We start from the raw sequence: 89,461 nt of genomic DNA on the forward strand, positions 1-89,461 counted from the left end.
GTACAAGTTCTGTCGCACGTTTTTCATCACCTCATCCCTTTTCAGCACCGTTTCCAAGGGTTTTACTGTTTCTCCCGGGTCGTCATTCTTTTTTGAACAACCCGCTGTAATCATTGCCATCAACAAGGCAAATGCACCAATACACTTCATACTAAATCACTAACTATCAACTAATTCAAGGATATACAAAATATTTCGCGCTCGCTTGCTGGCCCGGTTCACGATAGTACTGGTACATCGGCTTCATGGTAATTTTATAGGTGACTTTCCCCAGTTTCGGGTCTTCGTCTTCAAATATGAAACGCATACTCGGCTTTATAGTCGCGGCTTTCGCTTGCTCGGCCGACATTTTAATATTGAAGCTCACCGGATCCAGGTACCCTTTCTTGCCTGGGACGATCATCGGGAAGTAGCTCGTTTTTGCTCGGGTCTCTACGTTCAACGTACCCATTTCCTCATTCCACGTCAAATTCATTTCCGTCGGAAGGAAAATACGGATATTCAAATTGAATGTCAAAGCGTTACCTGGAATCTCGGTATTAGGGAACTGACTAGCACCACCATGGAACATGATTGATCCGGCTCCCTTTTCGATGTAGAAGTTCAGGATTGCAGCCTTCGCATAGAGCGGTAGTAGCGTGTCCACTTTATACATATCCACTGAATCCTTTCCCGCAAACCGCCAGGCGTCGGTAATGAAAAATGAGTTTCGAGCGAGCCATGAAGAGACCGTATCGCGATCCAGTCGAACGGGTTCCGGTTTGGGATCCGGCCGGTCGTTATCCTCCTTTCCGCATCCAAACTGGGCCGCTCCTGCAAGGCATAAAAATACAATAACCAGCAACTTTTTCATCGCACTTCTCATTTTCAGGACCTGACTGACGATCGGATAGTCGCGTTTTCCTTGCGATTCCAATACCAGAGACACCCACCCGCATTTCAAGCGTGGCGACGGGCGAAGATTTTTTTCAGTTTAAAACAAAAAAGCATTGCAACCGGGTACCAGGCCGCGGGTCGCAATGCTTTAAAATCATAGAGAGGCATTCTATTTTTCGGGGAAGTAAACCCGTACGTCGGGGTGCATGGTGTAAAACCGCCATTGCTTGCCGTCGAACACCGGGAAACCGCTGGAAGAATCGTTACCGGCAATCGGGTTTCCTTCGTATTTCTTCCAATGGACGAGGTCTTTCGAAACGGCCACGTTCATCGTCCACTCACGCCAGTCTTTGAAGGCCGACGCGTGGTAATAGGCGTAATACAAGCCTTTGTACTGAATGATCTTATTGAATGCGACGGCAAATGCATCATATTTTTCGGGACCGGCATCAAGGACCGGTTCATCCTGTACGTTCGTCCAGGTTTTCAGGTCTTTGCTGGTCGCGAGCCACACGGCGGCGTCGTTACGCTCATAAAAGAGGTACCAAGTGCCCTGTTCTTTCCAGACGGTCGGTGTACCGTAGGGACCTTTACTAATGGGTGAGCCGTCTTTGAGGCGGATGTCGATGGCTCCCTGGTCTTTCCAGTGAATGCGGTCGGTGGAAGTGAGCAAATGCGCGATGTCGTCCTTGCTTTCGGCGAACATATAGTAAGTGTTCCCGTCCTTCAACACGCACATATCCTCGATCCACAACGACGTATGAATCGGGTTCTTCGGATAGCGGGTCCATTTCAAACCGTCGTCCGAAGTCGCCAGGCCGAGGTACTTCATATCGTTGCCGGTGGCCTTGGTATAGCCGGTGTACCACATATAGTATTTGTTGCCCTCGCGCAGAATGTACCCGCGCTCTCGGATCTTCTCATCCCAGGTTTGCGGATCACCCGTTCCTTTAAAGAGCGGGTTACCGGCATAGGCCTTGAATTTGACGATTTCGACCGGGAATTCGTCGGATACCGGCAACCGTAACGCCATGAGCAGTGATGTACCCAGTAAAGCGGCCGAAGCAAAAAGGGCGATGCGTTTTATCATGTATGGTCAGGTGTAGTCAGGGATTGTCAAGTATTGTCAGTGTAGTCAGGTGTTGTCAGGTGTTGTCAGGTCCTGTTAGCGCCGTTCTGCGACGTTGGCCGGAACGCGCTCGGCGATGCGATTGTTTTTCCCCTTCTGTTTAATCAAATCAAATGCGTCGTACAGTTCCCCGGTGGCGGTGTAGGTTTCAAAGGAAAGTTTGGGGCCATCGACATTTACTACATGGAAAAGCTGGGTGTAAATGGCCGAACGATCCATCCAGGCGGCACGGTCGACATTCGAATCCGTCATTTTCGGTCCGCTGACGGATACCACATACATCGTTCCCGATTGGGCTCCTTTTTCCGCCATCGGGATGTTGGCCATTCCGCGCGCATAGGTGTGATCGTGGCCTTGCAGCACGAGGTCGACCTTGTACCTGTCGAACAGCGGTTTGAACGTCTCGCGCATCCGCTTGTTATCGCGGGTAGTTTTGGGTGAAAAAATCGGGTGGTGGAATGTAATCACCGTCCATTTGTTGGGGTTATTTTTGAGAATGCCTTCCAGCCACTCTTTCTGAACCTCCGTCCACTTCTCCGAAACATCCACCTGATCCGAGTTTAACGAAATAAACCTTACCCCCTGAACATCTGCATAATAACAAGTTTCCTCCAACCCTTTCGGGCCGTTTTCGGGCAATGTAAACTGCGGCCGCCAGAATACGGAAGTGGTATTAATGCCTTCGGGCGTGTCGAAATGGTCGTGGTTGCCGGGTGTCGGGAATGCCGGGATCATGGAATGGATGAAGCCCCCGCCCCGGAACCAGTCGCCCCATTCCACATCACGGTTGGCTTTGTTGATCAGATCGCCCGCGTAGATGGCCAGGCGCGCTTCGGGTGCCTTCGCGTATGCCTCACGCGCCACGCGCGACCATAGCGAGGAAATATTCACCTGCACATCGCCATAGTAGATAAATGACAGCTTCTGGTCGCGGGTACCCGCAGTCGTGAAATGGATCCACTCGCTCCACCCCTGCTCCCCGCCCACCCGGTACGCATATTTGGTACCGGGTAGCAGGTTTTCGAAAATAACGGAATGGTAATAGGCCGTGGGCGTATCCTCCCAGACGAGCTTTTGGGTATTGGCCTTGAGTTTTTTGGCTTTTGCCACAAACCGGGGATCCGCCTCTGCGACGGCGATCTCGGCAAAGCTTTCCGCCACGGCGTCCGACGTCCGCCAGTTGACCGCCATCGAAGTCGACGGGTCGGCCGTCACATTGAGCACAATGCGATCAGGTGCCGTCGTAGGCAGATAAGTTTCTCCATTTTGCGCGGCCACCGCCAGCGCCCACAGGGCCAAAGAGCCCGTTGCAACGATTTTTGAAATACTGTTTTTTAAATACATACTAAAACCGGCCGTAGCCGAACGATTACCAGGGCGCCGAAGTGCCTTTCAGCAGCCACATTTTTGAATATTGATGGTCTTTACTCTGACCAGTCGGTACGAAGCCGGACGGTTCCAGCTTATCCACGGCTGCATTGTAATTGACCAGGTATTTGACATCCGCATTGGCGATCGGGTACACGAAGCGCACCGGAATAGCCGCGCCAAACTGCGCCGCCGGGCCGGTTTTAAGAGCCGGAAATCCAGTTCTGCGCCAATTGAACCAGGGTTCTATACTCAGCCAGCCCGCAATCCATTTCTGTTCCGAAATCCTTTCCAGCTTATTGGAAGCCGACGCCAGGCTCACCGCATTCTGCGCATAATATTTATCAAAACTGAAACCGCTGGCTACCTGCGCGTTGTATTTGTCCAGCGAAGCCTTGATCGCGCTTTTGTAATGGTCCTCGGCCGTGCCCGAAACGCCCCAGCTGCCGTCCAGCGCAGCCTCGGCCAGCATAAACTCCACCTCGGCGTAAGTAATGAGGTTCATTTTCACGTAAGCTTCTGTGTTGGTGCGGTAGCGGTTGTGCAGGAACGAAATATAAGGGCTGCGCTCCGGGTTGTAGGCGGTACCGTCATCGCCTTTGTTGAATCCCGTTGCGTCCACGATCGCCAGGCCTACCGGCAGCCCTACGTAGAGCGACGTATCCACATTAGCGCCCGCCTTGGCCGGCATATATTTCACCGTGAATGTCTCGCCAAATACGTTGGTCACGTTTTTGTCGGTCGCCGTTGCGATTTTGGTGTCCCATTTGTTCAGCACGGGCTGGAACCAGCGGTCGCGGCGGGGGTCGCCGAGGGCCGTGAGCTTATCTACAAATGGTTTGGATGGTTTAATGTAATACAAAGGGTTGCTCGCATTCAGCAAACCGCCGGCTGCGGAGTTGTCTTTGGTTGTGCCGATGAAAGCCATCGAAGCGTCGTCGGCATTGGCGGTAAATGTGGCGCTCGCAGCGTCCTTAAATTCCGCGGTAATGTCGATTCCGGCCGCAGCCGCTTCCGTCTTTTTTGCCGATAGCCGCAATGCATATCGCATCCGCAACGCATTGGCAAACTTTTTCCAGTTGGCAGCCTTTCCACCGTAAAGCACGTCCGATCCGGCACTCACCACATCGGCGGTGCCCAGGCTGCCCAGCAAAGTGGAAGCGGTTTTAAGATCGGTGAGAATGCCTTTGTACACGTCGAGCTGGCTGTCGTATTGGGGATAATATTGTTCACTGGCGGCTTGCAGCGCTTCCGAATACGGAATGTCGCCGAAGAGGTCCGTCATTAAACCAAATACGAACGATTTCATGGTTAGGGCTATCGCCTGGAAGAAACGATTGTTGTCGCGCACCGCGGCCTGGTACATCAAATCGTTGTTTTTCAAAATATTATAGTACTCCGACCAGCTTGCCGCCGACCAGCCATATTGGTTGACTTTCATGGCACCTTCATTGGTCCCCATCTGAATGTACTGCATCGCGCCCGAAAGGTCCGAACCCTCTGCGCCGAGGGCATAGTAGGCCTTGGCCGAATGCGTCAGGACATAACTCATGATGTAGTTCGCCGACACTTCTTCCGGGCTGTTGGGGTTCTGGTTAACCTCACTCAAATCCTCGCAGCTCATCAGAAGAAGCCCCATTACCGCTACCAGGCTATATATGATTTTAGAAATTTTCATGATCACAATCGTTTAGAAATCTACATTCAGCTTCAAACCCACCGAGCCTGTCCACGGCATTACATTATAGTACTCGACACCCTGCATCCAGGCAGAACCGCTTTGGCGGAATGCACGCTCCGGGTCGATGCTCACGCCGGCCGCCGTCCATTCGAACAGGTTATTGCCGACGATAGATACCGATGCATTCTGTAATCTCAGTTTGTCGGTGAGGCCTTTGGGCAGATGATAGGTAACAGCAACCTCGCGCAGCTTCACGTAGGTAGCGCTGTACATATTTTCGCTCGGGAAAGGGCGCGTCGAATAGCGGTAGGCATTGAAGGGGTCCAACCAAACGGTGTTGGCACCGCCGAGGTTTTCAATATACGTGGTCTTACCCTCTGCGTCTTTGGCAGTTCGCACGCCTACGTTAAAGCTGGCATCCTGCACGCGGGTATCCTTTTTAGTACCGGTCCACGCATCGAAGCCGCCGTATTCCGCATTGCGCCCTCCTACCCATTTACCCAGAAACGCCTCGGGGTTCGCCTTGATCTGCTGGTCGATCGGCGTGTTCCTGTCGTAGGGAACGCCGGAAAGCGACTCTTCGAGCTGGCCATTGTTGCCGAGGAACATCATGGTATTGGAATAGAATGAACCGCCCTGGCGCCAGTCGATATTGGCGAAAAGGCTGAAATTCTTGTAGCGGAAGGTCTGCTGAACGCCCATCAGGAAGTCGTGGTTGTAGTTACCGATCTTCTGGATATGGTTGATGTCCGTGTCGGTCTGGTACAACCCGCCGCTGGTCAGGATCGGGTAACCATAGTAAGGCGAGGCCTGGTCGGTCACTTTCAGCATAGGCTGCTGGTAAATGTCGCCCACATCCCCGCCTACGTACGTGCGCACCTCCGCGCCGCTGTACGAGTTGAACGAGAAGTAGGTAATCCCCTCAGCCAGACGCTTGATACGCGTCCGGTTGCGCGTGAACGACACATTCACGTCCCAGTTGAAATTACGGCCTTCCACGGGCGTCGCATTGATACCTAGCTCGAATCCGCGGCTCTGTACGAGTCCGGCGTTGATCAGCTTACTGCTCGAACCGGATTCGATCGGAATACCGATCGTCAGCACCTGGTTTTTGTTGTTCCGAACATAATACGTCCCCTCGACGCCCAGCCTGTTTTTGAGGAATTTCAAATCGAGGCCGATCTCGTTCGCGCTGGATATTTCGGGTTTCAGGTTATTGTTTTTCAAAATGTCGTTCTGGTACATGCGCTTGGTCGGTCCCCAGTCGGTATCGGCGAGGTACGTCTGGCGGAGGCTGTAAGGCGCCACGTCGTTACCCACCTGCGCCGATCCGGCACGGAACTTGGCCAGCGAAATCCAGGAAGGCAGCGCAAATACGTCCGAAAGAATCACGCTCAGCGACGCCGACGGATAGAAGTACGACCGGTTGTTCTTCGGCAGCGTGCTCGACCAGTCGTTGCGGGCCGTCAGATCCAGGAATGCGTAATTTTTGAACCCAATAGAAGCAGAAGAATACACGCCGTAGAGCAGCTTATGCGTCCATTCGCTGTTATAGGTGATTGTCCCCGGCGCACCATTGGCAATGGTATACAAACCCGGCGAAACGAGCTCGGTAGTGGCATTATTGATAAAATTCGTGCGTTGTTCGAGCCTATTGGCACCCGCGAGGATATTCAGGCTCCAAGTTTCGTTGAAGTTCTTTTTCCAGCTCGCGATGAAATCGAGGTTGGTCTCTTTGCGGTCATTCATCTCGACCTCATACCCTCCTTTTACGGCCTCATAATTGCTGTAAGCCTTTTTGGCCTCCAATTTTTCCTCGTACGCATCGCGCGAGAAGCGGCCCATGAGCGAAAACTCGCTGGTAATGTCATAGTCGAGCTGCAATTTGCTCACGGTCCGGTTACGCTTGAAACCCGTCGGGTTTTCGTAGGCAATGAAATACGGGTTGTTCTGCTTCGATTTGTAAACCCGCTGCTGAATACCCTCCTGCCCGGGCATCCAGTAGTCCTCCAAATCGAGGATATTCACCTGCGCACCCATTTCATAAATGCTCCTTACCGGTGAGTTGCGGCTGGCGTCGATGAGCGGACGGTTATCGGAACCCGATTCAGAAATGTTGAAATTGGCCTGTGCGCGCAGTTTATCCGTGATATTGTAGGTGGTATTCAAAGCCATAGTCAGCCTCGAAAGGTCGGTATTGGGCACAATGCCCTTGTTCTTCATATTACCCACCGACAACCGGAAGTTTCCCTTGTCATAATTGCCATTTACCGACACATTGTTGGTATTGGTAGTACCGGTCTGGAAAAAATCCTTGAAACGGTTGGGATACGAAACGAGCGGTACCTTCTGACCGTTGCTGTTCCATTGCACCCATTGCTCGCCCACATCCAGGCGCGGCCCCCAGCTCTCGTTTTCCTGCTCTTCCAGGATATGCGCGCCGCTTTTACCCGAACCGAACTTGTTTTGTACCGGCACGTACCGCAACGGTACTTCCAATACCATCGCCGTATTCAGCGAAACGCCCAGGCCCTTTTTACCGCCCCGACCCGATTTGGTCGTGATCAGGATCACCCCGTTACCTGCCCGCGAGCCGTACAATGCCGCAGCACTCGGCCCTTTCAGCACCGAGATATTGGCGATATCATTAGGGTTAATATCCGAAATTGCATTACCCATATCCGCACCGGCGAAGCTGTTATCCAGCTTGTTGGCCACCGGCACGCCATCGATCACAAACAGCGGCTGGTTATCACTGTTCAACGAGTTGGCACCGCGGATGATGACGTTCACCGTCGAACCGGCCGTTCCGTCCATTTGCGAGATCTGCACACCGGCCACCTTGCCCGACAATGCATTCAGGACATTGTTCTGAGGTGTTTGGGTTAATGCCTCAGCCTGCACATTACCTACGGAATAGCCGAGCGAACGCTTGTCACGCGTGATGCCCATCGCCGTCACCACGGCCTCTTTCAGCGTTTCCACGCTTTCCTGCAAGCTCACATTCAGCACCGATTGATTTCCTACCTCCACGCTCTGGCTGTTGAAACCGATGTAGGAAAAGATCAGCACGGCGCCCTGGCCTGTTACATCGATGGAGAAGTTCCCCGCAACGTCCGTCGAAGTACCCGTTTGCGTGCCTTTAATGAGGATATTCACGCCGGGAAGCGGTGCACCGTCTTTCGAAGAGGTTACTTTCCCCGTAACCGTCCGCAGGGGAGCCGCACGGAGCTCCGGCAGCATTTCCCCGTTCATCGACGAATCCCCGCCCGCTTTTACCGGCGTCAGTACGATCTGCTTACCCATCACCTTGTATTTCAGGCGCATCGGGTCGAGGATTTCATCCAGCACCTTCGCCAACTTTTCCTCCGTCACTTCAAAGGAGTACTTGCGGCTTTCGGTAATCAGCTCGGGCCGGTAGGTAAACCGGACATGGGCCTGTTTCTCAATGGTCGACAGGATTTGCACCACGCTCTGGTTCTGCACGCTGAGGCTGATACGACGGCTCAGCAGGTCCTGCGCGCCTACCTTCCCCGCTATCGAAACGGTTGCGATACTCACTGCAATACAGAGCTGCATGAAGGAAAAGCGCATCAGTCGGTGGAGTAATTCATAGTTAAATAGCTTTTTTTTCATTACGTTTAAACCGGTTCTTGTTTTGAAAAGAGACAATAACACTCCTTGCATCCCGAGAGGGTCGGATGTTCACAGTACATTCGGTAAGGAGCCTGAGCCGGTAACGCTGGAACCGTTGCCGGCTTTTTTGGTGGGTAATGGACGGCTATTGGGTCATAGAGGAATGGGGGTTAGGATTAGGGTTGAACAGGATGGTCAATTACAGTGCGGATCGGAGATTCGGATCTTCGCGCCGGCAACCTGGTAGTCGGCTTCGATGGCTTCGCAAATCACGCCCAGTATTTCAAACAGCGATTCTTCCTGCACCGACGACGTGAGCCTGCAAGCTGCCACAGCCTCTTTGTCGTACTCGATTTCTATTCCGTAGGCTTTGCTAAGCGAATCGAAAATGGTACCGACCGGCGCATTGTTGAATGTAAACCTGGCCAGTTCCGCTTGCGGGATCACCGGCTGCGGTGCTTTCACAAGTCCCATGCTCAACCGCTCCTCTTTCCGGAAAAACGACACCTGCTGGTTCGGCGCGAGCACCACCGATTGCGTCTTACGCGGCGCGCGCGCTTCCACAGACACGCTTCCCGTACGCACCTGCACGGACGCGACGTTTTCCTTTTCGAATGACCGCACCGTGAAGCTTGTTCCTAAAACACGGGTGGTGAGCTCGCCCGCATACACGAAAAACGGTTTGGACGGATTCCGCTTCACATCAAAAAATGCCTCTCCCGAGAGGTATACTTCCCGCTTGCTGCCGTCCATGTTTGGCGAAAAACTAATGCGGCTGCCCTGTGCGAGTGTCACCTGGCTACCGTCCGGCAATTGAACGATCCTAGCGTTCCCGGTTTCATTGATTTCCTCGTGTACGTTTTCCAGTTGTTCGGTACGTTGCGCGTACAGGGTTTCCGGTTCGCGGTACCAATGCCGGATTCCCCAGGCTGTCAGCAACACCACCACCGCAGCAGCCGCATAGCGCAGCCAGCCCAGCCGGAATACCGATGCCGAAACCGGCGCTTCGTTCATTTGCCCGCTTATTTGTGCCCAAATCAGTCCTGCCTCTTTTTCATCGAATGCCGGACGCGAAAGCTCGGCGAGGTTCAGTACGGTTTGCCGCGCCTGTGCGATCACTTCCTTCTGATAGGGATACGATGCCGCTATCTGCTCCCAGAATGCATCGCCCGCCTCGTTGGGCGATTTGGCCCATTGAATGAACGCTTCGTCCTGAATGAAATCAGCTAATGTGTAGGTCTGGTATTTTTCTGTCATGGTAAAACCCTTTCAAACCCCTAAATCGGGTAAATGCGGATTTGTACTCAGCGACCGGAAAAATTTTGTAAAGCGGAAAGAAAAACGAGCAGCCCGCCTGCCGTTTCGAAGAAAAGCCGCAACTGAAGAATGGCCCGGTGCAGGAGGTTTCGCACCGACTGGTTATTCATTTGCATCATTTCGGCAATCTCGTCGAGCGAAAAACCGTGCAGGTAACGCAGCTGAACAGCCTCCCGCTGGCGCGGTGAAAGGCGGTTGACAGCCTCGGCCAGTTTCTCATAACTATCGGAAGGACCGTCATGTCCGAAAATAGCCGATTCGAATACGTTACTGTCCTCGGCGAGCTCGGCGACCATGCCAATATCGGCATGCAGGCGTTCGGGGTGCTTTTCGAGGTTGCGGATAATGCGGTTACGCAACGAGCGGAAGAGATAGAATTTGATGGAATCGGTCACAGCCAGGTTGCCGCGACGCACCCAAATATGCAGAAAAAGATCCTGCACGCTGTCGCGGATCAGCTGCCGGTCCGAAGTCACGCGGTAACCGTAGCTCAGCAGTTCATCAATGTATTTCTGGTAAATCGAGGCAAATGCTTTCCTGTCGCCATTTTGAAAGGCGCTCCACAAGAGCATATCGGCATTTGCTTCTTTCAATGGAGATTGGTGGTTTGGGAACATTACCTCGATATACTGATTTTTTTACTTGAAATACTACCAAAAAATCAACAATATCACGATATACTGCTAATAATACAGAATGATCCGCAACCGGGCCCGGCCCTTAACAAAATCTTAACGTTTCCACTCGAACCGGGCATTGATCCGCAACCGGTCGCCCACGCCGATATTGGAGATCCAGATGTCCGCGCCGTCTGCGGGCACATGCCCTGACTTATCCACCGGTTTCAATGCATTACCAGACACCGTTTTGAGAATTCCGATGGGTTCAAAACGGTCGTCGAGCACGGTCGCGCCCGTGTACAGGGGCGCAAAGGGAAGATTGGTGTCGGTCACCAGCGAATCGGACGAATTCCGCACGGTATGCACTTTCCCGATGAGCAGGTCGTCTGCTGTTTCGAGGGTCAGCATGTTGCCGGCAATAGCAGCGGATCGGATAGGATGCTCGGTTTGCCGGAGCGCATTCGTGAAATGCGCAATCCTCCCCGGCTCGATGCTCCCGGTTGCCACGCCCTCCAATGCAATGGATATGCGGCGATTTTTCACGTCCACAGCCGTTACAACGCCGGCAGCTGCGTGGGCGCGGAATACCTTCCCTTTGACCTTCAAATAGCTACCATCGCTGAAAAACACCCGTTCCGGCGCACCCTTCGGATCAAAACGAACCACCGCTACGTGCGCGTCCGTCTCGATCCCCGCAACGATTTTCACCTGATTGGTCGTGCCACTGATTACCACGTCGGTCGCATTCTGCCGCTTCACTTCCACGGCCGCTCCGTGCTTGACAGGCAGCTTTCGCAATGCCTTAATCAAGGGTTTCTCCCCCGCAAATGGCTCCATCACGCCGATGAAAGTGCTCTTTAAAGGCTCGTCGCCGACCGACTTGCGCCTTGTAATGAGGTATTTCAAAAGATAGTTCTTCGCCCTCGGTTTGTTCCAGGCATCGGCCATCCGGATTTCCTGGCCGGATTGCGGCAGGATATGGATTTTGAGTCGGGCATTTTCATCCGAAACGTGGCTGTATGTCAGCGCGGTTCTATCTCCATTCAATTTTTGAACATTGAAAAGATATTGATAACCAGACCCTTTGTAGTTCCAGTAACTACCCTGATACCCCTTTGCTCCCATCCTGGCATCGTCATAAACCTCCCCGAACGCTACCTCCTCCCCGGCAAGCGTACCGTGGCCCTTTTCACCCCATTCTCCCTCGGCAGTTAGCTTGCCCGGCGGACCGTGTAGGGCATAATCGTGCTGCTTGCCACCTGCTACCCTGAAAAAATCGACCACATAACTCTGCACGGTATCGACGTCGACGATAACCATATTCCGGCGGTAGGCAGTCGTTTGCGGGTAGGTAGCGGAGGAGGCGTCCATCGACCGGGCGAATTTTCCGTCCGCAAAGTCATGCAGCTTGCCCGGCACATTGGCCGGTTGCCTTTGCGCGTCCACCACCACGGTATTGTGCGCCACCGAATTGAATGACCAGGTATACACTTCCTTCACATATTCATTCATCGCATCGGGATAGCCCAGATCAGGCATCATTTTCTGCCCGTTTGCGAAGAGTTCGAAATTCAGGAAATCCCAATGATAATGCGTGCCTTTGAAACCGTAGTTGAAGGTTAGCGCTACTGCATCAGAACGGTTGTTCAGCATCCCCAGGCCATAGCCCGCCAATAAATGCGACGGGCGTGCCGCCAATGTCCTTCCGGCGGGCAACGGCCGTGCATCCGGCAGCATATCGCGGAAAAGCGACTCGAAAGTGGAGAACGACTGCGCACCGACTTTGCCGACGGCCGCCAGCCAGGTGAGGTAACGCGGATCGCGGTAGGCACCGTAACCAACCTGGTACACGTCGGCGTCCTGCCCTACCAAATTCCCCAGCACCGAGCCACTGTCTCCAATGCCGGGGGTAATCTTCCCGGTCGCCACCATGTCGAGCGGACTGTTGATCAGTGCCCGTAATCGCGGCTCGGCAAAAAGATCGGTACCGCCGGTGCGCAGCATGTCCGCAAAACGGGTGATTTTCTGGACTGTCAGCAAATTATAGTCCGGCGATTCGAGCGGCTGACCATCGCGGAAGATCATATTATACAATGCATACCGCAGCCCCGACTGCACGCGGCTCTCGCCCGGTTCTTCTACAAGCATGCGGAGGTACTTTTCGGTGCCCATATTTTGCCTGACCAGCAGAATATACAGCAGGGCGATCTGGTGCATGCCGTAGTTCCCCTGAATTTTGCGCTGCATATAGGCGTCCACGGCGTCTTCCAGCACATTGGCTTCAATAAAAGCCCGTATTTGCTCCCCGGTTTTTCCAGTCGCTTTTTGCAGGTCAGCATCACTGTCAATGCTGTCCCAAACCACGTCGTAAGCCTCGGCCGCATTCTGGATGAGGCTCGTTTCCCAGATCAGGTTCAGGATCTTGCCGTTGTAGGTATGCCCTTTCATCTTCTCCATCAGCCCGTACCGCGACTGGTTGGCATGGTCCATCGAAGGGTATACTTCTCCGAGCCGGTACAGCATTACGGCCGCCTTGTGTGCATAGCGCTTGTCGCCGGTGAGCAGGTACGCATGCGCGAGATCCGCAAATGCCGGTTCGATATGCCCTTTCCACATCCATTGATTGGCATAGGCTACAAACCAGTACCGTTCACCGTCCGGCGCGACCCAGCCCCATCCGTCATCGGCGTAAGTCCGGTCGAGGCCTGCTTTGTCCTTGAAGCCGCTTCGATAATACGCCAGATAGTCATTGGAAGGAAAAACCTGCCCGTCGATTGGCGATTTGACCTGCAAGGGGTGGTCGGGATCGACGATCCACGGGTAGAATCCGCCCACCTTGAAAACCGTATCGCCATGTACCGGGCTTCCTTTCGGGTTGAGATCGAACGCGCGGGGAACGCGGGCATCGGGCATGAGTGCGATGATGGCCGAATCGGGCCGGGCAAGCCACGGATCTGCGGCTTTCAATATTTTGTCGCGGACCTGCTGCGCCTCTTTATAGTGCAGCACATTCATACGGGCCTTGATAATGTCGGCTTCCCGGTAAATCATCCGGGCCGTTTTAAGCGGGAATTGGGGCACGCGCTCCGCAACAGGTACAAATGGCGGAATGATGAGTCCATCACGTGGCGGGTCCGCTGTCCCCTGCCCCAGCAACTGTAAGGGCATTGCCAAAAACACCAAACCTATGTACATGCCGGGACGCCACCATCGGACGGCAATGCACTTTACTTTTTGTTGACAGAATATTTTCACCGAAAGAAGGTCTGTTTAATACAAATGGATGCACGCGTAGCCACCAATCGTCAATAGTAAGATAATATTGGCCGCTGTCAGAGATTCTTAGTTAAAATTGTAATAATTTTTTGTAAACTAAAACATTTAATTTTTGTAAACTTTTTTCTTGAAAAATATTCTTTTCCTAAACAGTAATTGATAGATTTGCTTGTAGCCCGATCACTTTCTATCTTGATGAACTTTCGGGCACGTACACGAACCCATTTTCCAAAACTTGTAATGCAATGACGCAGCTGAAAACACTGGCAGTATCCGTTCTGACACTGCTTTCCTTTCACACCATAGCTCAGAAACGGTACACCAACGCCCTCTCCCCGGCAGAATCGGCCAGGACGTTCCAGCTTCGCGAAGAATTCAGCATCGAACCTTTCGTTACCGAGCCGGAAGTGCTGTCGCCTGTCGACCTCGTGTTCGACGCATCGGGCAATGCATTTGTGGTTGAAATGGGCGATTATCCTTATGATGCGCAGCCCGGGCGTTTCAAAGGCCGCATCCGCCTGTTGAAAGATACCAATGGCGACGGTAAGATCGACAAATCATACGTATTCGCAGACGGCCTGCCTAGCGCTACCAGTGTTCTGCCTTACAAAGATGGGCTGATCGTCTGTGCCGCACCCGATATCCTGCTTCTGCGCGATACCAACGGCGATTTCAAGGCCGATACCCGCGAGGTGCTGTTTACTGGTTTTTTCGCCAAAAACTCCGAAGCACAGATCACCAGCATGCGGTACGGCGTCGATAACTGGATTTATGCCAACAACAGCGGGCAAGCGGGCATGATCACCTCCCCGCTCCGGCCTGATATGCCGCCGCTGAATGTCGCGGGAGGTAATTTCAGGTTCAGGCTGGATAAAAAGCTGTTCGAAGTCGAGTCGGGCAATGGGCAGTTCGGGCTGGCAATGGACGAATGGGGCCACCGCTTTTATACCCAAAACACCCTGCATATCCAGCAATCGCCGATAGCGTGGCGCTACCTGCACCGGCACAATTACCTGCCGTCGTTCCGCAGCGATGTCAATATCTCGGATCATGAGCTGGAAATGTTTCAGAAAACCGCAACGCCTTACTGGCGCCAGCAGCGCTCCGATCGCCGGCAGGCAAAATATGACTCGCTGAAAACCGGGTTTACCGAATATGCCCGCGACCATTTCACGGGCGCGTCAGGCGGCACTTTCTTCGGCGGCGACGGTTTCCCGGAGGCATTTAAAGGCAATGTTTTCACCGGCGAAGTAGCCGGTAACCTCGTGCATCGCGATGTACTCAAAACCGTGGATGGTTCGCCTGCATTCACCGCCACCCGCGACGCCGGTGAAAAAGACCGGGAATTTCTCGCCTCCACCGATCCGTGGTTCCGCCCGGCGAACCTCACTACCGGTCCCGACGGCTATTTGTACGTAGTGGATATGTACCGCCAGCACATCGAAACGCCCGTCTCGATTCCCGAAGACCTCAAAAAGGATATGGATTTCGCCAATGGCGAACAATACGGCCGCATTTGGCGCATTTTCCCGAAAGAAGGCGAAAAGCGCCCAGCTGCCCTACCCGACTTACGGACCAAAACGGCTGCCGAGCTCGGAGGCCTGCTCGAACATCCCAACCAATGGTGGCGGCTGAATGCACAGCGGATTCTGGTTGAGAAATATTCGTGGAAGTCGGGTTCTGACTATAACCTGATTCAGAAGCAAGAAAAAACAATTCTCCCCGACTTGATAAAGATGACCGAACATGCGGATCCGAGAACCCGCCTTCACGCGATTTACACACTGGAAGCCCTCGATGGGTTAAATGAAACGATCGTGAAGAAAGCATTGTACGACGTTCACGCGGGGGTACGGGAACATGCGGTGATCCTGGCAGAAAAATACCCTTCGTTATTACCTGAAATTATCCGGTTGACGGACGATCTCACACCCCAGGTAGCGTACCAGGCCGCACTAAGCACAGGGCAATTCAACGGTAAGGAGGCACTGGCAGCTTTGGCAGGTATCGCAGAAAAGCAGTCCGAGAACGCGTCGTGGCGGCTGGCAGTCCTCAGTTCCGATGGCGGCTCTTCACCCGAAATGGGCCAACTACTAGTGAGTCGCGGCAATTTCTTTAATGCCGCCGCGCCGGGAAAGCTCAAACTGGTCGAGGATCTGGGCTACATAGCCGGCGCAAGGAACGGGAAAAACGATGTGGCTTCGTTGTTGGAATTGGTGAACTCCCCTGCCGTTTCCGCCGACCCGCAATGGGCAGCGGCAGCGCTGACGGGCATTTCGAAGGGCGTAAAAAAGTTAACCAACAAAAGGGAAGCGGAAAAGCAGGTTTCCAAGCATTTGCAAAAATTGGAAAACCATAGCTCCGACGCCGTACGCAAGCAAGCCACTGAACTCAAAAAAGCATTGAATATCAATTAGGGACACCTGTCCCCAGCCAATTCACCAGAACGATATGAACCCACTTGCCAACCGCAGACTTTTCCTTCGCCAATGCCTTACCTGGGGCGCCACAGGCAGTACCGCATGGCTCATCGCGTGCGCCGGCACGAAAAAACAGCCCGTCGCCAAAGCCACCGCCGCAGCCACCGATCCATGCAGCGACCTCACCGGCGTAGACCCTACCGACGTGCAGAAACGCAAATCTTTGGGCTATACCAACAAGTCGCCCCTGCCCGACAGCCAATGCGACAATTGCAAATTATGGGTCCCCGCCAAGGAAGGTAAAGAATGCGGCGGTTGCCTGCTTTTTACAGGGCCGGTCAATCCGGAAGGACATTGCACTTACTGGGCTCCACAAGTTTAAATCACGTAACACATGCTGAAACAGCCATTTAGTCGCCGGGATTTTTTGCGAGCCAATGCCATTTTCGGGGTCGGGGCAACGGTTTTGCCGGAGTTTGCTACCGGCGGTGTGGAAGGTGTCAAGGGTAGTCAGGAGGTGGTCAAGGGTGATCAGGAGGTAGTCAAGAGTGGTCAGGAGGTAGTCAAGAGTAGTCAGGAGGTAGTCACGGGTGGTCAGGAGGTGGTCAGGGATGGTCAGGAGACGACTTTGGGACGAAAAGCGGGTGATGGACTGCTCTATTTTGATGGTTTTACGCGCATTGGGCCCAGGAAATACAAGCATCCGGCGGAAAAGTGGAAGCTGGACGACCTGTTGAAAGACATGGATCAATGCTCGATCTCGGCGGCATTGGTAGCATACACGCAGTCGCTCAATTATGATCTGATGTATTCCAATCTCGAACTGAACCGGATGCTCAAACCCTATCCGCACCTCTTCCCGATCTGGAACGTGATGCCGCACCAGACGGGCGAGTTCCCCGAGCCGGCCCAATTGGGTAAACTGATGTCGGAACACAACGTCCGCGCAGTAAGCATTCACCCCAAAACCAATGCATGGGACTGGAAAGCGCGGCATAGCACGCCTTTGTTTGCGCATTTGAGTAAAACAAAAACACTGACCATCACTACCGCCAGTGAGCTCGGTGCCTGGGAGGACGTGGAAGAATTCCTGATCCGTCAACCCTATTTACCGCTTTTGCTCACCGGTGCCGTATGGAACGAGCAGCGCTACGTGCTTCCGCTCGTGCAGCAATACAAGAACCTGCATATCAGCTTCGATAATTTCCAGATCAATGAAGGCCTCGAATACCTGCACCGCATTGGCTGTATCGACCAGCTGATTTTTGCTTCAAACAGCCCCACCATGTCGGCCGGCACCCACCGGACCTACGTCGACTACGCCGCTATTCCCGAAGCTGACCAAGCTAAAATAGCGGGTGGTAACCTGATGCGCTTGCTAAAAATCAGTTCTAAACCTGCATTGTGTGAGAATAAGAACGAGGATATCCTCATGCAGGCCGTGCGCGCGGGTTCGCCCCTGCCCGTACCTGTGATAGACATGCACATGCATATGCTGCACGAGGGATTGAATGGCGGTGGCTGGACCTACCGTATGGAAAACGGCGGACCAAAAGGCATTTTCGCTATGGCCAAACGGCTTGGTTACCAGGGCGGCGGCATTATGAGCTGGAATGGCGTGGTGAGCCAGAATGCGATTGCCGGAAACCCGTGTACCGCCGAAGCGCTGGACGTTGCGCCCAAGGGCTACTGGGGCCTCGCTACTTTCGATCCAAGCCATTACAGCCAGGAGGAATTGCGAAAAATGATCGCGCAGGTGTATGCCGATAAGCGGTTCATCGGCATGAAACCGTACCAGTTTTACGGATTCGAATACCACGATCCGGTGTACGATGTGTGGTGGGAATATGGTAATCAAAACAAATTTTACGGTTTGATCCACAATTCCCGCTCCGACTTGCTTGAAGTAGAAACACTTGCAAAGAAATACCCCGACGTGCGCTGGGTGATCGCACACGCAGGCGGCAGCTACAAAATGGCCGATATGGCAATTGCCGCCATGAAAAAGTACCCGAATGTGTTCGCCGAAATCACCCTGACGCCTGTTCCGCTTGGTGTGATCGAGTACCTGGTGGCGGGCGCAGGGGAAAACCGAATCCTATATGGCTCCGACCTGCCCATGCGCGATCCCCGTCAGCAGCTCGGATGGCTGGTATTCTCCACATTACCATTGGAAATCAAAAAGAAAATACTCGCCGAAAACGCCATGCAAGTCATTAAGCCGTGCCTCGACAGGTTGCCGGAACATAACCGGCCGTCGTTGGCATCCACATAAAACCTAAACCATGTGTAGCTCAAATCATTTATCGAGAAGAGAGTTTCTGGCCGGTACCGGGGCATTGCTGCTTGGTAGTACCATGGACGTGCGAGCCGCCGGGGTGACCTTTCAGGAGCCGATTATTGATATCCATCAACACGTCCACTATGCCGCTCGCCCCGACGACGTGCTCGTAGCCCACCAACGCGCGATGGGCATTACGCACACGATCCTGCTGCCTGCTGGCACACCTGCGTTCGGGACTTCGACGCATCAGGGCAAAACCAACGGCTTACAAGCACAATGCGACGGAAATGAGGCATGTTATGGTATTGCCCAAAGGTATCCCGGAGAGTTTGTTTTTGGGTCGAATGAAGTTCCCGATTTGCCCGACGCGGTTCAGGAAATTGAAAAATACCTGAAACTCGGCGGGCGTGTGATTGGTGAATTGAAATTTGGAGTGGATTGCGATTCGAAAGAAATGCAGCGCATTTACAAGCTGGCAGAAGAACACAATGTACCGGTGCTGATGCATTGGCAATTCCAGATGTTCAATTACAACTTCGAGCGGTTCCCGAAAATGCTTGAAAAATATCCGAAAGTGAATTTTATCGGTCACGCACAAACCTGGTGGGCCAATATCGACAAAGGTCATACCGACCAAAGCATTTTATATCCTAAAACCAAAGTGACGCCCGGCGGCCTAACCGACCAGCTACTGCGCGACTATCCGAACATGTACGGCGACATGTCTGCCGGCTCCGGCCTCCTGTCCATGACCCGTGACGAAGATCACGCCCGCGAGTTTCTGACACGTCACCAGGATAAGCTCCTGTACGGCAGCGATTGCGACGATCATATCGGGTCGGGCGAAAAATGCCAGGGTGCACAAACGATTGCCGAGATACGAAAACTGGCGGTTTCCAAGACAATCGAGCGGAAAATCCTGTATGATAATGCTAAAAAGCTTTTCAGAATTGCGTAAAAAAAGGCCCTTCTGTGTTTGCAGAAGGGCCTTTTTATCAGTTATGCAGTACATTATACACCCAGGCTCCAGCCTTCGCGATAAGTCCGTTTAACCCATTGGTTAACCTCATCGAAGTTGGTCACTTTCATATTTTTATAATCCCAAAGCATTTTCAGGTTAGCTCCCGGATAGTCGTAGCCGTTACCGGTTGCTCGCGGCTTAGGCATATCCGCGCCCCGGATCGCAAGGTTCGCCATCAGGATCGCCTCGGTCAGAGGGCCTGCTTTTTCGAACGGCGAACTAAGCTCCATTTTGCCATAGCCGGCGATACAACCCTCTACCCATTGTGCGTAGTGGCCTTCCGCCGAACCCGGCACCCGTGCAAATTTCTGTTTCACCTTCACCTCTTCCATGCGTGAAAGTGGCAATAGACGCGGATTTGCAGCATATTCGCTGGCCATCATCTTGCCTTTGGTACCTACAAACAGAATCCCGCTGTTGCCGTCTCCGAACAATTCGTTCGGACCGAGCTCTTCGGGACGCTCCGGCTTGATTCCGCCGTCCATCCAGTGCATGGTGACGTTTCCTTTTGTTTTCTTCGTTTTCGGGAAAGTAAGTGTAGCATGGCTCGAAGGCGGGCAACTGTCGGGGAAAATACCGCGCTTACCGAATGCGGTAAACACGCTTCCTACGCTCGCCTGCATGTCCACTGCATATTTCAGGTCGAGAATACGGAATGGCGCCTCCATGAGGTGACAGCCGAGGTCGCCCAATGCACCAGTACCATAATCCCACCAACCCCGCCAGCTTCCTGGAATGAGGTTATCTACATAATCTTTATAGGGTGCCGTACCGAGCCACAAATTCCAGTCAAGCTCCTTGGGAACAGCCGGTTTGTCGGTCGGCCAGGGAATGCCCTGCGGCCAGATCGGCCGGTTAGTCCAGATATACACGGTATGCACATTACCGATGATGCCGGCATCATGCCATTCGTGCAGCTGGCGTACACCATCGCCCGACGAACCCTGGTTACCCATTTGCGTCACAACTTTGTATTTCTCTGCCGCTTCGGTGAGCATCCGCGCTTCGTAAATGTCGTGCGTCATCGGTTTCTGCACATACACGTGCTTGCCCAGCTGCATGGCCGCCATGGCTACCACCGCGTGGGTGTGATCGGGTGTCGAAACGGAAACCGCGTCGAAATTTTTGGCCTCCTTTTCAAACATTTCCCGCCAGTCTTTATAGAACTTGGCCTGTGGGAAATTCTTAACGGAGGTGGCTGCACGTCTGTCGTCCACATCGCACAGGTAGCCGATATTGGCCTTACCGCTTTTGAAGAAATTGGCAATGTCGGACGTACCTTTTCCGCCGACACCTACTCCTGCCACAGTCAGCTTGTCGCTGGGAGCCACGTATCCTTTGCCCAGCACGTGGCGTGGGACGATCATCAGGCCTGCGGCGGTACCCGCGGCCGCTTTAATGAAATCCCTCCGCGAAGAAGAAGGCTGCTCTTGAACGGTATTCTTTTTTTCCATGTACGTGATTTTTTGATTTAGGAAATGGATATACAGATTACAGGTACTTCACCTAAGTTTACTACTCGCCTAAGTACTTTTTTTCAAGTATTTACTCTGAATATTGCAATAATGGCTATTACTTCCCCGCCCGCAGGATAGGAATGCAGCAAAAAAATCACAGTTTTTTCCTAACTTTTAACCAACTTCAAACACCCCTTCCCATGAAAACACGTTTCCATTTTCGCACCGCACATTTCCAGTTGCTGCTGGCGGGCTGTATCCTGCTTGGCTTCGCTTTCAATACCCGCTCAGATGTTGGGAAAGGTAAATTGGTTTACAAAACCGGCAGCAAGGCTTTTGATATGAATATAAAATCGGCCTACTTCATTGCCGGGCCCGACGGCTTCGACAGCGGCAAGAAAATCCGCCGCCTGATTTTCACGACGAACACGCTGGACGACAAAATCAAGTCGTGTGGCGCCATGAATTGTGTGGATCAATACATTGAAGGATTGCAGGTGGACCTCGACGCCGCCCCGCGGTTGCTTTACTGGATCAGCTTGAACAACCAGCTGGTACAATATTCGGGCACCGCCCAGAACGAGTTCCTGACACTAACCGCCGACAGCCCTGACCACCTGGCGGGCACATTGAAATTCGATCAATCAGCCTCCGGTGGCCCGGCAGTGGATGTCACGTTTGACGCGAAACTGGTGAAAACGTTTGCAAAAGCGAGGTAGTGAATGATTTTTCAAGTCAGGCTTTCCAGCCGTTTCTGAGCCAGCTGATTCCTGTACCGTTTCATTTCAACTTTAATTTCTGCCAGTCTTTCCGACGAAGTTTCAGGATCTCTGTACTCCATTTCCAGGATCCGGATATACTTCTGCACCTTTCTTTCGGTGATGGCCAATGAAACCCAGTGAATAACTTCCTGAAAAACAAAACGTTTCAGGATCACAAAACTATGATAAACAAAGTAAGCCAGTAGTCCGACCGTTACGAGCAGAGTTTCTTTCAAGGTGCCGTCAGGAATCCTGAATATCTCAGCACTCAAGGCAGTGGTGATCGTCGCAATGGCTTTACTTTTGGGATAAGTTGCCGGAGCAGCTTGCCGCGCAGGCATCAGTCGAGGATATCTTCAATTTCCTGAGAAAGGCCATCCCGGTGATACCGCCCCAACGTGACCGACTTGCCTGTTCTGGGATTGGTTAGGACAAAATCCCCGTAAAGGGCATTGTAAATGAAACGAACCGAGCGGTATGCAAGGCGCCCCAATTGGAAAACGAGCCAGGCGCCGGAGGCAATGAGAATGATGTCCGAAAGTAAGTTTGCTATTTCCATAAGTCAGTGTGAGTTTCGTTTACCCGAAAATATGCCTTCTTTTCCGGTCAGAAAAATTTTGAATAAATTTTCTAATCACCGTTTATCCTGCGGCTTCGGTGGTGCGGAATTGCTTGCGATAGGCGGCGGGTGTCATGCCTCCGAACTTGCGGAACTGCCTGAAAAAGAAGGGCGGGCTCTCGTAACCACAGGCAAAACTGATCTCCGCTACCTGCATATCGGTTTCGATGAGCATTTTGGAAGCGATGTTAATGCGGTACTCATTCAAAAAGGTGAATAGCGGCTTCTGCATGGTCCTGCTGAAAAACCTCGAGAACGATTCCTCGCTCATACATACGAGCCCGGAAAGCGTAGCAAGCGTAATGCGCTCGGAATAATGCTCGCGAATGTAGTTGTAAACGGTATTAATGCGCTGGTTGTCTTCGTAGTTGAGCGGATACTCGAATCCCTGTTCACAAAGGAAGTGGATGTTTTTTACGGCCGCGAGCAATTCGAGTACTTCCAGGAACTTCATCAGCCGGGGAAACGGCTGCATTTCCAGCATTTCGGCCAGCATTGGTTTTACCCTCGCCGACACGCCCTGGTCAAAACGAATCCCCTGGCCGGCCATTTGAAGCAGTCGCTTCACCGACCTGAACTCCTCCACATCCAGCCAGCCGCTTCCCATAAACTCACCCGGCCATTGTACCACGATGGAGCTTGCGATTCCGATGCTATCCAGTGTGTTCTTCCAGCAATGCGGCAGGTTCGGGCCCAGTAACACCAGGTCGCCTGCCTCAAAACTTTCCATGCTGTTGCCCACGTAGCGAATGCCCTCGCTTTGGAGTATAACCGTCAGCTCATATTCAGGATGGTAATGCCAAGGAGCATCAAACTCCGCGACCTCGTACCCGAATATGCGAAACGAGGAATCGGGCAACGGCTGGAATGCTTCAAATTGTGCTTTCATCGCTTAAAATTGCACTTTTATACCCTATTTAGCATTTATTACAAATCAAAGTTTCAATATTAATACAAAATAAGTTAGTTATTGATCAAAATCAGCAAGCCAGTTAAAAGATGACATCGGTCATATTTGTAATGCTAAAACTAATGCCGAACACGAAATCATGGAAGTAGCAACACGGGATCTTTCCACGTATCATGAATTGATATCCGACTTGTTTAAACAGCCGGCCAGCCGCGAAGAATGGGATCAGTATCGCCTTAGCGACGAGCAGGTAGCGTTTTTTCACGAAAACGGTTACCTGTCCAACATCAAGCTGCTGGAAGAATGGCAGGTGGATGCATTGAACGAAGAACTGGTCGCCGCTACGGATCCATCCAACCCCAGCCATCATTTGTATTACGAGTTCCATTCGAATGAATCGGCTGACCCGAATGCGGTTCTTTTACACGCCCTGGGTGCCTGGCGTGTGACGGAAGGCTTCCACGACGTGCTCTGGAACCCTGCATTCGTGATGGCTGCCAGCCAGCTGCTGGGAGATAAGGCTGTGCGGTTCTGGCATGACCAGCTTTTTTGCAAACCGGCCAGGCACGGCGGCGTGGTGGCATGGCATCAGGACTATTCCTATTGGACACGCTCGGTACCGATGCAGCACCTTACTTGCTGGACGGGCCTCGACGACTCGCTGATTGAGAACGGATGCCTGTATTATGTACCCAAAAGCCACCGCTGGGGCCTGCTCGACAAGCCCGAACTTGCCGGCGACATGGAAGGGCTTATGCATTACCTGACCGACGAGCAGAAAGCCGAGTTCAAACCCATCCCGATCGAAATGAAGCGTGGTTATGGCACATTCCACCATCCTTTGACGGTCCACGGATCATATGAAAACCGTTCAGAAAGATCACGACGTGCATTTGTACTCAATGTTTTCGCCGATGGTACAATGTCCGACACCAATGCCACACTACTCGACGGTGTCCCCGTCATTCCGAAAGGAGAAAAGTTAAAAGGGCAGTTTTTTCCGCTGCTTTTCGACGCATAACGCTACTATTCCTAAATCCGCATTTATAACACACACACGATCAAAAGGCTGCCTATTTTATATAGGTGGCCTTTTTTTGATACCTATTGCCTCGCGAGATATCGAAAGAAAAAACTCCCGCGATCCCCCAACTGCTGCCAGACAATATAGTTGGGGCCAAAGTCGCGGATTTTCGGTGGCTTTTCAAACGAAATACGATAGTTTTTTGCACTATAAGTCAGCTCTTCCAGTGGGGTCAATGCGCAGGCCGCGAAAATAAAAAGCGGAATTACCATATGCTTTTTTTTGCTTTCGAATAGCCACATAATTTGTTTTATCACGAATATCGACAATACGAAAAGTGGCGGAATAGAGAGTTTGATACTCCAATCATTCCACCTGCCAAGTATAAGAACCGGGATAACAAACAACAGCATTAATGCAATAATAAGAATATCGTCCTTTAATATTTTGGGATTCGAAAAAACGAATATAGATGACAATATCAAAAACTCGGCAGTTACGAAAACGCAGTATTGTACCCAATAGTCTTGCATAATGTTCGGCGCAAAAAACATTCCGAACGAAAAATCATTAGAGACAATAAATGAAGTAAGTAGTATAAATAAAAGACAAGCCGCCGTGTTTGCCCAGCTCCATTGCATCCATTCCTTCCAATGGTGTTTCAATATGATCAAGATAAATGGTGCAATTCCTATCAAGCAAAGTGGCGACCAAAGTAACATCGACACACACGCCAGGGGAAAAATGCGTATCAAAACAGGACTGATTTGCCTGTGATTCAATATAACCCCGATTATCAGCCAGGTGGGCAAACAATGTTGCGGAGCCCAGAACAAATTCCTCGTATGTGAAAAGTAATGCAGTGGGCTTAGCCACATTTCGGACCGGTCGCTAGTGAACCCCAGCAAGCGGTTGAAAACATAATCCATGCCACCGAACAGGCAAATGCCTGTGAAAACTATTAAGGTAATCGTGTACCCGCGCTGCCGCACGTACACACGCACAAGCATGAGTGCGAGCGAAACGCCTAGCCAGGAATAGGCGAAAAGAGCCAGATTAGCGGCTTTCCAGCCCAGTATTTTACCTACGACCGCGGCGGGAAGATAGTAGGCAAAGTAGTAGACGTACGCTTTTTCCGAAATACTTCCGAACTCGTTTCCAAAATACCCTTTCTCAAAATACAACGGCCATGAGTCGGCTACAAGGTGCCACAGTAAAGAACTTCGTATGCCGGAGTCAAAATTACGATAGCCAATACCGCCGATGCTGGAAAATAACAACCAGATTAGTGCCATAAAGCCTAGCAGTGCCCAATGCCCGCGCCAGATGCGCGATTGTACCACCAGCTCTTTTATAGCCAGTTTAAAATTAATTGAGAAAATGCATTTGCGGTTTTCACGGTACAATCCATATCCAAGCAATCCAACAAAAACGACCAATACCTCGACCCTGACAAATCCGGACAAGAAAATTATTACAGGAAAAATCAGATAGCCAAACGAAGCTAAAACCAATAAATCAACTACCAACAACCGTTGAAATAAATACTGCGACTGGCTTTTAGGAGATCGCTCCGGTTTTAAATTTTTAAGTTCAATGGCTTTGACGAAAGACAGCACGTCTGTCCTCTCCGCATTCAATAATGGGAAGGTTTTCATATAAATTAAAATCAAAAGACACAACATTCCCATCCGGATTGCCATAGCAATCAATCCGGCAGGTTGATTCATTTGTAAAATACTAGCAGCAGGTTATCCGAACGAGATAATCGGGGCGTCTGGCAATAACGATCATTGTTATACGAAAAGCGCTTTTCGTATTGAAACAGCTATTTTTTACAGCTCATAAAAAAGGACACTCTATTCGAGTGTCCGCGTTGCGAAATTCCCTTTTTTATTTAAAAATTATATTTCAAATCCCGGTTGCCATGGCTGGATCACTAATACCGTGCTTGCCCGTTTCAATTCTCCCGGCAAATCGGCGTTGGTATTTTTGGTGAGAACTGAGTTCAATGGTAAGGTCGTACCAGTTCCCTTGGTCGACGCAGTTCCATTCCCTGGTCAGCTTCTTTCCTGCTGGTATTCGCATGTTCAGCGGTTTCGAGGGATCGTAGCTGCTCATGATTGTCATTTCCACTTCCGATTTGCCAGGATTTTGCAGTTCCAGGCGCAAAATACCCTTGCTATGCTCATAACTGGCCTTTATTTCGGGCTCCACACCTGCATTACCTCCCAAAAAACGACGAAAATAGCCGTTGGGTCCAAAGACCTCCAATTCGTAACCATCAGAATCGGGTACCCATTCATCAGAAAGTGACTTCCCGGCCTCCACAGTATAACGCCTCGGAATGCGATCGAGATGTTTAAGATCGTATACATGAAACACTGCTCCGACAGTACCCGCATTTTCAAAAAACAGTTCCACTTTATTCGAAGCCGCTTTTGCATGCGTATGCAGGCGATACGGAAGTGCGCGGGAGTAACGTGTGCCCTTTTCCTGAAACAACGGCCCGGGCGACTCCGGCGCGGTGGCCCTGGGAAGCAGCCGGGACGCCTCTTCAATGCGCGCATAATCGGCGGTTTCGGGTAGTGGCGGAAACACCGGATCGTTGGGCGTTGCAAAATCGAACGCCGAAGTGAGGTCGCTGCTGACCGAACGGTGCCAGGGACTGATCGCAGGAATGACTACGTTGAACCGCTTTTCGAGAAACTGCCCTACCGAAGTGTGATCCGCAACCTCGGAATTGACCCACCCACCTTTGCTCCATGGCGAGATCATGTACATGGGCACGCGCGGGCCCATGCCCCAAGGGCGGATATTGCCGGTGATCGTGTCTCGCTTGTCCTGGTAAATGCGCATCCGAACCGGCCCGCCTTTTTTCATGCTGGCTTCATGGAAAGGATTGGGAAATTCTGAAACGCCTTTGTCGTTGTTGAAATACATTCCGGCAAGATCGATCGTCGACTTACCTGCGAGTGATCCGTCCGCATTATAGGAAGGTACGGCTGGCGCCGGAAGGTGGTCGAAAAGCCCGTCGTTTTCATCAAACGTGAGGAAAAATACTGTTTTGCTCCACACCTCGGGATTGGCAGTAATGGCCGCAAGCACCTGATGGGTAAAATCCCCTCCACGGTTCGGACTCGACGGCCCGCTGGGATGTTCCGAATTGCTTTGCGACGGCAATACCCAACTCACCTGCGGCAGTGTATTGTTTTTGACATGCTCCGTCAGGTCCCGGATCGACCAGTGCTTCATCCCGTTTTCATAAACCGGCGAGCCGGGTTTGGCCGTTCGGAAACTTTCAAAGGCCAGACAGCCGTGCATGGCGCCGGTCCAGTTATCATTCGGGTCCTGATAAATACGCCAGCTGACGCCAGCCTTTTGCAGAACGTCGGGAATCGTGTCCCATTTAAATGCATTGCCGCGGTAGGTATAGCCGGGGTCGGGCATGTTGCCCTCCACCCAGCAGCGCAGATTCACAGGTTCGGAATCGACATCCGTACAATTGATACCCGCGGCACGCTTTTCGGGATCAAAATTAGACCCGGACCAGAAAACAATGCGGTTCGGGTCTGTACCGGTGGCAATAGAGCAATGATAGGCATCGGAAATCGTGAATGCCTCGGCCAGGGCATATTGGAACGGAATCTCTTCGCGCGTGTAGTAAGCCATGGAGTAAGGCGTCTTGAACATCGGCCAGAAGCCATATTTACCCTGGTTCCAGGCTGCTTGCGTGTCGGGAAAATCGTGGGGTGTACCGTTGACCAGCGCCGCGTTCACCGTTTTTTTATCAGCACGGTAGGGCGAGTAATCCCGCTTCCCATCCGACTGTACAAATGCACGTTTACCGCTTTCGAGCGGGATCGGAAACCGGTCACCAAAGCCCCTGACCCCGCGCATCGCACCGAAGTAGTGATCGAAAGAGCGGTTTTCCTGCATCAGGATCACCACATGCTGTACATCCTGAATGGTTTTGGTGGGGCTATACGCTTTCACCGCCAACGCTTTGCGGATCAATGGCGGCACCAAATTCAATGCAGCGCCAACCCCCGCCGCTCCCGCAGACATTTTAAGAAATTTCCGACGACCTATTTCCGACATTTTCTGGATTTGTTTTTCAATCAAAAGGCGAAACGAGGCTGCATTTAACCGGACCAGATGCTTTCCTCATTCAATTTCATATTCCGTTAATCTGCGATAACCGACCGTTTAAAAATTGGCTTTCCTGCGAGCGTTACCAAACCTCCGAATCGCCGTCTAAATGAGGATCAAAAACTGGTGAAATGTTTACCAAATCCGTAAACTTTTTTGTATCTTCATGGGGTATTATTTAGAGGACAAACTAACCGGCGAGCGGCTGCCGGCGACGATTAGCAGGCTTTCCAGGAAAGAGATAATGCTGATCCACAAAAGTAAAAGATTCCATTTCAAGTGGGACAAAGAGCTGGAATTCGAAGTATATGGGCTTCGGATCGACTCGACAGGAGAGATTGTCGGGGTTGTGTCGATCAAGCGCAACCGCAACGAATACGCGGTTAAGGTGCGGTTGATAGCCAGCGCGCAAGAATATACCGGAGCACGGAAAAGACTCGACAGAATCGCTGGCAGCTTGCTGGCTTTTGTCTGTCTAACCTCATTCGAGGCGAACTTCGACGGGTTCGTTTATTTGGTTCCTAAAACCTATTTAATAAAGGTCTATCGGGACAAATACGGCTTCCAGAATACCGGCACCAGCATGTTCTCAAATACAGTCAATTCTAAAATTCTAATTCAAAAATATCATGAGAGTAGCGACAAAGAAGGAATTGAAGGTTATTAAGAAATTATTTGAGCAGTACACCCTGGATGAATTGGCGGATGCGTTCGTTTTCCCGATTCACCCTGACGACGTGGAACAAGCGGAAAAAGATATGCAAGAATTTCGCACAATGCGCCAACGGGAAATTGCGAATCGGACGCCGGAGCAGTGGATAGAAGCCAAAACACTCACGATTAAATATCAGATGCTGGCCTATATCGAGGGAGACCGATCGGAAGCGCATTGGAACTTCCAATACTTCCTCAACGAATATATCCGTGCCCAAAGCAAAAAAAACAAGGAATTCGCGGCGGATGTGGACGTAAAGCCTTACGTCCTCAGCCAATACCTGAATGGCCACCGTACGCCACCAAAGGAATTCCTGATCCGGCTGGAACTGCATTCCAATGGATTGATACCTGCATCGTGGTGGCTTAGGTCGCTGCAAAAATCAAAAGAAGTGGAACTCATGCAAGACTCCGCTATTCGCGAGCAGGAAAGCAAGCATGTCAAAAATAAAATCGAACTTGCGCTTTAAACGATCATCATTACTTCGAATGAACCTACGCGCATTTTCCGTACGCTACCTGCTGCTGGTCGCGACCTTTACTTGCTTACATTTCGCCGCGATTGCTGCCGACACACTCCGCGTCGAAGGCGGGAAAATTTCCGGCACCACTACCGCTGATGGCCGGATCGATATTTACAAAGGCATTCCGTTTGCCGCTCCGCCGGTGGGGGATTTACGCTGGAAAGCGCCGCAGCCAGTGAAAAAGTGGAATGGCGTGTTGGCCTGTGACAAATTCGGGCCGAGTCCAATGCAGGGCGACCCGGCGCCTTTCAGCATGTGGAGCGCGGAATTCCTGATCCCCAAAACACCGATCAGCGAAGATTGCCTTTACCTGAACGTCTGGACTGAAAAACAGGGCAAAACAACCGCAAAAAAACCGGTGGTCGTATGGATCTACGGTGGAGGCTTCGTAAGCGGCGGCGCAGGATGTGCCATTTATGACGGTGAAGCGACAGCGAAAAAGGGCGTAGTATTTGTCAGCATCAATTACCGTGTGGGCGCATTCGGTTTTTTTGCGCACCCCGAGCTAACCAAGGAATCGGGAAAGAATGCATCCGGAAATTATGGGTTAATGGACCAGATAGCCGCTTTGAAATGGGTAAAAAAGAACATCGCGCAGTTCGGCGGCGACCCCGACAACGTCACGATCGCGGGCCAATCAGCCGGATCTATGAGTGTTAACTGCCTCGTGGTGAGCCCGCAGGCGAAAGGACTTTTCAATAAGGCGATTGCGGAGAGCGGCGGAGGTTTTGGCAGAAATTATCCTTCGTTGAAACAGGCGGAAGATGGCGGCTTGAAAGCCGGTCAGGATTTGGGTGCTACTTCCCTGGCAGCGTTGAGAAAGGTCCCGGCCGATGTTATCCTCAAAAAAGTGTTCAGTTTCCGGGGACCGATTGTCGACGGCCTTGTACTTCCGGAATCCATTTCGGCCATTTACCAGGCAGGCAAACAAAACCCGGTAACCCTGCTGACTGGCTGGAACCAGAACGAAAATGCAGTAGAGAAGCCAAAAACCGCAGCAGAGTTCCAAGCCGCTTACAACGAGTTGCTCGGCCCCAAGGCACAGACATTCTTCCAGCATTACCCGGCGCAAACCGACGAGCAGGCGGCTCACTCACAAAACGAGCTCGCGCGGGACGGAAGCTTTGGCATGCAGAACTACGCGTGGGCATTGGCACAGACGCAGCAAAATAAGGGCGTATATCTGTACCGTTTTACGCGAAAACTACCTGCCACGGGCATCTACGCTCGCTACGGCGCGTTCCACACGGCCGAGGTGGCCTATGCGTATGACAACCTACGTTTCATCGATCGCGCATTGCGGCCGCTGGACGCGACCGACGAACAGATCGCACACGTGATGTCGGCATATTGGGTAAATTTTATCAAAACCGGTAACCCGAATGGTAACGCGCTGCCCCAATGGCCTGCATTTAATGCAAATGCACCTCAAATGATATTACTCGGCGACGAAATAAAGGCGGGCCCATTGGCCGAACAGCCTGCACTGGATTTCCAGATTGAGCAGGCCGCCAAACGGTAGAATTGAAAGGAAGCCGGCTTAAAGCGGTTGTAACCAGTCAACTCAAACCGGCTTCCCATGCTTATCGACAGAAAAACTTTCCTGCAAAACCTCTCCATTGCTGCCGGCGCGGCGCTGCTGCCCGATTTCGCACAGGCTGATCCTCTTCTTTGGAAAAAACCAAAAATGCAGCTCGGATTTGTCACGTACCTGTGGGGTAAAGACTGGGATGTGCCGACGTTGATCAAAAACCTTTCCGACACCCGCATTACGGGTGTGGAGCTGCGCGTGGAGCATGCCCACAAGGTAATGCCCGACCTCACGCCTGAGCAGCGGAAGGCCGTTAAGAAGCAATTTGCCGACAGCCCCGTCAAGATCATCGGGCTGGGCACCAACCAGCAATACGACTATCCCGATCAGGACAAGCTAAAAGCGTCAATCGAGCGCACGAAGGAATTCATTCGCCTGAGCGCGGATGTGGGCGGTACCGGCGTGAAAGTGAAACCCAATGCATTGCATAAGGAAGTTCCTACCGAAAAGACATTGGAACAAATCGGGCTTGCGCTGCGCGGATTAGCGGGTTACGCAGCCGATTTTGGCCAACAACTGCGGCTGGAAGTTCATGGCGAAGAAACGCAGGAACTTCCAAATATCCGCAAGATCATGGATTATGCCGACCACCGCAACGCCAAAATATGCTGGAACTGCAACAAACAGGATCTGAACGGGCAGGGCTTTCAATACAATTTTGATCTGGTCAAAAAGTACTTCGGCGACACCTGCCACGTCCGCGAGCTCGACCGTACCGATTACCCCTACCCCGAACTGATCGACAATCTGGCCAAAATGGATTACAAGGGCTGGGTATTGCTGGAATGCCACACCAACCCCGAAGACAAGATCGCGGCATTGAAACAGCAGCGCCAGGTATTCGATACCATGATGGCCAAATACTGATTACCAGCGGACCGCTTTAAATTTCCAACCCGGTACTTTTTTCTGCATCTCAATTTCATCGTCGCGCTTTTTAAGACCGCAGTCGAGGTAATTCTGATGCAGTTTTTTGAGTGCCTCTCGATCCAGCTCCACGCCCAGGCCGGGCCCGGTGGGTACTTTCACGCTGCCTTCCTCGAACTGAATGCGCCCGCCGACGATCACCTCATCGCTCTGCCACGGGTAATGCGTATCCAGCGCATAAGGCACGCCGGGCAATGCCCCCCCGAGGTGAACCATAGCGGCCAGCGAAATACCCAAATGGCTGTTGGAATGCATGGAAAGGCCGCGCCCGAACGTCTGGCAAATGCCCGAGAGCGTCATAGAGGCCTGCAACCCTCCCCAGAAGTGGTGATCACTGAGGATTATATCCTCAGAACCCAGCTCGATACTCCGCGGAATGTCGCCAAACGAGGTGGTACACATGTTGGTCGCCAGCGGAATGCCCAGTTCCCTGCGCACTTTTGCCATATTCTCCTGCCCGCGCACGGGATCTTCGAGGTATTCGAGAATGCCTTTCAGCTCGCGCCCATAGCGGATCGCCGTTTCAACCTCCCATATCGCATTCGGGTCGACGCGCAACGGCACATCCGGGCCAAATGCCTTATACAACGCCAGCATCGAATCGACTTCCACGCGCGGCTCAAATACGCCGCCTTTCAGCTTGATCGATTGAAACCCGAACTCCTTACACATCGCCTCCGCCTGCGCGACGATGCTTTCGGGATCCAGCGCCGCAGCCTGTCGCGCAGCCGCCCAGCCAGTGGCGCCCGGGTCGGTGCCGAATTCCAGCGGGCCGCCTGCGCCTTCATATTTATAAAACAAATAAGCCGAAAACGGTACTCGATCACGCATTTTACCTCCCAGCAAATCCACCACCGGCCGACCGGTGATTTTGCCGATGATATCCAGACAAGCCACTTCCACCGAGCTGAAAATATGCACGAGCTTCCGCTGGTCCCACGGCGCATCCCCGCGTGCCGCCGCCGATTCCGTTCCGAAATGCTTGGACAGTACCTGCCGGATCACATTCAGGTTGAACGGGTCGCGACCAATCAGCAACGCCCTGGCCTCTTCCAGCGCGGCATCGATATCGCTGTTGCCGGGGATTTCGCTAATGCCCGAAATGCGGTCGTCCGTTACGATTTCGACAATCGTGCGCAGCGCATAAGGCGCATGCAAGCCCGCAGCATTCAAAAGCGGCGGGTCAATAATGGCAATGGGGGTGATGTGGATTTCCTCGATTTTGGACATCGGTACTAATTTTGAATGAGTGAATGATTGAATGGTCAGGTGTTGTCAGGAATAGTCAGATATTGTCATTGATAGTCATAAATCGCCAGAGGTATGTTTTTAAATCTAGTATCTAAGTAATCAAAATCCATCTGACAACACTTGACTACACATGACCTTTTCTGACAACACTTGACTACACATGACCATTCCTGACAACACTTGACTATACATGACCATTTCTGACAACACCTGACTATTCTTGACCACACGTGGCAATACATGACCATTTACGCCCCTGCCTCGTCCGCTGCGGCTTGTATAAGTCCTTTGATATACCCATAACTAAATGCAAACGCCTCATTGGTAGAACCGGGTGCTTCGTGGTGCGGAACGTGGTCGGGCATAACCATACCGTCGAAACCGACGTCGCGCAGTGCCCGCACGCATTGCAGGAAGTTCATATCGCCATTGTCGGGGTATACTTCCTGGAAATTGTTCCATCCGCCCTTGATGTTGCGCAAATGGATGTTGAAGATCTGCTTCCGGTCGCCTACCCACTTGATAATCGGCAAAATCTCGGTTTTCGGGTCTTTCAGGCCTTCGGCGATGGAACCTATGCAAAAGTTGAAACCATGCCACGGGCTGTCGTACAGCTGGGCGAACCTTTTAATGCCTGCAAATACGTCCGGGCTGTTCCAGCGCGTAATGCCCCGGTAGCCCACGGGTGTCGGCGGGTCGGCGATGTGGTTGCCGAGCTTCACCTTGTATTCTTTCGCAACAGGCAGGCAGCGGTCGAGCAGATAGGTAATGCGCTCGAACATCATATCGATATTGACGTCGCCGGCAATCGTTTTCGGGTGATTTTGTTTCAATGCTTCTTCGTAATTCCAGGTGCTGTAAGTTGCATTACCACGTTTGGGGTCGGTCGTTCTGCCGGTCCGCAGCACGGGAAGAATGGTAGTATTGTAATTCAAAAGCGGCACGCCGGTTTTGCCGGCGACCATGATCATTTGCTGCAACTGCTCGATCTCCCGGTCGCGCTGGGGACTTTTTCCCAGCATGACGTTCGGGAAAATCGCCTTATCGATCCCCGACGAGGCCAGCGGCCAGTGGTAAGCATCCAGGCTGATGCCGTACTTCTCACAAGCCTCCCGCTTGCGCATGGAGTCGTCGAGGTCCCAGCCTTTGCCTTCGATGATTTTGGGGGCACCGCCATCGATATTGTAAACGCCGTGGCGTGCCTTAAATTCAAGATTTTCCACCGTCGTTCCGCCCGATTGGCAGCCTACTTTCATCAATACCTTTTTTGGTTCGGCCTTTACGGCTGCCTGAACTTCGTTCTCGCCCAATACCGCGGCTCCTACCGAGCCGGTGGCGAGCACCTTCACAAACTGATGTCTTTTCATGATCTGATTCGGTTAAGGTGTAGTGATCAAAACCTGTTAGTCTTTCAATGCAAGAAACAATGCGCTATGGTCGAGCTCACCGTTGCCTTGCTGCATGGCGGCTTGCATTTGCCTGGCCACGGTTTCGGTACCTGGCAGCGTGAGATGTAGCTCGCCGCCGGTTTTGAGCGCAATACCGATGTCTTTTTGGTGTAGTTTGATTTTAAAACCAGGCTTGAAGTTCCCGTCGATGATCCGCTGACCGTGCAGGTCGAGAATACGGCTTTGCGCAAAACCTCCGAGGAGTACTTCCCGCATTTTACTGAGGTCCACACCTGCCTTTTGGGCCAATGTAAATGCCTCCGCCACGGCCTGGATCGTCTGGCCCACGATCATCTGGTTGCAAGCCTTGGTCGTCTGCCCGGCACCCGGCTCGCCGATGTGCACGATATTTTTGCCCATCGCCTGGAACACCGGCAACGCCCGCGCAAATGCAGCCGCATTACCGCCGACCATGATGGACAACGTGGCACCTTCCGCACCCACCTGCCCGCCGGAAACCGGTGCGTCCAGGGCCTCCACGCCCCTTTCCTGCATGGTTTCGAAGAGTTTCTGGGCAACCAGCGGCGCAATGGTGGACATATCAATAAACAGACTACCCGACCGGATACCCGCCAGGACGCCGCCATTCACTACTTCTTCCACCTGCGGCGAATCGGGCAGCATGGTGATGATAATGTCACTTCCGGCGGCCAGTGACGCCGCGTCAGGCCATATTTCCGCGCCTGCGTCCTGCAATGCGCCCGATGCCTGACTGCCCGCGAGTACGCCCACGGGGAAGCCTGCCTTCAAGAGATTGAGCGCCATGGGTTTGCCCATAATACCCAGCCCTATAACCCCGATTTTCTCCATTTTTTATATTAACTAGCTGTTTTTGAAACAATTAAACCAAAGGAAATAGATGCGCCGCGATCATCAGCACCACCAGCCCCACGCAACCCATCACTACGAGCATCGGTGAAAAAGTTTTCAGCGCTTCGCGTTCAGTGAGGTTACTGATCTTGACGATGATCCAGAAACCGGCGTCGTTCATCCACGGCACCAGCTTTGAGCCGCAACCGATGGCCAGACCGAGATATAATGGGTGGTATTCCAAATGGGCGCTGGTAGCCATGCCCGACAGAATACCGGAAGCTGTAATGAGCGCCACCGTAGCCGATCCCTGCGCCGTGCGCACGACCGCGCTGATGACAAATGCGAGCGGAATGAGGGTCATCTGGTAATCAGCCGTTAGAGCGGCAATGCGCGAGCTGATGCCGGTTTGCTGCAAAATCCCGCCAAATGCGCCGCCCGACGCGGTAATGAGGATAATGCCTCCCCCGCTCATCAGCGCAGCCTGTACAAACGCCGAAATACCTTCCTTACTGCCCTTTTTCCGCACAGCCAGTAATATCAGGGCAATTAACCCGCCGCCTACCAACGCGATGTTCTTATCGCCGATCAGTGCTACAAAATCCACGAGGAAATGCGCTAATGACGATTCCGGCACAAATGCACCCGATTTGATCACAGATTTCAGGATGTTATCCAGACAAATGAATACCAGCGGAAAGGTGACCGGCAACAGCGAAAACCACAGCGGAGGCAACTCTTTATCATCTTTCTCGGCCAGCGAACGGATATCAGCCAGCCGTGCATCGAGTGAATCGCGGAGCTCTACCGGCCATTTGGCATTGGCCCATTTCGCGAAAAGGAAACCCGCGGTAATCGTCACCAGCCCCAGTAGCGTCCCACCGGCCATCATCATGCCGATCGGGATGTTCATTTCACCAATCAGGAACAGTGGCCCAGGAGCCGGTGGAACGAACGAATTGGCCATGGCCGCCCCACCGGTAATGGCCAGTACCAGCAACAGATAGTTCTTGCCAATGCGCATGCTCACGGCCTTGGCGAGCGGGATCATCAGGAAAATCACGATATCGAAAAACACGGGCACACCCAGGAAAAAGCTGCTCACCAGGAATGCGAACGGCGCATTGTTGACACCCGTCACGGCCAGCATGGAGCGTACAATTCGTTCCGCCGCCCCGCTTTCTAGCATCGCTTTGCCGATAATAGCCGCCATGGCGATCAGGATACCGATTTTCCCGCACGTACTACCGAATTCCGTGGCAATGCGCTCACCTATGCTCTTCTTAGCCAGCGCCGCCGCGGCTTCCGGCGAGGACCCTTTGGCAATCGCAAATGCCTCGACCGACGCTGCGGGCGTCAGCAGCGCCACCGTAAATGCAGCCAAAATCAGCGCCAGAAACGGATGCAGTTGCAAGAAGATAATGCCCCCTACCACGATGATCACGCCGATAAGCAGAATGAAAAGCGGGTCGCTGAATAACACAGTCATTAAAGTCATGAATGGTCAGGTTTAGGATGATGGACGGAGATCGTTCAGCTTTTTGGCCATCGTGCGGGCGCCTTCGGCTACAAAAGTGGCATCGGAGCCGCAGGCGATAAACCGGATGCCCAGCTCATGGTAAGCCGTATACTCACTGGTATTAAAAAACAGGATACCTACGGCCTTCCCCGCTTTTCGCGCGGCTTCGCAGGTTTCGCGAACGGCCTCCCGGAACATCGGATGATCGAACTGCCCGAAAATGCCGAGCTCCATCGAAAGGTCGGCCGGACCGATAAACAGCACATCCACGCCGTCCGTATTCGCCACTGCATCGAGGTGGTTGAGCACCTCCACGGTTTCGATCTGCGCGATGCCCAGGATATTTTCCCGGCTGTTGTCGTAATATTCCTGAAAATGCAGCCCGAAACCGGTCGCACGTACCATTTTGGCTACACCCCGACCTCCAAATGGCGGGTAATGCAGGCCTTGCACGAGCTTTTGCGCCCCTTCCGGGTTGAGGATCTTGGGGCACATTACCCCCTCGGCACCCATGTCGAGCACGCGGTGAATGCGCTGACTCTCCGAACTCTCCACGCGTACGATCGCGGCAGTGGGTGTATGTTCGAGCGCCTGCAACTGGTAGAGCACGTCCTTTTCAGAACCCGCCCCGTGTTCCAGGTCTATCAATACCCAGTCGAAACCAGCCAGGCCGACGATCTCAGCGGTAAGGGAGCTGCCGGTATTGAGCCAGCAACCGTGCAGGGTTTCCCCGTTTCGCAGTCTTTTTTTCAGGTTTTTCATTCAAAAATCGGTTGATACAAAGCTATTTCTTGTCCCACCACACCCGCGTATCGAGCAGATCGGGACCTTGCACGGCGATCGCTTTCTGGACGTTGTCGTGATTCACATTCAGTTCGGCGTCGGTGTAAGTGAGCCGGCGGATAAAGGGTTCCGTTTTGAGGTCGCTGCCCGGGTATGGATTGGGTTTTAAAACCGGGAAACCACTGCGGCGGAAGTTCGCAAATGCCTCGGGACCGATCAGGAACGATGCCACCCAGTATTGTGTATTGATCTCTTCCAGCTCCTTGCCCGTATGCAACGGGTGGGCGCTCACGTAGGTAGCAATGGCGGCATCGGCTATGGCCGTGCTGGTTCCGTACATCGCAAATTGCTGCATATGGGCCTTAATGCCCTCGGCATATAATGCTGCGGCATCGCCGGTCGTCCATTTGCGCACCACCGCTTCGGCAAGGAGAAATTGCGTTTGCGCATAGGTAACAAGGAAACTCGGCGCCGCTAACCCGGCCATCCGCGTCCGGTCGAGCTGGCTGTAATCCCATAAGCTCGCCAGTTTCTTGGCAGCCACGTCGGCGCTGATGGTGGTATTGTCGTAGCCTTGCGGCATGCCTATCTGCACCGCCACCGACCGGTTAGCCTTCGCTTCCACCTGATCCGCACCACTTTGCGCGCCTACGTAGCGCACCGCGATCGACGCCAGCCGCGGATCGTTATTGGTCGATAAATAAGTAACAAACTCATCATCCAGGTAATAGAATGCCGACTGACCGCCATTCAGCGAGCTTCCCACCGGGTTGGTAAAACTGGCCGTGTGCCTGATCACCGCATTATCCTGGTTGGACTGCATTAATCCTCCCGCCACCGCTTTCGCCACATATTCCGCAGCCTTGGTCGGATTGATTTTCGAGAGCCGCATGGCTGCGCGCAGCAACAACGAGTTGCCCAGTTTCTTCCATTTCAAAACATCCCCACCATAAAGTACATCGCTCGAAACAGCGGTTTTGGAAGCGTCCAGTGCATTTGAAGCTGCATCCAGCTCGGCGAGGATATCGTTGTAAATCGCCTCCTGGTTGTCGTACGCGGGCGTGGTATTGCCTGTCAGGAAGCCTGAGCCTGCTTCTGCATAAGGAATATTGCCGTAGGTGTCGCTCAGCACCATAAATGCGTACGCTTTCCAGATCCGCGCCATATTGTAAAGGTTCGTTCGGCTAGCGTCGTCCTTCGTTTTCGCTACCACATCGGCCAGTTCTTTGATAATGGTCCGGTAGTAGGTATTCCAGTTGCCCGACGTCACGCCCCGGTTATCCTGGTTGAAATTCGCCGCCGAGCCCTGCCCGCTGAACGGGGTGATCATCTGCTTGACGATCGTCGTTTCGTAACTCAGGTTGCCATACACCGGCGCACTGTTCACAATAGTGGTATTGAGCTGATAGGCAGGATTTACGGCCGTAAGGGCAATGGGATTGATATTCATTTTATCAAAACCGTTGTCGCAGGCCTGCATGGCCATGATGCCAATGCTGCTGATTAATATTTGTAGGGCCTTTTTCATATGCAATGGCTTAGAATTTCAGGTTGAGGTTGAAACCCGTGCTGCGGGTAATGGGCAAACCAGTCGCTTCCAGGCCGATGAGGTTATCGGACGGGAAACCGAACTGGTCGGGATGGATGGTCGGTACCCATTTTTTGAGGACCGCCACATTGTTAGAGACAATGCTCAGCCGCGCACCTTTGATAAAAGGGATATTTTTAGGCAAAAACCGCCCGAAATCGTACCCAAACGTAATTTGCCGGAGTTGCCACAAACCTGCATTGTATACAAACTGCTCAGCGATATTCTGCGAACGGACCGTCTCATAATAAGCCTGCACGACCGATTTCGTTTGATTGACTTCTCCATTCGGATTGACGCCGTCGCCGATAATGAAGCCCTCGGCACGTCCCGGCAGGGTTTCTTTGAGCAATCCATGCCGCCACGCATTGTGATTGGTACCCGAAATCATCTTATGCCCCAGTTTGAAATCGACCAGCACAGAGGCAGAGAAGTTTTTGTAATTAAAGCTGTTGGTAATACCTCCTACCCATTTCGGCAATGCGCTGCCGAATGCGATTTGCGTCGGTGTGCGCAAGGGCCGGCCGTTTCCGGCGTCAAAAACCTGCCTGCCCTGGTCGTCGCGGAGATAACCGAAACCGTAAAGCTGGCCCATCGGCTTGCCCACCACCTGCCGTAGTTCGCCGGTAAAGTCTCCCGTACCGACGGTGATCATCGCATCACTCACATTGCTGCCGAGGTCAAGCGTTTTCGTCACATTGTAAGCCGCATTGAAATTGAGATTCCAGGTGAAGTTTTTGGTCTGGTACGGCGTCAAATTCACCATCATTTCCAGTCCGCGGTTACGCCCTTTGCCTACATTAATCAACTGTGTGAGGTAACCGGAGGCATCCGACGTCTGCGCTTGGAGAATCTGATCGGACGAGAGTTTGTCGTAGTAGGTAAAATCAAGCCCCAGCCTGTTTTCGAATAATTTCAACTCCAAACCCACTTCCTTTTCAGAAACCCGCATTGGCCGTAGGTTCGCATTGGGTACCGTGGAGCCATTGATCGTCGCCAGCGGCTGGCCTGCGCCGTTGGGGTTCGGGAATTGTTGCGGATTAATGTTGTAAAACAAGTTGTTGGCATACGGCTGAACGTCCGTGTCGCTACCCACTTCTGCATAAGCCACACGTGCCTTCCCAAACGAAATCCAGGAAGGCAGCGAAGCCGTAAATGCCTGCGAGAACACAAAACTGGCTGTTACCGAAGGATATACAATGCTTCTATTGGCTGGCGAAAGCGTTGAAAACCAGTCGTTGCGAATGGTACCATTCAGAAAAAGGAAGTCGTTGTAGGAGATTTCGGCGGCGCCGTAAAGCGAATTCACCTGCCTTTTGGAAAATTCATAAATGGCATCGCGCTGGCGCCCATTGCCGATCGTGTACAAATCGCGTACGTAAAAATCCTGCACAAACACGTTATGACGGCTCAGCTTCCGCTGCATTTGGTTGCCACCTGCATTGATATTCAAGCCAATGCGGCCGAATGTTTTGTTCGCCGAGATCAGAAAGTCGGTATTCAGTTCGCGGACGGAGCGGGTATCCTGCACATATTGCCCATTTACGAAACCCTGGGGAGCAGCCGCCTGCCGCTGACTGCCGGTGGGCAGGTTATAGTCCTGCTCGCGGGAATAGTAGTCCTGCCCCACCCGCACTTGCGCGTACAGCCAGTCGGTGAAACTGTACCGCACCGAAAGGTTACCGAAAACGCGGTCCTTTTCGACGTTCTCAAACCGTTTCAATGCGAAATAAGGGTTGGTCCGGTTGGTAAAACGCGACCATACATATTCATTGCCGTTCGCATCCGTCGCATACTTTTCGAGCAAATCGAGCGGCATCGAGTTGGCCATATTGTAGAGTACCACCGGACTGTAATCCTGTTCCGCAATATTCGGCGGGTTTTTACGATCCTCGTTGGAATAGTTGATATTACCCGATACAGTCAGCTTTTTGGCCATGGTTTGCGTAAAACCGAGATTGACAGTTTTGCGATGATAACCCGAGCCCGGCAGGATCGTCTTGTTGTCCAGGTTCGAAAGCGACAAGCTGAAACCGCCGAACTCGCCACCCGACGACACAGTGATGGTGTTGGTAAATGTGCTGCCTTTGCGGTAATAGTCGGTGATCTGATGCCGCTGAGGCACATACGGCACTTCCACGCCGTCGAAAAGGATCTGGGTCATGCCCGGTTCGAACTTCTCGCCGAAGCTCCATTGGCCGGAGGTCGGATTGGGCGTGGTAGGCCGCTTGCCATTCTCGCCCTGGCCGTATTCGTACTGATAGTCGGTGTAGTCGAGCGGTGTTTCGGTGGTGAAATTGGAGTTGAATTCAATGCCGATACCTATGCCCGCCCCGCGTGTTTTGGTCGTGATCATAATCACGCCGTCCTTGGCACGCGAGCCGTACAATGCCGACGCGGCGGCGCCTTTCAATACGGTCATGGACTCGATATTATCGGGATTAATGCTGCTCAAACCGTCGCCGCTATCGGAAGTCCGGTTAGAGCCCTTATCGGCCGCGTCGCCGCGGGCACCGAAGTTGCTGTTATCGATCGGCACGCCATTGACCACAATCAGCGGCGAATTGTTTCCGCCAAACGACGACTGTCCCCGAATGCGGATTTTGCTCGTGCCGGCCGGCCCCGAGCCGAGTGAGGTAATATTCACACCCGCCATTTTCCCTTGCAATGCATTCATGAAATTAGCCGTGCGGTTCACGGTCATTTCCTCGGTCGGCACGCTGGCAGTGGCATACCCAAGGCTTTTGGCCGCCTTTTTAATGCCCAATGCCGTTACTACCACCTCTTCCAATGCCTTGCTTTCAGGCACGAGCGAAACCACGAGACTGGTTTGGTTTCCCAAAATCACTTCCTTGGATTGGTACCCCACAAAACTGAACAATAATGCCCCGTCGCCATCCTGTATGTCTATCTGAAACGCCCCCTCGGCATTGGTGGTAGTACCTCGTTGGGTTCCCTTCACAATGATATTCACGCCCGGCAACGCAGCGCCCTTTTCATCGGTGACCTTCCCGGAAAGACTTTTTTTAGGTGAAAGTTGAAGCGAATTGCCCTCTGGAAGCACAAACCCATTATCAGCGCCCGGCAGCTCGCCGGATGAAAGAATGATCTTCCTCCCCGATAACTCATATTTGATTTTCAGCGGTTTCAACAATTTAAAAAGCACCTCTTCCAAAGTCGTGTTGACCGCCTTGATCGTCACTTTCTTCGACGCTTCGAGGACATTGGAGCTGTACACAAACTGCACGTCCGTTTCCTTCTCGATGTGTGCCAGCACCCGTTTGATTTCACGGTTTTCCGCCTGGACCGTCAGACGCCGGTTCAGGTACTCCTGCGCAGTGCTCGTGTGCGCATACGCTACGCCCGCGAGCAACGCCATGACCAAACTCTGTGTGATCGAAAACCTCATAAGTTTCAGCCAGAATTTTCTGGTAATGCGTTTTTTCATACTTTTGAACAGGGTTTAAAAGGTTCTTTTAACCGGGAACTTGCAGATACCGAGCGTGTAACTTTGGCGAGTGGCCGCTCGTGATCCGACCTTGATGGCAGTGAAACCCACTGCCATTTTTCATTTGCTGCAACCCTTGCCGCTGACGATGATCTGTCCGTCGACGATCTCGTAGCTGGCCGAAACAGTTTTGCAGAGAATGCTCAGTTTGTCATACATGCTTTCGTCGGAGAAAGCCACCGTTATTTTGCAGGCCCAAAAGCTGTCGGCGTCGAACTGGACGGGGATACCGTACGATTTTTCCATATCCCTCAATATCACCGGCAGCGGTACTTCATCGTATTTCAAAATGCTTTCAACGGCATTATTCGGCAGTTTTTCGGGGTTTTCAACCAGCGTTTTCGAAAGCTGATTGGCACTTTTCTCAAATACTGCCGCCTGATTGGCCGTGATAATCAAACCCTTCACTTCCTTTTCCGAAGGCTTATCAACATACACCGACACCTTACCCGTTTGCACCTGCACGGTAATATTCCGGTCGTCGTCGAATGCACTCACCACGAACCGGGTACCGAGTACTTTGGTGACTACTTTCCCGGTGTGCACCATGAACGTCTGCCCTTGTTTCTTCACCGAAAAAACCGCCTCTCCGGTCAAATACACTACGCGGGCGCTATCGGCAAACTCCGATGGATATTTCAGATGGCTTCTCGGGCTCAGCGTCACCTCCGAACCGTCATTCAAATGGATTAGCAATGGCTTGTCCGTATCGTTGCGGGTGGTTACGAGATTGGTCGGACTTGTGCCGATAGCGGCCGTGCGAGGCTCAGGTTCATTGTTTTGATAATAATGCCAGCCAATTCCAGCTCCCAGGGCAAGTACCGCAGCGGCTGCCATCAGCCATCTTTTCCAGAAAATGGTGCGGCCGCTCTCCTCCTCTTCGTCGTCATCAGGAAAGCTGATTTCCAAATGCTCTTCCTTCCCGCTTGCATTTTCAATAAACCGCTCAATTTCAGCACGAATTTCCTTTTCACTGATCCACTCGCCGTCCACATTCGCTGCGCGGATCAGGTGTTCCGCCTGCCGGAAATCATCCCGACGGCCGGGATACTTTTCCAGGAAAGACAGCCAGAACATTTCCTGCGTGCCCTGGCCCTGCACCCATTTTCGGAAACTCTCGTCTTCCAGAAAATCTTCGACGGTATACGATTCGTAAGGCTTCATTCCGGTTTTAGTTCTGTTACGTTATACACTATACGCCCGGTGATAGGCAGAGCTTATGAACTCAGGTCGTAATGCTTCCGCAGGCTTCCCAGCGATTTTTGCAGGAGATTATAAACGGATTGCCGGCTCAGGCTCATTACCTCGGCGATCTGCTCGAAACTCAGGCTCTGGTAAAAGCGCAGGTAAATGAGCTCTTTCTGCCTGCCCGAAAGGCTGTTAAGCACACCTTCGAGCTTCCTTACCTGGTATATTTCATGTTCTTCGTCGATCAGCCGGAGGTCGGAAGAGAACTCCACCGAAAACGAATACTCGTCCGATAGCATCGACTGATGCGTGACATGCTTTTTGGATAACTCACGCAAAATCCGCGTTTTGAGCGCCACGAGCAGGTACGAACGCACATTCGAAACCACTCCGGTAGACCCCGCCCCCGCCGACTGCTGCGTTTTCCAGAGGTTCACGAACATATCCTGAATGCAATCCTTTACGAATTCGCGCTCGCCATGCAGCCTCAGGCCCCAATGGAACAGGTCGGAATAGTAGCCCTGCATGATGTTCGCCAGTGCGTACATGTCGCCCGACTGGTAATCATTCCAAAGTTTCTGAGCTTCATCAGGAGTAATGCGTGGTCTCATCTCGTGGTAGCTGTCACTTTTTCTAGATGAGACTCATTTCCGGGATATATACCCCACTATTTTTATCTTTTTTATCAAAATAATGCACAATAGATTCTCAAACGCCACGCACACCCCTACTCCTTCGTGTTGACAAGCGACCATTATCTGTGTAAATTGTGAGTAGCTCCTATATAAATGAGCTTAACACTATGAGAAAACTGACCTCGACTAATTACTACAACCAGACGTTCCTGGAAGAGAAATGCACATTGAACGAACTGATCAACCTGCTTAGCAAACGGTGGCTTACCGAAGTAATGTTCAGCATTGAAGAAGGCAACAACCGCTTTTCGACGCTGAAAGAAGACCTTAAACACATTAGCGACAATATCTTAGCGGATCGCCTGAAACTGCTTGAACAGCACAAGCTGATCATCCGCAACGACAATTTCCGCGAAGTACCAAGCCGCGTCGAATATACGCTGTCCGAAACCGGATCGAAACTCAGCGAGCTCCTCGACGGCCTCTGCCACTTCTCCGAAACCGAAATGGAATTCCCCGAATAACACCGCCTTAAAGACCGTCCGCCCGGTCTTTAACAAATGTTAACAACCACTTCGGAAATTGTGAGTGCTCAGGAGATAGCCCTCTCTGCCGTTTGATCATCCGTTGATGCTCGCTGTACATCGGATTAGATCTTCGCTTATCTGGTCGGATATATTCGGCAATGCTTTCAAGCCAACCGCAACGCATTGCCTGCCATTCGCTCTATTTTACCGGTTCTATTCAACATTCTCTCACCGGCGAAGTGTTCGACACGTGCATCAATTGTGCTGAAAGTACCAAACGTTCCCAAATCAGAGCCGCTGACTGGCTTTTTGACTGGCACTCGGAACTCTGTCGTAAGGATCGGCAGATTCTAAAAATAGAGTTGCTCCAAGAGCCAGGTACCGTACACGGACTAGTGAGTCTTACCGATAAGGGCGACCATATTTATATGCATTTAGTTGAGAATGTGAGCTGGAATAAAGGAAAAAATAAGCTATATTGTGGTGTGGCCGGGAACCTGTTTGCAGCTGCATGCCAGTTGTCTTTTAACCTGAAATACGACGGAGTTGTTTCTTTCGTACCCAAAACACAACTCATTGAGCATTACCAGAATACGCTCGGCGCCAAGCTTTTCGGACCAAACAGGATGTTCATCGATACCCGGGAAGCAATGATGCTGACCAAGAATTATTTAAGACAAGTTATCTAATCAAATCGACAGATGATAGACTTCACAAAAGTGGACGAAAAGGACCTCGTGGTGAGCGACAGAAAACTGACTGACCAGGAAGAAAAAGAATTCAGCACCTTTCTTAAATCACGGAAACTGTCTTCGAAGAAAGACGTTGGTGTAAAAACCGTGCATTAATAGTCCGCTCCAATCAAGTCCCGCAACACTACCGATGCACAGGTTCCTCCGAATATCGCAGGGAGGTAGGGCATCGTTCCGTAGGCGGATTTTTTATAATTGCTGCCGTCGGTAAGGATTAATGACTCGCGGATTTGCTCTTCGGTCGAGAATACAGCTTTGATACCTTTGTAAATCCCTGCCTTTTTAAGGTTTTTCCTGACCTGCTGCGCGAAAGGGCAGTTATACGTCTTCGAAATATCGACCACTTTCAGCTGCGTGGGATCCATTTTCCCACCCGCCCCCATTGAGCTCACGATACGCATGTTGTGCTTGTACGCTTGCGTAAGGAAAGTCAGCTTGGGTGTGACGCTGTCGATCGCGTCGACAATGTAATCGTAATGGGTTACATCAAGGATTTGCCCCACGGCGTCCGGCGTCACAAAGCTCTTCACCACATGCAGGGTCAGCTCGGGGTTGATCGCCTTGAGGCGCTCCGCCATGATATCGGCCTTGCTCTGGCCGTGGTTCGTCGCCAATGCGGGTAATTGCCGGTTGCGGTTGGTGGGGTCTACCACGTCGCCATCGACGATGGTCATCGTCCCTACCCCTCCGCGGCAAATGAATTCGGCTGCAAACGATCCTACACCGCCCAAACCGATCACCAGCACATGCGCCTGGCTGAGCTTCACCAGGTTTTCCCTTCCAATCAATAACTCCGTCCTGGAAAGCCAGGAAAAATCCTCCATCATTGCTTAAATACTTTACCAAAATTCGTTTCGAGCTGCAAAGCAATCTCTTTTTCGGGAATATTCCGCAGCCGTGAGGCGGTTTTGTAGATTTCACGGATGTTGCAACCGGTATCGTCTGTTTCGAGAAAAAGCCGATCCGCCGACACCGCCCTGAATGTCTCCAGAATAGCCTCATTAGGGTGCAGCAGTGCCTTTCCAAACGACAGGAAATAGCCCGCGTCGATCACCGGCCGGATCACCGAAAGGCGGTTGTTGATCCCATGAAAAATGACCGGTACTCGAACGTCCTTCAAAAAATGCAGGCATTCCTGGAACGCTTTCACGCAATGGATCACCAGCGGTTTGCCCAGTTCTTTGGCCAGCGCGATCTGCCGCTCGAATGCGCGGCATTGCGTATCCCAATCCGTTGCGGTGAGCTTATCGAGGCCGCATTCGCCAATGGCGACAATCTGCGACTGAGCGGCATAACGGCGCAGCAGGTCCAAATCATCAGCAAGCGTTTCCGGACGAATGTACCAGGGATGCAGCCCGGCGCTTAGGTACGCGCTCCCGACAGGCTCTCCAAACCCGCTATGCCGGTTTTCGATGGCCAGTATATTCGGGTCGGTGGACGGATTGTGGGTATGAACATCCAGGAACATCGTTACACCGCGCCTCATTCAAACGGGTTCACCGCGTACATGAGGCTCCTCGCCGATATTTCGTGGGAATCGATGTGCGACTTGCCCTTATAGTTACGTACCCTCAGATTATCTTTTCCCTGATAAACAAAGGAAAGCGTGGCAACCGGCTGGCCGATGTTGAACATTTTGGAGCCTTTTTCTGTGTAGGCATCAGCCAGTTCCTTCAACAGGTTGGCGTCAGGAAATTCAAGGCATTTCAGGGTAAAACCATCAATATCACCATCCCAATTCAAGTACAGTAAATGGCGTTGTTCGGGGGCTATTTCAAAATAAAAATTGAACCGTCGCTGCCCGTCGAATGCCTCTGAAAGTTGTAGCTCCTTCGATTCGGGGTAATAGGTTCTGATTTCTTCGCGTAAGTAATCGAGTGAATTCATCTTGGTGCGTGGGTGGTGTCTTTCAATTCGTGTATAAACAAATATATCCAGCCAGCGGCAAAATTTCAAGGATCAGCCAGGAAACAGTTTGATCACATGCTTAAACGTTTTACCAAGCGGCAATACCTTTCCGTTTAAGAGCCGGATCATATTGCCCTCGATATAATGTACGAATTTTTTGTTCAATATAAAAGACTTGTGGATGCGGATGAACGCGTCGGCAGGCAGCTGCTCCTCGAAACTTCCCAGGGTGCGCTGGGTCAGCAGGAACTGGTCGCGGCCCCAGACTTTCACGTAATTACCCAGGCTTTCAAGATAATACACGTCATCCAGCTGCATTTGAACCAGCTTCTTGTCGGATTTGATATACAATGGCTCCGCCTCCTGCGCGGCTACGGGTGGCGCGGGCGATGCAACCGCCTGCCTGCGCAAGGTATGTTGCTCCAAAGCGCGGTTGGCGGCTTTCAGAAAACGGTCGAAGCGAAACGGTTTGAGCAAGTAATCGACCACTTCCAGTTCGAAACTTTCCAGCGCGTGCTCCTCATAGGCAGATGTAATAACCACCAATGGCCGCTGGTTGAGCGTACGCAGGAAGTCGAGACCGCTGAGCTTCGGCATGCGGATGTCGAGGAAAATAAGGTCTACCGCGTGGTGATTGAGAAATGCAAATGCCTCGGTGGCCAGGTAGCATTGCCCCGCCTTTTCGAGGAACGGGATATCTTCGAGGTACCTCAGGATCACATCATGGGCCAACGGCTCGTCGTCGACAATCAGGCATCGTAATTTCATAGCAGGTCAATTTCCAGGCTGGCTGTAAACACTCCGTTCTCCGCACTGGTGGTTAGCCGGTGTTTTCCGGGGTAAAGTAATGCCAGTCGTTTCCGCAAATTAGTCAATCCGATGCCCGTTTGCGCATCCGTCGCTGGTTCGTATGAATTTTCGCAGACAAAACGTACGAAACGCTGATCCGCTTTGAGGCTGATGCGCAGGAATGCATCGTTCTCCGCATTTTCGACGCCGTGTTTGAATGCATTTTCGACGAACACGATCAGCAGCAACGGGGCGATCCGGATAGTGCCATCCTCTATCTCTTCTTCAAATTGCAGATCCAGGCTTCTTTTCAACCGGATTTTTTGTAATTGAATATAATCTTTCAGGTATTTAACCTCATCCTCCATACGCACAAACGGTTCTTTGGCCTTGTAAATCACATAGCGCATCAGTTCCGACAGCTGCAAAATACTTTCCGGCGTCTGCTCGGAACGTTGCAGGCTTAATGCATAAAGGTTGTTGAGTGTATTGAAGAAAAAATGCGGATTCAACTGCTGCTTCAAGAGATCGAGCTCGGCCACGGACTTTTCGTGTTGCAGGGCTGTAATCAGGCTGTTTTGCCTGGCCCATTGGATAGCCAGCAACACCGGCAAGCTGATCAGCAATATCAGCATTGCCCCAAACGCGTTTTCCGCTACAAACGGATTAGCCGAAAACACCCCGCCCAGCACTTTACTGAATGGTAAGCTGGCGAGTAGTTGTCCCCATAACGGGTAAAAGACGCCTACCAAAGCTGCCGAACAGAGGACATAATGCAGGATTCCCTGCTCTTTCAGTACGACAGGGACAAGCCAGCGACTGTTGAGATAGAAGAAAAAATACCCCGCCAGATACATGACCAGCAGTTGCAGTGAATAGCTGAGAAACGTGGGGAAACGGGCCGCTATTTTCAAAAAGTGTATTTCAAAACCGACGAGCAGCTGCTTGCCGGAGTGGTACAGCGGATTATCCAGACTCGATACCGCCATCGCCCCCAACAATAGCGCGAGCCCGGTAATGCTCATCAGCACGGCTTTTTCCAGGCTTAGCTTCCGCACCCATTTCACCTCGCGTAACCGGCCGACGTATTGGCTTTCCACCACGAGCACGCATTCCAGCCCCGCAATGCAAAGCCCGCCGGTAAACACCACCGGCCATATCAATTGGCCAGGGCTCAGCTGCGCCCCCGAAACCACCAGCAATATCGGCAGGTACCCAAAAAAGCACCCCAGCCAGATCCGGCGGTTACGCCCGGCGAAACGCCCCTCGCCGCTTCCTTCACGCACCCACGTGACCGCGAGCACGGGCGACCATAGCACCAGCGAGGCCAGCAGCGATTGCGCATACGTCTCCCAGTAATCGTCCCGCCCGATCGTAAACCCGATCGAAATCCAGCAGAACAAGCCCAGGTAAAGCAAGCTATCTTTTCGGCGGGACAATGCGCCCGTTACTTTTTCTATAACTACCATCCTGCAAATAAACCGCAACACGCGCCCGACTTCAAAAATTAATGACGACCGTCGCGATTCTGGTGATATTGGTAAAAAAGGGACAAAAACAGGCTACCAAATGCATTCGTCACTACCACATTCACATTGCTCATTATTAATTGAATGCGCATAAAATGGCCGGCATCTTTGAAGCAGAAACTTCAAAAGCCATGTCATGCAAAGATTAACAATCCAGGGACTTTCCAAAACCTACCCGAACGGCATCCGTGCCCTCGATAATGTGTCGCTCGAAATACCGAACGGAATGTTCGGGTTACTCGGCCCTAATGGAGCAGGTAAGTCGACATTCATGCGTATCCTGGCCACGCTCACCCAGGCCGACAGCGGGCTCGTCACCTTCGACGGGCAGGATATCGCCCGTGAAACCGATTGGCTGAGAAGCAGGCTCGGTTACCTGCCGCAGGATTTCGGTGTATATCCGGGGGTTTCTGCGGAAAGCCTGCTCGACCACCTGGCCGTATTGAAGGGCTTGATCCACAAAACAGACCGCCGGGAACAAGTGGCCGCGTTGTTGCAGCGCACCAACCTCTATCAACACCGCAAGCAGGCCGTGAGTACATTCTCGGGCGGAATGCGCCAGCGTTTTGGTATTGCGCAGGCATTACTGGGCAACCCGCAGCTCGTGATTGTGGATGAACCCACGGCAGGCCTGGACCCTTCGGAACGCAACCGCTTTCACGACCTGCTGAGCGAAATCGGCGAGCATATTGTGGTGATTCTCTCGACGCACATTGTGGACGATGTGCACGACCTCTGTCCGCAAATGGCCGTGCTGGCCTCCGGCCGCGTGGTACTGGAAGGCAAACCCGAAGCGCTGACGCATTCGCTGAAAGGCCGGCTCTGGCGCAAAACCGTCACACCGGCAGAGCTCACCGAAATGCAGGCCACCGTTGACGTAATTTCCACACGCAGGGTGGCCGGGCGCATTCAGGTACACGTGCTCGCGGACGTATGCCCCGGTAACGCTTTCGAGGCATTCGATCCGGGCTTGGAAGATGTGTATTTTGCCACGCTCCCGGGCATAGGCCGGAAGGAGGTGCAGCCATGTTAGCCACCACACTTCGTTTCGAAATGGGTTACCATTTCCGGCAGATCAGCTTTCGCATGGCCGCATTGCTGTTTCTCCTCCTGGGCGTGCTGATGCCCTTCGGCAACTTTGGAGGTGACGAAATACACCGGAATGCACCGCACGTGATCAATTTCATCATTTGCCTGCTTTCCCTGTTTATGATCTTCGTGAGTACCCTCGCATGCGCGGCCGTGGTGCTGCGCGATGCCCAGCACGGCATGGAGTCGCTTATTTTCACCACCAGGATCGGTCGTTTCCCCTACTTCGCTGTACGGCTGGCAGGATTGCTTACCGCCGTCTTCCTCATAACGTGCCTCGCGACGGCGGGCACGGCCATGGTAACCTTCGTCGCTCCGCCCGAGCGGTTAGGGCCTTTTCATCTTTCCTATTATGTGGTACCATTGCTGCTGTTCGGTCTGCCGGGTATCGTGTTTTGTTGCAGCATTGTTTTTGCCACGGCGCTGCTCACACGCAATGTCCGGTGGGTATACACAGCCGGTGTTTTGATGTTCATCATCTATTTCACGGCCTCCATTCTGGGCAATTCGCCTGTGATGGCCGGCTCCATACCGGCACCGGGCGGCCCGGGCTGGCTGTCGGTACTGATTGATCCCTTCGGTTTAACCGCATTTTTTGGAGAAACGATGAACTGGCCCGTTTGGCGGCGTAACCAGGAGTTGTTTCCAATGACACCCATGTTCGTTGCCAATCGCTTGCTATGGACCGCGATTTCGCTGGCCATGCTGGGATGGTCGTACAACCGTTTCAAATTCAGGGTTCTGTCTGAAAAGGATACAACCGCAACCCGTACGCCAATCGCCCAAACGACATCCGCCATTACCTACCGGACCATCGGCACCCGTACCAGCGGACAGTTCTATCACTGGCAGGTGTTTGGACGGATTCTCGGGCTCGAAACGAAAACACTGTTCAGCCCGGTCATAACGAGCCTCATCTTCGCGTTATGGGTGTTTTTTAATGCGGTAGAGCTGTTTGAGAACCTTTCCAACGGGCCCTATGGTGTGCGGAGCTACGCCACCAGCGGTATCCTGGCCGAACAGTTAGTAGCAGTTCGCCCTGCGTTGCTGCTCATTATATTTTATGCTTCTGAGTTGATTCACCGGGAAAGAACGACGGGAATCCGGCCACTGATCTTCTCAACGCCAGTTTCGGTTACGGTATTCGCCATGGCCAAATCCATCGCGTTAATCGTCTGGATTCTGGCCCTGATCACCGTGCACATTGCCATCGGCACGGCTGTGCAATGGTTTTCAGGATTTGAATATTTTGAATGGGGCACCTATTTCTCACTCTATTACTACGCAGGTCTTCCGCTGGTGCTTTACGCCATCCTGATCATATTTATCCAGACAGTCGTTCCTAACAAATACCTGGGAATGCTCGCCAGCGGCCTGGTGATCGGCATTTTCATCTTCGGCAGGAAACTCGGCCTCGAAAGCTACCTCACGCGTTTCGCCACTGCCCCGCGCCTGCGTTACTCCGATTTTGACGGCTTCGGCCACAGTGGCTTGTCCTTTAACTGGTACATGCTTTACTGGACGCTGGTCGCACTGGCCCTCGCGGGCATCGCGACGCGCATATGGCCGGGTTACACACGCAGGCACAGACGCATACATACAAGCATTATGCGTGTGCGACGCGCCCTCGTATTTGCGTCGCTCTGTGCGCTGCTCGCTATCGGGGCGGGCTTTTTCATTCAGTTCAAAACCGGCCTTTCGGCCCATAACCGCACGGGAACGACCGATACGCAATGGCAAGCGCGGTACGAACGCAAGTACAAGCCGCTTGAAAGCCTCCCGCAGCCGGTGGTGGTGGCTGTCAACCTGCAAACCGACCTTTTCCCTTCCGGTCACTATTACACCGTGAAGGGTTCTATGCGGATTAAAAACAAATCGGGACAACCGATTGCAAGGCTATGCATCGGAATCGATCCCGACATTGAGCTGGTGGAATTGGCACCCGAACATGCTTCGCTCGTATCGTCGGACGAAACCTTCGGCCAGCACCGGTACCGCCCCGACCGCCTCCTCGCTCCCGGCCAGGAAATGACGATCCATTTTGCGATCCGCGCCGACCGGTCGGCATTTAAAAACTTCAACAGTGAGCATTCGGTTGCCGCCAACGGCTCTTACATTGAATTGGAGAAATACCTGCCGCATTTCGGGTACCGGGCAGCCTATGAGATTGAAGATGCGGAAGAACGACGGCAAAACGGGCTACCCGTGCGCAAGAACCTCCATTCGACCGATCACGAGTACCATTTTATTGATTTTCAAAACACCATCTCCACCGAAGCCACGCAGCAGGCAGTTACGGTCGGCTCGTTGGTGAAAAGCTGGGAGCGTGCAGGGCGGAGCTATTTTCAATATCAATCCCGACAACCGATCCCTTACATGCTTGCATTGAGCTCGGCACGCTATGCAGTGAAAACGGAAAGGTACAAGGGTATCACGTTCCGGATTTACCACCACCCGAAACACCTGCAAAATGTCCCCGCGATGATGCTGGCTATGAAAGACGCTGTGGATTACGGCAACGCGAATTTTAGCTCTTATCCGCGCCAAGAACTCACGCTGGCTGAAATCCCGCATTATCCCGGCTCGGCCACGGCCTACCCGGGCCTTATTTTCAGCCAGGAGCGGAACAATTTCACGAGCAACCTGAGTGACAGCACCGGTTTCAACTTCACCTATGCTACCACTGCGCACGAAACGGCGCATCAATGGTGGGCAGGACGGGTTGTGGCCCCGGCAGGCCCGGGCTATGCATTGCTCACGGAATCGCTGGCCAAATACACCGAAGCGATGGTGACCGAAAAACGGTTTGGCAAAATGTACCTCCGTCCTTACCAGTTGAAGGATTCTCAGCTCTATTTCGCCTACCGCAGCGCCATCGCCGAAAAGGAGATTCCGCTCTGGCAAACCACAGACCAGCCTTTTGTACATTACCAGAAAGGCGGATTGGCACTGTTTCGTCTCAAAGAAATGCTTGGAGAAACACATTTGAACCGCGCATTGCGGGAGCTCGTGACACAATATGGCTACCCGTTGCGAAAACCGGATCCTGCCTACCTGATCGATGCATTGAAACGGGGCGCAAATGCCTCCGAGGCGCGGCTGATCGACGAGCTATTCAAGAAGGTAATTGTTTTCGACAACGGCATCAAAATACTGTCCAATAAACCATTACCCAACAAACAGCAGCTGATAACATTGGAAGTCAATATCCTTAAAACTGACGAAACCTCTGGCAAACCCGTGCCGCTCAGGCCAGACGACGCTGTCGATATTGCCGTGTTCGATCAGCAAATAATGCCCAACATCATCCCGCCGAAGCCTCTTTACTTGCAGAAGCACCATTTTTCAAAAGAACGTTCGGTCATCGAAATTGTGGTACCTGCCTCGTCGGTAGCTATTGTGCTCGACCCATTGTCCTACATGCTCGATGTGAATGATCAGAATAATGTCGCGGTATTAAAATGAAGCCCGACTGAACTTTGCAAACCTCAATGAACACGTTCCGGGGCTTCGATTATTTCAAATACCCAGGCACTTCCTCGACAATCGTTTCAAACAACTTTTTCGCGCTGGTATGCTTCAATACCGACGCGATCTGCCCACCCCAAAACATGATCAGGTCGTATTGCTGCGCTTCGGTAGCGGCTTTTCGGAGCGGCACGATGAACTGGTTTTGCAGGGGAAAGGGCAACAATTCATCATTATGCCCGGCAATGGATTCGGTATAACGGCTGCGGATACCGCGGCCCAGGCGGCCTGTCGAAACCTTGGTCAAAGTGGTGTAACGCGCCGCGTCCGAACGGAGGAGGTTCCGGTGATATTCGCTGGCGCCGGACTCTTCGGTGGCGAGGAACGCGGTACCTATTTGCACGCCCTCCGCTCCCAGGGTGAATGCGGCCGCCACACCACGGGCATCGGCAATACCTCCCGCAGCCACGACCGGCGTTTTCACTTTTTCGCGGATCTGCTGCACAAGCACAAAGGTGCCTGTGAGCGATGCCTCGGGCGATTCCAGAAACGACGGCCGGTGACCGCCCGCTTCGAAACCGGAGGCGATAATGACATCCACGCCTGCATTGTCCAATGCAATCGCTTCGTCGAGCGTGGTGGCATTACCGATGAGTTTGATGCCTTTTTTGCGAAAATCTTCCAGGATGGTTTGCGAAGGCAGGCCGAAGATAAAGCTGAAAACCGGTGGCTTCGCGGCTAGCAATGCATCGACCTGATTCTCAAAACGGGATGGATAAGCTTTGGGTTTCGCGGGCAAAGGAGCCCCGACTTCGTCAAAAAACGGCTTCACCAGCGCTGCGGCCTTTGCAAATTGTTCTTCCGAAACCTCCCCGGCGGGAAAGTCGGTGTCGGAAATCCAGAGGTTAATATTATAGGGCTTGGCGGTCGCTTGTTTCAGCTCCCTATCCAGTGCTATGATTTCATCGGGTGTGAGCATATAAGCGCCGTACCCGCCCATTCCGCCGAGGTTGGAGACCGTCGAAACGAGTTTCACAGACGACAGATTGCCCCCGAACGGGCCTTGCAATATCGGATAGTCGATTCCCAGCACGCGGGAAACATTGGTTTGGTTCCACATAATCCAGGTTGGCGGGCAGTAAGTGAAACCCGCTGCGCAAATTAAGCAGAGAAAACGATCGGTCTTATGTGACTTACATCACAATTTACGTCAGCGCGACGAGTGGTAAAGCCGGCTGAGCGTCTCGCGCGACACGCCCAGGTAAGAAGCGATAAGGTGCTTCGGCACCAGCTGGAAAAGGGTGGGATATTGTTCCAGAAGGTCTTCATACCGTTTCCTGGTATCATTGGTCATTAATGAGAGAAGCCTCCTTTGCGACGCCGCGTAGCCGCGGTTGGTCCGCCAGCGGAAAAAATGCCCGATGGCCTCGATTTCATGGCATATCCTCTCCCGGTCGTCCGTGGATATGGACAAAACCTCTGCATTGGCCACGCAATCCACAATCACAGCGGCCGGGTGCCGGTTGTACAGCGCGTCGTAATCCGACGCCCACCAGGTCGGCATCGCGAATTGCAGGATGGTCATCCGTAGTTCGTCGTTCAAAAAGTAGGTTTTAAGGCAGCCGCTCAGCACGAAATACTCGCGCGTCACCGCGTCGCCCTCCCGGATCAGCATTTGCCCCTTTTTGAATGACTCGTGTTTGAAGCAAGCATAAAATCCGTCGAACTGCGCATCGGTCAGTTCGACGGATTTGGTAATATGGTCTTTCAGGATTTGCCGGGCGTCCATTGCGGGTCAGTTTCAATCCTGAAATATAAAAGTTTACCGCAAATTATAGCTCATTCATAATCCAGCCAGGTAGTGGCCTTACAAGCCTTATCCGTTTTGAACCTTACCCAACGGGCGGAGAAGTTCTGCGGAAATGGGAAGGAGACGGTTTGTCCGGGCTTCACCGTGAACGTCTTGTAAGCCATCCACGGCCCATTACCCACCGGATCAGCTTCGAGCGTAAAAGTCACGGTTTCCTTCGCATTGTGCGAAAGTTTCAGGTTCTTTTTGTCATAAAAACCAATCAGGTAAGGGTCTGAATGCGTGCCTGCCTGCACCTGCGTGTCCTTCCAGGGACCACCATGCCCGGTGGGTTTGCCGAGTTTCCACAGGTCGTCGATAGCGCCGGCCCACACTGCCGCCTTTTTATCCGCCGAAACGATGATATGCCCGCTGTTCTGCATGGCTTTCGGATCGATACCGGTCATAACCAGCAAGCCTCGGTAGGATGCATAGTCATGAATGCGGAGATTGTGTGAAGAAACCGGGCGGATTTTGGCATAACCATCGGCATTCTCGGCGGGCAGCTCGTAAAATGTACCGTGGCAATTGAAAAGGTCGCGCTCGGTGGCTACCTCGCGGCAAATGCGCAGCGAAGCCTGGTTGGTGAGGCCGGTGAAAGCCTCATTACCCAGCGGCAACCGCCACCGGCGGCCTTTGTCGTCGACCACCAGCACCGATGATGCGTCCACGGTCACAACTTGTTTAGGAATAGCAAATTTGGTTTTGATGAACGAATGCATTGACGCATCCTGCTGACGGTTGAGCTTCATATCACGGTCGAGCTCGTAATAGCCAACCTCGCCCGGCTTTGCACCACTGAAATCGGCTGCCGCCATACCCAGTACCCGCCGGTTTTCGCCCAGGCCATACAGCAGCCCGCCATGGCTGGCAACCGAACGGGCATTGCTGAGTCCTTTGAAAATCGCATCCGGCGTGCCTGCGCGACGATCATCCGACGTGTAGGTAAAATGAACCGTTGCGCGGGTTGCATGGTCGGGCCGTACACGCACCCATTCGCCCGATTCGGTATTGCTAAAATCTGCGTTCAAGGCCATATTCGGGCCTACTTTCACCGTTTTCAGCACCGACCAGTCCCCATTTCCCTTTTTATCCACTTCAAATACGAACCCTGTTTCCTTATCGCTTTCATTACGTAGCCACACAGAGCGGTGCGCCCATCCCGCAAACAGGAACGGCTCCGAGGTTTGTCCGGCTTTCACCGCCTCGTTCAGCCATACAGAACCTTCGGCTGAGTTCGGGCCAAGCTGGTCGGGCAGGTTAAGGGGTGTAAACCAAAGATTGGAATTGGATTGCCCGGGACCTTCTATCCCACCCTTGGCCTTGCGTTTGTTCAAAAATTCGCGCTGGGCCGAATCGTCGCAACCGAAAACGAGGCGTTCGTTCCAGCGGGTGAAATCGCCGATTACTTTCAGGTAAGCCGTCCGCGGACGGATGCCGGCGCTGTTCAGCGAATTGAATTGCCCCGGAAACTTCCAGAACATGCCGTGCATGGTCATCAGGTAATCGGGCTGCTGCGTAGTGCCTACGTCGCGGATGCGGGGCCATTCGGTATTCCAGCCGTGCGCGCCGTCATAGGCGTGGCTCGCCTTGGGCAGGCGGTAGAAACTCCATTTACCATGATCGCGTACACCCACCAGCACCGATTTATGGTCCCAGCCGGTTGCCCATATCGGATCCGTGGCGGGATTCCGGTTGCCGTAAATACCGCCCGGACCGGTAACTTCCACAAACTGGTTGCGGCGCACTACCTTCCAGTTCTTCCCGTCCCATTCCGACAAGGAGCCGGATTCAATATCGAACTGTATTTCGGCCTTCCTGCCGGGTTCGCCGTTGTTGGAATACACGGCCACACCCTGACCGGAATAGAAACCCTTTCCATGGGTACCGGGAAGCAGGCCCTTGGTTTGGTAAGTCGTTTTGTCGGTTTCCTTGTCGCGATCGATATTACCGTCTTCATAAAGCATTTTTGGCGTAAGCGTTTTCACGTCCACTTCATAAAAACCCTCTTCCATCGTTCCATATAGGATCTTTCCGGCAGGATCGGTCAGGTGGCGGGCATTGCCGGTGTGACGGCCGGGCATATCCATCCCAGGCTTGCCCTTGTAAGGTATCGTGCGCACTTCGCCTTTGCCGTCAATAGCGTAGGGACCAATAAAAAGCTGGTTGCTCTCCCGGTGGATCATCCGGTTGGCCGGCGTTCCGCCGATACTCTCGGGGCGCACGGTCTGTTTCAGGTCGGTACCGATTTCGTACAGCTTATCGGACGAGCCAAAAGGCAAGTGCGGACCGTACGTAATCGCCCACAGCTTCCCTGCCCAGGGCACCACGGCCCCTGTGCCGCATTCCCCCTCGTTGTTGTACATGGCCAAATGCGGGTAAATGCCGCTGTATGAAGGTTGTTTCGGGGTTTGCGCCGCCACCGGCTGGGCGATACTCATCACGGAACCGGCCACAAACGCCCACACACGATTTCTGTTCATCGAAAGACTCATAAGTTTGATAATCAACTGGAAAATATAAAATTAATATCCGGCATTCTGGGTGATATTCGGGTTCACACGCCGCTCTACGGCCGGGATCGGCCAGAGGTACTGCCGCGATTTGTCGAAACTGCGCTGGGACAGCACTTTTACATCCGTGCCAAAGCCCGAGTAGTCGGCCAGGCCGTCGTCATCGAGCGGGCTAACGCCCGGGAAAGGCCATTTGGCACGATTCTGCGCCGCCGGGTCTGGCAAGCCTACTACCGGCGTCGATAATGCCTTTTCGGCCAGCTTCCAGCGAATCAGGTCCATGTACCGCAACCCTTCACGCGGGAACTCGACACGACGCTCACGGCGCAGCACTTTGCGCAATACAACGGCATTAGTGCTGGTAATCGCGGGATAGGCCGTGGTTTGTTCCACACTTACACCATAAGCCCTTGCCCTGATCAGGTTAACAGCGTTCAAAACACTTTCATCGATCTCTCCTAGCTCTATTTTGGCCTCTGCATACGTGAGAAGCATTTCGGCATACCGGATCACGATGGCGTCGTTGTCTTCTACGAGCCGGTCCGGCCACGTCTGGTCGATGCCTTTCTTCCAAAGGAGCCCCGTGAAGCTGGCAAATGCAGCTACGGCACGGGTGTCTTTGTTGGGAACCCGGCGATTTTCTTTGGAGCTGAACACTGTTAGGGAATCCGGGTGCGGCATGTAGTTATAACCGAGCCACTGGGTGTTGAACTCCACAATGGTCGCCGTCAGCCGGGGGTCGCGGTTTTTGAAGGGCGCCTTCGGATCGTATAATGCCGACTCGTCGATCGGCTTCCCGTCCGTGCACTCGTAAGCGTCCATCATGTCACGCGTGGGCAGCTGCGCACCGAATCCGCCTGCATTACGCGAGATATTGTCCTGGACATACCCCGCACCATTGAAAACCTGCTGTTTTTCGTCACGCGGTACGCTGATGATCAGCTCTTTGCTGGTTTCCCCTGCTTTTAAAAAGAGCTGTGAGTAGCTGCTGTGCAATGCGTAAACGCCCAGGTCTATCACCGCCTTCGAAGCATCACGGGCGAGCTGCCATTTGCCGGCATACAAGGCCGTGCGTGCCTTGATCGCCAGCGCGGCGCCTTTTGTCAACCTCTTGGTTTCGGCGGCTCCGTAGGAAACAGGCAGGTTAGCGATGGCGAAGTCGAGCTCGTCGAACACGAATTGCAGGATTTCGGCCTGGTTCTTACGGGCAATGCCGTAAGACTCTTCCAGCGTAACCGGTTCGGTCAGCAGCGGTACGTCGCCGAAATGCGTGATCAAGCGGGAATACTGGTAGGCACGGATCAAACGCATTTCTGCTTCGAGGCGGAGCATCACGGCCACCGGCGTATTGGCAGCGGCGCGCTCCTTGTTGGCAATAAACGAATTGACGCGGGCAATGGCTTTGTAGGAGTTGAGCCAGAACGTCTGCACGCCTGCGTCGTCGGCATTCATCGTGCCGCCGATCACCGCATTGGTCAGCTGCCCGCGGTGCCATTCGTTGTCGCTGAACAGCTCGTTATCGTTGCCCCAGAATGCGAGGCGGTACAGGTCGTTCACGGCGAGTTCCAGCTCGGTCTGGTTCGAATAAAATGTGCCCGTGGAAGCTTCCGAAAGCGGATTGAGGTCCAGTGTATGGCAACTCGTCGCCCCGGCGAGGAGCATCAGGAATAGGGTCTTTTTCATGTGTTATCAATCAAATAGGGTTACTAAAACCGGATGGTGGCACCAGCCATGAAAGTGGCAACGATCGGGTAAGAGTAGCTGCCCGATTCCGGATCAAGGTATTTGGGGAATTTGCTGAGCGAGAATACGTCGTTGGCCGAAAGGTAAAGCCGCAGCGATTGCACGCCGGTCTTTTTCAGCACGTCCTGTTTCAGCGTGTAGCCCATGGTAATGTTTTTCAGGCGGAAATAGGCACCGCTCAACAGCCAGTAGTCGGAAAGCGCATAATTGGCCGCATTGGACGTTCTCGACAGCCTTGGGTAAGTCGCTTTCAGGTTCTGATCGGGCGTATTATTATTGCTCCAAAACTTGCCCACCATTTCGGCCGGCATATTACCAAATGCCTCTGCGAATGGTTGCGTAACCTCGGAGCTCAGCCTCGACAGCTTTTTGGCAACACCTTGGAATGTCAGTCCCACATCAAAACCCTCGTAATCCGCTCTCAGATTGCCCCCGTACAGGTAGCGCGGCAACGCGCCACCGAGGAGCACCTTATCGTCGGTCGTGATCTTGCCGTCCTGGTTCACGTCCACGTAACGCACATCCCCCGGTTTAGTAGTCACATTCAGCACGGGCGCTCCTTTGATTTCATCCACCGTTTGGAACAACCCATTTGAAATATACCCGAACCACTCGTTGTACTGGCTCCCGTTGCGGACGATCTGATCTCCGCGGAACTCGGTACCTTTCAAATCTCCTACGGTCGACTTCGCATCCGACAAGTTTGCCGACACGGAGTAATTGAGCTTGTTAATGCGGTCGCGCCAGCCCAATTCGAGCTCCCAGCCTCTTACATTCAGCGTTCCGGCATTCTGGTTGGGTTTGTCATAACCCATGTAAAGCGGGATATCGAGCGGCAGGAGGATATTGGTCGTTGTCTTTTTGTAATAATCGGCTGCCAATGTGAGGCGATCGTTGAGGAACGCGGCATCCAGGCCGATATCCGCTGTCCGGCTGGTTTCCCAGCTGATATTTTCAACCGCATATACCTGCTGCGCGCCGCCGGTGAGCGGCACTACACCGCCGTTTTGGTAAAACAACGCAGTAGAAAAGTCGATTGTGGCCATGTAGGGGTAGTAGGCCGGGTTACCATCCTTGTCGAGCAGGCGTTCGTTACCGGCTTCACCCCACGAGCCGCGGAGTTTCAGAAACGACAACCAGCGCGTGCTTTTGAGAAACTGCTCTTCCGAAACCGTCCAGCCGGCGGATACCGACGGATAAACGGCCTTTCGATATTGCGATGCAAACCGAGATGAAAGATCCGAACGGAGGTTTCCCTGGACGAAGTATTTGCTTTTGAAATTGTACTGTAACCGGCCGAAGAATGAATGAAGGCCCGATTCGTTCGCGCTGCCGCTGTTGTCGCGCAGCTCCGTAGAACCCGAGTTGAGGTACGGAAAGCCCGTCAATGCAAACCCGCTGCGCGATGCCCCCATCGATTCGAGCGAGCGGTAGTTTTCCTCAAAACCCGCCAAAATATCAATCGAATGCGCATTATTGAACTCCCTCGCATAGTTTGCCAGCACCTGACCGTTGATCGTCACACTTTCCGACCGGCCCTCGCTCAACACCGTCCGCGCCTGGTTCATTACCGTGCCCATTGTACCGTCCGGGTTAGTGAAGCGGATCTGCCTGGAAAAATATTTGGTTTTATCAAAATCAAATACGGGCGCTACCAATGCGGTCAAGGTGAGGCCATTCACCGGCTTGTAGTTGAACTGCATCCGCCCACCGAGCTGGTTGCTTAATTGTCTGGTAAAGCCGCCTTCCCGGAGCTGCGCCAGCGGATTCCGGCCGTCCTTGCCTACCGCCAGCTTGCCATTCTGATACACATCATCGTAAATAGGTGGCATAACGCGGGCTTCGTAAATCGGATTATACCCGCCGGAAAGCTCGTTACCGTTGCCCTTGTTGGTGGTTCTTTTGTAAAAAACATCCAGGTTCACGCTGATTTTGTCGTTCACCTGCATATCGTTATTTACCCTGAACAGGTAACGGTCGTACGAACGGTTATCATAGAACGCACCGGAGCTTGCATAGCCCAGTGACGCTTTTGTTTTGATTTTGCCCGTTCCCATGGTGAAAACGAGGTCGTGGCGCTGGCGAGGTGCGCTCTTGCGCGTGAGAATGGCCTTTTGCCAGTCCGTATTCGGAAAGCGGTCGGGGTTTACACGGTTGCTGTCGGGATAGGAAGCCACATAAGCATCGGCAAACGGCCCAGCCGTCGCCCCGTCGTTGACGGCCTGTTCATTGAAATACCGCATGTAATCCTGCACACCCACATATTCGGGCGTGGCCGTTGCGCGCTGCACGCCGTACTCGTAGGTATATTCGAGGCTCCCCTGCCCGCTTTTGGCCCGCTTCGTAGTGACCAGAATCACCCCGGCAGCCCCACGCGAGCCGTAGATTGCTGCCGACGCCGCGTCTTTCAGCACCGTGATATTCTCGACGTCGCCGGGATTCACATTGTCAATGCTTGCCACGGGCACCCCGTCCACAATCACCAGCGGACTGTTGGTACCGATCGTGGTGATACCCCGGATAAGGATGCTGGAACCCGAGCCCGGCGCGCCGCTGCTGCGCGTCACCGAAACACCCGCTACGCTCCCTTGCAAGGCGTCGGACACTTGTAATGTCTGCCGCCCGCCCACGTCGCGCGCTCCGATCGACGAAATGGCACCGGTAAGGTCTTTCTTCTTCTGGGTGCCATAACCCACCACCACGACTTCGGATAATGCATTATCACTTTGTTTGAGGGTAACATTCAGTTTTGTCTGGGTGCCGGGCGTGATGTCCTGGCTTTGGTAACCGACAAATGAAAAGGTAAGGGTGACGGCCTCGCCATCGGGTAATGCAAGCGTATAGTCACCATTGGTATCCGTAACCGTTCCGCGCTGGGTGCCTTTAATCACAATGCTCACACCAGGCAGGTCTTTTGCGCCCTCGTCTGTTACTTTGCCTGTAAGCTGCCGTACTTGCGCCAGCAGCGGTCCCATCGAGGCAAACAACAAGGCGCAGCCAAGTAGAATTTTTTGTCGCATAATTTTTTCCAATATTTAGGGTTTCAAGCTATCCCGGGCCCTGGGATCACCTACATCAAAAATTTGAGTGAGCAAATATAAAATTGGACAATACGAGGATTTTCAAATGCGCTTAGCCAGTTCGCTATCCAAAATTATGGACAACCTAAAAAGCTGACATACAGAAGTTTATTGTATGAGTATTATGGAGAATGGACAAGACAAAGCGAGCGCTTTAGACCTCCTCGATCACTGTTGTCAACTCGTTGCGGATACCTACGGCAAGCCGGACAGTTCGGAGTGGACGAACAGCGATTTCATCAGGCTTTGCAGCATCCTTTATAAAAAAACGCATGTGCAGATCAGCCCGAACACCCTGAAAAGGATTTTCGGGAAAATAAAAACGGACGCCCGCTATTACCCTCAGAAAGCCACACGTGACGCGCTGGCGCAATATGTGGGTTTTGCCGATTGGGATAAATTCACCCTTGCGCAGTCGCGGCAGGCCGCTGCACCGCTACCTTACCGGGCCGAGGCTCAGCCGGCGCCTCCCCGGCCTGTGGACGCTCCATTGCAGCAGTCCCCCATTCGTAAATCATGGGCACGACGACTGATTATGACCGCATTTGCACTGATCATCGTCGCCGTTGCGGCCTGGCGGGGATTTCTTTTGTGGCAAAATAAGAAACCAGAGGTAACCCTGTTTTGTAAAAACCCGGAAGGAGATAACCCGCATTCAGCGGTTTTTGTCGTGCGGAATTTTAAGGACGTAGCCGAGCTCGCCGACGATTATACCATCGAGTTTGGGGATGGTGAAAAAACACGTTTGAATGGCAAGGACAGCGTTTATTCCAACTATTATGAGGTGCCGGGGCATTATCTGGCTATATTGAAAAAGGCCGGCGTACCCCTGGACACTGTGCCCGTTTTCCTGCACACCAACGGCTGGACCGCCACTGCGAACATGATGTACGATACCACGCGGGTGTACCCGATCGAAGCACCAGGCCTTTTCGCCGATGGTTATAACAGCATCAGCGCCGCGCAGATAGCCCGCGCCGGCGTTGATACCAACCGGACATTCTTTGTGGATTTCATCAATACCCACCACACCGGCATCGACGGCGACAATTTCGAACTCCTGATCGACGTCAAAGCCTCACCGCCGCGACCGGGCGTGCGCTGCTCGCAGGTGCGCGTGACGGTGTTCGGGGATTCGTCCAATCACATGGTCGACATGATGAAGCCCGGCTGTGCGCATTGGAGTAAATTACAATTTTCGGAACTACACAAAGACGGCCGCTCCGAAGGCCCCAACTTCCTCGGCGCCGACCTCACCACCGGCGGAACCGTTTCCATGAAGGTCGTGAACCGCCGGGCGACATTGCTGATCAACGGCAGGGAGCTTTACCGAAACACTTACAAAAAACCGCTGCGGCACATCTACGGGCTGGATATCATGTTCGCGGGTGTCGGAACGATTCGGTCGGTCCGGTTGAAGGATTTGAAAACGGGCAAGCAGTTCGCGGGGAATTTTTAGCGATGCCGTCAGGAGGGCAATTCCGCTGCTTCCTTTTTCTCTGCTGCTTTCCTCCTTCTTCTCCACCAATTAAGCCCTGCTATCACGCCGATAGCCAGCAATGCGAACGGCCAGACGGCCACCAGCACCACGGTAAATGCACGGATATTCCCCACACCTTGCCTGAATGCATCGGCCAGCTCCGTGAGGAATGGATTGGATGTGTCGATCGGTTTGTAGAAAACAATATGCAGCGTGGAATATTGAATATCACCCTTCAACTGCCGGAACTGCGCCTCCGTGGCCTCGATGTCCGTCCGGATCTCACCCAGCTCCCTTTCAATTTCCAGAATGTCTTTCACCGTATTGGCCTTCGTAAGCAAAGCACGGTAGCGGTTTTCGATATCCTTCTTCGTTTTTAACCTCGATTCGGTATCGACGTAGGTGGCCGTTACATCCTCATTGGAAATAGATTTTTCGCGAAAGTTGGTTATTCCTTTTGTTGCTGAATTCAAAAAAGTATCGAAGCGGGCGGCAGGTACATGCACCACAATCGTGTAGCTGACGGCTTGCCCGCTGCGATTTTCTTCGTCCCGGCTTACATAAGCCTTATTGGCCCGCACAGATTCCATAATCGTCTTACGGGTCGCTTCTGCGTCTTCCGTTTCAAATTCAATGCGGCCGGTTTTGATGAATTTCTTTTCGGTAACAATTCCGCTTGCAGCTCCCGACATTTCCCCATCCTCCCTCACAGGCATTGCGTCAACTGCTCCAATCGTTTTGTTTTGATCCTGAGGTGGCGGCGGAACCCTCATCAAACTGACTTCTGAACTGTCCTCTTGTTTTGGCCCGCTGCATCCTGCGAGCACCAACCACATGATCGAAATTGAAAAAAGTCGTTTCATGGTTATTTTCATATTTAATTTTCTTGAATATATATTTGTAACTGATCAAATGCAATAAGGCTTGTATAAATATTCCCTATGAAAAAAGACTACGACCAAACCAATGAGCGACCGGTGCGCGGCGATGAAGGAAAGATCGTCGCTACCAGCCTGATTCTCTTCATTGTATCCACAATTCTTCGCAACCTGGGCCCCGACGGGATCTCGTGTTTATAACCGCGCTGCGACCGGGCGAACATTCCGATTATTCATTATCTTTGCACCCAATATGTCAAGGTCTGAAACTACATATCGCCCATCTGCTGACATTGCAGCCTGACGCCGGTCCTCTGAATTAATATCCTTTCGGGACCCGCGATCACCCCTGCTTTGATCTAAATTTTCTCCCATGCTATGCGCGCGGACAGGCGATGTGCTGCCCATAGCTCAGACTTTACAACCATGACATCTCTAACTCAATACGGGTGGAATACCCATTTTGAACAACATTTCCATACTTTTCAGGCACAAGGGCTCGAAGCTGGCCGGGTTACAGCCATCGAAGGCTTTCGCCATCAACTCGTAACCGCCCACGGCACGGCCGACGCCATGCTTTCGGGTGCGCTCATGAACAGCGCCGATAACTGGGATTTACCCAAAGTGGGCGACTGGGTCGCATTCAAGGCCTATGACAATGAAGGCATTATCATTTCGGTATTACCGAGGCTCAACGAACTAAGCCGCAAACTACCGGGCCGTACCACGGAGAAACAGGTGATTGCGACCAATATCGACACTGCATTCATCGTGCAGGGCCTCGACCGCGATTTCAACCCCATGCGTTTGCAGCGCTACATCGTGCAGATCATGCAATGCAACATCCGTCCGGTGGTGCTCCTCAACAAACAGGACCTCGTGGCCGACCCGGAAAGTTACCGGCGGGAGGTGATCGCGCTGGGGTACGATTGCCCGGTGCTGTTGCTGAGCGCGACGGGCCAGGAAGGCATTTCACAATGGGCCGCCCAACACCTGCTGCCCGGCAACACGTATGTGCTCATCGGTTCGTCGGGCGTCGGGAAAAGCACGCTGGTGAATGCATTGCTGGGTTACCATTTGCAGGAAGAGGGTGCTGTGAGCAGTTTCAATCACAAAGGCAGGCACACGACGGTTTCGAGAAACCTGGTAATGCTGCCGTCCGGGGCCATGCTGATCGACTCTCCGGGAATGCGGGAATTCGGCGTTACGCTCGAAGCCGATGACCAGGGAATGCATTATCATCCATTGCTGGCGGCACTTTCGGCCGGGTGCCGGTTCCACGACTGCACGCACCAGCACGAGCCCGGATGTGCGGTCGTTGCGGCTGTACGAGAGGGCGGGCTCCCACGCGAGGTTTACGAAAGTTATCTGAAAATCAGCCGGGAACAGGCGCATTACCAGACCGATTCCGTCGAACGCAAGCGGGTTGAGCGGCAGTTTGGAAAGATGGCGAAGCAGGTGGTGCAATACCGGAAACAGCGGAAATATTAGTGCAAAAAGAAAAAGAGGAACTCGCCGCCCCTCTCTTTACTCAAACTACAATGAAATCATGTCCGAAGACCGGACGCTATTAAAAGCGTCCGGAACTCCGTTCTCTAATCGTTTTGATAGCACCACCGAGTAAACGGTAGCTTCGGACATGAACCATTGGTTTAATAACCGGGATTCTGAACAATCTTTTTATTCTGATCCACAACCGGTTGCGGCACCGGGTTCATGTACATTTTCTTGGTAAACACATGCGGGTGATTTAAACCTACCACCTCGTACACCCATTTGCCCTTGTTATCGCTTGGCGAGGTGTTGGTGATCTTCATGCCATGGAAGTCTTTGTTCATCACATCCTCGGCAATCACCCAGCGCACGATATCGTAGAACCGCTTGGCCTCGAAGCATAACTCTACCCTGCGCTCGCGACGAATGGCCTCGCGCATGGTTTCTTTGGTAAGACCCGCGGGCAGTTCCGGCAGATTGGACCGCTTCCGGATCGCATTGACAGCCGAATATACTGAAGCATCAGGCCCGGTTGACTCATTCTGGGCTTCGGCATAATTCAGCAGCACCTCCGCGTAACGGTAATAGACATAATTCTGCCCGCTAGCGGCGCCCCCGCGTGGTTTCAATGGATTGATTTTCTTTTTGAAATAATAACCGGTATTACCCACGTCGTCGGTACCGAAATCGATCTGGTTTTTCGAGGGTCTTACCTTATCGATCCTCGTATAAATGGTATCGACCTTCGCCATCCAGTCTTGCTTGTAGGGCGCGCCGTCGTAAACAATGAAGTCGTAAAAGCGCTTTTCCCGATTCACGTAAGGGTTTTGCGGGTTATAACCCGAAGCCGGGTCGGAAATGGGCTTGCCGTTGGCCATCGCAAACTGGTCGACCAGTTCCTGTGTCGGGCAGTAGTTGCCCCAGGTGTAATACACGCCGTCGATCCATACCGGACCGCCATATTGCTCGTAGTTGGAGCCCATGATTACCGCCACCACCTGGCGGTCCCAGATCACCTCGGAGTTGTATTCGTTTTTCTCCCACCAGAATGCGTTGATATCCGGGAATAATGCATAGGTACCGCCGTAAGTGTCCATAAACTGCTTGTTGGTAGCCGCGGCGGTTGCCCAGCGTTTCGGGTCGAAATTCCCGAAGCCAACCAGCTTGTTCGGGTCGGCACCGGCTGCCGGTGTAGCCGCATTGAATGCCGGGCTCGCCGCATACAATTCCAGCCAGCCTTTGAGCGCCAGCGCCGCGCCGAGCGTTGCGCGACCGGCGTCCGCATCTCCGTTGTTGTATTTAACAGGCAATGCCTTGTTGGCTACAATTTCACCCAGTTCCTTGGTAATGAAATTGAATGTCTCCTCGAATGTGTTCCGCTGACGATAGAGCTCAGCCTCTTCCATCGTGTTGCGATCGAGCACCTCCGTAATGATCGGCAGGCCACCGAGGTGCATGAACATCTCGCTGTAATAGTAAGCCCGCATGAACCGCACTTCGTCAATGCGCTTTTTGCGGTAAGCCTCCGAGAAATTGGCTGAGTTTTCGGTTACTTTCTGGATGAACAGGTTGCATTTGCGGATTTTCAGGAACCCGGCCGCCCACGAAGCGTAGTCTGTTGCATTGCCATTGGCGTGGTCCATCGGCGTGCCGTTGTTCACCGCCGGGTCCACGATGCCTTGCCGCCACGAGTAAGATTTCCAGTAGAAGCCCGCATCGTTGTCGTCGGTGAAGTTATCGAGGTTATCCGGCGAATTCCATTTGTTGGAGAGCGCTGCGTAAATGTCGTTCAGGAACAGATCCGCATTACCTTCCGAGGCCCATTGCATGTCGTCGGTGAGGCGGCTTTTGATGTCGTTTTCGAGAAAATCCTCATTGCAGGATGTCGTGAAAAGGCTCACGCCGAGCATCGCAAATAATATGGTATGTCTTATTCTTTTCATTGGTTCAAAGTTTTCGAGATCAGAATGTCACATTAAGCCCAAACACGTATACTTTCTGGTTCGGATAGGCCGTTTCGCGGTCGGTGTAGCCTACTTCAGGGTCCATAAACTTCAACTTGCTGAACGTTAGCAAGTTTTGTCCCGATGCGTACACCCGCACATGCTGAATACCGATCGAGCGCGTCAGGCTTTTGGGCAGCGTGTAGCCGATGATCGCGTTTTTGAGGCGCAAATGGGCGGTGCTCGTCATCCAGAAATCCGACAGTTGCGTGTTGTTCGCGTAAGGCGCCTGTGTAGCGCGCGGGTAGCGGGCGTCCTGGGTCTGTGGCGTCCAGCGGTTATCGTAATATTCGTAGCTCGAATTACTGTTGTTGTTATTGAATGGAATGGTCTGGAACTGACGGATATCGAGGCTGGCAAGCGACGAGCCCTGGAAGAACAGGCTCAGATCGAAGCCTTTCCAGTCGGCGGTCGCATTCAAACCATAGGTAAGCAGCGGGTACACCGGCTTGCCGATCACCACCTCGTCGTTGGAATCGATCTTTCCGTCCGGTACGCCCTGCGGGCCGCTCACATCCACATACCGGATGTCGCCGGGCCGCAATGCGCCGAACTGCGTAACATTATAGCCGTCGGCCGCGTTGATCAGGCCGTCGTCATTCTTGTCGTCGTCGGTGGTGAACAATCCGTCGGTTTTATACCCGAACTGCGTTCCCAGCGCGCGGCCGGTGCGGCTGCGGTTCGGGTTGTTGCGTGTGGCAGCTGTTTCGAATACCTTGATCATCTTGTTCTTGGCATAACTCACATTGCCATTGATACCCAGGCGAAGGTCGTTCTGGAAGCGATAATTGGTACCGAGGCTCAGTTCCACCCCGTTGTTTTCCATGATGCCGCCATTCTCGTCGGCCAATGCCAGACCGTATTCTACCGGCACACTCACCGCCGGCGGCAGCAGCATTCCGGTGCGTTTTTCGTGGAAATAATCGGCCTCGATGGTCAGCAAACCGCGCCATAGCGAGGCTTCCAGACCAACATCGGTTTTGGTGGAAATCTCCCAGGTAATGTTCTTATTGGCCTCGTTCGGCACCACCGCGCCCTGCACCATCGAGCCCGGCCCGAATGCGTAGGCATTGCCATTGAGGTTGTAGCCGGTGAGGTATTGAAACGCCGTACCCGCCAGGTTCCCCGATTTCCCCCACGACCCGCGTACTTTCAGGTTATCAATCCAGTTGAAGCCATTCTTCAAAAAATTCTCCTCTGAAATCACCCAACCTGCCGAGAATGCCGGGAAATACCCCCAGCGCTTGCCCGGTGCGAAATAATAGTGGCCATCGTAACGTCCCGACGCTTCGAGCAGGTACTTGCCTGCATATGCATAGCCCACGCGGTAGACGTAGCCGATCTGGCTGCCGGTGGAGGATGTACCGCCGTTATCGAAGTCGTTTTTGTTGGAACTACCCATATTCAGCTCGTCGACATCCACGGCGAAGTTGTTGCGTCGTGCTGAAAACAGCTCGTAGGTATTGTTGCGGGCCTCCGCCACGATCAGACCGGTGAAATCGTGCTTACCGAATGTGTTGTGGTAATTGAGGTATCCCTGGTAAGTAAATGTCTGGGTTTTGATGAACTGCTGCGCCAGCCAGGAGAATGCTGCTGCTCCCCCTTCCGCGGTGGAAATCTCGCGCTTGTAGGTGTAGGGAGTGGTCGTTAAATCCTGGGTATAATAATAGAATGGCTTGTGGTAACCTTTCTTGGTACGCTGAACGGGGTCATAACTGAATATACCTTTCACGCTCAGCCCTTTGATGAACGGCAGCTTTTGCTCGATGGCAATGGTCGTCAGCAGGGTGTTGTTGGAGTTTTTGGTGTAACCTGCATTCAAAACACCTACCGGCGAGTTTCCTGCAAATTCCCCCCATAAACCATTGCTGTAATAAAGGGAACGTATCGGAATGTATTTGAAACCATTACGAAACAAATTCCCCGCCGAAACCGCCGTATCCACCGACGATACCCGCTCCACCGACCCGATCAGCGAAAGCGAAACCGTGGTAGTTTTGGTTGCCTCGGCCGTCAGGTTCATATTGTAGCTGTAACGCATGTACTTCACCGGATCGAACATCCCGTTCTGTTTCAGGAAGCCGAAGCCGGTCTGGTACTTGATCCGCTCCGAACCGCCGCTCAGTTGCAGCGTGTAGTTCTGCATCGGCGCATTCATGTTCACGAGGTCTTTCGTGTTGCTGATCGGGTATTTGTCGGGATCTTCGCGATTCAGGTTGGCGTAGTTTTCGACGAGGTCAGTAGCGAAAGGCAGCTGAGTACCGGTCGGGTTTTCGTTCAGGTAGGCCTCGTTTTTGAGCCGCATATAGTCCTGTGCGCTGAGCATTTTGGGGTAATACGTCGGCGTTTGCGAGCCGTAATAAGCACCAAATGATAGCGTGGGAGCCCCTGTCGCCCCTTTTTTGGTGGTGATCAGCAGTACCCCGTTCGCTCCGCCCAACCCATATGGTGCCACCGCCGCTGCATCTTTCAGTACCGTCACGGTTTCAATGGAACTGGGGTCGATCTGGTTGATATTGTCGCGAATGACGCCATCCACCACCACCAGCGGCTTGTTGTTCCCGGTGGTACCAATGCCGCGAATGTGGATTTCGGGCGAATCGGAACCAGGCTGGCCACCATTCGGGCGCATACTCACCCCCGCCACGCGACCGGCGATCGAGCCGGAAACGTTCGGCACCGGGTTTTCCGCGATCTCGCTGCCTTTTACGGCGGCAATCGCCCCTGTCAACGTCGATTTCTTCTGGGTACCATAACCAACGACGACAATTTCATCCAACGCTTTGGTATCGAGCTGCAATGCCACGGCGAGGTCGGTGCGGCTGCCCACGATCACTTCCTGCGACAGGTAGCCTACAAATGAGAAGATCAGCGTCGCATTATCGTCCGGCACATCGAGCTGGAATTTACCCGAAACGTCGGTGGTTGTGCCGCGCTGGGTACCTTTCAGGATAATGCTCACACCGGGAAGCGGCTCGTTGGTTTCGGGCGAGGTTACGGTGCCTTTGATCGTACGGTCGGCAGCAGCGACCCTATTTCCGGCTGCGCTGGCCGCAGGTATTTCGCTGGTTTTCTTCGGTGCGCGGGAAAGCAGAATCTGGTTGTTGCGCACGCGGTAATTAATTTCCAGCGGCAACAGCAGGCGGTCGAGCACGGCGAAAAGCTTCTCCTGCCGGGCGTCGATACTCACGGTCTTTTGGAGGTTCACCAGGCCGCTGCTATATGCAAACTTCACCTTCGTACCCTGTTCGAGTCGGGTAAGAGCCTCGTTGAGCGTGACATTTTTCAAGTCCAATGTCACATCACGGTTCAGCAGTTCCTGGGCCGGCGAGTGGCTCGCCACAGCCACCACCGAGCAAATACTGATCAATAGTAACTGATAAAAAGTCAGGCGCATGATATGGAGTAGCAATCTATGCCATGGATGAAAAGGTTTTTTCATAATTTTACGGTTGACCGGGTTAAAATTCAGACAATAGTTATCCTGCCAAGCCTGCCTTCGGGCGAGCCTGTGAACCGCACGTTCCGGGATGTTTTAGCCGGGCATTTCCATCAGGGGTGTCGCAACCACTCCTGATTTTTTTGTGGCTAAAAGTTGCTGGGTGAGGGTACTTATGTTTTCATGATGGTTGTCAGGGGATTAATTTGGGTTAGTTGGGGAAGTTGTCCTGGATTGTCAAGGGTGGTCATTTGTAGTCAGGGGTGGTCACGTATGGTCATTATTTGAACTGGGGCTGACGCGCTTCAACGGCATCCTTGGCCTTTCAGGGTAATGTTGTCGCCTTCGATACGATAGGTACTTCCCAGCAGCGTGTCGATCATGTCGAGGATTTCGGGCAAACGTTGATTCGTGAAATCCACTTTTAGGCGGCAATCTGCCAGGCCGTCGTCCGCGAAACCGATTTTTACATGGAATGTTTGCATTAAGCGTTCGGCGACCTCCGTCATCGGCGTTTCATTGAATACCAGCGACGCCGATTGCCAAAGCTCCTTATCCGTAGCTTTTTCCTGCACTTTTTGTACTTCCAGGCGTTTGGATTTCTGCTCGAAAACAACCTCCTGCTCCGGCCGCAGCACCACGCGCTCCTTCATTTGCACGTCGCTCACCTCGACACGACCCGTCGCTACGGACACCTTCACCTGTTCTTCCCCCGGGATCGCCCGCACGTTGAAGCTGGTACCGAGCACTTTCGTTTGCAGGTCACCGGTATGGATCACAAATGGCCGCGACGGATCGCGTTTCACCTCGAAAAAGCCTTCGCCCGAAAACGTCACGTGTCGGTTGACGAGCGGATGTGTATGGGAAACAGTAGCTCCGGGATGCAACCAAATCACCGTGCTGTCGGGCAACATATGCGCTACGATTTTCGGCTTTTTATTCGTGAACGTCACCCAATCACCATCCGGCTTTGCAGCCTGCGCCACATCCTTTGGTTTTTGGTAGAGAAAATAAAGTAACCCCAGCCCAATCACGAACACCGCCGCAATGCGCCCGATATAATGCCACAAGCCATACACCGGCGTTATTGGCTCGTCACTCTTGCGCAATTCGGAGAGATACGTTTTGATGCGGTTGTACAACCTGTCCTGATCCGAATCGGTAAAAGGCTCGTCCACAGGCTCGTCCAGCTGTTGGTACCATTCATTCACCAGGCGGCGCTCTTCGTCCGAGCATTCGTTCGCCAGGTACTTTTTAAGGGTTTCAGGAGATAACGGGGGCTTTTTCATTAGGTGTAGTTTTTACACTTATTATTCGACTAACAGTACAGTCATGGAAAAGCGGGAACAACCCTTACTCCAATAGGAATTTTTTTTCAAAAAATTGGATGTGTCAAATGACAGGAAGTATCAGCACTGCCAGCACGATGTAATCTTTCATCTCCACGCGCAGGATTTTGAGCGCTTTGCTGATGTGGGCTTCCACCGTTTTCTCCGAAATGTCCATCTGGCCGGCAATTTCTTTGAGGCTGTACCCCTTGCGGCTGAGCGTGAACACCTCCCGGCATTTTTCGGGCAGTTTGAGCAGTGATTGCTCGTAGAATTCATTGAGGGTATTGAAGTCCAGGTTTTCGGCTGTGACGTTATCCGGCAGAAAATCGTCGTCTTCGAGCGTCAACACCTGCTTGCGCTGCTCCTGGTGATAGTAGTTGATAATGCAATGGCGGAGCGTGCCATTGAGATAGGCCTGAATATTTTTTTGTATGTCAAACTTATGTCGCCCTAGCCAGAACTTAACGAAAGTTTCCTGCACCAGATCCTCCGCGATTGCCTTCACACCCGTTTTCCGGATGGCCGTATGCACGAGCAATCGCACATGCCTGCGATACAACTCCCTGAATGCCAGCTCCTCGTCCTGCTCGCACACAAGCGTCATCAAGGCCTGTTCGGAATAGCTGCTGTATGGATGGTTCACGGGCAAAAACGATAATAATGAGTTGGAAAAACGCAGGGAAATACTCGGTAAAGCGGAAGGTGTTTACAATTTAATGATATTAATCATAATAAATATCCATCAATAAAAACAAAACCCCGCGGGGAAGACTAGATGCCTGCTCCCCGCGAGGTTCTGAAAAAACGGTCAGATTGACGCCTTCGCTACCGGCACACAAACCGGTATTTCGTGCGCATGGGTACGTTTGAAAGTCAGTTTTTTGATTAAAACTTTCTCCGGTGCAGCAACTCCCTCCCGGATTTTGATGAACTGGTTGGCGGCGATATTTTGCAGTTTCTGAACTTTGCCACTGCCATTCCAGCGGATTTCGATCTCGTCGATCGTCTTAGCCTGCCCCAAACCGATCTCCCGCTTGAATGGCTGCGAACCGAAGCTTCCTCCGGATGACACGACACGGTAGACGCTCCGTCTTTTACCATTTTCGGTAAAAGTGAGCTTGATTTTCGAACCGACGGCGGCCTTGTTGGCCGTTACACCTTCCAGGTCGAGGGAAATCCAGTTGTGCTCGCTTTGGCCGGGGTTCATGAAGAACGAGTTCTGGTAAGCGTCTCCAATGTAGGCGCCGCCCATTTCGATGTAGATATCCTGGTCACCATCGTTATCCATGTCGGCAAATGCGACAGAATGTCCTTTTTGTAAGCTCCCTACCTTTGCCGAGGTGGTCACATCCGCAAAGCCCCTACCTTCGACATTCTTGAACATCTTATTAGGTATCAGCGATTTGTAACTCGGATTACCGGTTCCGATGAAAATATCGAGGTAGCCGTCGTTGTCAATATCACCGAAATTGCCGCCCATGGCGAAGCCGGTCTTATCGAGGCCCATTGCCTTGGTAACATTCGTAAAGGTGCCGTCGTGGTTGTTATGGTAAAGCACCGGCTGCCCATGGAATTCTGGCGAGTTACCCAATCGCTCGGCGGCGGCGTAGTAGCTCAATGCGTAATCCATCGTATAATCCCCGCAGAGAATATCCTGCCATCCATCGTTGTCATAATCCCAGAACCAGGTCGCAAAGCTGCGGTTCTGGTCTTTGTCCAGCGCAGCAGCCTGGGTTACGTCTTCGAAGCTGACTTTCCCGTTGGAAATACCCTTGTTCCGAAGCAGGAAGCGGCGCCCGCTAAGTGTCGAAATAAAGAGGTCGTTCCAGCCGTCGTTATCGTAATCGCCGGAAGTAACGCCCTTGACGAAAGCAGCCACAGCGGTATTGGCCTGTTTCGCTACCTCCGTGAAAGTGCCGTTTTTGTTGTTCAGGTACAGTTCACACGGGTGGTAGTTGGCACCGATGGTCGTTTCATTCCCAATAAACACATCCAGCCAGCCGTCGTTATTGAAGTCGTTCCAGGTGGCTGTCTGCGTGGGGTGCATCGACAACAGGCCCGCGTCGATGGTTACGTCGGTAAAGGTCCCGTCGCCATTGTTGCGGAGAAGCGAATTGGGCTGGTCTCCGTAAGGACTGCCCAGCCACGCGCCGCGCAGCACGAAGATGTCTTTAAAGCCATCATTATTGTAGTCTGTTTGCGTCATGTGCAATCCACCGGCGAATTTACTCAACCGCGAATACTCCGATTTATCCGTGAATGTCCCGTCGCCATTGTTTTTGAAATAATGCATCGGTTCGCTCAGGTCCCAGCCCGACATCGCCAGGTCCAGGAAGCCGTCATTATCGAAATCCTCGGTAATGACTCCGCCGGCCATATTCCTCACATCCAGTTTCAGATCCGGTGCGATGTCTTCGAATGGCTTCACAGCGACGGGGTCCTCGGCGTCCATGGAAGGGATCAGCATCTTCTTCGGCACACGCGCCGGATACTCACCCAGCGTCATATACGCGATATTGAGCAGCCATAATGCCTCGTAATCGTCCGGTTTTTCGGCCAGCATTCTTTTATAAATATCCACGGTACCTTTCGACCCTTTGGTATTGCGGTGTATTCCGCCGTTTTTGATCGGGAGGATACATGCGTCCACCGAGTGGTTGCTCACGCAATTGATCTGCTCCCCGAAACGCAAATAGGCCACTGCCATATCGTCGGTTACCTTACGCATGACACCTGGCAATGCCTCAAACGGGCCCGGGTTCCGTTCCAGGCCTCTGAGGATGCCGATTGCATCATCGGGCCGCCCGAGTTGCAGCAATACATTGGCCTTGAAGTGTTTTACCCTGAACTGTTGTGCCACCTCGGTAGGCGGTATCGCTTTCAGGAGGGAGTCGAGGTACATCAGCTGGGCGTCCGGACAGAAATTGTTCTGGTAGTTAAACGCCCTTTGCTTCGACTCCTGCAACAAGCCCAGCATTTTGTCTTCCGACGTCGGCTTCGTGCACAGGCTTATGGCCAGCGCGCCCGTAAGCACGACGGTAAAAAGTATAAGTTTTTGCCTCATGTTCTATGTGTTAGCTTTTTTCGAATACCACAAAGCATACACGCAGCAGCCCCTTCATGCGCTGGTGGCTGCAAGGAGGGGTGTCTCATGTACGGATGTTATTTCAAAAAGCTGCCTTGGGAGGAGGCGATGCAACGTGCAGGAACAAAGAAGGGATGGTCAGCAGAACGCCTTTGAAACCGGTTTCCGTCCGAACCCAGTCAATGACAAAAAACCAATGCCTTCTGTTGAATGTGAGGTAATCTTTTAAGAAGTTTTTGAGCACCTGAGGCGCTTTGCCTTTACAGTCCATGACGCCGCCTTTCACGTGTTTGTCAACGTGCGACACGAGGTCCAGATAACGGTCCTTCGCAGAAACATCCAGCTTGCATTTTACATACAGCGTGTCGTTCATCAGCTGCTGTTCGACGATCTGATAAAAGTCGTCGCCCCGCCGCAAGCGTCCTTCGGCCTGTTCCGCTACCTGCCAGTCGGTTTGGTAAGGGACCATGATCGGGATTTTCAGTACCAGCAATTCTTCGGGAAGAACAGCCCCGGAAGAAGTCTCTTCGCCATGCCCGCTCGCGACATACTCCCCTATCCAATACACGAGCGGAAAGCCCATGATGTTATAGAGCAGCAGCGCGCACATGAGGATGGAGAAAACCTTTTTCACCGGACTGTTTTCGCCAAATGTAGGCGTTTTTACAAAAATTTCGTCATAAATATTCTATCAATATTTCCATTAAGGAGCGTATCAAACCCCTTGGAACCCACTCCGACCCCACACCCCGTCGCGACCAACAAGTTTGAGGCCATCGACTGGAATGTAAAGCATACCATGTACCACTGCGGGCAAATCGGGCTTTTACGGAGGGTCGTAAGCGAGCGGTTTGATTTTGGGTTGAGAGTAGGGTGATATACCGAAAACCACGGCTGATTGGATAGACTTGTTATTTGAACCTAACTAATATATTTGTATTCATGACTTTGCCGAAAAATCAGCTTTACAGAGGTATTAATTGACACATGATTTACAAAATATCTCCTCTTCCCCTGGATATCGACCTTGAAACCAAAGCGGTGCTAAAAAAGGTTACCTCTGCACGCAGTGCTTTGGCGGAGTTGAAAGGCTCAGTAGTGGGAATTCCCAATGAAACGATCCTGATCAACACACTATCATTGCAAGAAGCGAAGGACAGCTCCGCGATTGAAAATATTGTAACGACACAAGACGAGCTTTATCAGTTTGACACTTTTGCCGAGAAATTCAAGAATGTGGCGGCTAAGGAGGTTCACACGTATGCGGGGGCGCTAAGAAGCGGGTTTGAAATTGTCAGAAAGGCCGGCTTCCTTTCTAATAACCACATTCTAGAAATCCAGGGCACTATCGAGGCCAATAATGCGGGATTTCGGAGAGTGCCGGGTACCTTGTTGAAAAACGACCTGACCGGTGAAACGGTATACATGCCGCCGCAGAGTTATGACGAGATCGTGGACCTTATGTCCAATCTTAAAAAAATTTATCAACGACGACTCGTTAAGCGATTGGGATCCGCTTATCAAAATGGCGGTCATTCATCATCAATTCGAAAGCATTCACCCTTTTTATGACGGAAATGGGCGTACGGGCCGAATTATCAATATGCTGTATCTGGTGAAGGAAGGCCTGCTGAACATTCCTGTCCTATATCTGAGCCGGTATATCAATCAACATAAGGGAGACTATTACCGACTATTGCAAAAAGTACGCACACACAATGCATGGGAAGAGTGGATTCTTCAGACACCCCTACACGAAAATCGATTTCGTAATGGCCGATTTGGAAGTATCCAGAATCACTGCAACACGGTATCTGGATCAGCTCGCTCAGATCGGGATTCTTCACAAGCAGAAATTCGGGAGGGATAATTATTATATCAATCTGGATCTTTACGACCTCCTGGGTAACGTTAATAGTCTTTCCCCAATTTAATAACATGTATAGGAAATGGCACTCTTCTATACATATCCAAAAAACCTGTATAGAAAACAGCACTTTTCTATACATATTCACCCCTCATACAACGTCGCCATCCGCCTCCTGAAATCCTCCGGCGCGTATCCCGTCTGTTTCCCGAAAAACCGTGTAAAGTAGGCTGGCTCGGAAAAGCCCAGCTCGTAGCTGATTTCCTTGATTGGCTTGCGGACGAAGCCGATCTCGCGCTTGGCTTCGAGGATGAGGCGTTCGTTGATCATCTGGCTGATGGTTTTGCCGAATGAGCTGCGGGTCAGTTCGTTGAGCCGTTTGGCGCTGAGTGATAGCTCGTTGGCGTAAAAATCGGCTTTGCGCTGCTTGCGGTAATTGGTTTCGATGGATTCCAGCAGCATTTGCAGGCGCGGGTCGCGTGGGACGGGATCGCCGGTTTCTTTTTGCAGGTCGATGCAATGCAGGAACCAGCTCCGAAGGTAGGATTCGAGGATAGCGGGTCGCCCGGCATCCTCATATTCGGTGCGGATAAGGCCCAGCAGTGTGTTCAGAATAGGTAAGCGGCATTCGGGTATGGTGACGCAAAAATTGGTGGAATATTTGAAGAGTTTGAAAATATCATTACCAATGAGCCGCTCGAAAAAATCCCTCGAAATGGCCATCAGGAAACCGCATTTGCCGCGCTGATCCATACTGTGCACCTGGTCGGGCAGCAGTAGAAAAACCTGGTTGCAGGCGATGGGATATGGGTTAAAGTCAATGTAATGTGCCTGCCCGGGTTCAATGTCGGTGAACCATAGCAGTTCGTAAAAGTCGTGACGATGGATGCCGTTGAAGAAATGCTCGTCGCCACCTTCGATCGTCGCCATCGCAAAAAAGGCATCACCAAGGTCGTGCAGGGGAAATTCCGCACGCTGCTGCTCCTCGATCATCTTGCCATCCATGTAATCCATATCCTCTTCACGCTTATCGCACTTCGCGGCCTCAAATATCGGCAGCCGGCGTAGTTCCTGCAAAACACAAATCCCCGCCGGCCATGTGGTACGACGGGGTTTGTAGTACTTCTAAAACCCAAACTATTTGACCTTAACAATGGCGGTAATAGCCCCGCCTTCGACTTTGAGGCCTTGCTTGGAGGTAGCAGTGGCGATATCCACTGTGTACACCCAGCTGCCTGCATCGGTATTGATACCCACAAAGACGCTCTTCTTGTCATCGCTGACAGTATTGTTGTTATAGGAAGCCGACGACGACGCGATCACATCAGGCACGCCGGTTACCCATGTAAATGTCTGGTTGTAAGCATCCGCAATAGCCAGTTTCTTCGCACCGGATGCCTTGCCGAGGTCTCCATACATATAAAGCAGGAATTTGCCGCTGCCCAGGTATGTCTGGTTGGCAATCTTATAACCGCCTGATTTTTCCTGCACATTGAAGAAATAGCTCTGGTCGAACTCGGTCGTACCTTTCTTAATGCGGACAAATGCCGACGGCTTGGTGGATGTAGCCACACCGCTGTTGGTCGCGGATGCCGGCGAGAAACCGTATACATCGCCGTTTTCGTCTACCGACAATCCATTATTGAAATATGAACCAATAAAGCTGGTACGGTTATCTTTGATCACCTTGTCGAGGGTCATAGCGGGGTAAGAGAACACGGCAATCCAGCTGCTATCGGGATTGGCGGTACCGAATACATCCGGCGCCGCACCTTTAATGCTCATGTAAGGAGCAAAAATCTTGTCGCCTACCTGCGTAGCCCACGTGAAGTGCGCACGCTCGCCGTTGCCTGCGAGTTTCACGATGTTCACCTGGCCTTCGCCCACGATTTTGGATTGATCTGCATTAATGCGGAACCACGACGCACTTTCGTTGCCGCTTCTCGGAACTTTGATGGTGAGGATATCGTCGCCTGCCGGTGCAAATACCTGAACGGTTTCGCTTTGAAAATCAGAAGTTTTCACCAGTGCACCTTTTTCATCCAATGCATAAGTGGTAACGGCACCCGGGTTGCCCTGACCGTACAACAGGCTGAAAAACTTACCCTTATGCGTCAGGTAATAGCGATAGGATCCATCCTGCTCGATGCCCTGCCCTACCGTGCTGATAGTACCCTGCGACAGATCTCCCGTGGTAAGCAGGTAATCCGCAACACCCTGCGAGCCGATCGGCGCCGAAGCCACTACATAGCGCGACTGCGTTCCTGTGCCAGGTTCCGGTGTAGGATCGGTCTTATCATCATCGCTGCATGCGCCCAAAGCCACGCCCATACCCACTACGAAAAACCACTTCAAATATGACTTTTTCATTTTCTGATTTTGATTGGATTATTGAATTGTGAAAGATTATTTACTGATGAAATAGCGTAGCTTGACGTAAAAACCACGACTTGGCTTCTGCAAGCTGAAATTATCGAACAGCTTTGCGTCGAGCAGGTTTTTGCATTCCAGCGACACGTTGTACCGGCCGTCGGCCACGGCGTATACCAGGTTCACATCGTGGCTCAGCTGCTCGGGAATGTCCAGCTTGTCGCTGCCCAGGCTCGGCCAGTAGAGGTAATAGGCGTGCACGTAAAGCAGGTTATAGCCAAGCGTTAGCGTGTTGCCTTTCCTGCCAAGGTCTTTGAAGAAAACTGCCGCATCGGCATTCCCGAAAAGGAACGGCATGTTCGGGATCCGGTCGCGGTAGAGCGGGCTCTCGGTGATGTAACCTTCCTCGAAACGCGTATTGTTGCGAAGGTTCTGGTAGGTGAGATTGGCGCCCGCCGTGAACAGCTGCCGGTACGAGTAACGCACCTCGCCGTCGATACCGAAGTTGGTCACATCCGCCAGGTTATCCATCACCTGCTTGGTCTGGTTCGCATTCAGGCGGGGGCGAATAAAGCCTTGCGCGTCGCGGTAGAGCACATTCGCATCCACGCTGAACCGGTGCACGCGGTTAATCGCGCCGTTGTAGCTGAAACCCAGGTTATAGTTGTAGCTGGTTTCGGGGTCGAGATTGATATTCCCTTCCAGGTTCAGCAGATCACCGAATAGCTCGTCGGTTTCGGGCAAGCGGTAACTTTTTTCAAATGAACCTTTCAGCTGAAAGTTTTTGAATAGAAAATAGGTGGAAGCAATGCCGTAACCCAGCTTTTCGAAATTGTTTTTCTGAACTAAAAACGCTTCGTCCCCCCAATTGCCGGTCGGATTATAGGAAACTGAAAACTTGTTATTCTGCGAGAAGTGTTTGAGGAATAGTGACGTATTCCAGCGTTCGTTATAGTCGAATTTATAGCCCAAACCGAGCACATTCTTCCTGTTCACGCGCGGCTGCTCATACTTGGCCGACTCCGGGAAAAGCTCGTCCTCCCCTTTCCGGTTGAACGTGTTCAATACATTGTTAATCGTCACCGAATGGCGTGGATCGATCTGGTAAGTTACGTTCGCCGTGGCCAGGCCGTTGTTGTTCCGGAACTTGTACAGCGACCGCTCGCGCTCGCTGCCATTTCCTTCGTATTGTTTGAATTGCTGAAACCAGTTGTAGCGGCGGTAAACCGTATCCACATTCTGCTCCTGGCCCAGGTTATAGTTAGCTGAGATATTGACATTCAATCCTTTGACAAACAAATCCTTCTTCTGGTATTTCAAACTCGGCATCACGATGTTGCCCTTCCGGTGCCACTGCCCGAAAACGCTCACCATCCGTGCGCCTGTCTGGATTTCGGCTTTGTTTTTACCCAATGTAACCCCCAGCAAAAGCCGGTCGGCGAACTTCTTGCCCACCACACCCACATTCGCGATCACGGTTTCATTGTGGTAAGTATCATGAAACCTGCGCAGACGCTGGTTGCGGAAATACTCGCCGGTATTCACATCGGCCACGTCCACGGTGATCCAGTAATTGTTATCCGAGTAATTCTGAAATGCATTCAACTGGGCTGTAAAGCCATTTTTGGCCGTGTAACCGGCATTAATCGTCGTGCGGTGCGTGTTGAACGAGCCGTAGGAATAGGAAGCATCGAGGTAGCTGTTCTGGCGGGTGTTGGTGACGATATTCACCGCACCGCCGAGGGCATCCGAGCCGAGCCAGATCGGCACCACGCCTTTGTACACCTCCACGCGTTCGGCGAGGTTGATAGGGATATTATTCAATTGAAAAGAGGAACCGAAATTATCCATGGGCACACCGTCGAGGAAAAACTTCACCTGGCGGCCGGTGAAGCCGTTGAGCGAAAAGTTCATGTTCGAGCCCACACCCCCGCTCTCCCGTACCCGCACCCCCGATACGCGATCGAGCGCATGCGAAAGATCGAGCGTGGAGTTTTGCAGCTTTTTGGCATCGATCGCCGTTACATTATATGCCTGGCGGTTGATCTCCTTCGTCTCGGTCCGGCCGATCACCGAAACAGATTCCAGCTCGCGGGTTTCGGAAACCAGTTTGGTATTGTGTTTGAAATGCTCGCCGGCTTTGAGGGTAATGTCTTTGGTTTGCGTTTGGTACCCCATAAACGACACCAGCAACTTGTAAGAACCGGGGCGTACGTGCTCGATCGTGTACTTGCCATCGGCGTTGGTGAAGGTTCCGTGAGCAGTCCCTTTCAGGCTCACAGAAGCGCCGGGGAGTGTCTCCCCCTCCTCCGACCTGACCTGCCCATGAAGGGTAACATCCGCCTGCTGGGCAAGGGCGACGAACGACAAGGCACAAAGCAGCCCTGTCTGCAGAATTTTACTAATTTGCATTGCTTTAAATGTTTCAGCGTTTACAAGTAATGCGCCTCGGCGCAGCAAACCGGATGGGTACCAGCCATTCGGTTTTATTAATAAATAGACTCATTCTAAATAACAGCGCAAAAGTAACCACCCAGCAACAGTTATCCTTATACAATTTGCCGGTTTAGCTGGACAATCTGCACATTGCCCGATATCGCACGCAACGTCGCCTCAATAAGCAGCGTAGTTGCTTCGCGCAATTCTTCGGGGTTGAGGGACGCAAAACCGATACAGATGGCATTCAAATCGACCCCCAGCGGGTTATGCCGCTTCCCGTCCCTGATAAAAAGCCCGAGCCGCTGGGCTTCCGCCGCCACCTGCACCGTACCCACCCCGTGGAATCGCACCCAAAGGCACATTCCTCCTGTGGGTACCGTGAAGGAAACGATGCCCGGCAGATGCTCGGCGAGCATTGCGCACAACAGATCGCGGCGTTCTTTGTATAAACCGCGGATTTTGTTGAGGTGGCGTTCTACTGCACCGCTGCGCAGCAATTCCGCCGCAGCTTCTTCCAGGAGGTTATCCCCCTGCAAATCGACCACATACCGGTGCTGGCCCAGCAAAGCGATAAGGTTGGCGGGTGCCACGATGAACCCGAGCCGGATCGCCGGAGCGAGAATTTTGGTCAGCGTGCCCACGTATATGACACTCCCGCCGGCATCCCGGCTCGCCATAGGCAATGTAGGATGGCTTTCATAATGAATATCAAAATCGAAGTCGTCCTCGATGATCGCGATCCGGTGCGCTCCGGCAATTTCCAGCAACCGGAGACGCCTCGCCGCCGACAATGTGACGGTAGTAGGATGATGGTGATGCGGAATTACATAAATGAGCCTCACCGGCGTGGTGCGGCAGATGGCTTCCACGGCGTCGACGTCGATTCCCTCCCCGTCCACCGGCACACGACATACGTTCACGCCGAGGCGGATGAACATCTGGGTCACCACAAAAAAGCCGGGGTCGCCGACAATGACCGAATCACCGGGTTTCAGCAGCAGCGAGGCAGCCAGGTACATACCCATTTGCGCACCTTTGGAAATGAACACATTCTCGATGCCGATATTCAATCCCCGCGTCTGCCGAAGCATTCGCACAACCTCAGCCCGCAGGCGCGGCGAACCTTCCTTGGCCGTGTAGGAAAGATAATCTCGGGCGAATTTCCGGCTACCGATCACGCGGTACTCGCGCAAAAGGTCGTTCAGAGGTGTAAGCCGGACGTCGGGAAACCCCTCATTAAATACATATTTGAAAGCGCCCGAGGGATATCTGACTTGCAATTCGTCCCGTATTTCGAAGCCGATCTCGTAGCCGGTCGTAGCAGGATACCCCATTCCCGAGGCTCCTGCTTGCTTAACCAATGGCGCGGGTACGGTCCCGGGCATTTCCGGTGCCACGAAGCAGCCCTTCCTCGGCGTCACGTCGATCCACCCTTGCGCTTCCAGCTCGGCATATGCAGCCACGACGGTGTTCCGGTGAAGGCTCAGCGACCGGGCCAGTTCCCTGCTGGACTGGATCTGCGTGCCGGGACACAGAATACCCTCCCGGATCAATGAACTGATTTGTTGTACAATTTGAATGTACACGGGCAATTCCCCTGGCCTGCAAACCTTGATGAGGCTACCGAGCTCAATCATTTATGATGGTTTAATTCTGGACTAGCAACAATATGGTTAGTGGACTATCCGGCCACGAAGAGGCACATTTATATTTGCCTCTATCACCAAAACCCGACGACCCAATGCGAACTATTATTTTCCTCCTGGCGGCATTTGCCGCGCTTCCGGCCATGGCGCAACACGAGCATGCGAAAGCCAGTGTCAAAGCCGATCCATTCCAGTTTCAGCACGTGCGCAGTGAATGGCTCACCGATGCCGAACTGAAAGGCTACAAACTCGAATCATCGGTCATGACGATCGCCCCCGGCGCGACCGATACCGTTAGCCACCGGCACGACTGCGATCTCTTCGGCTACGTACTCGAAGGCGAGGTGCAGATCGGGCTCGATCACGCGCCTCCCGTGTTGTACAAAACAGGCCAGATGTTTTTTGAAAAAAGAAATATCCTGCATTCACTGGCCGCCAATCCACTCCCGAACAAACCTTCACGCGTGCTGCTGCTGTTTCTGATCAAGGACGGCCGGGCGTCCTACACACCCGAATATCCAACCAGGAAATAATTGATAGCTGCACAATATACCAATGAAGTTGAAACAAATACATAGAATTTCCGGGATCATCATCGCGGTGTTTCTCGTGCTGCACCTCAGCAACCATCTTTTCGCCCTCGGCGGGCCGGCGCTGCATATTACCGTCATGAAGTACTTCCGCATGGTGTACCGATTCCCACCGGTGGAGGTGCTGCTGCTGCTATGCGTCACCATACAGATTTTCAGCGGCCTGCGACTGGTTTTCACCAAAGGGTTCAGAAAGCAGCCGTTGTACGTAATCGCGCAGGCCGTTAGCGGGATTTACCTTTCTCTTTTCCTGATCAACCACGTCAGGGCGGTGCTGCTGGCTCGTTACGAGTGGCATGTCGAAACCGACTTCTACTTTGCTTCGGGCGTGGCGGTTCATTACCCGGAAAAGCTGTTTTTCATCCCCTACTACACGCTTTCGGTGTTGTGCGCATTCACGCATATTGCCTGCGCGCATTACGCACGCAGCATGGAGCTCGCCACCGTTTGGTCACCTTCGGGAGGTAATGACCGGTTCAAAAAGGAAGCATTCTGGATTTTTGGAACGGGTGTGGTAGTAACCGCCCTGATCATGGGCTCGCTCACCGGGCTATTTTATCCGTTGTAGGGCAAAAAAATGGCCTCCGTTCCCACAGCAAATGTGCAGGTACGGAGGCCACTTCTATTTTTCCAATTAATATTTCAAACTTTTCAAATACGCGATCGATTGCGGTACCTGCGTCGCGTAGCTCGGGCTTTCGTCCTCGATATAGTAATGCTTCAATCCCGCTTTCTTGGCCGCTTTCAGCACAGCTGGGATGTCGATTTGCCCCGTACCCAATGCCACATCATTTTCGACCGGCGTGCCGCCCGACATATTGCCGGTAATGCCCTTTTTCAAATCCTTCATGTGCATGAGTTTGAAACGGTCGGGGTATTTGCTGATCAGCGCCGCCGGGTCCTGTCCGGGGAAGAATGTCCAGAGCATATCCAGCTCGAAGCTGACGAATTTAGGATCGGTGTTCTGGATAATATAATCCATGAGCGTACCCTCGCCGTGTTTTTCGAATTCGTAACCGTGGTTATGGTAGCAGAACGTCAGACCAAACTCCTCTTTCAGCTGCTTACCGATTTTGTTGAAATCCGCCACCGTTTTTTCGGCCATTTCGAGGGTAAAAGGTCCCTTATGCGGCACCCAGGCTACGCGAACGTAGCTCGCACCCAATGCTTTGGCATTATTACCAACCTCCTGGGTTTTGTTGAGGGCGTCGTCATACCCCACACCAAACGACGAGCATTTGATGCCACGTTCGTCGAGCAACTTCCGGAGCTCCGGTGCTGTTTTGCCGAACAGGCTTGAAAACTCCATGTCGGTAATTTTCAGCGCCTTGATCGTGTCCAGCGTAGCTGCCGTGTTTTTAGAAAGGCTCGTCCTAAAAGTATACGAAACCATCCCCGGCTGTTCGGGGAAAAGCGGTTTGCCTTTCTGCGCCGAAGCAGAATATCCACAAGCCAATGCCGCCAGGAGCGCCGCGCGGAGTGTAAATTGTTTGATTTTCATGTAAAAATGGTTGGTCAGGTTTGTGAGGCTGTCAATTAATAAAATTGAATGTTTATAAATTCCCTACGGTGATATGCCTATGACGAAAAACCCCGATACTCACCCCATGATCGACAAATCTTACGATACATTGCGGGAATATTTCATTCTTCCTTTTTCAAAAACGCCTCCGCATACCGGTGACCCAATTCCCGCGCCGAACGGGTATCGAAATGCGTGTCGTCGCCCTTGTGCACCAGGCCCGCGGCCGACGCCAGGTAAACCAGCTTGTTACCCTTCGCGTAATCGGCGATGATCTGATTGATAACCGCCGCATCGGGATTTTTGGCTACATAAAAATCCCCAAGCGTTCCGACCACGACCGGCACATTATCCGTATGAGTATCCCGGCGAAGGCGCTTGAAAAAATCAGCCAGTTTAGCGGCATATGCACCTTTTTTCTCCGGCGAACTGTCGGATTCGCCCTGATGCCAGATGATACCTTTGATCGTCCCGCGTTTCTGCGCCTCCTTCACGCGGGCGAGCATTTCGTCGTAGGCATAAATGCCGGTCTGCTCATGTTTGGCACCGGGTTGCCAGTCGTCGATGCCGCTCCCGCCCACTGCACAGGGAATGAGGCCAATCGAGCGTCCCGGTTGTTTTTGCAGCATTTCCTGCGCGAAAGTCAGGCCCGGGCCTGCCCCCACCACCGCCGGTTTGTCTTCATGCAGCGGGTCGGCAGCCATTTTCCATTCATTATGGCGGTTAATAGCCCATATTTTGGATGAATTGGGTTGGGATGCCGCGTCCGTCATGCCTCTCCCGGCCATATTAGATTGACCTATGAGGAGATAGAGGTCCATTTGTTCCGGAGCGGTTTGTCCAAAAGCAGCAGTAGTACCGGCCAATAAGCCCAGCAGTATTTTCAAAGGTTTAAAATTCATCAGTATCATGTTTCAAAGAATTCAATGCAGGTAATAGAGGGTGACCCAAAAGCAAAAGCCCTTTTTCTACTATGTAGAACGAGGGCTTTTTTGTATTTTTAATTACGACATTAGAAATACATGGGCAAGAT

Annotated in this window: 69 protein-coding genes and 1 pseudogene (1 of these 70 only partly in view); 23 read left to right on the top strand and 47 right to left on the bottom strand. The window is 52.5% G+C overall.

From position 1 onward, the window contains the following. From CLV60_RS28725 to CLV60_RS28765, 9 genes are all read right to left on the bottom strand, one after another. Window positions 1–150 carry the 5' portion of a hypothetical protein gene (locus CLV60_RS28725; RefSeq protein ID WP_106598851.1) on the bottom strand. The gene continues 513 nt to the left of window position 1, outside the view, so only the first 150 of its 663 coding nucleotides appear in the window; the start codon lies at window positions 148–150; its stop codon lies off the left edge, out of view. Between the two features lie 25 nt (window positions 151–175). Next, on the bottom strand, window positions 176–853 hold the full coding sequence (locus tag CLV60_RS28730) for a hypothetical protein (RefSeq protein WP_146151611.1): 678 nt from the start codon (window positions 851–853) through the stop codon (window positions 176–178). A gap of 192 nt (window positions 854–1,045) precedes the next feature. Further along, window positions 1,046–1,966: a glycoside hydrolase family protein gene (locus tag CLV60_RS28735; protein ID WP_229211175.1), complete on the bottom strand. Its 921-nt coding sequence runs from the start codon at window positions 1,964–1,966 to the stop codon at window positions 1,046–1,048. 75 nt (window positions 1,967–2,041) lie between these two features. Continuing rightward, entirely contained in the window at window positions 2,042–3,349 is a 1,308-nt protein-coding gene (locus tag CLV60_RS28740) for a purple acid phosphatase family protein (protein WP_106598853.1), read from the bottom strand. Between the two features lie 25 nt (window positions 3,350–3,374). Beyond that, a complete protein-coding gene (locus CLV60_RS28745; protein WP_106598854.1) occupies window positions 3,375–5,051 on the bottom strand; it encodes a SusD/RagB family nutrient-binding outer membrane lipoprotein in 1,677 nt (558 codons plus the stop codon). 12 nt (window positions 5,052–5,063) lie between these two features. Further along, on the bottom strand, window positions 5,064–8,690 hold the full coding sequence (locus CLV60_RS28750; RefSeq protein ID WP_170118890.1) for a SusC/RagA family TonB-linked outer membrane protein: 3,627 nt from the start codon (window positions 8,688–8,690) through the stop codon (window positions 5,064–5,066). A gap of 195 nt (window positions 8,691–8,885) precedes the next feature. Beyond that, entirely contained in the window at window positions 8,886–9,947 is a 1,062-nt protein-coding gene (locus CLV60_RS28755) for a FecR family protein (RefSeq protein WP_106598856.1), read from the bottom strand. Window positions 9,948–9,994: 47 nt separating this feature from the next. Continuing rightward, complete coding sequence (locus CLV60_RS28760) at window positions 9,995–10,600, bottom strand: RNA polymerase sigma factor (RefSeq protein WP_170118891.1); 606 nt, start codon at window positions 10,598–10,600, stop codon at window positions 9,995–9,997. 138 nt (window positions 10,601–10,738) lie between these two features. Next, entirely contained in the window at window positions 10,739–13,822 is a 3,084-nt protein-coding gene (locus CLV60_RS28765; protein ID WP_106598858.1) for a heparinase II/III domain-containing protein, read from the bottom strand. A gap of 326 nt (window positions 13,823–14,148) precedes the next feature. On the opposite strand from CLV60_RS28765, the gene CLV60_RS28770 reads away from it, so the two are divergent. The 4 genes from CLV60_RS28770 to CLV60_RS28785 are packed head-to-tail and all read left to right on the top strand — an operon-like array spanning window position 14,149 to window position 19,565. After that, a complete protein-coding gene (locus CLV60_RS28770) occupies window positions 14,149–16,320 on the top strand; it encodes a PVC-type heme-binding CxxCH protein (protein WP_106598859.1) in 2,172 nt (723 codons plus the stop codon). Window positions 16,321–16,354: 34 nt separating this feature from the next. Next, window positions 16,355–16,705, top strand: coding sequence for a high-potential iron-sulfur protein (locus CLV60_RS28775; protein WP_106598860.1), 351 nt, complete (start codon window positions 16,355–16,357; stop codon window positions 16,703–16,705). A gap of 12 nt (window positions 16,706–16,717) precedes the next feature. Further along, window positions 16,718–18,598, top strand: coding sequence for an amidohydrolase family protein (locus CLV60_RS28780; protein WP_106598861.1), 1,881 nt, complete (start codon window positions 16,718–16,720; stop codon window positions 18,596–18,598). Between the two features lie 10 nt (window positions 18,599–18,608). Further along, complete coding sequence (locus CLV60_RS28785; RefSeq protein WP_106598862.1) at window positions 18,609–19,565, top strand: amidohydrolase family protein; 957 nt, start codon at window positions 18,609–18,611, stop codon at window positions 19,563–19,565. Window positions 19,566–19,618: 53 nt separating this feature from the next. Here the strand turns inward: CLV60_RS28785 and CLV60_RS28790 are convergent, their stop codons facing one another. Beyond that, window positions 19,619–21,082, bottom strand: coding sequence for a Gfo/Idh/MocA family protein (locus CLV60_RS28790; protein ID WP_106598863.1), 1,464 nt, complete (start codon window positions 21,080–21,082; stop codon window positions 19,619–19,621). A 203-nt stretch (window positions 21,083–21,285) separates the two neighbouring features. Here CLV60_RS28790 and CLV60_RS28795 point away from each other — a divergent pair, with 203 nt between their 5' ends. After that, window positions 21,286–21,804: a hypothetical protein gene (locus CLV60_RS28795; protein WP_106598864.1), complete on the top strand. Its 519-nt coding sequence runs from the start codon at window positions 21,286–21,288 to the stop codon at window positions 21,802–21,804. Window positions 21,805–21,815: 11 nt separating this feature from the next. Here CLV60_RS28795 and CLV60_RS28800 read toward each other — a convergent pair whose 3' ends face one another. The 3 genes from CLV60_RS28800 to CLV60_RS28810 form a co-directional block, all read right to left on the bottom strand. Next, window positions 21,816–22,187, bottom strand: a complete 372-nt coding sequence (locus CLV60_RS28800) for a hypothetical protein (protein WP_106598865.1) — start codon at window positions 22,185–22,187, stop codon at window positions 21,816–21,818. After that, a complete protein-coding gene (locus CLV60_RS28805) occupies window positions 22,187–22,405 on the bottom strand; it encodes a hypothetical protein (protein ID WP_106598866.1) in 219 nt (72 codons plus the stop codon). The genes CLV60_RS28800 and CLV60_RS28805 overlap by 1 nt, the downstream gene beginning before the upstream one ends. 82 nt (window positions 22,406–22,487) lie before the next feature. Beyond that, a complete protein-coding gene (locus CLV60_RS28810; protein WP_106598867.1) occupies window positions 22,488–23,354 on the bottom strand; it encodes a helix-turn-helix domain-containing protein in 867 nt (288 codons plus the stop codon). Window positions 23,355–23,514: 160 nt separating this feature from the next. On the opposite strand from CLV60_RS28810, the gene CLV60_RS28815 reads away from it, so the two are divergent. After that, a complete protein-coding gene (locus CLV60_RS28815) occupies window positions 23,515–24,396 on the top strand; it encodes a phytanoyl-CoA dioxygenase family protein (protein ID WP_106598868.1) in 882 nt (293 codons plus the stop codon). 83 nt (window positions 24,397–24,479) lie between these two features. Here the strand turns inward: CLV60_RS28815 and CLV60_RS28820 are convergent, their stop codons facing one another. Both CLV60_RS28820 and CLV60_RS28825 read right to left on the bottom strand, forming a co-directional pair. Further along, window positions 24,480–26,129, bottom strand: a complete 1,650-nt coding sequence (locus CLV60_RS28820) for a hypothetical protein (protein ID WP_146151613.1) — start codon at window positions 26,127–26,129, stop codon at window positions 24,480–24,482. Between the two features lie 181 nt (window positions 26,130–26,310). Beyond that, on the bottom strand, window positions 26,311–28,500 hold the full coding sequence (locus tag CLV60_RS28825; protein WP_106598870.1) for a phosphocholine-specific phospholipase C: 2,190 nt from the start codon (window positions 28,498–28,500) through the stop codon (window positions 26,311–26,313). Window positions 28,501–28,717: 217 nt separating this feature from the next. On the opposite strand from CLV60_RS28825, the gene CLV60_RS28830 reads away from it, so the two are divergent. Genes CLV60_RS28830 through CLV60_RS28845 form a run of 4 tightly spaced genes read left to right on the top strand, consistent with a single transcriptional unit; the run spans window position 28,718 to window position 32,247 of the window. Beyond that, window positions 28,718–29,218 carry a hypothetical protein gene (locus tag CLV60_RS28830; RefSeq protein ID WP_106598871.1) on the top strand — a complete coding sequence of 167 codons (501 nt, stop codon included), beginning with the start codon at window positions 28,718–28,720 and terminating at the stop codon, window positions 29,216–29,218. Then, complete coding sequence (locus tag CLV60_RS28835; protein WP_146151614.1) at window positions 29,181–29,735, top strand: hypothetical protein; 555 nt, start codon at window positions 29,181–29,183, stop codon at window positions 29,733–29,735. Before CLV60_RS28830 ends, CLV60_RS28835 begins: the two co-directional genes overlap by 38 nt. 19 nt (window positions 29,736–29,754) lie before the next feature. After that, the gene (locus tag CLV60_RS28840; RefSeq protein ID WP_106598873.1) at window positions 29,755–31,311 is read left to right on the top strand and encodes a carboxylesterase/lipase family protein; all 1,557 of its coding nucleotides are present in this window, start codon (window positions 29,755–29,757) and stop codon (window positions 31,309–31,311) included. A 57-nt stretch (window positions 31,312–31,368) separates the two neighbouring features. Continuing rightward, entirely contained in the window at window positions 31,369–32,247 is an 879-nt protein-coding gene (locus CLV60_RS28845) for a sugar phosphate isomerase/epimerase family protein (protein WP_106598874.1), read from the top strand. Here the strand turns inward: CLV60_RS28845 and CLV60_RS28850 are convergent, their stop codons facing one another. The 9 genes from CLV60_RS28850 to CLV60_RS28890 form a co-directional block, all read right to left on the bottom strand. Beyond that, entirely contained in the window at window positions 32,248–33,537 is a 1,290-nt protein-coding gene (locus CLV60_RS28850; protein WP_106598875.1) for an enolase C-terminal domain-like protein, read from the bottom strand. Between the two features lie 269 nt (window positions 33,538–33,806). Continuing rightward, window positions 33,807–34,925 carry a mannonate dehydratase gene (locus CLV60_RS28855; RefSeq protein ID WP_106598876.1) on the bottom strand — a complete coding sequence of 373 codons (1,119 nt, stop codon included), beginning with the start codon at window positions 34,923–34,925 and terminating at the stop codon, window positions 33,807–33,809. Between the two features lie 36 nt (window positions 34,926–34,961). After that, window positions 34,962–35,816 (bottom strand): NAD(P)-dependent oxidoreductase, encoded by an 855-nt coding sequence (locus tag CLV60_RS28860; protein WP_106598877.1) that lies wholly within the window; start codon window positions 35,814–35,816, stop codon window positions 34,962–34,964. Window positions 35,817–35,847: 31 nt separating this feature from the next. Then, window positions 35,848–37,314, bottom strand: coding sequence for a GntP family permease (locus CLV60_RS28865; protein WP_211302285.1), 1,467 nt, complete (start codon window positions 37,312–37,314; stop codon window positions 35,848–35,850). A gap of 12 nt (window positions 37,315–37,326) precedes the next feature. Beyond that, window positions 37,327–38,097: an HpcH/HpaI aldolase family protein gene (locus CLV60_RS28870; RefSeq protein WP_106598879.1), complete on the bottom strand. Its 771-nt coding sequence runs from the start codon at window positions 38,095–38,097 to the stop codon at window positions 37,327–37,329. Window positions 38,098–38,119: 22 nt separating this feature from the next. Next, entirely contained in the window at window positions 38,120–39,646 is a 1,527-nt protein-coding gene (locus CLV60_RS28875) for a SusD/RagB family nutrient-binding outer membrane lipoprotein (RefSeq protein ID WP_106598880.1), read from the bottom strand. Between the two features lie 10 nt (window positions 39,647–39,656). Beyond that, window positions 39,657–43,154, bottom strand: a complete 3,498-nt coding sequence (locus CLV60_RS28880; RefSeq protein WP_106598881.1) for a SusC/RagA family TonB-linked outer membrane protein — start codon at window positions 43,152–43,154, stop codon at window positions 39,657–39,659. A 120-nt stretch (window positions 43,155–43,274) separates the two neighbouring features. Beyond that, window positions 43,275–44,378: a FecR family protein gene (locus CLV60_RS28885; RefSeq protein WP_106598882.1), complete on the bottom strand. Its 1,104-nt coding sequence runs from the start codon at window positions 44,376–44,378 to the stop codon at window positions 43,275–43,277. 53 nt (window positions 44,379–44,431) lie between these two features. Further along, window positions 44,432–45,013: an RNA polymerase sigma factor gene (locus CLV60_RS28890; protein WP_106598883.1), complete on the bottom strand. Its 582-nt coding sequence runs from the start codon at window positions 45,011–45,013 to the stop codon at window positions 44,432–44,434. Window positions 45,014–45,204: 191 nt separating this feature from the next. Between CLV60_RS28890 and CLV60_RS28895 the strand changes: the two genes are divergently transcribed. The 3 genes from CLV60_RS28895 (at window position 45,205) to CLV60_RS34380 (ending at window position 46,412) form a co-directional block, all read left to right on the top strand. Next, window positions 45,205–45,561, top strand: coding sequence for a winged helix-turn-helix transcriptional regulator (locus tag CLV60_RS28895; protein ID WP_106598884.1), 357 nt, complete (start codon window positions 45,205–45,207; stop codon window positions 45,559–45,561). Between the two features lie 161 nt (window positions 45,562–45,722). Further along, on the top strand, window positions 45,723–46,253 hold the full coding sequence (locus CLV60_RS28900) for a hypothetical protein (RefSeq protein WP_146151615.1): 531 nt from the start codon (window positions 45,723–45,725) through the stop codon (window positions 46,251–46,253). A gap of 12 nt (window positions 46,254–46,265) precedes the next feature. Then, window positions 46,266–46,412: a hypothetical protein gene (locus CLV60_RS34380; protein ID WP_170118892.1), complete on the top strand. Its 147-nt coding sequence runs from the start codon at window positions 46,266–46,268 to the stop codon at window positions 46,410–46,412. Here the strand turns inward: CLV60_RS34380 and CLV60_RS28905 are convergent. From CLV60_RS28905 to CLV60_RS28925, 5 genes are all read right to left on the bottom strand, one after another. Beyond that, a complete protein-coding gene (locus tag CLV60_RS28905; protein WP_310589406.1) occupies window positions 46,409–47,143 on the bottom strand; it encodes a tRNA threonylcarbamoyladenosine dehydratase in 735 nt (244 codons plus the stop codon). The two genes, CLV60_RS34380 and CLV60_RS28905, sit on opposite strands and share 4 nt — an antisense overlap. After that, on the bottom strand, window positions 47,140–47,802 hold the full coding sequence (locus tag CLV60_RS28910) for a TatD family hydrolase (RefSeq protein ID WP_106598887.1): 663 nt from the start codon (window positions 47,800–47,802) through the stop codon (window positions 47,140–47,142). Before CLV60_RS28910 ends, CLV60_RS28905 begins: the two co-directional genes overlap by 4 nt. Beyond that, a complete protein-coding gene (locus CLV60_RS28915) occupies window positions 47,799–48,203 on the bottom strand; it encodes a hypothetical protein (protein ID WP_106598888.1) in 405 nt (134 codons plus the stop codon). Before CLV60_RS28915 ends, CLV60_RS28910 begins: the two co-directional genes overlap by 4 nt. Window positions 48,204–48,275: 72 nt before the next feature. Next, window positions 48,276–48,992: a LytR/AlgR family response regulator transcription factor gene (locus CLV60_RS28920; RefSeq protein WP_106598889.1), complete on the bottom strand. Its 717-nt coding sequence runs from the start codon at window positions 48,990–48,992 to the stop codon at window positions 48,276–48,278. Further along, window positions 48,989–50,482, bottom strand: a complete 1,494-nt coding sequence (locus CLV60_RS28925; protein WP_106598890.1) for a sensor histidine kinase — start codon at window positions 50,480–50,482, stop codon at window positions 48,989–48,991. Before CLV60_RS28925 ends, CLV60_RS28920 begins: the two co-directional genes overlap by 4 nt. 196 nt (window positions 50,483–50,678) lie before the next feature. On the opposite strand from CLV60_RS28925, the gene CLV60_RS28930 reads away from it, so the two are divergent. After that, entirely contained in the window at window positions 50,679–51,575 is an 897-nt protein-coding gene (locus CLV60_RS28930; protein WP_106598891.1) for an ABC transporter ATP-binding protein, read from the top strand. Then, window positions 51,569–55,096 carry an ABC transporter permease/M1 family aminopeptidase gene (locus tag CLV60_RS28935; RefSeq protein WP_106598892.1) on the top strand — a complete coding sequence of 1,176 codons (3,528 nt, stop codon included), beginning with the start codon at window positions 51,569–51,571 and terminating at the stop codon, window positions 55,094–55,096. Before CLV60_RS28930 ends, CLV60_RS28935 begins: the two co-directional genes overlap by 7 nt. A 49-nt stretch (window positions 55,097–55,145) precedes the next feature. Here the strand turns inward: CLV60_RS28935 and CLV60_RS28940 are convergent, their stop codons facing one another. From CLV60_RS28940 to CLV60_RS28960, 5 genes are all read right to left on the bottom strand, one after another. Continuing rightward, the gene (locus CLV60_RS28940; RefSeq protein ID WP_106598893.1) at window positions 55,146–56,219 is read right to left on the bottom strand and encodes an NAD(P)H-dependent flavin oxidoreductase; all 1,074 of its coding nucleotides are present in this window, start codon (window positions 56,217–56,219) and stop codon (window positions 55,146–55,148) included. A gap of 90 nt (window positions 56,220–56,309) precedes the next feature. Beyond that, entirely contained in the window at window positions 56,310–56,888 is a 579-nt protein-coding gene (locus CLV60_RS28945) for a Crp/Fnr family transcriptional regulator (RefSeq protein ID WP_106598894.1), read from the bottom strand. Window positions 56,889–56,938: 50 nt separating this feature from the next. After that, a complete protein-coding gene (locus CLV60_RS28950) occupies window positions 56,939–59,431 on the bottom strand; it encodes a hypothetical protein (RefSeq protein WP_170118893.1) in 2,493 nt (830 codons plus the stop codon). 42 nt (window positions 59,432–59,473) lie between these two features. After that, on the bottom strand, window positions 59,474–61,144 hold the full coding sequence (locus CLV60_RS28955; RefSeq protein WP_106598895.1) for a RagB/SusD family nutrient uptake outer membrane protein: 1,671 nt from the start codon (window positions 61,142–61,144) through the stop codon (window positions 59,474–59,476). A gap of 23 nt (window positions 61,145–61,167) precedes the next feature. Beyond that, the gene (locus tag CLV60_RS28960) at window positions 61,168–64,224 is read right to left on the bottom strand and encodes a SusC/RagA family TonB-linked outer membrane protein (RefSeq protein WP_229211176.1); all 3,057 of its coding nucleotides are present in this window, start codon (window positions 64,222–64,224) and stop codon (window positions 61,168–61,170) included. 184 nt (window positions 64,225–64,408) lie between these two features. On the opposite strand from CLV60_RS28960, the gene CLV60_RS28965 reads away from it, so the two are divergent. Beyond that, window positions 64,409–65,743: a hypothetical protein gene (locus CLV60_RS28965; protein ID WP_106598897.1), complete on the top strand. Its 1,335-nt coding sequence runs from the start codon at window positions 64,409–64,411 to the stop codon at window positions 65,741–65,743. Window positions 65,744–65,751: 8 nt separating this feature from the next. Here CLV60_RS28965 and CLV60_RS28970 read toward each other — a convergent pair whose 3' ends face one another. Beyond that, the gene (locus tag CLV60_RS28970; protein WP_170118894.1) at window positions 65,752–66,627 is read right to left on the bottom strand and encodes a DUF4349 domain-containing protein; all 876 of its coding nucleotides are present in this window, start codon (window positions 66,625–66,627) and stop codon (window positions 65,752–65,754) included. 78 nt (window positions 66,628–66,705) lie between these two features. Between CLV60_RS28970 and CLV60_RS34385 the strand changes: the two genes are divergently transcribed. Both CLV60_RS34385 and rsgA read left to right on the top strand, forming a co-directional pair. Beyond that, window positions 66,706–66,843 carry a hypothetical protein gene (locus tag CLV60_RS34385; protein WP_170118895.1) on the top strand — a complete coding sequence of 46 codons (138 nt, stop codon included), beginning with the start codon at window positions 66,706–66,708 and terminating at the stop codon, window positions 66,841–66,843. A gap of 225 nt (window positions 66,844–67,068) precedes the next feature. After that, a complete protein-coding gene (rsgA, locus tag CLV60_RS28975; protein WP_106598899.1) occupies window positions 67,069–68,133 on the top strand; it encodes a ribosome small subunit-dependent GTPase A in 1,065 nt (354 codons plus the stop codon). 161 nt (window positions 68,134–68,294) lie between these two features. On the opposite strand, the gene CLV60_RS28980 is transcribed toward rsgA, so the two are convergent. The 6 genes from CLV60_RS28980 to CLV60_RS29005 form a co-directional block, all read right to left on the bottom strand. Continuing rightward, the gene (locus CLV60_RS28980) at window positions 68,295–70,079 is read right to left on the bottom strand and encodes a RagB/SusD family nutrient uptake outer membrane protein (RefSeq protein ID WP_106598900.1); all 1,785 of its coding nucleotides are present in this window, start codon (window positions 70,077–70,079) and stop codon (window positions 68,295–68,297) included. Between the two features lie 19 nt (window positions 70,080–70,098). Beyond that, entirely contained in the window at window positions 70,099–73,581 is a 3,483-nt protein-coding gene (locus CLV60_RS28985; RefSeq protein WP_229211177.1) for a TonB-dependent receptor, read from the bottom strand. 302 nt (window positions 73,582–73,883) lie between these two features. Then, entirely contained in the window at window positions 73,884–74,867 is a 984-nt protein-coding gene (locus tag CLV60_RS28990; protein WP_106598901.1) for a FecR family protein, read from the bottom strand. 103 nt (window positions 74,868–74,970) lie between these two features. Then, a complete protein-coding gene (locus tag CLV60_RS28995) occupies window positions 74,971–75,552 on the bottom strand; it encodes an RNA polymerase sigma factor (protein WP_146151616.1) in 582 nt (193 codons plus the stop codon). A gap of 165 nt (window positions 75,553–75,717) precedes the next feature. Continuing rightward, window positions 75,718–77,973, bottom strand: a complete 2,256-nt coding sequence (locus CLV60_RS29000) for a CRTAC1 family protein (RefSeq protein WP_106598903.1) — start codon at window positions 77,971–77,973, stop codon at window positions 75,718–75,720. 103 nt (window positions 77,974–78,076) lie between these two features. Continuing rightward, a complete protein-coding gene (locus CLV60_RS29005) occupies window positions 78,077–78,628 on the bottom strand; it encodes a hypothetical protein (protein WP_170118886.1) in 552 nt (183 codons plus the stop codon). Window positions 78,629–78,718: 90 nt separating this feature from the next. Between CLV60_RS29005 and CLV60_RS29010 the strand changes: the two genes are divergently transcribed. The 3 genes and pseudogenes from CLV60_RS29010 (at window position 78,719) to CLV60_RS35075 (ending at window position 79,928) form a co-directional block, all read left to right on the top strand. After that, window positions 78,719–78,871 (top strand): hypothetical protein, encoded by a 153-nt coding sequence (locus CLV60_RS29010; protein WP_211302286.1) that lies wholly within the window; start codon window positions 78,719–78,721, stop codon window positions 78,869–78,871. 110 nt (window positions 78,872–78,981) lie between these two features. Further along, window positions 78,982–79,224: pseudogene (locus CLV60_RS35070) on the top strand (Fic/DOC family N-terminal domain-containing protein); the annotation flags it as partial. Between the two features lie 542 nt (window positions 79,225–79,766). Further along, complete coding sequence (locus CLV60_RS35075; protein WP_374755663.1) at window positions 79,767–79,928, top strand: hypothetical protein; 162 nt, start codon at window positions 79,767–79,769, stop codon at window positions 79,926–79,928. 77 nt (window positions 79,929–80,005) lie between these two features. Here CLV60_RS35075 and CLV60_RS29020 read toward each other — a convergent pair whose 3' ends face one another. The 4 genes from CLV60_RS29020 to CLV60_RS29035 form a co-directional block, all read right to left on the bottom strand. Next, window positions 80,006–80,875: a helix-turn-helix domain-containing protein gene (locus CLV60_RS29020; RefSeq protein WP_106598921.1), complete on the bottom strand. Its 870-nt coding sequence runs from the start codon at window positions 80,873–80,875 to the stop codon at window positions 80,006–80,008. Between the two features lie 123 nt (window positions 80,876–80,998). Continuing rightward, a complete protein-coding gene (locus CLV60_RS29025; RefSeq protein ID WP_106598905.1) occupies window positions 80,999–82,231 on the bottom strand; it encodes a DUF4374 domain-containing protein in 1,233 nt (410 codons plus the stop codon). Window positions 82,232–82,267: 36 nt separating this feature from the next. Continuing rightward, window positions 82,268–84,643, bottom strand: coding sequence for a TonB-dependent receptor (locus CLV60_RS29030; RefSeq protein ID WP_106598906.1), 2,376 nt, complete (start codon window positions 84,641–84,643; stop codon window positions 82,268–82,270). Window positions 84,644–84,780: 137 nt separating this feature from the next. After that, a complete protein-coding gene (locus CLV60_RS29035) occupies window positions 84,781–86,307 on the bottom strand; it encodes an aminotransferase-like domain-containing protein (protein ID WP_106598907.1) in 1,527 nt (508 codons plus the stop codon). Window positions 86,308–86,411: 104 nt separating this feature from the next. On the opposite strand from CLV60_RS29035, the gene CLV60_RS29040 reads away from it, so the two are divergent. Both CLV60_RS29040 and CLV60_RS29045 read left to right on the top strand, forming a co-directional pair. Further along, window positions 86,412–86,849, top strand: coding sequence for a cupin domain-containing protein (locus tag CLV60_RS29040; protein ID WP_170118896.1), 438 nt, complete (start codon window positions 86,412–86,414; stop codon window positions 86,847–86,849). A 22-nt stretch (window positions 86,850–86,871) separates the two neighbouring features. After that, window positions 86,872–87,474, top strand: coding sequence for a succinate dehydrogenase/fumarate reductase transmembrane subunit (locus tag CLV60_RS29045; RefSeq protein ID WP_106598909.1), 603 nt, complete (start codon window positions 86,872–86,874; stop codon window positions 87,472–87,474). A gap of 66 nt (window positions 87,475–87,540) precedes the next feature. On the opposite strand, the gene CLV60_RS29050 is transcribed toward CLV60_RS29045, so the two are convergent. Next, window positions 87,541–88,407, bottom strand: a complete 867-nt coding sequence (locus CLV60_RS29050; protein WP_106598910.1) for a sugar phosphate isomerase/epimerase family protein — start codon at window positions 88,405–88,407, stop codon at window positions 87,541–87,543. Between the two features lie 143 nt (window positions 88,408–88,550). After that, window positions 88,551–89,330, bottom strand: a complete 780-nt coding sequence (locus CLV60_RS29055; RefSeq protein ID WP_106598911.1) for a sialate O-acetylesterase — start codon at window positions 89,328–89,330, stop codon at window positions 88,551–88,553. Window positions 89,331–89,461 lie beyond the last annotated feature (131 nt).

The organism is Dyadobacter jiangsuensis (assembly GCF_003014695.1).
Lineage (GTDB): Bacteria > Bacteroidota > Bacteroidia > Cytophagales > Spirosomataceae > Dyadobacter > Dyadobacter jiangsuensis.

What these genes read in the sequence shown, in the direction of transcription:
- CLV60_RS28745 (WP_106598854.1), bottom strand. Translation starts at nt 5,051, where the DNA reads ATGAAAATTTCTAAAATCATATATAGCCTGGTAGCGGTAATGGGGCTT.
- CLV60_RS28830 (WP_106598871.1), top strand. Translation starts at nt 28,718, where the DNA reads ATGGGGTATTATTTAGAGGACAAACTAACCGGCGAGCGGCTGCCGGCG.
- CLV60_RS28965 (WP_106598897.1), top strand. Translation starts at nt 64,409, where the DNA reads ATGGAGAATGGACAAGACAAAGCGAGCGCTTTAGACCTCCTCGATCAC.
- CLV60_RS28910 (WP_106598887.1), bottom strand. Translation starts at nt 47,802, where the DNA reads ATGAGGCGCGGTGTAACGATGTTCCTGGATGTTCATACCCACAATCCG.
- CLV60_RS28895 (WP_106598884.1), top strand. Translation starts at nt 45,205, where the DNA reads ATGAGAAAACTGACCTCGACTAATTACTACAACCAGACGTTCCTGGAA.
- CLV60_RS28990 (WP_106598901.1), bottom strand. Translation starts at nt 74,867, where the DNA reads ATGAAAAAGCCCCCGTTATCTCCTGAAACCCTTAAAAAGTACCTGGCG.
- CLV60_RS28750 (WP_170118890.1), bottom strand. Translation starts at nt 8,690, where the DNA reads ATGAAAAAAAAGCTATTTAACTATGAATTACTCCACCGACTGATGCGC.
- CLV60_RS28860 (WP_106598877.1), bottom strand. Translation starts at nt 35,816, where the DNA reads ATGGAGAAAATCGGGGTTATAGGGCTGGGTATTATGGGCAAACCCATG.
- CLV60_RS28790 (WP_106598863.1), bottom strand. Translation starts at nt 21,082, where the DNA reads ATGGAAAAAAAGAATACCGTTCAAGAGCAGCCTTCTTCTTCGCGGAGG.
- CLV60_RS28900 (WP_146151615.1), top strand. Translation starts at nt 45,723, where the DNA reads ATGCTTTCAAGCCAACCGCAACGCATTGCCTGCCATTCGCTCTATTTT.
- CLV60_RS28735 (WP_229211175.1), bottom strand. Translation starts at nt 1,966, where the DNA reads ATGATAAAACGCATCGCCCTTTTTGCTTCGGCCGCTTTACTGGGTACA.
- CLV60_RS28740 (WP_106598853.1), bottom strand. Translation starts at nt 3,349, where the DNA reads ATGTATTTAAAAAACAGTATTTCAAAAATCGTTGCAACGGGCTCTTTG.
- CLV60_RS28865 (WP_211302285.1), bottom strand. Translation starts at nt 37,314, where the DNA reads ATGACTTTAATGACTGTGTTATTCAGCGACCCGCTTTTCATTCTGCTT.
- CLV60_RS28875 (WP_106598880.1), bottom strand. Translation starts at nt 39,646, where the DNA reads ATGAAAAAGGCCCTACAAATATTAATCAGCAGCATTGGCATCATGGCC.
- rsgA (WP_106598899.1), top strand. Translation starts at nt 67,069, where the DNA reads ATGACATCTCTAACTCAATACGGGTGGAATACCCATTTTGAACAACAT.
- CLV60_RS28920 (WP_106598889.1), bottom strand. Translation starts at nt 48,992, where the DNA reads ATGAAATTACGATGCCTGATTGTCGACGACGAGCCGTTGGCCCATGAT.
- CLV60_RS28855 (WP_106598876.1), bottom strand. Translation starts at nt 34,925, where the DNA reads ATGAAAAGACATCAGTTTGTGAAGGTGCTCGCCACCGGCTCGGTAGGA.
- CLV60_RS29020 (WP_106598921.1), bottom strand. Translation starts at nt 80,875, where the DNA reads ATGGATTACATGGATGGCAAGATGATCGAGGAGCAGCAGCGTGCGGAA.
- CLV60_RS28925 (WP_106598890.1), bottom strand. Translation starts at nt 50,482, where the DNA reads ATGGTAGTTATAGAAAAAGTAACGGGCGCATTGTCCCGCCGAAAAGAT.
- CLV60_RS29030 (WP_106598906.1), bottom strand. Translation starts at nt 84,643, where the DNA reads ATGCAAATTAGTAAAATTCTGCAGACAGGGCTGCTTTGTGCCTTGTCG.
- CLV60_RS28770 (WP_106598859.1), top strand. Translation starts at nt 14,149, where the DNA reads ATGACGCAGCTGAAAACACTGGCAGTATCCGTTCTGACACTGCTTTCC.
- CLV60_RS28780 (WP_106598861.1), top strand. Translation starts at nt 16,718, where the DNA reads ATGCTGAAACAGCCATTTAGTCGCCGGGATTTTTTGCGAGCCAATGCC.
- CLV60_RS28800 (WP_106598865.1), bottom strand. Translation starts at nt 22,187, where the DNA reads ATGCCTGCGCGGCAAGCTGCTCCGGCAACTTATCCCAAAAGTAAAGCC.
- CLV60_RS28840 (WP_106598873.1), top strand. Translation starts at nt 29,755, where the DNA reads ATGAACCTACGCGCATTTTCCGTACGCTACCTGCTGCTGGTCGCGACC.
- CLV60_RS28935 (WP_106598892.1), top strand. Translation starts at nt 51,569, where the DNA reads ATGTTAGCCACCACACTTCGTTTCGAAATGGGTTACCATTTCCGGCAG.
- CLV60_RS28765 (WP_106598858.1), bottom strand. Translation starts at nt 13,822, where the DNA reads ATGTACATAGGTTTGGTGTTTTTGGCAATGCCCTTACAGTTGCTGGGG.
- CLV60_RS28970 (WP_170118894.1), bottom strand. Translation starts at nt 66,627, where the DNA reads ATGAAACGACTTTTTTCAATTTCGATCATGTGGTTGGTGCTCGCAGGA.
- CLV60_RS28810 (WP_106598867.1), bottom strand. Translation starts at nt 23,354, where the DNA reads ATGAAAGCACAATTTGAAGCATTCCAGCCGTTGCCCGATTCCTCGTTT.
- CLV60_RS28960 (WP_229211176.1), bottom strand. Translation starts at nt 64,224, where the DNA reads ATGCGACAAAAAATTCTACTTGGCTGCGCCTTGTTGTTTGCCTCGATG.
- CLV60_RS28785 (WP_106598862.1), top strand. Translation starts at nt 18,609, where the DNA reads ATGTGTAGCTCAAATCATTTATCGAGAAGAGAGTTTCTGGCCGGTACC.
- CLV60_RS28955 (WP_106598895.1), bottom strand. Translation starts at nt 61,144, where the DNA reads ATGAAAAAGACCCTATTCCTGATGCTCCTCGCCGGGGCGACGAGTTGC.
- CLV60_RS29045 (WP_106598909.1), top strand. Translation starts at nt 86,872, where the DNA reads ATGAAGTTGAAACAAATACATAGAATTTCCGGGATCATCATCGCGGTG.
- CLV60_RS28825 (WP_106598870.1), bottom strand. Translation starts at nt 28,500, where the DNA reads ATGTCGGAAATAGGTCGTCGGAAATTTCTTAAAATGTCTGCGGGAGCG.
- CLV60_RS29040 (WP_170118896.1), top strand. Translation starts at nt 86,412, where the DNA reads ATGCGAACTATTATTTTCCTCCTGGCGGCATTTGCCGCGCTTCCGGCC.
- CLV60_RS28890 (WP_106598883.1), bottom strand. Translation starts at nt 45,013, where the DNA reads ATGAGACCACGCATTACTCCTGATGAAGCTCAGAAACTTTGGAATGAT.
- CLV60_RS28845 (WP_106598874.1), top strand. Translation starts at nt 31,369, where the DNA reads ATGCTTATCGACAGAAAAACTTTCCTGCAAAACCTCTCCATTGCTGCC.
- CLV60_RS28985 (WP_229211177.1), bottom strand. Translation starts at nt 73,581, where the DNA reads ATGAAAAAACCTTTTCATCCATGGCATAGATTGCTACTCCATATCATG.
- CLV60_RS28905 (WP_310589406.1), bottom strand. Translation starts at nt 47,143, where the DNA reads ATGATGGAGGATTTTTCCTGGCTTTCCAGGACGGAGTTATTGATTGGA.
- CLV60_RS28775 (WP_106598860.1), top strand. Translation starts at nt 16,355, where the DNA reads ATGAACCCACTTGCCAACCGCAGACTTTTCCTTCGCCAATGCCTTACC.
- CLV60_RS28930 (WP_106598891.1), top strand. Translation starts at nt 50,679, where the DNA reads ATGCAAAGATTAACAATCCAGGGACTTTCCAAAACCTACCCGAACGGC.
- CLV60_RS28730 (WP_146151611.1), bottom strand. Translation starts at nt 853, where the DNA reads ATGAAAAAGTTGCTGGTTATTGTATTTTTATGCCTTGCAGGAGCGGCC.
- CLV60_RS28915 (WP_106598888.1), bottom strand. Translation starts at nt 48,203, where the DNA reads ATGAATTCACTCGATTACTTACGCGAAGAAATCAGAACCTATTACCCC.
- CLV60_RS35075 (WP_374755663.1), top strand. Translation starts at nt 79,767, where the DNA reads ATGGCCGATTTGGAAGTATCCAGAATCACTGCAACACGGTATCTGGAT.
- CLV60_RS34385 (WP_170118895.1), top strand. Translation starts at nt 66,706, where the DNA reads ATGAAAAAAGACTACGACCAAACCAATGAGCGACCGGTGCGCGGCGAT.
- CLV60_RS28885 (WP_106598882.1), bottom strand. Translation starts at nt 44,378, where the DNA reads ATGAAGCCTTACGAATCGTATACCGTCGAAGATTTTCTGGAAGACGAG.
- CLV60_RS28835 (WP_146151614.1), top strand. Translation starts at nt 29,181, where the DNA reads ATGAGAGTAGCGACAAAGAAGGAATTGAAGGTTATTAAGAAATTATTT.
- CLV60_RS28880 (WP_106598881.1), bottom strand. Translation starts at nt 43,154, where the DNA reads ATGAAAAAACGCATTACCAGAAAATTCTGGCTGAAACTTATGAGGTTT.
- CLV60_RS29000 (WP_106598903.1), bottom strand. Translation starts at nt 77,973, where the DNA reads ATGAGGCAAAAACTTATACTTTTTACCGTCGTGCTTACGGGCGCGCTG.
- CLV60_RS34380 (WP_170118892.1), top strand. Translation starts at nt 46,266, where the DNA reads ATGATAGACTTCACAAAAGTGGACGAAAAGGACCTCGTGGTGAGCGAC.
- CLV60_RS28980 (WP_106598900.1), bottom strand. Translation starts at nt 70,079, where the DNA reads ATGAAAAGAATAAGACATACCATATTATTTGCGATGCTCGGCGTGAGC.
- CLV60_RS28940 (WP_106598893.1), bottom strand. Translation starts at nt 56,219, where the DNA reads ATGTGGAACCAAACCAATGTTTCCCGCGTGCTGGGAATCGACTATCCG.
- CLV60_RS28795 (WP_106598864.1), top strand. Translation starts at nt 21,286, where the DNA reads ATGAAAACACGTTTCCATTTTCGCACCGCACATTTCCAGTTGCTGCTG.
- CLV60_RS29025 (WP_106598905.1), bottom strand. Translation starts at nt 82,231, where the DNA reads ATGAAAAAGTCATATTTGAAGTGGTTTTTCGTAGTGGGTATGGGCGTG.
- CLV60_RS28950 (WP_170118893.1), bottom strand. Translation starts at nt 59,431, where the DNA reads ATGAACAGAAATCGTGTGTGGGCGTTTGTGGCCGGTTCCGTGATGAGT.
- CLV60_RS28815 (WP_106598868.1), top strand. Translation starts at nt 23,515, where the DNA reads ATGGAAGTAGCAACACGGGATCTTTCCACGTATCATGAATTGATATCC.
- CLV60_RS28755 (WP_106598856.1), bottom strand. Translation starts at nt 9,947, where the DNA reads ATGACAGAAAAATACCAGACCTACACATTAGCTGATTTCATTCAGGAC.
- CLV60_RS28805 (WP_106598866.1), bottom strand. Translation starts at nt 22,405, where the DNA reads ATGGAAATAGCAAACTTACTTTCGGACATCATTCTCATTGCCTCCGGC.
- CLV60_RS29050 (WP_106598910.1), bottom strand. Translation starts at nt 88,407, where the DNA reads ATGAAAATCAAACAATTTACACTCCGCGCGGCGCTCCTGGCGGCATTG.
- CLV60_RS28945 (WP_106598894.1), bottom strand. Translation starts at nt 56,888, where the DNA reads ATGGACGCCCGGCAAATCCTGAAAGACCATATTACCAAATCCGTCGAA.
- CLV60_RS28850 (WP_106598875.1), bottom strand. Translation starts at nt 33,537, where the DNA reads ATGTCCAAAATCGAGGAAATCCACATCACCCCCATTGCCATTATTGAC.
- CLV60_RS28870 (WP_106598879.1), bottom strand. Translation starts at nt 38,097, where the DNA reads ATGAAAAACCTGAAAAAAAGACTGCGAAACGGGGAAACCCTGCACGGT.
- CLV60_RS29055 (WP_106598911.1), bottom strand. Translation starts at nt 89,330, where the DNA reads ATGAATTTTAAACCTTTGAAAATACTGCTGGGCTTATTGGCCGGTACT.
- CLV60_RS29035 (WP_106598907.1), bottom strand. Translation starts at nt 86,307, where the DNA reads ATGATTGAGCTCGGTAGCCTCATCAAGGTTTGCAGGCCAGGGGAATTG.
- CLV60_RS28820 (WP_146151613.1), bottom strand. Translation starts at nt 26,129, where the DNA reads ATGAATCAACCTGCCGGATTGATTGCTATGGCAATCCGGATGGGAATG.